Annotated in this window: 120 protein-coding genes, 1 tRNA gene, 1 other RNA gene, 5 pseudogenes and 2 riboswitches (1 of these 129 running past the window's edge); of the genes and pseudogenes, 45 read left to right on the forward strand and 82 right to left on the reverse strand. The window is 32.9% G+C overall.

Annotated features, from left to right (window positions below):
* Positions 1 to 528: 528 nt before the first annotated feature.
* The 11 genes from recR to gltB form a co-directional block, all read right to left on the reverse strand.
* The gene (gene recR / locus KA830_RS02715; protein WP_046206986.1) at positions 529 to 1,125 is read right to left on the reverse strand and encodes a recombination mediator RecR; all 597 of its coding nucleotides are present in this window, start codon (positions 1,123 to 1,125) and stop codon (positions 529 to 531) included.
* Between the two features lie 4 nt (positions 1,126 to 1,129).
* Positions 1,130 to 1,447 carry a YbaB/EbfC family nucleoid-associated protein gene (locus KA830_RS02720; protein WP_026034724.1) on the reverse strand — a complete coding sequence of 106 codons (318 nt, stop codon included), beginning with the start codon at positions 1,445 to 1,447 and terminating at the stop codon, positions 1,130 to 1,132.
* 88 nt (positions 1,448 to 1,535) lie between these two features.
* Entirely contained in the window at positions 1,536 to 3,245 is a 1,710-nt protein-coding gene (gene dnaX / locus KA830_RS02725) for a DNA polymerase III subunit gamma/tau (protein ID WP_046206987.1), read from the reverse strand.
* A 59-nt stretch (positions 3,246 to 3,304) separates the two neighbouring features.
* The gene (locus KA830_RS02730) at positions 3,305 to 3,835 is read right to left on the reverse strand and encodes a GNAT family N-acetyltransferase (protein WP_046206988.1); all 531 of its coding nucleotides are present in this window, start codon (positions 3,833 to 3,835) and stop codon (positions 3,305 to 3,307) included.
* A gap of 181 nt (positions 3,836 to 4,016) precedes the next feature.
* An RNA gene (ffs, locus tag KA830_RS02735) (signal recognition particle sRNA large type) lies at positions 4,017 to 4,286 on the reverse strand.
* A 71-nt stretch (positions 4,287 to 4,357) separates the two neighbouring features.
* On the reverse strand, positions 4,358 to 5,083 hold the full coding sequence (treR, locus tag KA830_RS02740; protein ID WP_204180484.1) for a trehalose operon repressor: 726 nt from the start codon (positions 5,081 to 5,083) through the stop codon (positions 4,358 to 4,360).
* 30 nt (positions 5,084 to 5,113) lie between these two features.
* Entirely contained in the window at positions 5,114 to 6,748 is a 1,635-nt protein-coding gene (gene treC / locus KA830_RS02745) for an alpha,alpha-phosphotrehalase (protein ID WP_204180485.1), read from the reverse strand.
* 88 nt (positions 6,749 to 6,836) lie between these two features.
* Positions 6,837 to 8,264: a PTS system trehalose-specific EIIBC component gene (treP, locus tag KA830_RS02750; RefSeq protein ID WP_064209969.1), complete on the reverse strand. Its 1,428-nt coding sequence runs from the start codon at positions 8,262 to 8,264 to the stop codon at positions 6,837 to 6,839.
* A 328-nt stretch (positions 8,265 to 8,592) separates the two neighbouring features.
* A tRNA-Ser gene (locus KA830_RS02755) sits at positions 8,593 to 8,685 on the reverse strand.
* Positions 8,686 to 8,745: 60 nt separating this feature from the next.
* Positions 8,746 to 10,209 (reverse strand): glutamate synthase subunit beta, encoded by a 1,464-nt coding sequence (locus KA830_RS02760; RefSeq protein WP_204180487.1) that lies wholly within the window; start codon positions 10,207 to 10,209, stop codon positions 8,746 to 8,748.
* 18 nt (positions 10,210 to 10,227) lie between these two features.
* Complete coding sequence (gene gltB, locus KA830_RS02765) at positions 10,228 to 14,727, reverse strand: glutamate synthase large subunit (protein WP_210134067.1); 4,500 nt, start codon at positions 14,725 to 14,727, stop codon at positions 10,228 to 10,230.
* 141 nt (positions 14,728 to 14,868) lie between these two features.
* On the opposite strand from gltB, the gene gltC reads away from it, so the two are divergent.
* The 3 genes from gltC to KA830_RS02780 all read left to right on the forward strand — a co-directional run bounded on the left by gltC (position 14,869) and on the right by KA830_RS02780 (position 17,735).
* Complete coding sequence (gene gltC, locus KA830_RS02770; protein ID WP_210134068.1) at positions 14,869 to 15,756, forward strand: glutamate biosynthesis transcriptional regulator GltC; 888 nt, start codon at positions 14,869 to 14,871, stop codon at positions 15,754 to 15,756.
* An 81-nt stretch (positions 15,757 to 15,837) separates the two neighbouring features.
* Complete coding sequence (locus tag KA830_RS02775; protein ID WP_204180489.1) at positions 15,838 to 16,950, forward strand: YibE/F family protein; 1,113 nt, start codon at positions 15,838 to 15,840, stop codon at positions 16,948 to 16,950.
* Positions 16,947 to 17,735 carry a YibE/F family protein gene (locus KA830_RS02780; protein ID WP_204180490.1) on the forward strand — a complete coding sequence of 263 codons (789 nt, stop codon included), beginning with the start codon at positions 16,947 to 16,949 and terminating at the stop codon, positions 17,733 to 17,735. Before KA830_RS02775 ends, KA830_RS02780 begins: the two co-directional genes overlap by 4 nt.
* A gap of 186 nt (positions 17,736 to 17,921) precedes the next feature.
* Here KA830_RS02780 and KA830_RS02785 read toward each other — a convergent pair whose 3' ends face one another.
* From KA830_RS02785 to KA830_RS02795, 3 genes are all read right to left on the reverse strand, one after another.
* Positions 17,922 to 18,554 carry a hypothetical protein gene (locus KA830_RS02785; RefSeq protein ID WP_070038314.1) on the reverse strand — a complete coding sequence of 211 codons (633 nt, stop codon included), beginning with the start codon at positions 18,552 to 18,554 and terminating at the stop codon, positions 17,922 to 17,924.
* Positions 18,555 to 19,294: 740 nt separating this feature from the next.
* Positions 19,295 to 19,765, reverse strand: coding sequence for a GNAT family N-acetyltransferase (locus KA830_RS02790; RefSeq protein ID WP_204180492.1), 471 nt, complete (start codon positions 19,763 to 19,765; stop codon positions 19,295 to 19,297).
* Between the two features lies 1 nt (position 19,766).
* Positions 19,767 to 20,159: an NUDIX hydrolase gene (locus tag KA830_RS02795; RefSeq protein ID WP_070657465.1), complete on the reverse strand. Its 393-nt coding sequence runs from the start codon at positions 20,157 to 20,159 to the stop codon at positions 19,767 to 19,769.
* A gap of 182 nt (positions 20,160 to 20,341) precedes the next feature.
* Between KA830_RS02795 and KA830_RS02800 the strand changes: the two genes are divergently transcribed.
* A complete protein-coding gene (locus KA830_RS02800; RefSeq protein ID WP_019467864.1) occupies positions 20,342 to 20,611 on the forward strand; it encodes a hypothetical protein in 270 nt (89 codons plus the stop codon).
* A 124-nt stretch (positions 20,612 to 20,735) separates the two neighbouring features.
* Here KA830_RS02800 and KA830_RS02805 read toward each other — a convergent pair whose 3' ends face one another.
* Together KA830_RS02805 and KA830_RS02810 are read right to left on the reverse strand one after the other, a co-directional pair.
* On the reverse strand, positions 20,736 to 21,701 hold the full coding sequence (locus KA830_RS02805) for a LysM peptidoglycan-binding domain-containing protein (RefSeq protein ID WP_046207001.1): 966 nt from the start codon (positions 21,699 to 21,701) through the stop codon (positions 20,736 to 20,738).
* Between the two features lie 163 nt (positions 21,702 to 21,864).
* Complete coding sequence (locus KA830_RS02810; protein ID WP_070657463.1) at positions 21,865 to 22,644, reverse strand: arylamine N-acetyltransferase family protein; 780 nt, start codon at positions 22,642 to 22,644, stop codon at positions 21,865 to 21,867.
* 445 nt (positions 22,645 to 23,089) lie between these two features.
* Here KA830_RS02810 and ilvD point away from each other — a divergent pair, with 445 nt between their 5' ends.
* The 3 genes and pseudogenes from ilvD (at position 23,090) to KA830_RS02825 (ending at position 25,363) form a co-directional block, all read left to right on the forward strand.
* Positions 23,090 to 24,790, forward strand: a complete 1,701-nt coding sequence (gene ilvD, locus KA830_RS02815) for a dihydroxy-acid dehydratase (RefSeq protein ID WP_064209961.1) — start codon at positions 23,090 to 23,092, stop codon at positions 24,788 to 24,790.
* 170 nt (positions 24,791 to 24,960) lie between these two features.
* A pseudogene (locus KA830_RS02820) lies at positions 24,961 to 25,125 on the forward strand (helix-turn-helix domain-containing protein); the annotation flags it as partial.
* 13 nt (positions 25,126 to 25,138) lie between these two features.
* Positions 25,139 to 25,363 (forward strand): helix-turn-helix domain-containing protein, encoded by a 225-nt coding sequence (locus tag KA830_RS02825; protein WP_225792162.1) that lies wholly within the window; start codon positions 25,139 to 25,141, stop codon positions 25,361 to 25,363.
* Positions 25,364 to 26,230: 867 nt separating this feature from the next.
* Here the strand turns inward: KA830_RS02825 and lip are convergent.
* Together lip and KA830_RS02835 are read right to left on the reverse strand one after the other, a co-directional pair.
* On the reverse strand, positions 26,231 to 28,537 hold the full coding sequence (gene lip, locus KA830_RS02830) for a YSIRK-targeted triacylglycerol lipase (RefSeq protein ID WP_204180491.1): 2,307 nt from the start codon (positions 28,535 to 28,537) through the stop codon (positions 26,231 to 26,233).
* A gap of 375 nt (positions 28,538 to 28,912) precedes the next feature.
* A complete protein-coding gene (locus KA830_RS02835; RefSeq protein WP_070038324.1) occupies positions 28,913 to 30,241 on the reverse strand; it encodes a sodium-dependent transporter in 1,329 nt (442 codons plus the stop codon).
* Positions 30,242 to 30,515: 274 nt separating this feature from the next.
* On the opposite strand from KA830_RS02835, the gene brnQ reads away from it, so the two are divergent.
* Entirely contained in the window at positions 30,516 to 31,820 is a 1,305-nt protein-coding gene (gene brnQ / locus KA830_RS02840) for a branched-chain amino acid transport system II carrier protein (RefSeq protein WP_046207009.1), read from the forward strand.
* Positions 31,821 to 32,078: 258 nt separating this feature from the next.
* Complete coding sequence (locus KA830_RS02845) at positions 32,079 to 32,450, forward strand: iron chaperone (RefSeq protein ID WP_046207010.1); 372 nt, start codon at positions 32,079 to 32,081, stop codon at positions 32,448 to 32,450.
* Positions 32,451 to 32,527: 77 nt separating this feature from the next.
* Here the strand turns inward: KA830_RS02845 and KA830_RS02850 are convergent, their stop codons facing one another.
* Positions 32,528 to 33,268, reverse strand: coding sequence for an alpha/beta hydrolase (locus KA830_RS02850; protein WP_046207011.1), 741 nt, complete (start codon positions 33,266 to 33,268; stop codon positions 32,528 to 32,530).
* A gap of 456 nt (positions 33,269 to 33,724) precedes the next feature.
* On the opposite strand from KA830_RS02850, the pseudogene KA830_RS02855 reads away from it, so the two are divergent.
* Positions 33,725 to 34,953, forward strand: a pseudogene (locus tag KA830_RS02855) (pyridoxal-phosphate-dependent aminotransferase family protein).
* A gap of 168 nt (positions 34,954 to 35,121) precedes the next feature.
* Here KA830_RS02855 and KA830_RS02860 read toward each other — a convergent pair.
* From KA830_RS02860 to allC, 9 genes and pseudogenes are all read right to left on the reverse strand, one after another.
* A complete protein-coding gene (locus KA830_RS02860) occupies positions 35,122 to 36,330 on the reverse strand; it encodes a CynX/NimT family MFS transporter (RefSeq protein ID WP_046207013.1) in 1,209 nt (402 codons plus the stop codon).
* Positions 36,331 to 36,437: 107 nt separating this feature from the next.
* A complete protein-coding gene (gene arcC, locus KA830_RS02865; protein ID WP_046207014.1) occupies positions 36,438 to 37,385 on the reverse strand; it encodes a carbamate kinase in 948 nt (315 codons plus the stop codon).
* 13 nt (positions 37,386 to 37,398) lie between these two features.
* The gene (locus KA830_RS02870) at positions 37,399 to 38,124 is read right to left on the reverse strand and encodes an oxamate carbamoyltransferase subunit AllH family protein (RefSeq protein ID WP_226857804.1); all 726 of its coding nucleotides are present in this window, start codon (positions 38,122 to 38,124) and stop codon (positions 37,399 to 37,401) included.
* A gap of 41 nt (positions 38,125 to 38,165) precedes the next feature.
* Entirely contained in the window at positions 38,166 to 39,431 is a 1,266-nt protein-coding gene (locus tag KA830_RS02875; RefSeq protein WP_064209611.1) for a YlbE family protein, read from the reverse strand.
* A gap of 1 nt (position 39,432) precedes the next feature.
* Positions 39,433 to 41,193 (reverse strand): acyl-CoA synthetase FdrA, encoded by a 1,761-nt coding sequence (locus KA830_RS02880; protein WP_145381366.1) that lies wholly within the window; start codon positions 41,191 to 41,193, stop codon positions 39,433 to 39,435.
* A 15-nt stretch (positions 41,194 to 41,208) separates the two neighbouring features.
* On the reverse strand, positions 41,209 to 42,258 hold the full coding sequence (gene allD / locus KA830_RS02885) for an ureidoglycolate dehydrogenase (protein ID WP_046207018.1): 1,050 nt from the start codon (positions 42,256 to 42,258) through the stop codon (positions 41,209 to 41,211).
* 156 nt (positions 42,259 to 42,414) lie between these two features.
* Complete coding sequence (allD, locus tag KA830_RS02890; RefSeq protein WP_064209614.1) at positions 42,415 to 43,446, reverse strand: ureidoglycolate dehydrogenase; 1,032 nt, start codon at positions 43,444 to 43,446, stop codon at positions 42,415 to 42,417.
* Between the two features lie 15 nt (positions 43,447 to 43,461).
* Positions 43,462 to 44,250 (reverse strand): annotated as a pseudogene (allE, locus tag KA830_RS02895) ((S)-ureidoglycine aminohydrolase).
* A gap of 125 nt (positions 44,251 to 44,375) precedes the next feature.
* Positions 44,376 to 45,608, reverse strand: coding sequence for an allantoate deiminase (allC, locus tag KA830_RS02900; protein WP_204180405.1), 1,233 nt, complete (start codon positions 45,606 to 45,608; stop codon positions 44,376 to 44,378).
* Between the two features lie 174 nt (positions 45,609 to 45,782).
* Between allC and KA830_RS02905 the strand changes: the two genes are divergently transcribed.
* The 3 genes from KA830_RS02905 to KA830_RS02915 all read left to right on the forward strand — a co-directional run bounded on the left by KA830_RS02905 (position 45,783) and on the right by KA830_RS02915 (position 48,736).
* The gene (locus KA830_RS02905) at positions 45,783 to 46,625 is read left to right on the forward strand and encodes an alpha/beta hydrolase (protein ID WP_145381363.1); all 843 of its coding nucleotides are present in this window, start codon (positions 45,783 to 45,785) and stop codon (positions 46,623 to 46,625) included.
* Positions 46,625 to 47,875 carry a M20 family metallo-hydrolase gene (locus KA830_RS02910; protein WP_070038335.1) on the forward strand — a complete coding sequence of 417 codons (1,251 nt, stop codon included), beginning with the start codon at positions 46,625 to 46,627 and terminating at the stop codon, positions 47,873 to 47,875. The genes KA830_RS02905 and KA830_RS02910 overlap by 1 nt, the downstream gene beginning before the upstream one ends.
* 273 nt (positions 47,876 to 48,148) lie before the next feature.
* Positions 48,149 to 48,736, forward strand: coding sequence for a histidine phosphatase family protein (locus tag KA830_RS02915; protein WP_192946363.1), 588 nt, complete (start codon positions 48,149 to 48,151; stop codon positions 48,734 to 48,736).
* 123 nt (positions 48,737 to 48,859) lie between these two features.
* Here the strand turns inward: KA830_RS02915 and KA830_RS02920 are convergent, their stop codons facing one another.
* The 3 genes from KA830_RS02920 to allW all read right to left on the reverse strand — a co-directional run bounded on the left by KA830_RS02920 (position 48,860) and on the right by allW (position 53,602).
* The gene (locus KA830_RS02920; RefSeq protein ID WP_204180406.1) at positions 48,860 to 50,206 is read right to left on the reverse strand and encodes an alanine/glycine:cation symporter family protein; all 1,347 of its coding nucleotides are present in this window, start codon (positions 50,204 to 50,206) and stop codon (positions 48,860 to 48,862) included.
* Between the two features lie 554 nt (positions 50,207 to 50,760).
* Positions 50,761 to 52,122, reverse strand: coding sequence for an allantoinase AllB (gene allB, locus KA830_RS02925; protein WP_046207026.1), 1,362 nt, complete (start codon positions 52,120 to 52,122; stop codon positions 50,761 to 50,763).
* Positions 52,112 to 53,602, reverse strand: coding sequence for an allantoin permease (allW, locus tag KA830_RS02930; protein WP_204180407.1), 1,491 nt, complete (start codon positions 53,600 to 53,602; stop codon positions 52,112 to 52,114). Before allW ends, allB begins: the two co-directional genes overlap by 11 nt.
* 317 nt (positions 53,603 to 53,919) lie before the next feature.
* Here allW and KA830_RS02935 point away from each other — a divergent pair, with 317 nt between their 5' ends.
* Both KA830_RS02935 and KA830_RS02940 read left to right on the forward strand, forming a co-directional pair.
* Positions 53,920 to 55,539 carry a PucR family transcriptional regulator gene (locus tag KA830_RS02935; RefSeq protein WP_046207028.1) on the forward strand — a complete coding sequence of 540 codons (1,620 nt, stop codon included), beginning with the start codon at positions 53,920 to 53,922 and terminating at the stop codon, positions 55,537 to 55,539.
* Positions 55,540 to 55,792: 253 nt separating this feature from the next.
* Positions 55,793 to 57,226, forward strand: coding sequence for an MDR family MFS transporter (locus KA830_RS02940; RefSeq protein WP_046207029.1), 1,434 nt, complete (start codon positions 55,793 to 55,795; stop codon positions 57,224 to 57,226).
* Between the two features lie 573 nt (positions 57,227 to 57,799).
* Here KA830_RS02940 and cspD read toward each other — a convergent pair.
* Positions 57,800 to 58,000 carry a cold-shock protein CspD gene (cspD, locus tag KA830_RS02945; protein WP_019469926.1) on the reverse strand — a complete coding sequence of 67 codons (201 nt, stop codon included), beginning with the start codon at positions 57,998 to 58,000 and terminating at the stop codon, positions 57,800 to 57,802.
* A 339-nt stretch (positions 58,001 to 58,339) separates the two neighbouring features.
* Here cspD and KA830_RS02950 point away from each other — a divergent pair, with 339 nt between their 5' ends.
* On the forward strand, positions 58,340 to 58,753 hold the full coding sequence (locus KA830_RS02950) for a YxeA family protein (RefSeq protein WP_204180408.1): 414 nt from the start codon (positions 58,340 to 58,342) through the stop codon (positions 58,751 to 58,753).
* Between the two features lie 151 nt (positions 58,754 to 58,904).
* Here the strand turns inward: KA830_RS02950 and KA830_RS02955 are convergent, their stop codons facing one another.
* From KA830_RS02955 to KA830_RS02965, 3 genes are all read right to left on the reverse strand, one after another.
* Positions 58,905 to 59,210, reverse strand: a complete 306-nt coding sequence (locus KA830_RS02955; RefSeq protein ID WP_046207031.1) for a hypothetical protein — start codon at positions 59,208 to 59,210, stop codon at positions 58,905 to 58,907.
* Positions 59,211 to 59,779: 569 nt separating this feature from the next.
* Positions 59,780 to 59,941 (reverse strand): hypothetical protein, encoded by a 162-nt coding sequence (locus KA830_RS02960; RefSeq protein WP_157948037.1) that lies wholly within the window; start codon positions 59,939 to 59,941, stop codon positions 59,780 to 59,782.
* A 173-nt stretch (positions 59,942 to 60,114) separates the two neighbouring features.
* Entirely contained in the window at positions 60,115 to 60,309 is a 195-nt protein-coding gene (locus tag KA830_RS02965; RefSeq protein WP_046207032.1) for a hypothetical protein, read from the reverse strand.
* Between the two features lie 194 nt (positions 60,310 to 60,503).
* Between KA830_RS02965 and KA830_RS02970 the strand changes: the two genes are divergently transcribed.
* Together KA830_RS02970 and KA830_RS02975 are read left to right on the forward strand one after the other, a co-directional pair.
* Positions 60,504 to 60,713 carry a hypothetical protein gene (locus tag KA830_RS02970; RefSeq protein WP_046207033.1) on the forward strand — a complete coding sequence of 70 codons (210 nt, stop codon included), beginning with the start codon at positions 60,504 to 60,506 and terminating at the stop codon, positions 60,711 to 60,713.
* A 136-nt stretch (positions 60,714 to 60,849) separates the two neighbouring features.
* Positions 60,850 to 61,017 carry a hypothetical protein gene (locus KA830_RS02975; protein ID WP_204180409.1) on the forward strand — a complete coding sequence of 56 codons (168 nt, stop codon included), beginning with the start codon at positions 60,850 to 60,852 and terminating at the stop codon, positions 61,015 to 61,017.
* A gap of 80 nt (positions 61,018 to 61,097) precedes the next feature.
* Here the strand turns inward: KA830_RS02975 and KA830_RS02980 are convergent, their stop codons facing one another.
* The 12 genes and pseudogenes from KA830_RS02980 to xpt all read right to left on the reverse strand — a co-directional run bounded on the left by KA830_RS02980 (position 61,098) and on the right by xpt (position 70,718).
* Entirely contained in the window at positions 61,098 to 61,262 is a 165-nt protein-coding gene (locus tag KA830_RS02980; protein ID WP_164987247.1) for a hypothetical protein, read from the reverse strand.
* 325 nt (positions 61,263 to 61,587) lie between these two features.
* A complete protein-coding gene (locus KA830_RS02985) occupies positions 61,588 to 62,235 on the reverse strand; it encodes a hypothetical protein (protein ID WP_204180410.1) in 648 nt (215 codons plus the stop codon).
* 524 nt (positions 62,236 to 62,759) lie between these two features.
* Positions 62,760 to 63,023 (reverse strand): hypothetical protein, encoded by a 264-nt coding sequence (locus KA830_RS02990; RefSeq protein ID WP_238394772.1) that lies wholly within the window; start codon positions 63,021 to 63,023, stop codon positions 62,760 to 62,762.
* Between the two features lie 39 nt (positions 63,024 to 63,062).
* Positions 63,063 to 63,260 carry a hypothetical protein gene (locus KA830_RS02995; RefSeq protein ID WP_204180411.1) on the reverse strand — a complete coding sequence of 66 codons (198 nt, stop codon included), beginning with the start codon at positions 63,258 to 63,260 and terminating at the stop codon, positions 63,063 to 63,065.
* Between the two features lie 313 nt (positions 63,261 to 63,573).
* Positions 63,574 to 64,002, reverse strand: coding sequence for an Ohr family peroxiredoxin (locus KA830_RS03000; protein ID WP_046207036.1), 429 nt, complete (start codon positions 64,000 to 64,002; stop codon positions 63,574 to 63,576).
* Between the two features lie 181 nt (positions 64,003 to 64,183).
* On the reverse strand, positions 64,184 to 64,510 hold the full coding sequence (locus tag KA830_RS03005) for a hypothetical protein (protein ID WP_204180417.1): 327 nt from the start codon (positions 64,508 to 64,510) through the stop codon (positions 64,184 to 64,186).
* A 56-nt stretch (positions 64,511 to 64,566) separates the two neighbouring features.
* On the reverse strand, positions 64,567 to 65,061 hold the full coding sequence (locus tag KA830_RS03010) for a hypothetical protein (RefSeq protein WP_239436917.1): 495 nt from the start codon (positions 65,059 to 65,061) through the stop codon (positions 64,567 to 64,569).
* Between the two features lie 139 nt (positions 65,062 to 65,200).
* Positions 65,201 to 65,641: pseudogene (locus tag KA830_RS03015) on the reverse strand (terminase small subunit); the annotation flags it as partial.
* A gap of 163 nt (positions 65,642 to 65,804) precedes the next feature.
* Positions 65,805 to 67,346: a glutamine-hydrolyzing GMP synthase gene (gene guaA, locus KA830_RS03020; RefSeq protein WP_204179727.1), complete on the reverse strand. Its 1,542-nt coding sequence runs from the start codon at positions 67,344 to 67,346 to the stop codon at positions 65,805 to 65,807.
* 21 nt (positions 67,347 to 67,367) lie between these two features.
* Positions 67,368 to 68,834, reverse strand: coding sequence for an IMP dehydrogenase (guaB, locus tag KA830_RS03025; protein WP_064209623.1), 1,467 nt, complete (start codon positions 68,832 to 68,834; stop codon positions 67,368 to 67,370).
* A gap of 37 nt (positions 68,835 to 68,871) precedes the next feature.
* A complete protein-coding gene (gene pbuX / locus KA830_RS03030) occupies positions 68,872 to 70,140 on the reverse strand; it encodes a xanthine permease PbuX (RefSeq protein WP_046207045.1) in 1,269 nt (422 codons plus the stop codon).
* Positions 70,137 to 70,718, reverse strand: coding sequence for a xanthine phosphoribosyltransferase (gene xpt / locus KA830_RS03035; RefSeq protein ID WP_046207046.1), 582 nt, complete (start codon positions 70,716 to 70,718; stop codon positions 70,137 to 70,139). Before xpt ends, pbuX begins: the two co-directional genes overlap by 4 nt.
* A gap of 215 nt (positions 70,719 to 70,933) precedes the next feature.
* A riboswitch (purine riboswitch) is annotated at positions 70,934 to 71,036 on the reverse strand.
* A 226-nt stretch (positions 71,037 to 71,262) separates the two neighbouring features.
* Here xpt and KA830_RS03040 point away from each other — a divergent pair.
* The 4 genes from KA830_RS03040 (at position 71,263) to KA830_RS03055 (ending at position 75,654) form a co-directional block, all read left to right on the forward strand.
* Positions 71,263 to 71,676 carry a general stress protein gene (locus KA830_RS03040; RefSeq protein WP_064209625.1) on the forward strand — a complete coding sequence of 138 codons (414 nt, stop codon included), beginning with the start codon at positions 71,263 to 71,265 and terminating at the stop codon, positions 71,674 to 71,676.
* Between the two features lie 258 nt (positions 71,677 to 71,934).
* Positions 71,935 to 72,600: a hypothetical protein gene (locus KA830_RS03045; protein ID WP_204179728.1), complete on the forward strand. Its 666-nt coding sequence runs from the start codon at positions 71,935 to 71,937 to the stop codon at positions 72,598 to 72,600.
* A gap of 121 nt (positions 72,601 to 72,721) precedes the next feature.
* Positions 72,722 to 73,750, forward strand: coding sequence for a hypothetical protein (locus KA830_RS03050; RefSeq protein WP_145381381.1), 1,029 nt, complete (start codon positions 72,722 to 72,724; stop codon positions 73,748 to 73,750).
* A 521-nt stretch (positions 73,751 to 74,271) separates the two neighbouring features.
* Positions 74,272 to 75,654, forward strand: coding sequence for an L-cystine transporter (locus KA830_RS03055; protein ID WP_046207050.1), 1,383 nt, complete (start codon positions 74,272 to 74,274; stop codon positions 75,652 to 75,654).
* A gap of 130 nt (positions 75,655 to 75,784) precedes the next feature.
* Here the strand turns inward: KA830_RS03055 and KA830_RS13655 are convergent, their stop codons facing one another.
* From KA830_RS13655 to nfsA, 6 genes and pseudogenes are all read right to left on the reverse strand, one after another.
* Entirely contained in the window at positions 75,785 to 75,964 is a 180-nt protein-coding gene (locus KA830_RS13655; RefSeq protein WP_071562246.1) for a hypothetical protein, read from the reverse strand.
* A gap of 90 nt (positions 75,965 to 76,054) precedes the next feature.
* Complete coding sequence (gene sdaAA, locus KA830_RS03060) at positions 76,055 to 76,945, reverse strand: L-serine ammonia-lyase, iron-sulfur-dependent, subunit alpha (protein WP_046207051.1); 891 nt, start codon at positions 76,943 to 76,945, stop codon at positions 76,055 to 76,057.
* Between the two features lie 12 nt (positions 76,946 to 76,957).
* Positions 76,958 to 77,635, reverse strand: a complete 678-nt coding sequence (sdaAB, locus tag KA830_RS03065) for an L-serine ammonia-lyase, iron-sulfur-dependent subunit beta (protein ID WP_064209629.1) — start codon at positions 77,633 to 77,635, stop codon at positions 76,958 to 76,960.
* Positions 77,636 to 77,647: 12 nt separating this feature from the next.
* Positions 77,648 to 78,682, reverse strand: coding sequence for a PTS sugar transporter subunit IIC (locus KA830_RS03070; protein ID WP_046207053.1), 1,035 nt, complete (start codon positions 78,680 to 78,682; stop codon positions 77,648 to 77,650).
* 543 nt (positions 78,683 to 79,225) lie between these two features.
* On the reverse strand, positions 79,226 to 79,792 hold the full coding sequence (locus tag KA830_RS03075; protein ID WP_070658237.1) for a hypothetical protein: 567 nt from the start codon (positions 79,790 to 79,792) through the stop codon (positions 79,226 to 79,228).
* A gap of 75 nt (positions 79,793 to 79,867) precedes the next feature.
* Positions 79,868 to 80,623, reverse strand: a pseudogene (gene nfsA, locus KA830_RS03080) (oxygen-insensitive NADPH nitroreductase).
* 386 nt (positions 80,624 to 81,009) lie between these two features.
* Here nfsA and KA830_RS03085 point away from each other — a divergent pair.
* From KA830_RS03085 to KA830_RS03125, 9 genes are all read left to right on the forward strand, one after another.
* Positions 81,010 to 83,001, forward strand: coding sequence for a catalase (locus tag KA830_RS03085; RefSeq protein WP_145381357.1), 1,992 nt, complete (start codon positions 81,010 to 81,012; stop codon positions 82,999 to 83,001).
* A gap of 299 nt (positions 83,002 to 83,300) precedes the next feature.
* On the forward strand, positions 83,301 to 83,651 hold the full coding sequence (locus tag KA830_RS03090; RefSeq protein ID WP_046207056.1) for a helix-turn-helix domain-containing protein: 351 nt from the start codon (positions 83,301 to 83,303) through the stop codon (positions 83,649 to 83,651).
* Between the two features lie 189 nt (positions 83,652 to 83,840).
* On the forward strand, positions 83,841 to 84,773 hold the full coding sequence (locus KA830_RS03095) for a LytTR family transcriptional regulator DNA-binding domain-containing protein (protein ID WP_204179730.1): 933 nt from the start codon (positions 83,841 to 83,843) through the stop codon (positions 84,771 to 84,773).
* A 99-nt stretch (positions 84,774 to 84,872) separates the two neighbouring features.
* Complete coding sequence (locus KA830_RS03100; protein ID WP_204179731.1) at positions 84,873 to 85,721, forward strand: ABC transporter ATP-binding protein; 849 nt, start codon at positions 84,873 to 84,875, stop codon at positions 85,719 to 85,721.
* A gap of 1 nt (position 85,722) precedes the next feature.
* The gene (locus KA830_RS03105; protein WP_107526127.1) at positions 85,723 to 86,433 is read left to right on the forward strand and encodes an ABC transporter permease subunit; all 711 of its coding nucleotides are present in this window, start codon (positions 85,723 to 85,725) and stop codon (positions 86,431 to 86,433) included.
* Positions 86,434 to 86,795: 362 nt separating this feature from the next.
* Positions 86,796 to 87,365 carry an alkyl hydroperoxide reductase subunit C gene (ahpC, locus tag KA830_RS03110; RefSeq protein WP_046207057.1) on the forward strand — a complete coding sequence of 190 codons (570 nt, stop codon included), beginning with the start codon at positions 86,796 to 86,798 and terminating at the stop codon, positions 87,363 to 87,365.
* 16 nt (positions 87,366 to 87,381) lie between these two features.
* Complete coding sequence (gene ahpF / locus KA830_RS03115; RefSeq protein ID WP_204179732.1) at positions 87,382 to 88,905, forward strand: alkyl hydroperoxide reductase subunit F; 1,524 nt, start codon at positions 87,382 to 87,384, stop codon at positions 88,903 to 88,905.
* A gap of 269 nt (positions 88,906 to 89,174) precedes the next feature.
* The gene (locus KA830_RS03120; RefSeq protein WP_204179733.1) at positions 89,175 to 89,795 is read left to right on the forward strand and encodes an NDxxF motif lipoprotein; all 621 of its coding nucleotides are present in this window, start codon (positions 89,175 to 89,177) and stop codon (positions 89,793 to 89,795) included.
* 326 nt (positions 89,796 to 90,121) lie between these two features.
* A complete protein-coding gene (locus tag KA830_RS03125) occupies positions 90,122 to 90,337 on the forward strand; it encodes a hypothetical protein (protein ID WP_210134069.1) in 216 nt (71 codons plus the stop codon).
* Between the two features lie 54 nt (positions 90,338 to 90,391).
* Here KA830_RS03125 and KA830_RS03130 read toward each other — a convergent pair whose 3' ends face one another.
* Positions 90,392 to 90,970 carry a histidine phosphatase family protein gene (locus tag KA830_RS03130; RefSeq protein WP_046207061.1) on the reverse strand — a complete coding sequence of 193 codons (579 nt, stop codon included), beginning with the start codon at positions 90,968 to 90,970 and terminating at the stop codon, positions 90,392 to 90,394.
* A 109-nt stretch (positions 90,971 to 91,079) separates the two neighbouring features.
* Between KA830_RS03130 and KA830_RS03135 the strand changes: the two genes are divergently transcribed.
* Entirely contained in the window at positions 91,080 to 91,445 is a 366-nt protein-coding gene (locus KA830_RS03135; RefSeq protein WP_070658200.1) for a DUF4870 domain-containing protein, read from the forward strand.
* A 105-nt stretch (positions 91,446 to 91,550) separates the two neighbouring features.
* Here KA830_RS03135 and KA830_RS03140 read toward each other — a convergent pair whose 3' ends face one another.
* The 3 genes from KA830_RS03140 to KA830_RS03150 all read right to left on the reverse strand — a co-directional run bounded on the left by KA830_RS03140 (position 91,551) and on the right by KA830_RS03150 (position 93,006).
* Positions 91,551 to 92,177 carry a LysE family translocator gene (locus KA830_RS03140; RefSeq protein WP_046207063.1) on the reverse strand — a complete coding sequence of 209 codons (627 nt, stop codon included), beginning with the start codon at positions 92,175 to 92,177 and terminating at the stop codon, positions 91,551 to 91,553.
* A gap of 188 nt (positions 92,178 to 92,365) precedes the next feature.
* Entirely contained in the window at positions 92,366 to 92,680 is a 315-nt protein-coding gene (locus tag KA830_RS03145) for a DMT family transporter (protein ID WP_064209633.1), read from the reverse strand.
* The gene (locus KA830_RS03150) at positions 92,680 to 93,006 is read right to left on the reverse strand and encodes a DMT family transporter (protein ID WP_204179734.1); all 327 of its coding nucleotides are present in this window, start codon (positions 93,004 to 93,006) and stop codon (positions 92,680 to 92,682) included. The genes KA830_RS03145 and KA830_RS03150 overlap by 1 nt, the downstream gene beginning before the upstream one ends.
* A 52-nt stretch (positions 93,007 to 93,058) precedes the next feature.
* Positions 93,059 to 93,156, reverse strand: a riboswitch (guanidine-I (ykkC/yxkD leader).
* Between the two features lie 259 nt (positions 93,157 to 93,415).
* On the opposite strand from KA830_RS03150, the gene KA830_RS03155 reads away from it, so the two are divergent.
* A complete protein-coding gene (locus tag KA830_RS03155) occupies positions 93,416 to 93,640 on the forward strand; it encodes a hypothetical protein (protein WP_019469882.1) in 225 nt (74 codons plus the stop codon).
* A gap of 41 nt (positions 93,641 to 93,681) precedes the next feature.
* Here the strand turns inward: KA830_RS03155 and KA830_RS03160 are convergent, their stop codons facing one another.
* Positions 93,682 to 94,101, reverse strand: coding sequence for a GNAT family N-acetyltransferase (locus KA830_RS03160; protein WP_064209635.1), 420 nt, complete (start codon positions 94,099 to 94,101; stop codon positions 93,682 to 93,684).
* Positions 94,102 to 94,326: 225 nt separating this feature from the next.
* Between KA830_RS03160 and KA830_RS03165 the strand changes: the two genes are divergently transcribed.
* Entirely contained in the window at positions 94,327 to 94,503 is a 177-nt protein-coding gene (locus KA830_RS03165) for a hypothetical protein (RefSeq protein WP_204179735.1), read from the forward strand.
* 104 nt (positions 94,504 to 94,607) lie between these two features.
* Here KA830_RS03165 and merA read toward each other — a convergent pair whose 3' ends face one another.
* From merA to KA830_RS03180, 3 genes are all read right to left on the reverse strand, one after another.
* Positions 94,608 to 95,930 carry a hypothiocyanous acid reductase MerA gene (gene merA, locus KA830_RS03170; RefSeq protein ID WP_210134070.1) on the reverse strand — a complete coding sequence of 441 codons (1,323 nt, stop codon included), beginning with the start codon at positions 95,928 to 95,930 and terminating at the stop codon, positions 94,608 to 94,610.
* A complete protein-coding gene (gene hypR / locus KA830_RS03175; protein WP_046207067.1) occupies positions 95,917 to 96,351 on the reverse strand; it encodes a redox-sensitive transcriptional regulator HypR in 435 nt (144 codons plus the stop codon). The genes merA and hypR overlap by 14 nt, the downstream gene beginning before the upstream one ends.
* A gap of 162 nt (positions 96,352 to 96,513) precedes the next feature.
* Entirely contained in the window at positions 96,514 to 96,918 is a 405-nt protein-coding gene (locus KA830_RS03180; protein WP_064209637.1) for an SRPBCC domain-containing protein, read from the reverse strand.
* A 392-nt stretch (positions 96,919 to 97,310) separates the two neighbouring features.
* Between KA830_RS03180 and KA830_RS03185 the strand changes: the two genes are divergently transcribed.
* Entirely contained in the window at positions 97,311 to 98,048 is a 738-nt protein-coding gene (locus KA830_RS03185) for a poly-gamma-glutamate hydrolase family protein (RefSeq protein WP_046207069.1), read from the forward strand.
* Positions 98,049 to 98,142: 94 nt separating this feature from the next.
* Entirely contained in the window at positions 98,143 to 99,447 is a 1,305-nt protein-coding gene (locus KA830_RS03190; RefSeq protein WP_204179737.1) for a TrkH family potassium uptake protein, read from the forward strand.
* Positions 99,448 to 99,545: 98 nt separating this feature from the next.
* Here KA830_RS03190 and KA830_RS03195 read toward each other — a convergent pair whose 3' ends face one another.
* The 4 genes from KA830_RS03195 to KA830_RS03210 form a co-directional block, all read right to left on the reverse strand.
* A complete protein-coding gene (locus KA830_RS03195) occupies positions 99,546 to 99,782 on the reverse strand; it encodes a hypothetical protein (RefSeq protein ID WP_204179738.1) in 237 nt (78 codons plus the stop codon).
* Between the two features lie 172 nt (positions 99,783 to 99,954).
* Entirely contained in the window at positions 99,955 to 100,650 is a 696-nt protein-coding gene (locus tag KA830_RS03200) for a hypothetical protein (protein WP_204179739.1), read from the reverse strand.
* Positions 100,651 to 100,789: 139 nt separating this feature from the next.
* Positions 100,790 to 102,106, reverse strand: a complete 1,317-nt coding sequence (locus tag KA830_RS03205) for a LysM peptidoglycan-binding domain-containing protein (protein WP_204179740.1) — start codon at positions 102,104 to 102,106, stop codon at positions 100,790 to 100,792.
* Positions 102,107 to 102,307: 201 nt separating this feature from the next.
* Complete coding sequence (locus tag KA830_RS03210; protein ID WP_046207074.1) at positions 102,308 to 102,496, reverse strand: hypothetical protein; 189 nt, start codon at positions 102,494 to 102,496, stop codon at positions 102,308 to 102,310.
* 225 nt (positions 102,497 to 102,721) lie between these two features.
* On the opposite strand from KA830_RS03210, the gene KA830_RS03215 reads away from it, so the two are divergent.
* Positions 102,722 to 103,045, forward strand: coding sequence for a hypothetical protein (locus tag KA830_RS03215; protein WP_046207075.1), 324 nt, complete (start codon positions 102,722 to 102,724; stop codon positions 103,043 to 103,045).
* Positions 103,046 to 103,057: 12 nt separating this feature from the next.
* Positions 103,058 to 103,243 (forward strand): helix-turn-helix transcriptional regulator, encoded by a 186-nt coding sequence (locus KA830_RS03220; protein WP_081254284.1) that lies wholly within the window; start codon positions 103,058 to 103,060, stop codon positions 103,241 to 103,243.
* Between the two features lie 145 nt (positions 103,244 to 103,388).
* Here the strand turns inward: KA830_RS03220 and KA830_RS03225 are convergent, their stop codons facing one another.
* From KA830_RS03225 to KA830_RS03255, 6 genes are all read right to left on the reverse strand, one after another.
* Complete coding sequence (locus KA830_RS03225; protein WP_064209641.1) at positions 103,389 to 103,877, reverse strand: GNAT family N-acetyltransferase; 489 nt, start codon at positions 103,875 to 103,877, stop codon at positions 103,389 to 103,391.
* A 151-nt stretch (positions 103,878 to 104,028) separates the two neighbouring features.
* Positions 104,029 to 104,559 (reverse strand): hypothetical protein, encoded by a 531-nt coding sequence (locus tag KA830_RS03230; protein ID WP_046207078.1) that lies wholly within the window; start codon positions 104,557 to 104,559, stop codon positions 104,029 to 104,031.
* Between the two features lie 130 nt (positions 104,560 to 104,689).
* Positions 104,690 to 104,941, reverse strand: a complete 252-nt coding sequence (locus KA830_RS03235; RefSeq protein WP_064209642.1) for a GlsB/YeaQ/YmgE family stress response membrane protein — start codon at positions 104,939 to 104,941, stop codon at positions 104,690 to 104,692.
* Between the two features lie 558 nt (positions 104,942 to 105,499).
* Positions 105,500 to 105,718 (reverse strand): epilancin biosynthesis-related protein ElxI1, encoded by a 219-nt coding sequence (gene elxI1, locus KA830_RS03240; protein WP_073345199.1) that lies wholly within the window; start codon positions 105,716 to 105,718, stop codon positions 105,500 to 105,502.
* Positions 105,719 to 106,122: 404 nt separating this feature from the next.
* Positions 106,123 to 106,302, reverse strand: coding sequence for a hypothetical protein (locus KA830_RS03250; RefSeq protein ID WP_064263949.1), 180 nt, complete (start codon positions 106,300 to 106,302; stop codon positions 106,123 to 106,125).
* 151 nt (positions 106,303 to 106,453) lie between these two features.
* Entirely contained in the window at positions 106,454 to 106,633 is a 180-nt protein-coding gene (locus tag KA830_RS03255) for a hypothetical protein (RefSeq protein WP_192946380.1), read from the reverse strand.
* Between the two features lie 189 nt (positions 106,634 to 106,822).
* Here KA830_RS03255 and KA830_RS03260 point away from each other — a divergent pair, with 189 nt between their 5' ends.
* From KA830_RS03260 to KA830_RS03275, 4 genes are all read left to right on the forward strand, one after another.
* Complete coding sequence (locus KA830_RS03260) at positions 106,823 to 107,023, forward strand: hypothetical protein (protein ID WP_204179742.1); 201 nt, start codon at positions 106,823 to 106,825, stop codon at positions 107,021 to 107,023.
* Between the two features lie 64 nt (positions 107,024 to 107,087).
* Positions 107,088 to 107,294 carry a hypothetical protein gene (locus tag KA830_RS03265; RefSeq protein ID WP_046207084.1) on the forward strand — a complete coding sequence of 69 codons (207 nt, stop codon included), beginning with the start codon at positions 107,088 to 107,090 and terminating at the stop codon, positions 107,292 to 107,294.
* Between the two features lie 24 nt (positions 107,295 to 107,318).
* Positions 107,319 to 107,456: a hypothetical protein gene (locus KA830_RS03270; protein ID WP_176745325.1), complete on the forward strand. Its 138-nt coding sequence runs from the start codon at positions 107,319 to 107,321 to the stop codon at positions 107,454 to 107,456.
* Positions 107,457 to 107,478: 22 nt separating this feature from the next.
* Complete coding sequence (locus KA830_RS03275; protein WP_046207085.1) at positions 107,479 to 107,712, forward strand: hypothetical protein; 234 nt, start codon at positions 107,479 to 107,481, stop codon at positions 107,710 to 107,712.
* A gap of 219 nt (positions 107,713 to 107,931) precedes the next feature.
* Here KA830_RS03275 and KA830_RS03280 read toward each other — a convergent pair whose 3' ends face one another.
* The 9 genes from KA830_RS03280 to KA830_RS03315 all read right to left on the reverse strand — a co-directional run bounded on the left by KA830_RS03280 (position 107,932) and on the right by KA830_RS03315 (position 112,032).
* Positions 107,932 to 108,150, reverse strand: coding sequence for a hypothetical protein (locus tag KA830_RS03280; protein ID WP_064209648.1), 219 nt, complete (start codon positions 108,148 to 108,150; stop codon positions 107,932 to 107,934).
* 23 nt (positions 108,151 to 108,173) lie between these two features.
* Complete coding sequence (locus KA830_RS03285) at positions 108,174 to 108,494, reverse strand: hypothetical protein (protein WP_239436871.1); 321 nt, start codon at positions 108,492 to 108,494, stop codon at positions 108,174 to 108,176.
* A 393-nt stretch (positions 108,495 to 108,887) separates the two neighbouring features.
* Entirely contained in the window at positions 108,888 to 109,337 is a 450-nt protein-coding gene (locus KA830_RS03290; protein WP_064264438.1) for a GNAT family N-acetyltransferase, read from the reverse strand.
* Between the two features lie 90 nt (positions 109,338 to 109,427).
* Positions 109,428 to 109,550: a hypothetical protein gene (locus KA830_RS13785; protein ID WP_259336415.1), complete on the reverse strand. Its 123-nt coding sequence runs from the start codon at positions 109,548 to 109,550 to the stop codon at positions 109,428 to 109,430.
* A 241-nt stretch (positions 109,551 to 109,791) separates the two neighbouring features.
* On the reverse strand, positions 109,792 to 110,403 hold the full coding sequence (locus KA830_RS03295) for a stage II sporulation protein M (RefSeq protein ID WP_204179743.1): 612 nt from the start codon (positions 110,401 to 110,403) through the stop codon (positions 109,792 to 109,794).
* Between the two features lie 114 nt (positions 110,404 to 110,517).
* A complete protein-coding gene (locus KA830_RS03300; protein WP_019469856.1) occupies positions 110,518 to 110,658 on the reverse strand; it encodes a hypothetical protein in 141 nt (46 codons plus the stop codon).
* Positions 110,655 to 110,822 (reverse strand): hypothetical protein, encoded by a 168-nt coding sequence (locus KA830_RS03305; RefSeq protein ID WP_019469855.1) that lies wholly within the window; start codon positions 110,820 to 110,822, stop codon positions 110,655 to 110,657. The genes KA830_RS03300 and KA830_RS03305 overlap by 4 nt, the downstream gene beginning before the upstream one ends.
* Before the next feature lie 145 nt (positions 110,823 to 110,967).
* Positions 110,968 to 111,165 (reverse strand): hypothetical protein, encoded by a 198-nt coding sequence (locus KA830_RS03310; RefSeq protein WP_107359920.1) that lies wholly within the window; start codon positions 111,163 to 111,165, stop codon positions 110,968 to 110,970.
* A 321-nt stretch (positions 111,166 to 111,486) separates the two neighbouring features.
* A complete protein-coding gene (locus KA830_RS03315; RefSeq protein WP_204179744.1) occupies positions 111,487 to 112,032 on the reverse strand; it encodes a hypothetical protein in 546 nt (181 codons plus the stop codon).
* 276 nt (positions 112,033 to 112,308) lie between these two features.
* Between KA830_RS03315 and KA830_RS03320 the strand changes: the two genes are divergently transcribed.
* The 3 genes from KA830_RS03320 to KA830_RS03330 all read left to right on the forward strand — a co-directional run bounded on the left by KA830_RS03320 (position 112,309) and on the right by KA830_RS03330 (position 114,229).
* Positions 112,309 to 112,524 (forward strand): hypothetical protein, encoded by a 216-nt coding sequence (locus KA830_RS03320; RefSeq protein ID WP_204179745.1) that lies wholly within the window; start codon positions 112,309 to 112,311, stop codon positions 112,522 to 112,524.
* A gap of 1,158 nt (positions 112,525 to 113,682) precedes the next feature.
* The gene (locus KA830_RS03325) at positions 113,683 to 113,820 is read left to right on the forward strand and encodes a hypothetical protein (RefSeq protein WP_204180565.1); all 138 of its coding nucleotides are present in this window, start codon (positions 113,683 to 113,685) and stop codon (positions 113,818 to 113,820) included.
* A gap of 175 nt (positions 113,821 to 113,995) precedes the next feature.
* The gene (locus tag KA830_RS03330; RefSeq protein ID WP_064264443.1) at positions 113,996 to 114,229 is read left to right on the forward strand and encodes a hypothetical protein; all 234 of its coding nucleotides are present in this window, start codon (positions 113,996 to 113,998) and stop codon (positions 114,227 to 114,229) included.
* A 429-nt stretch (positions 114,230 to 114,658) separates the two neighbouring features.
* Here KA830_RS03330 and KA830_RS03335 read toward each other — a convergent pair whose 3' ends face one another.
* Together KA830_RS03335 and KA830_RS03340 are read right to left on the reverse strand one after the other, a co-directional pair.
* Complete coding sequence (locus KA830_RS03335; RefSeq protein WP_210123025.1) at positions 114,659 to 115,231, reverse strand: hypothetical protein; 573 nt, start codon at positions 115,229 to 115,231, stop codon at positions 114,659 to 114,661.
* A 3-nt stretch (positions 115,232 to 115,234) separates the two neighbouring features.
* A protein-coding gene (locus KA830_RS03340; protein WP_210123022.1) for a Cthe_2314 family HEPN domain-containing protein crosses the window boundary here: on the reverse strand, positions 115,235 to 115,343 show its 3' portion. Its footprint extends 626 nt past the window's final position; 109 of the gene's 735 nt are visible here — the last part of the coding sequence; its start codon lies beyond the right edge, outside the window; it ends in the stop codon at positions 115,235 to 115,237.

Consider the following 115,343-nt stretch of genomic DNA (forward strand, 5'->3'; position numbering starts at 1 on the left):
AAATTATGATGTTTGATTAGCTCATAAAATACTAATTTGTGTTATCAATAACACGTTGTTTTGATTCAACATTTAATGTTGAAATCGGAATTAACGTTGACATATTGCAATTCAGTTTTCAATGTTCATTAGTTTCAATCACAAGAATTAATTCTACAGGTTTTGACTTTGAAAGTCAAGAACTTTTTAAAATTAATTTTAAAGCTTGTTTTGAAATATTGTTTTGTGTGTCGTTTTGTTTCGTCCGACAAGTAAATACTATACACGCTTAAAACGCTTTGAACAACAGTAAAATTTACACTTTTATGTAAAACCAAAAGTATAACTTCTTCAATTCACATACTTTAAAATCTCAAAAAATACATAAAGTTCGTTTTTATTACTTCATCATGAGGTTTGTTATCGAAAAACAGCTGATAAACCTCTATAAAACAAACTTTACTATTTATTAAAATTCTTTTCGAAAAATTAAAGCTACCTTAAAAAAAGGTAGCTTCGGTTTCATTTGAATTTACAATTGAGCATTTACTACATCTCTGTTCTGCCCATAATCGCTTTTGATAGGGTTACTTCATCCGCGTATTCTAAATCTCCGCCGACAGAAAGTCCTTGCGCTAATCGAGTTACTGTTAGACCAATTGGTTTGACCAGTCTTGATATATACATTGCTGTTGACTCACCTTCCAAATTGGGGTTCATCGCTAAGATTAACTCTTTTACTTCGTCATTTTTCAAACGATTAATCAGACTTGGAATATTAATATCTTCCGGTCCTATGCCATCCATCGGAGAAATAGAACCATGTAACACATGGTACAAGCCTTTATATTCACGCATTTTTTCCATAGCGATTACATCTTTATCGTCCTCAACTACACAAATAATTGAGCGATCTCTCTGTTTATCCTGGCAAATATAACATGGATCTTGCTCAGTAATATGCCCGCATTCACTACAATAGGTAAGTTCTCGTTTAACATCGACTAAAGCTTTAGCAAATTGAACGACATCGTCTTCTTTCATATCTAATACATGAAACGCCAGACGTTGGGCTGTTTTAGGCCCAATGCCTGGCAGTTTCATGAAACTGTCGATAAGTTTGGATATTGGTTCTGGATAGTGCATACAATCACATTCCAGGAATATTTAAGCCTTGTGTATGCTTACCTAAGCGTTCTTGAGTAAGTTCATCAGCTTTATTCATCGCTTCATTAGTAGCAGCAATAACTAAATCTTGTAACATTTCAATGTCATCTGGATCAACTGCTTCTTCTTTAATTTCTACATCGAGAACTTCTTTGTGACCTGATACTGTGACAGTCACCATGCCACCGCCAGCCGTACCTTGTACTTTTTCTTCTTTTAATTTTTCTTGCTCTTCATTCATTTTCTTTTGCATTTTCTGCATTTGTTTCATCATTTGTTGCATATTTCCGCCACCGCGCATATATTTATCCTCCTTAAAACTTCAATCTCAACTGATTGTATTTCATCTTTTGTCTCATTATACATGCCTTTTAATTCATTGTCATGTATCACTCTTCATCTATGACATTTACTGTATTTTCTCCAAATAAGTCCTTCGCCTTTTGAACGACATCAACATCTTCAGGTGACGTTGTTGTCGCTGTTCTGTTTTCCTCGGCACTTGTACCTTGTTTACGATTTTGAAGATATTCTGTCCTTACCCTCATCCACTGGTCTGCTGGGACACCGACTACTTTCACTGTTTTATCTATAATGTTACATACTACGTTCTCAATATTCTCTCTTTTTTCATCATCTTTATTTACAATCTCACAATGTATTTCTTCTTCGAATTTAATCAGTACATGGGTTTCACTTGCTGCCACTGGTTCTGAATTTTGAAGAAGACTTACTAATGACTTCATATCATTACTCTTAGCGTGATCTATAACTTCTTGCCAGTGGTCTTTAAGTTGCTTAATATCTTCTTTGTTAGCTTTGTCTAACACTTTGGCTATTTGTTGCATTGAAAATGCATTTTTCGATTGTGGACCTTTACTAGCTGTTTTTTTAGCTTGTGGTTTGGCACTGTTAGCTACGACGCCCTGTGATTTTAAAGTTTTTAATTCATTTTCTAATTGTTCCATTCGCTGTAACAATACTTCATTATTAGGCTCACTGGCTACACTCGTTGTAGCAACAGTTTGCACATTTTCAGGTTCTCCTTTAATCATTTCTGCTATTTTAACTAATAATACTTCAAAATGAACGCTTTGATTGACACTAAATCTGATTGAAACAAGCGTATCATTAATCACGTCAATCATTTTATATAAAGTATCCAAGTCAAAATGCATCAATGCATCATATTCAGAATCCATATTAGATGTCTTATTCATAATGGTATCTCTTACAAAATAAATCATATCGTTAATCAAGCGATTTACTTCTTTACCTTGTGCAATAAATTGATGGTAAGTTGAAAATGCAGTTTTTACATCTCCTTCAACTACCTCTTTCAGTAAATCATTCAACGCTTGAGCATCTACACTACCAGTTACATTCAACGCGTCTTGTAATGTAAGGTGTTCATCGCCAAAAGCGATTGCTTGGTCCATAATGCTTAGCGCGTCTCGCATACCGCCTTCAGAAGCTTTAGCGATAAAATCTAAGGCTCCATGATCATATTCTATCTCTTGATTGTCTGCTACGAATTGCAAACGTTCTACAATTTCATCATGGCTAATTGCTTTAAAATCAAATCTTTGCGCTCTTGAAATAATTGTCGGAGGTATTTTATGTGGTTCAGTAGTCGCCAAAATAAAGATTGCATGGGCTGGTGGTTCTTCTAAAGTTTTCAACAACGCATTGAAAGCGCCTGTTGTTAACATATGAACTTCATCTATAATGTATACTTTGAATTTTGATTCACTTGGTGCGTATTTAACTTTATCTCTGATATTTCTAATTTCATCCACACCATTATTACTAGCAGCATCTATTTCAATCACATCTGAATTCGTTCCGCGCGTAATACCTGTACAAATAGCGCATTCATTACAAGGTTCTCCATCAGAACGTTCTAGACAGTTGATAGCTTTCGCGAATACTTTTGCGATACTTGTTTTACCTGTTCCTCTAGGTCCGCTAAAAATATACGCATGTGATTGTTTTCCTTTTGAAATTGCGTTGCGCAATGTTTTAGTTACATGTTCTTGGCCAACTACATCTTCAAAACTTTGGGGCCTGAACATTCTATATAAAGCTTGATAATTCACCTTTGCACCTCCAATAACATTCAACAACTATTATATCACTGTGCTTTATATTTTGAATATTAATTAAATGCCTCTGGATAAACTACATTACCATTTGGTTGCTCAACAAGTTGTTCCCACAAGAATTTAACCATAAAGTATTTCGATGGCACATCAAACGGACTATAAATTTGATAACGGCTCGCCTCTTCATAACCTAACATACCATAATATCCAGGATCTCCAAGTACAATGATTGTCGTATAATCTTGCGCTTTTGCACGTTCCTCCACTGCTTGGACAAGGGCTTTACCTATACCTTTACCTCTGTATTTCGGCAATACGGATAAAGGGGCTAACGCTAAGGCGGTAAAGCGTGTTTCATCGTTAATTATCTCTATTTCCGAAAGCATCACATGACCAACGACATCACCTTCATCTGTCTTAGCAACAACTTCCAATTCGTAATTATATTCTGTCGACGCTCTAATTTTCAAAACTAAATCTTGTTCATCATGGTTGGACTCTACGACGTTTTCAAAAGCGGTTTTTATTTCCTCTAAACTTGCGTCATAGTCATTTTCAGTTAATGTACTTAAATAAATTTGCATATGTCGTTCCTCCAAATTCACTAAATTCAATTTTCAGCAGTTACAATCAGAATGATATCGTTGCAGTTCGATCAATTAAATTAATGTATCGCTCTTATTTTAATATAAAAAAAGAGTGACTGCTATCAAAAGATAAGTCACTCATAATATATGGTTAATTGTATTTATTTAAAAATTAAAACCGTGCACCTTCGCTTCGAATACGTATCATAAACGTAACCAAAGTCGACAGCTAAATCTCGGCAACCCTACGGCACATATGATAATCCACTTAATGCTGCTTCCGTCAGGACCTGACATGGTTCATGGGTTCATATTGCATAGGACCGAAATCTTCAAACACTACGTGCTTTGGGCAGACTTCACAAAAACGTAGCCTCAGCGAAGGAATTAAGTCTCGCATAAAGCGGATTTCGAGTACAGGGAACCGCTACCTCCCCACCTAGCACGGCAAGATATATCATACTATAAGGTAATGACTGATTGCAAGTCATACAATTCATTATTTTATAACTTATTTCATTAAATTTTATGACGTCTCGAAAAATCGTTAAACTTAAATTCTGTAGCTAAATGTTTGGAAATATTATATTGAAATTTTGTCGTATCCTTTAAATGGACGATTCCTCGGACCGTAGCAGTATACGATGGCGTTACATCTCCAAATATTTCATATTCTAAATTACCAAATGATTCGAAGGTGATAGATTTATTAGAGTAACTAATTTCTAGTTTCAATGTTTGTTCTATATAATGGTACAACGAATCTTTAGCAATATGCATCGTTATATTAGGAACGATTTTTTCTACTAAATAATCTTCATCGATAATTTTCACACGATGATCAATCTTTCGCGTTCGAATAATATGCCACAATGTTTCACTCTGACGCAAGGCCAAAGCGCTTTTTACTTCTGGCACTTCACTAGCAGGTATGCGTTCTAATAATCTAACTTCAGTCTCGTGACTCAAACCTAACCCTTGTTGAACTTCCCTGAAACTGGTTAAATTCGCAAATGGGAATTCTGTAATGCCTTGATAAATGACAACTGAACCCTTACCTTTTATTTTCTGAATCATGCCATCTCTAACAAGTAGGTTAAGCGCTTTGCGCACAGTTTCGCGAGAAGCATTATAGTCGAATACCAATTCATTTTCTGAGGGTAATTGAGCGCCATAGGGTAACTTTGATTCGATGATATCTGTGCGTAAATTTTCATAAATCGCAATAAATTTTTTCTGTTTCATGTGATTTCACTCACTGCCTTTTACTTTAAATTATTGTCTAACTACTATGGCACCAAATCCATCTATTAAGCCATTCTCAATCGACCCATTTTGTAACATGACTTGCCCATCAAGGTTTAACGCTTTTGGTATTTCAACTTTTGCTTTTGAAAAGTTAGCAATCACCAACCATGTTTCATCTTCATGATGACGCTTATAAATAAACAATTCATCGTGATCCATGTAAAGTGGCTCAATATTTCCATAAGTTATAATATCATATTCGTGACGTAACTTTATTAATTTTCTATATGTTTGTAAAATAGATTGGTCGTCTTCTATAGCTGCTTCAACGTTAATTTCCTTATAATTATCAGGAATATCAATCCAAGGTGTACCGGAAGTAAAACCTGCATTTTCACCATTTGTCCACTGTACAGGTGTACGAGAATTATCACGAGATTTTTGTCCTAAAATCGTTAGAATCTCTGCTATTGGATAACCTTCACCTTTTAACTTATGATATGCATTTAAAGATTCTATATCTCTATACTGGTCTATATCATTAAAATGAGGATCTGTCATGCCAATTTCTTCACCTTGATAAATATACGGCGTGCCTTGGAGCATGTGCAAGACGATGGCTAACATTTTAGCACTACTTTGACGTAAGGCTTCAGTCGAATCATCACCGAACCGCGTTACTACACGTGGTTGATCATGATTGCACCAAAAAATGGCATTCCATCCGCCACCGTTATAAATACCGATTTGCCATTCCATTAATATTTCTTTTAATTTATGGAAATCTAATTTAGCGTTTGTCCATTTTTCGCCATCAATATAGTCTACTTTTAAATGATGGAAATTAAACACACTACTTAGCTCTTGACGTGCAGGATCCGTATACTGGATACAATTTTCAATCGTTGTTGAAGACATCTCACCCACCGTCATCATATCTTTACTACCAAATGTCTGCTGATTCATTTCATGTAAATATTCATGCACACGTGGCCCATCAGTGTAAAATTCCTTCCCTACCTTTTCTGAATTTTTAAATTCACCTTTTGATATTAAGTTAATGACATCGAATCTAAAACCGTCTACGCCAAAGTCAATCCAATAATTAATTACTTTATAAAGTTCCCGACGTACTTCTGGATTATCCCAATTTAAATCTGCTTGTGTTACATCGAATAAATGTAGGTAATATTCATCCGTTTTGTCATCGTATTTCCAAGCATTACCACCAAACTTCGATTCCCAATTAGTTGGTGGTTGATTATCCGCTGACCGCTTAAAGAAATAGTAGTCTCTGTACGGGTTACTTTTATCTGAATATGCTTGTTTAAACCATTCATGTTCTGTAGAAGTATGGTTAATGACGATATCCATCATTATTTTTAAATCGCGTCGATGCGCTTCAGCAATCAACCTTTTTAAGTCTTCAATCGTGCCAAATTGTTCGTTCACTTTATAATAATCACTAATATCATAACCATTATCATTCATAGGTGATTCATAAATAGGCGTTAACCAAATATAATCCACACCCAGATATTGTAGATAATCTAATTTTTCAATTATGCCGTTTAAATCTCCCTCACCATTACCTGTCGTATCATTAAATGATTTGGGATAAATTTGATAAACTACCGATTTTCTCCAATCATTGACTACCATTTGATTACCACCTTATCTTTGTATTTTAAATTAAGAAACCCGCTAAACAAACTTAGCGAGTTTAGTTGTACTTATCTATTTGCATTAACTATTCTTCTACTATTTCTTTCGCTTCTTCTTTACTAAATTTCGAGAAGATCACAGTTAATATTGCTGGTACTACCATTGCCAGAACAGTACCTATGCCATAAATGAGCCAAAAATCTTTTTTAATAGAAATGATAGCTGGTACACCACCAACGCCAACATTACCTAAGACACCGATTGCACCTATGATAGCACCTATCACACCCGAAGTTAAAATCGCTGCAACAAAAGGATATTTCAACGGTAAGTTTACACCAAACAACGCTGGTTCAGTAACACCTAAGAAACCTGATACGCCAGAAGTCATTGCCAAGCCTTGTTCTTTTGCCATTTTACGTCTTTTATAGACGAACCATGCACCGAATGCAGCCGAACCTTGACAGATATTTGAAATCGCTAAGATCGGCCACAAATATGTTCCTTTAAGACTGCTTCCCATTAGTTGGAAATCAACCGCTAAGAACATATGGTGTAAACCTGTAATCACTAGAGGTGCGTAGAAGAACCCATAAATTGCGCCACCTAACCAACCTATATGTTCAAACACAAATGTCACACCGTTTGTAATCCCTGTTCCTAGCCATAAAGCAATTGGGCCTATAACGATAAAGGCTAAGAAACCAGTGATTAATAAGGCGACAGGACCAACAACTAACATCTTGATTGAATCATGCACATATTTACTTAAGAATTTTTCAATTTGCGCTAATACATAAGATGCTAATAAAATCGGTAAGACCTGACCTTGATAATTCAGTTGTTTAATTTCTAAACCAAAGATATGCCACGCCGGAATGTTACCTTTACCTATGTCATATTGTGAAGCGAGTTGCGGATTCATTAAAATCAGACCTAATACCAAACCGAGTATTTGACTCCCGCCAAACACACGCATACTACTCCAACCAATTAAAGCCGGTAAGAATATGAAGGCAGTATTCGCGATAACATTAATGATATCTGCAAAGTCCCCTAGCTGTGGATATTGTGCCACCAATGCCTGCTTCCCAAACAAGTCTTCCATCGTTAATACATTATAAATCCCTAATAATAAACCAGCAGTTACGATAGCTGGTAAAATCGGAATAAAGATATCTCCCAATAACTTAACCAATCTTTGTATAGGATTGCCTTTTTGAGCTGCCGCTGCTTTAGCATCATCTTTAGAGGCACTTTCTGCCCCAGTTTCTTCAATAAATTGTTTATAAACTTCATCAACAGTACCTGGTCCAATTACAATTTGATATTGATTGTCAGCTTTGAATTGTCCTTTAACCAAATCATTGTTACTCAGACTCTCTTTATCTACCTTATCATCATCTTTCAAAACAAGTCGCAAACGCGTCACACAGTGTGTTGCTGTGTCCAAGTTTTCTTTGCCCCCAATAGCCTTGACGATATCTTGAACATCTTTCTTTTTAACAGCCATGATGATTCCCTCCCTTAAACTTTAATATTATCCAGAGTATAACTTGTATAGACAAGTTTTGCAAAGGCTTTCACTCAACTCACAAAAAAGGTCTATACGGAAATTAAAAATTAATTTCCGTATAGACCTACTTCAAAAAATATATTGTTTTGCATTTGATGTAATCATTGCATTATGTTTAATAACCTGTGACACAAGCAATAGTAAGACGATATTCACTATTCGTCTATTTTTCTTCATCATTGACTTTAAAAACAAAAAAGACAAACACTTTATATTAAATAAACGTTTGCCTACTATATTTATTAGTCTTGGTATTTAATAATAATGGCGGAGGAAGAGGGATTCGAACCCCCGCGGGCCGTTAAGCCCCTGTCGGTTTTCAAGACCGATCCCTTCAGCCGGACTTGGGTATTCCTCCAAATGAACACAATAATTATAATATTATAGCCCATTAAAAAAGTCAATTATAATTAAAGTATTACACCAATGTTTTTTCATTTAGGAATTCATCCACTGCACGAGCGACTGCTCTTCCTTCTTGAATAGCCCAAACAACAAGACTTTGACCTCTTCTTGCATCACCTGCCGCGAAAATATTTGATTGATTCGTTTTAAAATCTTTATTATCTGCGACAATTTTATTTCTTTCAGTTTGTATATCAAAAGCATGTGGCACAGTAGTTTCTGTACCAATAAATCCAATGGATAACAGTACCAAATCAGCTGGCCAATGACGTTCTGTACCATCGACAACCACCATACCATCCTCTGTTTCTTCAAGTATTTGTGTATAAACGCCTGTTACATTACCAATACGATCCACTTCGTAACGCATCGTTTGCACACCATATGCTCGTGGTTCAAAACCAAAACGCGCTTCATATTCGTTATGCGCATAATCCATTTTAAACACAGGCATTGCCAACGGCCAATACGTATTTTCATCAAATTCAATGGCTTCTGGTTGCTTCGTGTATTTGTTAAATTGAACGATAGATTTACAATTTTCTCTCAATGCAGTTGCCACACAATCTGCACCTGTGTCACCTGCACCAATGACAATCACATTTTTTCCTTCTGCGGAAATGGACGGCGTTTCAATTTCACCATTTAAATATTCGCCTTGTTCCGTTAAGTAATCCATAGCAAAGTGAATACCCATGCCCATTCGGCCTTCTAATGGTAAATCGCGAGCATTTTGTGAGCCTGTACAAATAATAATGGCATCAAATTGTTCCTCTAAACTTTCTTTGCTGATGTCTACCCCTATTTCCGTATCAGTGATAAAGGTGATACCAGATTGTTCCATTAATTTAATTCTACGTCGAACGACCGCTTTATCTAGTTTCATATTGGGGATCCCGTACATTAACAACCCTCCTGCTTCACGCGCACGTTCATATACAGTTACCCAATAACCTAATTTATTCAATTCATCTGCAGCTGTTAAGCCAGCCGGACCGCTTCCTACTATCGCTACTGATGCTGCTTTGCGCTCACTTGGTATCGTAGGTTCGACCCAACCATTTTCAAAAGCTTCATCTATAATGGTACGTTCAATCCCTTTTATCGCAACAGATGCTCTATTTATCTTCATTACGCACGATTGTTCACATGGTGCCGGGCATACGCGTCCAGTAAATTCTGGGAAGTTATTTGTCTCGTTCAACCGTTCATATGCTGTCTTGAAGTCTTTTTGGTACACTAAGTCATTCCATTCAGGAATATAATTCCCAATAGGACAACCAATTGTTTCTCTACCATGTGGCTCACCTGTCTGACAAAAAGGTGTGCCACAATCCATGCATCTCGCACCTTGTTCTGATGCTTCTTCTTTGGTAAATCTCTGCTGAAAGGGTGCGTGTCCTTTCAAACGTTCTACTAAAGACAATTCAGGCAAGGGTTGTTTGTCATAACTCATAAATCCTTTAAATTCCCCCATACTCAGTCCCCCTTCAATTTAATACACAGCCGTTAATTGTTGTGCTGGTTCTAAATGTGTTCTCTTGTCATTAAAAGCATTCAATAACGCTTCATCTTGCTGGTTAGATTCGCGCTTTTGCAATTCAATTTTTTGCATCATTAATTTATAATCTTTTGGTATGACTTTTACTACTTGATCAACTACAGATTCAAAATGCTCTAATATATTTTTAGCTTTAGTACTATTTGTATAAAGTAAATGGTCTTCTAACATTTCTTTTACAACATTTTTTTCTGCTTCAACAGTGATTTCGTCGAAGTCTAAACTGTCTAATTGATGCGCTTCTTTAAATTTTTCAACATCAGATGGGAAGATATAAGCGACGCCCCCACTCATACCTTGACCAAAGTTCTTCCCGACATCTCCAAGCACAATGACACGTCCACCTGTCATATATTCAAGACCATGATCACCAATACCTTCAACAACTACTTGTACACCACTATTTCTAATACAGAATCGTTCACCAGCTTTACCATTAATAAAGGCTTTGCCATATGATGCACCATAGAAACAAACATTGCCAATTATAATTTCTGATTCTCGTTGTTGCGTCGGTGCCTTAACAATCACTTTACCGCCAGAAAGTCCTTTACCTACATAATCGTTAGCATCACCCGTGTGATGTATTGTTAATCCTTGAGGTATATAGGCACCTAAACTTTGACCAGCATGCCCTACCGTATTGACATAAATACGATCCTCAGGCAAACCGTCGGCACCGTGGATATCAGTAATCATACTGCCAGTAATGACACCCACGTCTCGTTGTTCATTTTTTACAACATAATTGCCAGTAAATGACTTATGTTGCTCAATTGCTGATTGAGCATCAGGTAATAGTTGCGTTAAATCGAAACCTTCATCAAGATGATGATTTTGCACTATATTTTTATATCTTTCACCGTCGTGTTGATATAATAATGCTTCTACATTCATAGAAGCAGCTTTAGGTCTTTGTTGAGATAAATTATCTTTTCGTTTTAATAAGTCTGTGCGACCCACCAATTCATCTACCGTGCGTAATCCAAGTTCGGCTAATATCTCCCTTAATTCCTCAGCAACAAAATGCATAAAATTAACCACGTGATCTGCTCTACCATTAAATAACGCGCGTAAATCTTGGTTTTGAGTAGCAATACCTACTGGACATGTATCTTTATGACATACACGCATCATGACACAGCCAAGTACGACTAAAGGTGCTGTTGCAAAACCAAATTCTTCAGCTCCCAACGCACACGCATATGCCACGTCTTTACCTGTAAGTAATTTGCCGTCTGTTTCTACAATCACTCTCGACCTTAAATTATTCATCATCAGAGTTTGATGTGTCTCTGCTAAGCCAATTTCCCAAGGGACACCTGCGTGTTGGATACTTGTTTTAGGAGAAGCACCCGTCCCACCATCATATCCACTAATCACAATTTTATCTGCATAAGCTTTAGCTACACCTGCTGCAATTGTTCCGACACCAGTTTTAGATACGAGCTTCACTGTGATATTTGCGTTTTTATTAGCATTTTTCAAATCATGAATTAATTGTGCTAAGTCTTCAATTGAATAAATATCATGATGAGGCGGCGGGGAAATCAAGCCAATACCCGGCGTAGACCCTCTGACTTCAGCAATCCACGGATAAACTTTAGAACCAGGCAACTGCCCGCCTTCCCCTGGTTTAGCTCCCTGAGCTACCTTGATTTGTATTTCTTTGGCATGTTGTAAGTAGTGACTCGTCACTCCAAATCTTCCGGAAGCAACTTGTTTGATTGCACTAGATCGATTTCGACCCTCATCATCCACCACAAATCGTTCTGGGTTTTCTCCGCCTTCACCACTATTACTTTTACCACCCATTTGATTCATTGCTTCAGCAAGTGTTTGATGTGCTTCTTCAGAAATAGAGCCATAACTCATCGCACCTGTATTAAAACGTTTAACGATTTCAGTCGTTGCTTCTACTTCATTGATATCAATCGGGTCTTGTTTTTTAAATTCCATTAAATGACGAATATGATCTGTACGTTGATGATTGACTTCATTTGAAAATGTTTTGAACTGTTTATAATCATTCAAACGACACGCATGTTGTAGTAAGTGAATTGTCGTCGGGTTAAATGCGTGATGTTGACCTTGTTTACGCCATTGAAACGTACTGCCAGATTCCAAGTACTCGCTCTCAGATGATTGTCTTGCTTTATTTTCTTTATCTATCAAGTTTATATCGATACCAGATAACTTGGTTTGTGTACCTGTAAAATACTGGTCAACCACATCTTGCGACAAACCTACCGCTTCAAAAATTTGTGCTCCTTGGTAACTTTGAACGGTAGAAATGCCCATTTTAGCCATTACTTTTATGACACCTTCTGACAAAGTATCTGTATATGTTTGGACATTTTCAGTAACCTCTCCGTTTAAGCGTCCTTTATCTACTAAATTTTCTATTGTACGTTGCGCTAGATATGGTACGACTGCATTCGCCCCATACCCTAATAAACACGCTACATGATGCACCTCTCTCGTTTCACCAGAAAGTGCGATGATGCTTGTGCGCATGCGTAAACCTTTTCTGATTAATAACTGATGCACATAACTGACCGCAAGCAATATTGGCATTGCATAACCTTGCTCTTCTACTAATACACGGTCATCTAAGACAATGATTTCATAGCCATCTTTTACTGATTGAATTGCTTGTTCCCCTAAATTGTCTAACGCCGATTCTAAATTTTCTTGATACAATGTTGATAAATGCTTAACTTTAAACCTACTGTCGTCAATCGTTTTTAATTGCGCCTCAGTTAGCACCGGTTTTTTCAATTGAATTCTGTTCAACACATCTTCATTAGGATTTAGTAAATTACCTTCTGAACCTAGATAAGACAATTCACTTGTCACTATTTTTTCTCTATATGCATCAATTGGCGGATTGGTAACTTGTGCAAAAAGTTGTTTAAAATAATTAAATAACGATTCATCTTTTTCATTTAAAACAGCAATTAGAACATCATACCCCATAGCACCAATTGGATCTTTCTTACTTTCAATTAATTCTGTCATATATTTGTCGATTTCTTCTTTCGTATAAACAAATTGCTTTTGTAACCTTGTTAAAGTTGTTTCATCCCAATCCGATGGTGTCACTTTTACATGATTTAAATCTAAGTCTATTTTAAATTGATTTAGCCAATTCTCATATGGTAGTTCATCAGCGATACGTGCTTTTAGTTCATTATTATCAACTACTTTTTGTTGTTGAAAATCAACTAATAATAATTTACCTGGATTGAGTTGGCCTTTAAAAGCAACTTGTTCTTCCGGTACATCTACAACACCCACTTCTGACGAAAAAACAATGTAATTATCTTTAGTGATTGTATAACGTCCTGGACGCAAGCCATTTCTATCTGTTAGCGCACCAATTTTCTCCCCATTACAAAAAGAAATCATTGTCGGGCCATCCCACGGTTCCATTAGGTAACTATAATATTCATAAAAAGCACGGACATTATTGTCATTCGCCGTATTATAAAGCCAAGGCTCCGGTATCATTAACATCGCTGCTCTTTCTGGTTCCATTGCTAAAGATAAAAATTCTAATGCGTTGTCTACAATAGCAGAGTCACTACCGTCTTCATCAATGATTTCCTCTACTTTATGTTTGTTTTCACCAAAAATACTTTCAATGAGATCATTTTGTCTTGCGCGCATCCAATTTACGTTACCTTTAATGGTATTAATCTCCCCATTATGCATTAATAATCGGTTGGGGTGTGCACGTTTCCAACTCGGAAAGGTATTTGTACTAAAACGGGAATGTACAAGTCCAAGTTTTGATATATAATGCTCATCATTTAAATCTTGAAAGAGTTTCTTAATTTGATCAGAACGCAACCACCCTTTATAGACGATTGTTTTATGAGACAAACTTGTAAAATATAAATCTATTTGTTGTTTTTTAGCATATAATTCAATTTGCTTACGTGCTAAAAACAATGCTTTTTCTATATGCGTTTGATTATTTAAGGCGATGAATACCTGTTGTATATATGGCATTGTTTGAGCTACATGTTCGGCAATGGCATTGACATCAACTGGTACGTCTCTATAACCAATAACATTCAATCCTTCGCTTTCAAAGTAACGATTAAACGTTGCTTCATGCTTTGAATTTTTTATCTTCTCATTTGAAAAAAACATGCCTACTGCATAATGACCTTCTTCCGGTAATTCAAAATCTGTTTGTTCAGAAAAATACCCAAAAGGAATCTCTGTCATGATACCGGCACCATCACCAGTTATACCATCTGCACCAATTCCTCCACGATGATCTAACCTACGTAGCATTTCCAATGACTTTTCAACGATATCGTGTGACCTTTCATTATTCATATTGGCATAGAATCCAATACCACATGCATCGTGCTCTTCACGACTATCATATAATCCCAATTGCTTACCATATTCGATCATAACCCTCACCCCTTTTTCGAAAATTCTGAATATTGAATAAGTATAGTAAACTATATAGTAATACATTAATCTATTCAATATATAAAATAGATGATATTATTCTAATAATTCGAATAATATTAATATGTTGGGAATGGTTATATGGAAATTAAACAATTGAAATATTTTATAGAAGTTGCAAAAAGAGAACATTTATCAGATGCTGCATTAGAACTTAACATTGCTCAATCTGCCATAAGCAGGCAAATTACATTATTAGAAAAAGAGTTACAAGTAACATTGTTTAATAGAGAAGGACGTAACATACACATTACCGAAGAAGGACAACAATTGTTTTCTGAAGCAACCAAGATTATCGAACAACTTGATAACACAGTACGTTTATTTCATAACCAATCTGAAACAGAGCATTATATTATACGTATTGGTTACGTTGAAAGCTATATAACGCAGGTATTAACCTTATTAATGCAATCCTTTGAAAACGAAAGTAAATCTATCATTCAGCCTATTTTAATGGAAGAGGACGATATATTTGGAGCTTTGCTCACAGATAAAATTGATATTGCTTTTACTGCTATGTCAGATGAACTCAAACAACATCGTTCTTTAAAAGTAAGCCCTTTATTTGAAGAAACATTTCATGTCTATGTACCTAAAGATGACCCTATCACTATGGCTACAAATCCACCTTTAGTACAATTTTCGAATAAATCTATTTACGAATTATATCCATTACCAACGAAAATCAGACAAGCATTAGTAAAAACAACCAAAACACCTATACAAACGATCACACATCCTCAACTAGCAGAATATATCCTAAGCAAATCGCGTGGTTACATCGTCACAGCTTCTTATCATTTGCTAACAAAAAATCTACAAAAATGGAAAAAAATATCTTTAGAACATACTGCATTGAAAAGAACCATTTGCCAAGTTGTTCGACTAGACAATCGAAAACACGATTTACAATTTTTATTAGAACTCATTGATAAATTATTAAGTAGAAGCACAACTTATCATTAATCATATGCATAAAACTTTTGAATTTAAATCGTTGTGAGCGTATAATCGCATTGTCTATATAGAGAGGACTGAAACAAAACAATGCCTTTTAAAACGATATTTAAACGGCCTTTTGGTTGGGTCGTCTTGATATTCATGATCTTATTTTTAGCTGTATTTATTTTCACATTTTTCAATGACAGATTTTACGATACACCAATTGGTCAAATCACAAAAATCGAAAATAAATCCACATCACACATTACGGATGATAATCACAATAAAGATACTAAATATAACCAAACCCTAACACTTAAAATTTTAAACGGGAAGTTCAAGGGGCAAACGACGAAGATACCACACCATTACATAGCATCACAAGCTGATAGTGAAGCATTCTCCAAACACAACAAAGTTTTGTTACACATTGGCAAGCATCTAGGTGATACTTATATCATAGAAAAGAAACGAGATAGCCTCGTCGTTATGATAACTGGAATATTTTTATTAACCGTTTTACTGGTAGGTCGAAAAATCGGTTTACAATCGATACTGTCTTTAGTTTTCAATACTATTGTTGTGCTCTTGGCTATCTACTTACACAGTAAATTCCCGAATTTAAACTTATTTGCACTTATGAGTATCGGTGTCATTTTCAGCACGATATTCACTTTACTCTTAGTTACTGGTTGGCGATGGCGAACGTCAATTACGATAGCAAGCACTTTATTAGGGACTTTTATTTGTGTTGGTGCTACCCAATTAGTTATTGAATTAACAGGCGGTGCTGGCTTAAAGTTTGAAACTATGAGTTTCTTAACTTTGCCTCCTAAGGACGTTTTCCTCGCTTCTGTTATGATTGGCACACTCGGTGCTGTCATGGATGTTGCTATCACAATATCAAGTGGCATGGCTGAAATATTACGCAGAACGCCTAACATCAACATGACTCGTTGGGCGCTCGCAGGACGTAATATTGGCCAAGATATTATGGGGACAATGACAAATATCTTATTATTTTCATATTTATCTGGTAGTCTTCCAATGTTTCTTATATATCTTAAAAATGCCAATACAGTTACTTATACAATTTCCATGAATTGGTCATTAGAAATTTCCCGGGCAATTACTGGTGGTATTGGCATTGTTTTAACTATTCCAATCACTATTTTATTAATGCAATTATGGTTTAAAATGCGAGGTGCTAATCAGTGAGCGTCATAACAATCTTAGGTTTTATACTTTTCTTATTAATGGCAATCTTTGGAGGAAAAAAAGGAATCATCTCTTATTTAACACTCTTTTTAAATTTTGTCATATTATTAATCACTGTTATTATCATTATGCTCGGTACGCCTATTTATCTTGTAACACTAATATTCTGTATCGTTATCGCAGCATGTAATTTATTCGTTTTAAATAGTTACAATACAAAAACCAAAGCAGCATTTTGCGCGACGATTATTACTACTTTATGCTTGATAGTCGGCATTTATTTATCAGTATCTATCGGACATTTACAAGGATTTACGACCGAGCAACAAGATGAAACGTATATTTTTTCTATGAATATTGGCATTGATATGGTGAAATTCATGGTGTTCACAGTAGTGCTTGCCGTCATAGCTGCGGTGATTGATTTAGCAATAACAATCAGTTCACCCATGTATGAGCTATACGAAACCAACCCAACTTTATCAAGCAAAGCATTGTTTCAATCTGGTATGCGGGTAGGACGTGAAATTTTAGCTACATCTGCAAACACAATTTATCTAGCCTATTTTGGTGGGCAATTAACGTTATTCTTTTGGTTTTTTAGATTGAACTATTCTTTTGGACATATCATCAATTCTAAAATCTTCGCACAAGAATTTATATCCATTCTTCTAGGTGGTATCGCTGTTGCAATCAGCATCCCTATTACTGCTTGGATAACTGCACTTTTAATTAAATATCAAAAAAAGCGTCATCCAGAACACACACATCAATCGTCACATTAAAAAATGAAAAGGAAGTGGGACATCTTTAAATGCTTCCCACTTCCTTCTTAAATTTGTATAATTATATAATGCATACATACTAATTTTTATAATTAAAGCTTTTTACCATCCTACAATGGCACAAATTTTTCAGCTTTTATTTGTGAATTTAACTTTCCAAGCGTTTTTTCAACACATTGATATCATTTAAAGTTCTTGCAATTTTTCATTTAATAACCGTATTTTACGTTCTCGTAACTTTGTGTAATATGCGATATCCTCTTCTCTTGTTTGCAGTGGGAATATATAATAAATATCTTGATAAAAATCAATATTAAATTTAGTACGTCTACCTTCCAATACAATTCTCGAACTACTAGGTTGTGCCAAGGATAATTCATATTTGGGCATCACACTATGGTACACATTGACTATCTTCCCATCTTTGATTAAATCTGAAGTATTGATAAATTTAATCTCTATATGGTTTTCATTCGCTAAACTTCTCGTTAATAATGCTAACATAATGTCACAAAACATAATTGTCATAATCCCTTTGTTTTCAAAAGGAGGTGCCACCTCTAATTTTTCAATGTATACCTTTTCAGTTTCATCAAAATGATCAAATCTAGAACTAAATGTATCGTAAGCTTCATTTTCATATCTAGTAATAACGCTTGTCGCAATATAATCAAATGAAGTACCTTTCAAATAATAGTAACATTCCCCAAAATCTACGAACCTTTGATATGTAAAAGGTTTTATTTCTTCATTAAAATTTTTACACATAATATTAAATGGACTCACATTTTGGCTCACATTGTTACGTTTTATAAGCATAAAATAACCTCCTATTACATTGTTTTTCATCATAATAGTTGGCTATCGCAATACTCGCTGTCGACACACATAGAAAAACACCCCACATCAAATGTGAAGTGCCAAAGCTCATGTTTACTTTTCAACTTAAGAACAATGATTATTAATCAATAAAATAATCTACTATTTATGTCATGCTAAACTTTTAAAAATCAAACTTCTACAAAGTATCATCTAAACTTATGACAGCAGACAACATTAATAAATGACTTTCAACCATAATATCTATTAAGCTCTACGTACAATCTCATATGCGAAGCACTTGCAAAAGCCAATCTTAACGTTTTAAAAATGATTTTTCATAAACCAAACTGCACATCAAGAAGTTCAAATAAAAATCTTCGGTTCATATTGTCTATTCAATCTAATCATGCTTGAGCAATTCAGTTTAACAGCTTATACATTCAAAATAATCATATCCTTATTTTATATTATTTATATATTTAACATTTAATAACCAACCATAGCAGATTTTCATATTTAAATAAACATAATTGATTCATCTAAATTTAAATAATTATAATATATTTTTCATTCTGCGTTTAAAATCTTCAAATTTAATTATAGTTATCAATTTTTTACTCTTATTTATTTTCCATTTGTAACTCTATTACGCAACCACATTTATCAAGTTTTTCACGTAAAAAAAACGTCGCAAAGTCTAACAAACTCTGTTAGTTTTCACGACGCAACTTTTAATTTCAACAACTTTGCTTCATTATGTAGACAGGTTTGTTTTCTAATAACGTTTCCCCTACGATTTCATAATGATTTTGAATATAAAGTTTTCTAGCCAAATGGTTATCTGTATTAACCGTTAAACAAATTTCATTGATTGTCGGATAATACCGCTTGATATATTGAGGTAATGCTTGCATAACCTTTTTACCGTACCCGAATCCTCGATATTGACTATCCACACTAAAAGATCTAAAAAATATTGCATTTGGGTTTGTAGAATAAGGTTTGACCCCTTCACCTTCATGTAACGTAAAAAAGCCAACACATCGGTCTTTGTCATCATACACTAACGTAGGGTGACGTTCTTGATCTCGATTTGCCAAATCAATATTTTCCAAAGGGGTTTTAGTGAATTTACGATCTTCTTCCAACAACGTAAATTTCTCTAAATCAGAAAATAACAATGTATGATACGGTCTTAATTTCACCATTTTAGATACCCGCTTCTTTAGCATATTCAATCCATGTAAGCACGGCAGGTGCAATTTTTTCTGTTTCATCTTTTTTCATCCACTTTATATCAGTAATTTCTTGTGCTGGTTTTACTGATGACCAATCAATTTCAAAAGATGTTGAAAAACAATTTAACTCCGTCTTTTTATCTTTTTGGGGATAAGCATCTCCTACAATTTTCCCCATATATGTAAAGGTTTCTTCCGAGATATCCAACTGTAATTCCTCTTGTAATTCTCTTCGTAAAGCTTGTTTTAGGGATTCTCCTGAATCTATTTTTCCACCTGGAAAATAATATTTATTTCTGTTTCTAGCTTGTACTAATAACAACTTGTCATCTGATTCAACTACTAAGCATACACATTTAATCATAACTAACGTCTCCACTCCCCCTCATGAATAAACATCATAATCAAACTATTTTTGTACTTTCAGCACTTATGTTATCATTTTTTCTTCCTTGAAAACATTTGGTATCTCTCTCTCACCATAGAGTTTAATTTATTTAATGTTATAATAATAAAACGGATTTTATAAAATGGAGGATTTCATTCATGGCTAAAAAAACAAAAATTAACCGCATTTCAAATACAATTAATTTCATAGGTATTGCCGTAGAAGGCTTTAATTGGTATGCATATCAATCAAAAAATAAAAAATTACTATACACGAGCATGGCTATTACAAGTGTGGGTGCAGTCTTAGATTTCTACACTGCCTTAAAATCACCTAAGAAATTTGCTAAAATATTTTCAACATTCACTTTGGCAAGTACGTTGTTCTCAACTGCCAAGCGTATAAAATCATTACGTCAAGAACCATAAATATAAACCGCACATCAATGTGTTGTAAAATTTCATAAAAGCAAAACAAACGTCAATTTCTATATAATTAATAGAAATTGACGTTTATGCGTGAGTGTCAAAAATATTTATTTCTTCGACAGCTTTAATGAATATATTTATATGAACTTACTTGAGATGCTGGAATTGTTCTATAAGTGACGATGCCAGGCGAAGCACTGTAGTTCATTTCAGAAACCGTAATACTACCATTTGAATTTACAGATTCTACAAATGCTACATGTCCATAATATCCAAGGTCACTTTGTAAGATTGACCCTACAGTTGCTCTATGATCTACTGTGTAGCCATCTCCTGGTGCAGCGTTGTCCCAATTATTAGCATTCCACCAATAAGTACTAATCCCTTTACCGATTTGAGCACGTTTATTAAATACATGCCATGTACACTGACCCCAGTCATATAAATTTGAATGATTGAATACCGGCGTTTTATAGCCAGTTGAACCTGTTGAGCCACTAGATGACGATGCAGTACCAGATACTTTTAATTTTTGTCCTGGATAGATATTAAAGTTTTTAAGACCATTCAAACTCATGATTTTTTGATAAGTCGTACCGTATTTAGCTGCAATCGCCGATAATGAATCGCCTGATTTCACTGTGTATGTCGTTGTGCTACCTGATGCAGTTGAACCACTTGTTGACGTAGATGTTGATCCAGATACTTTTAATTTCTGACCTGGATAGATTGTAAAATTCGAGAGTCCATTTAAACTCATAATTTTTTGGTATGTCGTCCCATGTTTTGCAGCAATCGATGACAATGAATCACCTGATTTCACTGTATATGTTGTCGCACTTGAGCTGCTTGTTGAAGTGCTTGAAGTTGTAGTACCTGACACTTTCAATGTTTGATTTGGAAAAATCACATTCGATGTCAAATTATTCAATGATTTCAATTTTGCTATTGAAATATTATATTTATTCGCTATTGACCAAAGAGAATCGCCACTTTTGACTTTGTATGTTGTAGCTGCATCTGCATTTGCAGAGTTAATAGCTGCAAGCGCACTTGTCCCAATTACAGTTGCTATTATTTTTTTATGCACTTATGTTAACCTCCCAAATATAAATCCGATACTTTTCGTTTCCATCACGCTTACTATTATACAATTTAATTTAACACTTTTGTATATAATTTATATGACATTATTATTACAAAGTAAACCTTTTGTTATTTCTAATGAAACATGGTTTTGAAAACTGTATATTTCAGTCAAATGTTTTTATATCTATATCTTTAATATTAAAATAACGATGTAAAAAGTATTTATAATTTTCAGATGTTATATTTTTCTTTTCCTTTTGACCATGATGTGTAATTGTTATATGATCATTCGACATTGTCACCCTACCATATGGCATTGCTTTACTAATTAACAGTTTCTGTACAAAAATAGATGATTCATTATTTTGATTAAACGCTATACCTGGTTCAAAATCTGCCAGTTCTCTAGGTTCATCTTTAAATTGATATTGCGTCTGCCATTTATAATCAACTTCTTTCTTCATTTCAAATGTATGGTCACTTACTTTACTTACCTTAAACTCACCGTTCACATCATAAACAGGTTGCTCATCATGTGCAATAGGTATGGCTGCTTTAGGTATATCCGCGTAACCGACATCAACTAAATATTTTTTCTGATTCAATATAACGATTAATGCCATATGTGAACCTTCCATGGCCCAGCCTGAACCATTATAAATTGTCGCAGAAACCATATAAACGTTATAGCCTTTACTTGTTAAATATTCACAAAACAATCTGTTTTGTTCATAACAATAACCACCTCTATGTTGGTTCACAATTTTATCTATCATTGATGCATTATCTAAAGCAATAGGTTGTCCATTCTGAACATTAATATTTTCAAATGGCACATTCAATACATATCTTTCAATATAATAGTTCAATGTTTCTAAGTGATTGCCATGATCTGTATGTGTGTCTATCTCTAAATAATTTTCTAATACGTTAAAATTAGTCATACAACTCCTCCATTTCTTAATAGCTTAAAAATAAGCTCGATACTCACGATGCATGAATTCAATTAGAAGTAACAAGCAAACCAGGAATTTTAAGTACATCAAAAAGCATCTTCAACTTAAACTCGATCAACCCCACTCATTCACTCGAAACAACAAAAATATAGTTATTCTAAGTTATGTATAATTTTCTTCAATATATTCTATTATTTTATATGATAAGGGGTAATAATGATTATAGACAATCTTTTGATATTGACATCAATTAAATAAATAGATATTGTGTATGTCTATACATTTGTATAGCTAATCTAATAATTTTTACACATTTTGGCACCTCACGGTTTAGTGATATGTATGAACGTTTAAGCGTCACACTGCTTGGTGTTTATTATTAATTTTCAGACTATTCTTAATATATTATGTTTTTTATTTTGGAGGGGATTATTTGAGCAAGGAACAATCGCAAAATCAACAACCAAACGATTTACGAATTCGCAGCAAAGTGATTAGTGAAGGTGTAAGTCGCACACCAAATCGATCTTATTTACGTGCACTTGGTTTTGAAGATGAAGATTTTGAAAAGCCTATGATAGGTGTCGCTAGTACATGGAGTGAAGTCACACCATGTAATATGCACATCGACGGTCTCGCTCGTGCAACTAAACGCGGTATAAGCGAATCCGGAGGTTCACCATTAATTTTTAATACGATAACAGTTTCAGATGGTATCTCCATGGGCACAGATGGTATGCGTTTCTCATTGCCAAGTCGTGAAATCATTGCTGATTCAATTGAGTCTGTAGTCAACGCAGAAAATTTAGATGGCGTAGTAGCAATCGGTGGCTGTGATAAAAACATGCCAGGATGTATGATTGGTATCGCTCGTCTTAATTTACCCGCTGTCTTTGTATATGGCGGTACTATATTACCCGGAAAATTAGATGGTAAAGATTTGGATGCCGTATCTGCTTTTGAAGGTGTGGGACAATACAATAATGGAGAAATAGATAAGGCAGCATTACATAAAGTAGAGTGCGCTGCTTGCCCTGGTGCTGGTGCTTGTGGTGGGATGTTTACTGCGAATACAATGTCCTCTGCCATTGAAGCTATGGGAATGAGCTTACCTGGAAGTGCGTCTCACCCAGCTGTATCAACTAATAAATCTAAAGATAGTCGTGCAGCAGGCAAAGCTGTTTATCATTTATTGGAACAAGGTATATATCCTAAAGATATCATGACCAAAGAAGCATTTGAAAATGCAATTACTGTTGTCATGGCATTAGGCGGATCTACAAATGCGATTTTACATTTACTAGCTATTGCACATACTATTGACGTAGATTTGACACTTGATGATTTTGAAAAAATACGTAAACGCGTACCGCATATTGCTGATTTAAGACCTAGCGGCAAATACGTCATGGCACATCTTGATGAAGTAGGTGGCGTGCCAGGCGTAATGAAATTATTACATGAAAAAGGGTTAATTCATGGAGATTGTTTAACAGTTACTGGGAAGACCGTTGCTGAAAACTTAGCTCAACAACCTAGCCTTTCTGACGATAAAGCCATCATTAATTTTGATCAGCCTAAACATCCTACGGGTCCACTTGTTATTTTAAAAGGTAATCTAGCACCTGAGGGCGCAGTAGCTAAAATTTCAGGTTTAAGTGTGACTTATATTAAAGGACCTGCTAAGGTTTTTGATTCAGAACCTGCAGCAACAAAAGCCATACTCAATGACGATATACAACCTGGAGATGTTGTGGTGATTCGCTATGCTGGACCAAAAGGGGCGCCTGGTATGCCAGAAATGCTATCAGCTTCTTCTATTTTAGTAGGAAAAGGATTAGGTGAATCTGTAGCATTGCTCACAGATGGACGTTTTTCAGGCGGTTCACATGGTCTAGTAGTTGGTCACGCTGCTCCAGAATCCCAAGCAGGGGGCCCAATGGCATTACTTCAAGAAGACGACATCATTACCATTGACGCTAAAAATTTAGAAATTAGTTTTGATATTTCTGATGAAGAGCTAGAACGTCGCCGCAATGCATGGCAAGCACCACCACTAAAAGAAACGCGTGGTACATTAGCAAAATATGCCAAACTCGTATCATCTGCTTCAAAAGGTGCAATTACTGACTAATGCATCACATTTGTTTAATACTATTCTATAATTAATGTTAAAAGTATAATTTAAACTCTTAATTAAAAACCAATGTACATCAAAAAGCACTGACCCCAAATAATGGAAATAAAATAAAAACACTTTCGTTGAATTCATTAAAAATGAATCCTACGGAGGTGTTTTTTTCTATGAAAAGAGTGTCGTATTCATTAGAAACAAAGCATAAAACTATTGAAATGAAAAAAGCTGGTTATACTATTAAAAAAATTATGGAAGCATTAAATATTAGAAACAGAACACAAGTGAAAACATGGTGGAGATGGTATCGAAATGGGGAAACTTACAGATTTAGCACATGAATTCGGCATGTCAAAATTCCAATTTATACGATATTTTAAAGAGCAAACTGGGATAACACCTTATCAATTTTTATTAAACAGCAAAATTGAAGAAGCAAAAAATATCATAGAAATAGATAAAGATATACATTTAGCAGTTAGTGAATTAGGATTTTCTGATTTAACACACTTAAATAGACAATTCAAAAAAATATACGGCATCACTGCAAACAATTACGCTCAGTCTTTTTAAACTTTATTACATATAGTTAATTTCACAAAATTTGATAATAGTATGATGTTAAGACATCAATGTTTTTGATTTACGAATTGACATTTACTTTGTTTCTATGGAAATTTTATATTTAAAAAAATGTTGCTTTTTGAAAATAAGCTTCTATTAAGTATAAATGATAATGTAATCATCTTTCATACACTTTTGAATACTTTATTGTTATATTTTTTTATTAAATTCCATTTTGGAATAATTTATTACTATTTAGGGAATTTCAAACAAAATTTAGCACAAGTCTTTTATAGTGAAGTTAACAAATAAAAGTGAGGTGAAGGACATGGACTTTATCATTGATATCATCAAAAAAATCGTTGGTTTATTCACAGGTAAATAATTTCTAACCTCTATAAAGAGACTGGTACGGTATGTATCAGTCTTTTTTTGATACATACTATAACCAATAGTTGCACTGAAACCATTCACTGATGTTGTTCTTTTTTATATTTCTCTCATCCTTCTTTAACGTCTTGTTTCACTTCCTTTACCCGTTCAATAAGCTTATTCACCTATCATACTTCATTATTATACAAAAATTGTATTCAAGAAAATATGACTCAAATCATAGTACGCTTAATAAAAAATAAACGAGGATAAAATCAAAACCATAAATTTTGATTATTTATCCTCGCTCAATTTTTCATATCAAATCGCCTTAAACCATTCTCTTTATATAATAATATTTAATTTCCTGCATTATATTTATCAATTTCTACTTTCTTACGAAAATAAAGTTTTCAATATATTAAATAATGAACCTACTAAATCAAAAAAGTCTCCACTCATCATTTACCCTCACCTTCATAAAATATATTTGCATCGCTTGATCTATGCTTCAGCGTTTTCAGTTTTTACTAAGTCTGAGGCAATGCCTTCATAAAATTGTCTTAATTCTGCTTGTGAACGCTTTGTATCATTACTATCTTGTCCGACAAAGTCCGCATGATCCCAATCATGCATAATTGGTGTCACTTGCCAAACACCTTTTTGAACCTGGTTCGATGCTTCTATATGTGCTTGATTAAATGGATGTAATGCTGAAATTGTTGAAACCAGACCATCATTGACACGCCATTCTTTTTCAGGTGCTTTTCCAATCACATTACCTGTTAATCCCATAGGTAAATACATGTTAATATCTGATTTTTGTTTACCAAATAATCCATCTCTTGTAGATTCTCCAGTATATGTCTTATAAACGATGTTCGGATTTAGTGATGTTTTTTTATTTAATTCAGTCGCTCCTGCTCTGGTTAAATCATAAAAGCCATTATCGTTTGTCGTCCATAATTTACTATCTTTCAATCGTTTAACATATTGATTATATGTCTCATCATCTTTTTGTTTTAAGCCCCATTGCTCAAGACCAAAGCTAACTTTAGAATTTTTATTACCTTTTAGTTTCGCGTAATCAAACGCAACTTGTCTGATGAGCGTTTCATTACCTAATTGATCAGCTGCGTGTGTACCATTATGGGGTGTTGCTAAGGTAGTAATTGAACTAATCATGTTATCGTTATTACCTTGAAATACTGGTGCTATATCGCCACCATGTTGTTTTTGATATTCTATTTCTTCTGGATTACCATTACGTAAATATTCTTCTAGTTGCCTAATCGTTTGTCCACCCATGCTATGACCAACTAAATGAACTTTTTGACCTGGTTGCCAGTCTTTATATACACCTTCATATGTCTTGCCATAACGTTCGTGACCATATTTTTCAGCATGTGCAGCCCCATAATCTACTGTACCGCCTTTAATGTAATAGTATAATTCAACTGCTCTGTCATGGTTACTACTTAACGCACCAATACTTGCTTCATATGCATTGTAACCCTTTTGTTCTAAGTCTTGTTGAATATTTAATTTGTCGCCTCCCCAATAATGAGGTAAAACAGAGGGTTTAATATCGTCTGTAAAACCATTAAAACCGTGTACTAATATAATGGGATCTTGGTTTTTATATTGGCCTTGTTTCGCTTTTTTTGTTGGTTGTTCTTGCGTTTTTTCAGCGTTCTGTTGATTCACTTGATTATTTGTTGTAGCAACCGCATTTTTCTTAAGTAAAGTTAAATTTTTATCTGGATCGTTTTTCTGTTGATTGCTTTGGCTATCTTCGTTAGCTAAATTGTCATTTTTTAATTGTCCAAATTTAATATCATTTTGAGATTCTGATTGGGATGCACTTTCATTTACTTTCATCTCTTTTACTTTATCTTGTTCATTGTAGTTTGGGTCTACTTCTTCTGTTGTCTGTGCTTCGGTTTTATCTTGCTTGTTGTAGTCCGGGTCTACTTCTTCTGTTGTCTCTGTTTTAGTTTTATCTTGTTTATTGTAGTCCGGGTCTACTTCTTCTGTTGCCTCTGCTTTGGCTTTATCTTGTTTATTGTAGTCCGGGTCTACTTCTTCTGTTGTCTCTGTTTTAGTTTTATCTTGTTTATTGTAGTCCGGGTCTACTTCTTTTGTTGCCTCTGCTTTGGCTTTATCTTGTTTGTTGTAGTCTGGGTCTACTTCTTCTGTTGCCTCTGTTTTAGTTTTATCTTGTTTATTGTAGTCTGGGTCTACTTCTTCTGTTGTCTCTGTTTTAGTTTTATCTTGTTTATTGTAGTCTGGATCTACTTCTTCTGTTGTCTCTGCTTTAGTTTTATCTTGCTTGTTGTAGTCTGGGTCTACTTCTTCTGTTGCCTCTGTTTTAGTTTTATCTTGTTTATTGTAGTCCGGGTCTACTTCTTCTGTTGCCTCTGCTTTGGCTTTATCTTGTTTATTGTAGTCCGGGTCTACTTCTTCTGTTGTGTTATTTTTATTATTTTCTAAGTCTACCTTTTCATTATTTACGTTTTCTGCATCAGTCGTTAATTTATCATTATGTAAGCTTTGATTTTCTGAAGTTTGTTTATCATGCTCTAAATTATTATTCTTATTAACCGGTACACTACTTTCCCCAGTAGTGTTATCACTATTTGTTTCCCCAACATGTTCCCCAATGTCCTGATAACTCATTTCGCTTGCTTGTTTTTCTGTTTCAGCAGCTTGCGCATTGTCTACGCCTATAAAGAGTAAAGATCCAATTAATATAGATGATGCGCCAAAAGTGAATTTGCGAATACTATATTTGTTTTTTTTCTGTTCCATACTAGACACCTCTTGGTTAATAGAATTTAATAAATAACAAACTTCCTTTTGCTAAATGAATAGATTTAAAATAAAACGCGGTACTAATTCGAAAATTTTACCAATAATCTCTTTCATAAATTACTCCTTTCAGAAAACGTTTTCAAATAATAGTAAAAATTAAATTATCTATTTAAAACAATTAATGCAATACAACAAATTTTTTAAATAAATAATTTAATTTGACCTTACTAAACAAATAAAAAATAGTCAACAATATAAATAAAAATATAATAACTTAATTCATACTTTACAAATTATTCAAAAAAGCCCTTTATCAATACTCAATTTTCACATTGATTTGATAAAGGGCTAATAATTAATGTTATTTAATTGCTATAAAAATTGTACGACAAATATTAATATAATAACGACTGGTAAAATAAATTTAATGAGATAATACCAAGGCATAAACAACCTAAATTTATCTTTTCCAAAGTGTTCTTTTAAAGCGTGTTTATCAAGTAATTGTCCTACAACAAGTGTTGTTCCCAACGCACCTATAGGCATTAAAATGTTGGAAACTAAGAAATCCATGTTGTCAAAGATAGTACCTGCTGCAAATTTTACATGACTCAGACTTCCAAAAGATAATGTTGCAGGAATACTTATCATAAAAACAAGTACACTTATATAAAGCGATACAGATTTACGTTTCGAATTATCATTTTTAGTAAAGTTTGACACATTGAGTTCTAGTAACGAAATTGAAGAAGTAAGTGCTGCAAATAAAAATAATATTAAAAAAATAAAATAAAAACCTGAACCATATGCCATCTGATCAAATACTTTTGGTAACACTTTAAATAGTAATCCAGGTCCTTCAGTTGGGCTATAACCGAAAGCTGAAATCGCAGGGAATATTGCTAAACCTGCTAACACAGATACTAGAATGTTCATCGCTACAATAGAAACAGCCGAAGTTTTAATAGTCATTTCTTTAGATGCATAACTAGCATATGTAATCATGCCTGTTGTTCCTAATGACAGTGTAAAAAACGATTGGCCTAGCGCAAATAAAATCCCCTCTATTGAAATATCTTCTAAGCGTGGTTGCAATATATATTTCAATCCTTCGAACGAGCCATCGAGAGTTAGCGATTTAACAACAATAATAATAAGGAAGATAAATAATAACGGCATCATAAATTTAGATGCTTTTTCTAATCCTTTTTCAACTCCCATCATTACAATGAACATCGTCAACAAAATAAATATCCCTTGGCCAGTAACCGTCAACCATGGATTACTTATAATAGATTCAAATTCTATTTGGCTTAATTTACCACCATTAAACGAGCATATTTGAAGTAATACATTAAATATATAAATGATAATCCAACCACCGATGACACTATAAAAACCAAATAAGATAAAAACAGCTAAATTACCATTCCATCCTATAATATTTAACCATTTTCTATTTGTTAATTTTTCATATATTTTAGTAGTATATGTTTTGCCCATTTTTCCCACTGTAAATTCCATCATTAATAATGGCAGTCCTACAAACAGTGTAAATATTAAAAACATTAATAAGAAAGCCCCACCGCCATAAATACCTGCCATATATGGAAATTTCCACATTGCGCCTAGCCCTATCGCAGACCCCGCACTTGCCAATATGAAACCGAGCGATGACTTCCATTGTGATTCATTATGCATCTTTCATACATCCTTTACACCCTATTATTCTTTACTGCGTTAAAGCGTTTATGTAACATAGGAAACTACTATAACATTTTTTTGAATTGAGCTCAATAGTTAATTACTTAAAACACTCGATATCATCACATTTACAAACATGACATTAAAAACTACTTCATTTAACATTTTAGACATTCTAATTTTCTGAAATTTCATTGAATTCATATAACTTTTGTGTTATATTAATGTATGTTTTGCAACAAATAATTTTAAAAATAATAGAGGTATTAAAATGAATAGACTCATACTGATTTCTGGTCTAATGTTATTCTCATTTTTCTTTGGAGCCGGAAATCTAATATTTCCACCTATGTTAGGATATACAGCTCAAGAAAATATGTGGGTTTCAATGATAGGATTTTCAATCACTGGTATTTTATTACCATATTTAACAGTCATCGTCGTAGCTTATATGAACGGTGGCGTTGAAAGTATTGGTAACAAAGTCCATCCGTTATTTGGTACGATTTTTGCAATCTGTATTTATGCATCTATTGGTGCATTATATGGTATACCACGTGCTGCAAATGTCGCTTACGAAATTGGCACAAAAAACGTATTACCTGTACATAATCAATTAACTTTAATTATATTTTCAGCAGTCTTCTTCTTAGTCGTTTACTTGATTGCACTTTATCCAAATCGAATCATAGATAATTTAGGTAAATACCTAACACCTATTTTAATATGCATTATCGCTATTTTATGTATTTTAGTTATTATTAAACCAGAAGGTTCAATTGGTAAAGCTGGTGGCGACTTTGCGCAAACACCACTTGTGTCTGGTGTCTTAGAAGGTTATTTCACAATGGACCTCGTTGCTGCACTCGCTTTTTCAGTAGTCATTGTTCAAAGTTTTAAATTAAATGGTATTAATGAACCAAAGTTATTAGTTAAAAATGTTGTGAAAGCAGGTTTTATTTCTGCCGTGCTGTTATTTATCATTTATTTTGCTTTAGCTTATGTTGGCGCGACAACTGATCAAACAGGCTTAAAAGATGGCACAGATATTTTAACTTTTAACTCATTACGTGTATTTGGGTCTTTAGGAAACTTAATTTTTGGGATAATTGTGATACTAGCTTGTTTAACAACTTGTATTGGACTTGTAAATGCTTGTTCAGCGTTTGCAATGAAAAAATTACCAAAGATTTCTTATAAATTATTTGTACTTATCTTTTCAATATTAGGTTTTACTGTTTCTACTTTAGGATTAGAACTTATTTTGGAAATTGCTGTACCATTACTTACATTTATTTATCCAACATCTATCGTATTAGTGCTTATTTCGTTATTGAGTATCTTCATCTCATTTGAAATGAAATATAGCTTTATCATACCAACAATTGCAACATTGATTATTTCTTTATTACAAATATTAAATGACTTTAATTTAATTAAAATACTTAATGTTGTATATGCGCATTTCCCATTAGCAAATATCCAATTAGCATGGTTGATACCATTTATAGTGTGTCTGCTAATCGGTATTATTATCGATTTCTGCTATGCTAAATCGCAAGCTAAAATGACTTAAGTTAGTGCGCACTATTAACCAGACGGTATGTCAACACATATCCATTCTCATCAATACATCCCTTCAACTATGGGATGTATTTTTTATGTAAAATAGTAAAATTTCAAAAAGGTTTTCGGATTTTTAAAGTTGTTTATACGCATAATTTAGAATTTTCCATTATATTCACTCACCTATAAAATGATATATTTGTATGTAATTGGTATAATACATGTTAGCTATATAATAAAATTTGCTATTTAAGGATTGTGATTGGGTATGACTGAATTTAATGAATTTTTGGAGTCATTAGAAAATGACAAACAAACAGCCACAATGGAAGCTATCTTTAATTGGATTTCTGAGACTTTTCCTGAACTCGAAACAACAGTAAAATGGAATCAACCGATGTTTACGCATCACGGTACGTTTATTATTGCTTTTAGTAAATCTAAACAGCATTTCTCAGTAGCACCTGAAGCAAAAGGAATGGCTGAATTTACTGAACAGATTGCAGAATCTGGATATTCACAAACCAATAATTTATTTCGTATTAAATGGACACAAGACGTTAACTATGAACTATTGCAGTCCATGATTCAATTCAATATCGAAGACAAAGCGAATTGTACTACATTTTGGAGAACTTAATTTTAAACATATTGAAACATAAAAGGATGGCTCTACTCATATTGGGTAGAAACCATCCTTTTTAGTATTTAAATTGTTTATGTATAATCTTCAAAAAACGCTATCACATCTTGCTCTACATCCAAATGACCTTCACCATACGTCATTAAATGTTTACACGTAGGATAACCTTGAATTTCTTTATCCTCATGCTCAATTTGATTATAAATATAATTTGCACTAGCTTCATAAGCCTTTTCATCTTGTTCGCCAAACTTTATAGCAATAGGGACAGAAATTTGATTTAAGTGTGCCATCGCATCATCAACAAGTTTTTTAAATTTATCAAAACCAACGGCATAGTTTTCAATTTGATTCATCTGTTGTTGTATTGCTTCTTGTGACAAACCTACTAAGTTTCCCATGCGTTCTCCATAAAATTCCAGCCTTTTTGCAAGTCCAGCATCGTCTTTACTAAACGGTGTCGACATCACTGCAACAGAAGCAACCTGCTTTTCTTCCGCCAATTTTAAAGACAAAATACCGCCTAATGAGATGCCGCATACACTTATATTTGAATAACCTTGATCTTGCAAATATTGATATCCTTCTAGCGCATCTTGCCACCAATCCTCTGCGTCATAAGCCATCAATGATTCGAGCAATAAGCCATGCCCTTTATAGGAAGGCGCATAACATGTAAAACCAGCTTTATTTAATTTTGTAGCTAATAATTTTACATCTCTAATCGTACCTGTAAATGAATGTAATAACAATATAGCACGTTCAGAAGATTTATTTTCCAAAAATATCGGATTAGGTTCTTTTACATTTATCATCTATTGTCACTCCAACTTTTAACATCCATACACATTGTAATAGAAAATCGTTTACGATACAACGCGTTATGATTAATGAAAATCAAGATTGCTCAAACGACTATCTCTCAAAAAAATACAAGCCACTTCCTTAATGGAAGTAGCTTGCTTCTATGAGGAAGTCTGGAAACATGCCTAAGGCATGCTCACAGCGACCCATAGTGTGTGCATGCTCTTGGCATGCTTATATAGTGTACAATTTTATGTAAGTTCTTTCAAACATTTATAAATACTGAAACTATTGAAATTCATTTTATCTACATGCAAGTATATAGGATAATTTCTATTTATCTTCTTTATTTTTGTAATATTCAGATAAATGATTGTTAAATAATTATCGATTTTGACGAATATAACTCAGCTTTAATAAAGTATAATATATAATGACGGAATTTAAAGGAAAACGAGGTAATAAATATGGATGATTTAAAAATCAACAAAAGATTAATTATGACACCTGGCCCTGTTAGCGTAGACCCCGCGTTTCACAAGCAATGTCAAACTCTATTTTAGGTCAATTTGACTATGAATTTGTAGACATTATGAATCAAACAATGGAACTAATTCGTAAATCTTTTTTAACAAAAAATCAATGGTCATTTCCTATTGATGGCACAAGTCGTGCTGGCTTAGAAGCTGTGATTTCCAGTATTGTTAAACCTGGTGATGATGTCCTAGTTCCAGTCATCGGACGTTTTGGCTATTTATTCGCTGAACTGGTTACGCGTGCTGGTGGTATCGTTCACAGCATTTATAAACCAATGGGAGAGGTATTTGAACAATCAGAAATCATTGAAGCTTTAGATCAATATCAACCAAAAGTACTTGCTATTGTACACGGTGAAACATCGACTGGTAGATTGCAACCAATTGATCAACTTGGTCGAGCATGTAAAGAAAGAGGGATATTTTCTGTTGTTGATGCTGTGGCTACATACCAAGGTATGGTTATTCCAGTAGATGAGTGGGAATTAGATGCAGTCATCGGTGGCGCTCAAAAATGTTTATCTATTCCTTCAGGTATTACCCCAATTACTTTCAACGATAGATTTAGTGATGCCATCAATGCGCGCAAACGTGTAGAACTTGGCATTCGCTCTACTGAAACCACAGAACCAGATCATTTTATCAGAAGTAATTATTTAGATTTAGCACAATTACAAGATTATTGGAGCCCAAAACGTTTAAATCATCATACTGAAGCAACGACTGCAATATATGCACTTCATACTGGTCTAAGATTAGCACTATCTGAAGGACTGGAAGCACGTGCGCAACGGCATGCCTTTCACCAAGAAGGTTTAAAAGCAGCCTTGAAGGCATTAGGACTCGAAATATACGGCAATGAATCGAACGAAATGAAAATGGTTATATGCGTTAATATTCCTGATGGTATAGATGATATAGCATTCAGAGACAGTTTATTAAAAAATTATGGCATAGAAATTGCAGGATCCTTTGGAGAGTTAAAAGGTAAAATATGGAGAATCGGTATCATGGGTTATGCTATCCAAAAACAGAATATCTTAACATTTTTAGCTGCATTTGCAACTCACCTTCTTGCTCAAGGCCTTATCAAAAATCTTGATATAGAAAATGCAATTAAAACACTTATCAATCACTATGATAATAATGCGATATCATAAGATTTCAACACATCATTTGACTATATAAATCAAAAAAGGTACAACTCCAATCCTTAAATGATGCACATCTCAGAAGTTAGATTTTTAGTCCAACTTTAGAGGTGCCCATCAAAAACCATTGGTGTCGTACCTTTTTAATTTTTTCATTATAAATTTAAGTCTTTGCTATTATTCATCTTCTACAACTCTATTTTTAGCTGCAGGATAACCAAAAATAAAGAATAGTAATGACATGAGTAATAATGCAACAATGCCTGATATCCAATTTCCTGTGAAATCATGCAAGTATCCAATTAAAAATGGTCCAATCGCTGCAATTAAGTATCCTACAGATTGACCAAAACCGGATAATGAAATACTACCATCACTCGTCCGTGCACGGATTGAGAAGAATGTCATACATAAACTGAAACATGCTCCCATTGCTAAACCAGCAATAACCATACCAATAACAAGTAACACTAATGATTGTGTAAAGAATAAGCCAAAACCAGTTAAGAATAAAATTGTGATAATAACGACCAATATACGTTGGTCTTTCAATTTAGATGCTATAATTGGAAATGAAAATGTCATAGGTACTTGAGAAAATTGATTGAGCATTAATAAATAACCTGCTGTGGATGGATCTACCCCTCTATCAACTAATATAGATGGCACCCATGCGACAACGGTATAGAATACCATAGATTGGAAGCCCATCGTCAAAGCAACCATCCAAGCTAATTTAGATTTGACAATATTGACTTTCTTACGATGTTTGACTTGTGTTTGATCAATTGTATGTTGTTCTAATTGCGCACCTTGACGTGCTTTAGGAATCCACAAAATAATCGCGATAATACCTAGAATAATCCAAAATGACAGTGACAACCTAAAACCGAGTGATGTTTGTGATAATGGGAAGCTTAACCCGCCACCTAAGCCTGCTGTAAAGTTCATAGTTCCACTATAAATGCCCGTAGCAATGCCGATTTGCATTGGGAAATACCATTTTACATAGCTAGGTAGTACAACGTTACCAAATGCAATTGCTATCCCTAATACTAATGTACCAATAATAAATAAAGTAAAATCACCAGCTACACGTAAATACAATCCAATTATTAGTAATATAGTAGAGTACAGAATTGTACGTGACATTGTGATACGCGACGTTACTCTCGATACTAATGGAGAAACAATCGCAAAAATAATGAGCGGTATAGTAGTTAAGATGCCAGCAACACTGTTATTAATTTCCATTACATGCTTGATCTCATCAACTACAGGCCCTACTGATGTGAGTGGCGCACGTAAGGTAGAAGCAATAAACACAATTGCCAAAATTACGCCCCAATTTTCTTTAATTCTATGTATACGATAGGGTTCAGTCATCTTATACCACCTTTCTTCCAAATCTTTTAATATAATAATACAACGAATCGATCAAATGAAAACCATTTGAACGATTCGCAAGTAATTGTTTCTAAAGAACTCATCCATTATTGTTCAACATTTAATAAAATACGTGTACCTGCTTTACCCTCTAATGCTTCAACTGCATCATCTAATGAACAGATAATCGCTTCTTTACCCATTTCAGCAAATTGAATCGCAGCTTCAATCTTAGGTAACATACTTCCTGCAGGGAATTGCCCTTCGGCAACATAAGTTTTTGCTTGTTCAACTGAAATTGTTGCTAATTTCTTTTCGTTCGGTTTACCAAAGTTCACACAAACATTTGATACATCTGTTAACATCATAAATGTGTCTGCTTCAACTTGTTGCGCAAGTTTTAAACCAGAGCGGTCTTTATCGATAACCGCTTCCACACCTTGAATATTCCCGTTTTCATCACGATAAACTGGTATACCACCGCCACCAGATGAAATAACGATCGCTTGGTCAATCAATGCTTTAATTTGATTGACACCGTGAATCACGAGTGGCTCTGGTGAAGGAACAACACGACGGTAACCTCTACCAGCATCTTCTACCATCACAAAACCATGCGTTTTTTCTAGGCGTTTTGCTTCAATTTCGTCAAAAAATACGCCAATTGGTTTTGTTGGATTATCAAATGCCTTATCATCTTTATCCACTTCTACCATTGTTAATAATGTTACCACATCACTTTGAATATTTAATGCATGTAAATGATTTTTTAAAGATTCTTCCATCATATAACCAATAAATCCTTGTGATTCAGCGTTACATGCATTGATTGGAAGTGGATCTACAACGTCTTTTGCCGCTTCATTTTGTGCAATAATATTACCGACTTGTGGTCCATTACCATGTGTAATGACAACGTTATGTCCAATTTTTTTCAACTCTGCCATTTTTCGTGTAGCAGCAAACACGTTTTTATATTGATTGTCGTATGACGCTTCTTGTTTAGGTTGTAAAATAGCGTTACCGCCTAAAGCAAGTACAACACGCTTACTCATACGTTTCACTCCTTCAAGTTAATGCTACAAACATGCCATATACTGTGTCTCTTCCTGATGACGAACCTACTTTAAGCAGTCGCTCAATATTTGCCAGTGACGGCTCATGTTGTAACTCTGATATTTTCGAACTAAACAACCCTTGCTGTGCGCATTTTAAAAATGTTTCTCCTACTAGTGTTGTTAATGGTTCATCAAGTAGTTGTTTTAACTTTTCTAAATTTGGTTTTCTAATATAAGGATCAGTAAAATGAATGAACAACATACCAGTTAGAATGTCATCACCAGAGGGTGTGAGCCCTTTTCCTCTACCAATTAAGTAGCGATAATAATGTTCTACGGTTTCAACATCTTCATCTTTAAGCGCATGTATGATTCGGCTCATTGTTTGGCGGTCAAAGTCACCTTCTTCATACATCGTAAAATCATATGTCGATATATTCTGCTTGAGTTCATCATTATTTACCTTTTCAGCGAAGTCTTTAAATGGCAATGATGGGACATGCCACACAAGTTGGCACGTTTTACTAATATATATCGTGTTAGGACCTATAGAGATTTGTTGGTTTAAAGCAATCTCTTTTAACAAACTTTGTTTCGTTTGTTGATCTATTAATATGCCGAACGGAAACATGCCATTTTCATCTGTACCTATAAATACCAGTTCTTGCGCATCATTGACAATATTGAATCCTTTGTTAAATATACTATGCACATAAAAGGTTTGATGATTTGCCAATATTTCCTGGGCAATATTGCCTATAGCTGTTGCGTGGAAAATCACGCTTTAAAACCTAATTTCTCAGCATATGCCGTAATTGCTTTTTCGAAACATTCAATCGGTGGGTGAACGGTACCTGCTCCGATTTGACCATAACCTGCAATTTTATGAGCAATACCTGTATTAATAACTGGCGTAATACCAGTTTCAACAACTTTACGTGCATCAATACCTAAGCAAGCACCTTTAAAGTTCCATGTAGGGATGGCAAAGTTTGGATTCTCACCAATACAAATTTCAGTCATTTCATTACTGATATCTAATGCGTCATCAAAGCCCCCAGTACCAACGAATCTAGTTACAGCTGGTGCAGCGATCATTGCCATACCACCAACACCAATCGTTTCAGTAATCGCTGAGTCACCAATATCAGTATTAGCATCTTCAGCAGAGTAACCTGTGAAGAATAGCCCATGTGGTGTATTGACTGGTGCAGTAAACCATTCATCGCCCATACCAGCGATACGAATACCAAAGTTTTCACCGTTACGACACATCGCTGTTACAACTGTACCGTGCTCAATTGTACGTGCTGCATCCATCATAGCTTTACCTGTAGCCATCGCTATGTTCAAGAAGAATTGGTCTGTATCAGCTAAGAATTGTAATACCTCAGTACGTTTTTCTGCTTCAACATCATCTAATGATGAGATGATAGGCGTAACTTCTTTTAAGAAAGCTAATGAAGCTGCAATGTTACGTTGGTGGAATTCATCACCCATTGCAATTGCTTTAGCGATTAATACGTTCACATTTAAACCATCGTTCATTTTGTGTAATGCCTTACTTAATACCGGTCCTAAAACATCTTTCATCCAGTGAAGACGATTGACTACTGTATCATTATAAGCACCGAAACGTAATACTGCGCCGATACCTTCGTTCATTTGGCAATATGCTTCGTTACCTGTTTCTCTGTTTTCCACAACAAGTACAGGCATATTAGCTGATGTAATACCACCCATTGGACCAACTGCATTGACGTGGTGACAAGGGATGAAAGTGATTTGACCTTCTTCTAACAATTTACGTGCGTCTTGTTCATTGTCTGCCCATCCTTCAAAAAGAATTGCACCGACACAAGAACCTTGCATAGGATCAGTCATATTTTCATATTTAATTGGTGGACCAGCATGTAATAATACGTTTTCTTTGAGTTCAGGAATTTTAGATTTAGCTGGCACGACATCCACTAAAAATGGTGCTGCTGCAATCATCTTATCAATGACTGCTTGGTTAGCTTCATCTATTGTTTTATATGCCATTTTATACCGTCTCTCCTTCATAATTGTTTAAGAATTGCAGTACTTTCATTAATTTTTCGTCTCCTCCTGCAATTGGACGCCAGTTGAATTGCACGACTGGTGCATCGCTTGCTTGGATTGCTTCAGTAAAGCTCTTCAATCCAATGTTAATCACGCTTGGTTTCATGTTTATTAAATTCATCACTTTTTCATCGACAGTTAAATCTACAGGTTCTGAATCAAATGATTTCGTTGATAATTTTGGTTGTGCTACGCTGCTGCCAACTAAGTTAAGCGCAGTACGAACCATTTGGTCGTTTGTTTCACAAACAATCGCACCAGCTTCTTTTAAAGTTTTAACTTGATTATCATACCCTTGATGATCATGTTTCGTACCAACAACTGTAGCAAGCACTGCTAATGAACGACCATTAGCTTTAACTTTGTCTAAAATCGTTTTGATTGTCGGTGCAAGTTCGCTAGCCATATCATCATGACTACCATAACCAATAACATTATCTAACATAATTACAGCAGTTGATGGATCATCAGATGATGTTTCTAACATTTCAATGCGTTTCGATGGATCAATCATTGGATGTGGTCTACCTTGTGTATAAATGTCATCGCCTAAGTCGATAATTTCATGGTTTCCACCTTTATATGAGAATCCTTCTGGTGTTACTTCACCTGAAGCGTCGCCTAAAGTATCCTTCACTAACATTGCTGCTTCTGAAGCTAAAGTACCACCTGAATAATATCCTTTGATGCCGTCTTGATTGTCAGCAAATTTAATACCAAGATTTTCCTTAAAAGTTGGGTTAAATTGCGGCGTTTCATCATTAGATAGTTGGACAGATACGCGTGCCGCTTCTTCTAAAGTATATGCATGATAGATATTTTCTTCTGTGTAAGTTGGTTTAGAACCTAAGAATAAGGTAACCACAGGTTTTTCAATATTACGTAGAAGATTTAATACTTTTTCTTCGACTTCTTTAGCTGGTGGTTTAGATATAACAGTAATGACTTTAACTTTAGGATCGGCATTTAATGCTTTTATACTATCTAACATCGTAATCGCACCAACCTCAGTTGATAAGTCACGACCGCCAGTACCGATTGCATTTGTCACACCTTTGCCTTCACGGTCAATGATAGTAGTCACTTCTTGGATACCTGTACCAGAAGCACCGATAACACCAATGTCACCTTCGTTCACTGTGTTAGTAAATGCAAGTGGTAGGCTATGGATTATCCCTGTACCACAGTCAGGCCCCATCACTAATAATCCTTTTTCATGCGCCATTTGTTTTAAGCGCACTTCGTCAGCTTTTGCAACGTTATCACTAAACATAAATACATTTAAATTGTTTTTCAAAGCAGTTTCAGCTTCCATCGCTGCATATTGACCAGGAATTGAAATTAATGCCAAGTTTGGATTGTTTGCTAATTCTAAAGCACGGTTCCAGTTTGAAGCTTCGTCTTGCTTTTTAGACTTGTCATCCTCTTCACCTTTACCTTTGAGTTCTGCATCAACTTGTTCATTAACTTCATCAACTTTAGATTCATCATCAGTATCTACGATCACAACGATGTCATTAGGTTTTGCATTATCTAATGCTTCAGTGTCAAATCCTGATGATTTGAAAATATCCTTATTGGCAGGCGTGCCCATCATAATTGAAACTTGGTTCACACCATCAATAGCAGACAATTTATTCGATAACAACATTAATACAATCGAATCTTGGTACGTGTTTTCTTTAATTATTGTGTATAACATACTATTCCTCCGTTATTATTCTGCAAATCTATTTTTTCCATGATAACGATCAAAGTGTACATCCTCTGACACTAAGTAATCGTAAATTTCATCAACTATTTCAATGCCTTTTTCATCGTATTTTTCACTACGTAAGCGTCCACGTTCACCTGGATAGAATATTTCTCCATATCCTTCAGCAGCTGGTTGCGCTTTTAGTTCATCTAACATCGTTGAAATACGTGATTTAAATTGATCTAAGTCAGTAAAAAATGCAGGGTTAATGACGATGTGTAATTGTCCTAGGTCACGACCTTTAGTTAAGTCTTTGTACATAGATGAAACATGAACACCATGTGGCACACCTAACAGGCTTCCAGACAAGATATCTACCATCATCATCAAACCATAACCTTTTGGACCTGCCACTGGAACTAGTGCATGAACATCTCTTGCATTTGTTGTTGGCTCGCCGTTAGCATCTACTGCCCAAGTATCTGGAATAGATTGATGTTTGGCTCTAGCATCGAGCACTTTGCCCCATGCTTGTACTGTTGTCGCCATATCAAATGTAATAATTCTCTCATCATTAGACGGCGCACTAAATGCAATTGGATTTGTACCAAAATAAGGTTCTGTACCACCAAACGGTACGACCATTGGATCAGATTGACACATACTTAAACCAACCATGTTTGCTTTAGATGCCATTTCCACAAAGTAACCTAAGGCACCACTATGAGAGATATGTTTCACACCAACAACTGCGACACCATTTTCTTTTGCCATTGCAATTGCTTTTTCCATCGCTTGTTTCGCAGCTTGATGTCCAGGGCCATTATCCCCTTCAAAAACACCTGTCGAAGGACCTGTTTGCTCAAATTGATACTCAGGGTTAGCAGTAATACCTCCCTTAGCAATACGTTCCGCATAATATTCCACTCTGACTGCACCATGAGAATGAATACCTCTATGGTCTGCAAAAGTCAAAACATCAGCGACATCCTTTGCAGCATCTTCATTTAATCCTGCTTTAACTAGTTTATTTTTCATTAAATCAAATAAATCATTTTTAGAAACACGCATATTACAACCTCCTTATTACTATTATTGTGTTATATTTCATTAAAATTTGTGTTTTCAAGCAGTAAAAAAAGAAGTTACTAAAGACGCACCATGCTAAATGTCATAAGTCACCATTTATTACATTAAATTATCTCGTTCACTTCTTTTTATTACTTCCTAATATATGTCATCAGATATTAAATAATCATAAATTTCTTGCGGAACTGGAATACCTCGCTCTGCATATTGTTTTTTAACTTCTTCTTGAATCTCACCTGGATAATACACTTGATCAAAACCTTTAGCAGGTTTAACGTCATGCAACTCATCTACCATGTCAGAAACCTGTGTTAAAAACTGTGTTTCATCACCAAAATATGCTGGATTAATTACGATATGAAATTGTCCTAATCTACGATATTGACTTAAATCTTCATACATTGAAGTGACATGCTTACCAAACGGTAAACCTAACAAGCTACCTGCTAATATGTCTACCATCATCATCAAACCGTAACCTTTTGGTCCGGCAACAGGTAATAACGCAGCTACTTCAAAAGGATCTGCAGTAGGTTCACCATGTTTGTCCACTGCCCATGTATCAGGTATTGATTTGTTTTTTGAGCGTGCGTCTAATATTTTCCCCCACGCTTGTACCGTTGTTGCCATATCAAACAATATAGGATCACCACTTTTTCGTGGTGACGCAAAAGCGATTGGATTCGTACCAAAATAAGATTCTGTACCACCAAATGGTACGACCATTGGGTCAGATTGGCATACGGTTAATGCAACCATACCTTGTTTTGCAGCTTGTTCTGCAAAATAGCCAATGGCACCACTATGCCCCATCTCTTGAATACCTACCATGCCGATACCACTGGATTTTGCTAAATTGATCGCTTCTTCCATCGCTTGATATGCAACATAATGGCCAACAGCATTATCGCCGAAGTATGTGCCTGCTGAAGGACCCGTCTTCGTAAATTTCAAATCTGGTTCCAAATTAAAACCTTTTTTAGCAATTCGTTCTGCATAATACTGCATTCGAACTGAGCCATGTGAATGAATGCCTCGTTCGTCAGCAAATATCATCAGATCTGCTGTTTTTTCAGCTTGCGCGTCAGGTAAACCTGCGTGTGTTAATTTCTCTTTAAATAATTGGCGTAGTTTACCACGTTCGACGTATATTAATGCTCCCTCTTCCATGACTAACAACCTTCCTTAAATTTCTATATCTCTATTTGCATCCTTGGAATAGATGTAAGCGAATGGTTCGTCTAAACCAACAGCATAAGTTGCTTGTGGTGCATAAGCACCCATAAAGATATAATCACCTTTATCAACTGGTTGCTATTCGTTGTCTAAGTTGTACATACCACGTCCACTTAATACATAAGCCCCATGTTCTTGAACGTGTGTTTCAATATAACCGTGTGAAGCACCTGGTTTAAATGACAAGATGTGAATATTCATATCATATGCTAATTCTTTTGGTAGCAAATCAAGAATTTTAACTTCTTCCATGCCTTCATATGGCTCTTGAACCATATCATTAACGTTTCCAGTTACAACTTCTGGCGTATAACCTTCTAAAGGTTGATAACGTTTTTTATATAAGAATACTCGGCTGTCATTATTTTGATTGCTATTTTCAAATGTCATTACTTGATGAGATGGTACATATAAATAACCACCTGCACTCAACTCATATTTTTTATCATCTGCATACGCGTTGATGTTTCCATATTCAACATAGATGAATGTTTGAACACCATTTCCACCAAATCCTTGTCTATTTCCACCTTGATTTTTCAATGTTACGAGGTAGTCTACGAAACGCGCACCAAGTCTTGGTGAACCTAAAATCGTTACGTCACAATCTTCAAAACCAGGTACAACATTATTTACTAAACCATCTGGTGTGATGACTGCATAGTTATCTTTTTTAATTACTGAACGTGTTTCTAATAAACCTTCTCTATATCCTTGATTATGATTAATATAACCCATAAATAAAATGCTCCTTTTCTTTATCTGTATTTAAAATCTTTTTTGCTTTTCTCTATAAAAAGTTTGTTGAACCATGTTTATTTATATAGCCCAATGATGTTGTTCTAGGTGTCTATGACTAAGTATTATTCTTTATAAGCAAGTTTATATAATACTTGTTTTAACACTTCGATACCTTTAACTAAATCTTCTACATTTGTCTCTTCTTCAACGTTGTGACTCACACCATTAATAGATGGTACAAACAACATTGATGTTGGCACATATTTAGCAAAAATTTGAGAATCGTGACCTGCACCAGAAGGCATTAATTTCCACTTTGATTCACCCACTACTGTTTCAGCAGCATTTTGAACTTCTTTAACCAAGCGTTCATCCATCAAAGTCGGTGCTTCATCCATCCATAAATCGATGTCGCATTGCACGCCTTCTTCTTCAGATACACGTTTAATACATGCATCAATTTCTTCTGCAAATTGATTTAACTCATCTTGATTAATATGACGACAATCAATAGAGAACGTAACTTCTCCTGGAACCACATTAACTGTATTCGGCACTGGGTCTACACGACCAAATGTAATGACTAATGGATCCCCTATTTCTCGCGCACGATCTGTTAATTGATTAGCAATTTTGCTGAAAGCTACAACTGCGTCATTTCTCAAGCCCATCGGTGTCGTACCTGCATGGTTTGCTTCACCTTTTAATTTAATCGTATAACGTTTTTGACCAACGATGCCGTTAACGACACCAATTGATTTATTTTCCGTCTCTAATACTTTACCTTGTTCAATATGCACTTCGATAAATGATTTTATGTAACTATAATCATTATCTGCTGTTCGATAATCAAAGCCACATTCACGCATCGCTTCTTTAAAAGCAACACCTTCACCATCAGCAATTGAATCTACATCAGCTTTATCAGCTAAGTTGAAGAAGTTTTTACTTCCCCAGAAAGCAAATGGGAAACGACTACCTTCCTCTTCCGCTAAAGCTAAAATTTCTAATGAACGTAATGGTTGGCCATATTCGGCTTTAAGTGACTGCATCGCAACAACAGCAGCTAACACACCAAATTGACCATCTAAATGACCACCTTCAACAACTGTGTCAATGTGAGAACCGGACATAATTGTTTCTTCAGGGTATTTACTACCTTCAATACGTCCTTTTAAGTTGCCGATGCTATCGAATTCTGTTTCAAATCCATCTTTTTCTAGTGTTTCTTTCAATGCTTGTACAGCATTTGACCATTCTTTAGAATAAAGTAGACGCGTGATGCCTCCACCAGTCAAACCGCCAAACGCAGTGAATTTTTTGTCTAGAGCCTCAAAAGAAGATCGGATGTCCATGTAATTCAACTCCTTTTTCATTTCACATACAATTATAAGCGTTTACATATGACTTATCATTCACAATTCTAACAATAATGTTCTTTACTTTTATTCGATTTATACAAATACGTCGTGTTTTTTATTTGAGATAATATATTTAGCAAAATATATCTAATAGGAGGCTAGGTCAATTTGACTCAACAAAAAGCTACTTGTCTATCAAAGGATGGTTTTCCATTACCTTATTCCATCATAGCAGCTAAAAACCAAAGCCCTAAAGGCGTCATTATGTACTTTCATGGTGGCGGACTCATTTTTGGACAACCAAACGATTTACCGCAAGCGTATATAGATATTTTATCCGAATCCTATCACTTAATAATGGTTTCCTATCGACTTGCCCCAGAAAGTCATATTGATACGATTATTGAAGATGCACTGAGTAACTACGATCATTTAAAATCACTTTATCCTTCGTTGCCACTGATTACCTTCGGACGTTCAGCCGGTGCATTTTTAGCTATGCTTGTCGCACGTCATCGTAAAGTTGATAGTATCATTGATTTCTATGGTTACTCGCGTGTACATGTGCCTGCCTTTTTGAAGCCAAATAAACAATATCAAGCGCTATCTACACAAATTACACCGAAAATATTAAATCAATTGATTCAATCTAAACCATTAACATCTGCGCCGTTGCAAACAAGATATCCAATTTACTTATATGTTCGTGGTCAAGCACGTTGGATGTCCTATTTAGGGATTCAATCATCTACACAAAGTACTTATAATATCACACCACAAGAAATGAAAAACTTCCCTCCTATGTTCATTGTACACTGTACAGGAGATCCTGATGTACCTTATAGTGAAAGTGAATATATAGCTAGATTAATTGAAACGAGTCACTTTGAACGTTTAGACCTAGACAGCCATGATTTTGATCGTGAAGTTAACTCAACGAGTAAAGCAGTATATGAACGAGTTATTCAATTTTTGAATCAAATTAAACTGAATATCGAAGGGGATAAATGATGAACTTACAAAATGTAATAGAAAATTTTCAAACATTTAATAATTTTGCTCGCAACCCCAAAAACGGGGGGATTAACCGCATTGCTTTTAGTCATCCAGAACGTGTCGCAGCCTTAAAATTTTCAATGTTATGTCAAAAGGCAGGTTTAGATGTTTACTTTGATTTCTTTGGTAATGTTATTGCACGTAGAGAAGGAAAGCATCCTTCTTTAAAACCAATTGTACTAGGCTCACATATCGATACTGTAAAGGATGGCGGCCAATATGACGGTCTATTAGGTGTGCTTGGTGCACTGGAAGTAGTCGAACATTTAAACGCGCATCATATAGAAACGGATCATCCCATTATAATTATTGCATTTGCTTGCGAAGAATCTACACGTTTCAACGAAGCAACTTTAGGAAGTAAATACCTTACTGGTAAAATGACAAAAGATGATATGAAATTTATCAAAGATAACGATGGCAACGTACTTTACGATATTGTTGCACCTTTAGCGCAAGATATGAACGGTAAAGCAGCATTATTTGAAAGAAACAAAATCAAAGCATTTTTAGAATTACATATTGAACAAGGTCCAATTCTTGAAAATAATCAAAAAGATATTGGCATCGTCACACACATTGCTGCACCACACCGCTTCAAGTTACAAATAGCTGGTATTACTAGCCACTCAGGATCAACACCTATGCCGATGCGTACAGACGCATTGACTACTGCTGCTGAAGTCATTTTAAAAATCGAAGCCTTAGGTCAGGCTTATCATGATAAGGGGATAGTAACGACTGTGGGGTATGCCAACGTTTATCCTAATACAATGAATGCAATTCCTGGTGAAGTCACACTACTCATCGATATTCGAGGAAAAGATGAAGATATTCGAGAAAAAGTTGTCGAAGAGATGAAAACGCACATCGAAACCATTACCACAAAACGTCAAGCAGATTATGAATTAGAAGATTTAGGTCAGGATCAACCTCGACAATTTAATCAAGCGATTGCTAAGATTTCTGAAGACGGTTGTAAGGCACTAGCATATCAATATCGCTATATGTATAGTGGTGCTGGTCATGATGCGATGAATTTCGCACCCATTTGTCCTACAAGTATGATTTTTATTCCATGTAAAAATGGCATTAGTCATTCGCCAAAAGAGTCTGTAACTGATAGCCAAATCGAAAAAGGTATTAATGTGATGATTGCAACAACGATCGAATTAGCAAAAGTTGACACAGTACTGGAAACTTAATGCACATTAGTCTTTTGACCTATCAATCGCAATATGATATACAATCTTTCAGCATAATCACACCAATCATGATCATGCATCATTTCATAAACACAGGGTTCTTGAAACCAACGCCTGTTGATATGTGTTTCACCATCTAACACAAGCAAACGTGTTATGATTATTTATAATAAGTGGAAATTTAATTCGTGTTATACCATAATAAATAGAAAAATCGTTAATAATATCAAAGAGATACTGCTTAAAACACATCAAGGTAAAGGTTGATTTATAATGACAAAAATATGTTTTATTAGACATGGAGAAACAGATTGGAATATTGCTGGTAAATTACAGGGCAGAACAGACATCCCATTGAATGAATCAGGCATAAAACAAGCGCAAGCTTGTGGCACTTCCTTACTTCAAAATGAATGGGACCTCATGATTACGAGCCCATTACTAAGAGCTAAAGAAACTGGACAAATTATTCAACAAAAGTTAAACATACCGCTTTATGAAAAGGAATCATTTATTGAAGTTGCATTTGGAGATGCAGAAGGCCTTACTTATTACGAACGAGATGCGCGTTTTCCGAATCGTGAATATCCAAACAAAGAAACTGAAGCAATGGTTACCGAACGTTTTTTAAAGGGGATTCAGACCGTACATCAAGATCACACAAATAAAAATATTTTAATTATCTCTCATGGCGCCTTTATTAATGCTATATTCTATTATTTTTCTAATGGAGCAATCGGCACTGGTATTACTAGACTTGCTAATGGTAGTTTCAGTACATTAGAAATTAACGACAATAACACGCACATCCTAGACTATAATACGACACATCATTTACCAGTTCAGAGCCCGAAATCATAAATATCATCAACAATTAAAAGTACCATAACACTCATTCATGATGCATCGTACTAAAAGTTAAAGCCAATATTTCCTTTTAGTAATGACAAGTATGAGGTTTGGTACTTTTTATATTAATAAGGTTTATTTATAATTTTTAAAGAAATCAGTGGTTAACGATTTCACTTTGGGCGATAACATTATCACTGCGATAACGTTTGGAATCAATACGGCTGCAAGTGCCAAATCAAGCAAGTCCCACAATTGTTGTGCAGCACCTAACGCACCTACGATCATCGAAAGCACATATATTGTTTTCATCACCCAACCTGCCGTAAGTCCAAATAAAAATTCTGCCATTCTTGATCCATAAAAAATAACTACTACAACGGTTGAAAATACGAAGAACATCATCGAAATAGATACCATCATACTTCCAAATTGACCAAAAGTATTTTCAAATGCTCTGGCAGTTAACGCTGCAGACTGTGCTTTCGCATCACTCGCTTTCCAAACACCTGAAACTAAAACAACAAAACCAGTGGTACTACAAATGATTAACGTGTCTACCACAATTTCACTGATACCCCAGAAAGCTTGTCGAACTGGGTGGTCCGTTTTTGCAGCTGCATGCGCAATTGACGATGTACCAAGACCAGCTTCATTAGAATAAATCCCTCTCGCAAAGCCCCAACGAATTGTAGTAGCTAATGCTGCACCAAATGTACCTCCTACAGCTGCCGTAGGATTAAATGCCTGTTCTATCACTAACCAAATAACATTAGGGACATGACTAATATTCATTAAAATGATTAAAAAACCAAAAAAACAGTAAAGCCCAACCATGATTGGTACAATTTTTTCAGCAAACGAAGCAATACGTTTCACACCGCCAAAAACGACGAGTGCAGCAAGAACTGCTAATATAACACCAGAAACCGCCATAGGCACATTAAATGTATCCTTCATCGTGCTCGCCGCAGAATGACCTTGAACCATAATACTTGGAACAATTTCAATCATCAGCGCAAAGGCAAATATCAACGAAAAAATTGTGCCTAACTTCTTGTTTTTAAAGCCTTTTTTCATGTAATAAGTCGGACCGCCCACAAACTCACCTTTTTTATTTTGCTCACGATAGTGGACACCTAAGACATTCTCACTAAATTTTAAAGCCATGCCTAAAAAAGCGATAACCATCATCCAAAATACCGCACCAGGCCCACCCATCATTATCGCAGTAGGTACACCCACGATATTAGCTGCACCTACAGTTGAAGATAAGGCGGAAGTTAAAGCCTGACGTGGTGTAATTGTTCCTTCCCCTCTAGGTCTTTTATTAACACTCCCAAATGTTTGTTTGAGCATATAGAAAAAATGCCTAAATTGAATAAAATTTAAATAGACTGTCAAAAATACACTTGCAAACAAAAGCAGGAGTACAAGTGGATAACCCCATAACCAATCCGAAAAAGAAATTAATTTTTCCAAATATTACAACCCCTTTGCTTTAAAGCACCTCACCATACGTTGTGATCAAAGTAATATGACTTTAAGCTCCAATCACTTTAAAAGCGATATATGTAGATACTTAAAAATGTAATATGTAATATTATTCCCTAGAGTCGTTCACTCAAACCGAGTTCAGAGCTTGTGAAAACAAAAAATAGTCCCGTTAATAAATGGATCAGTTTTTGTTTCTTTACAGTATTAACAAATTTCAAATCTTCAGCTCTACCCTAAATATCAATGGTCTGCTACATTTACTTCTATTTCTTTGAATCACTTGTCTCACTGATTTGATTGATATATTGTAATCATTTTGAGTGATATTGGCAGTGGTTTATACCTACTCCTGTGGTAACCACACTAGCGAAAGACTACAGCTAAGGTAGTGTCCCTAGAAAGCGCGCATAAAAAAACTGCCAACAAAGTCAGAGACTTTGTCGACAGTATGGACCAATCCATTTAGTAAACGGATTAATCCTTGTTGAACTTGATTTTAATATTCCAACATCCTTAACTTCAAGCTTTTCAAGAAACTTTTAGATAAAACGTCCAATACGTTTGTCTGAAATACCTGCTTCATCACTATAAATTTCTTGTCCTCTTAAAATTGTACGTGTGACTTGAGCACCAATTTCACGACCGATATATGGACTCATTTTGTTACGATAAGCTAAATCTTCAGCTTGTAATGTATAAGGTGCGTCTGGTTTAATAAATACGAAGTCAGCATCTTTACCGATTGCAATACTACCTTTTGTATCTAAACCAAAGCGTTTTGCTGGTGCTGTCGCAATAATATCAGCAAATTTTGTTAATGGCATTTGACGTTTTTGAACACCTTCGTCGAATAAAATGTCTACGTTGTTTTGTAATCCAGCAATACCACCCCATGCTTCAAATGCATTGTCAGTATCTTTTAAGTCTGGCGTACAAGGTGAATGGTCAGATGTTACAAAACTAATATCACCGTTTAATACGCGGTTCCACATTCCCTCTAAACGAGATTGCTCACGGATTGGTGGAGAACATTTAACAACTGGTCCAATGTCATCTAATTCTTCTTTATAGAAGTACAAGTAGTGTGTACATGTCTCACAAGTAATGTCTACACCTTCTTGCTGTGCTTTGATGACTTCATCAACGCCTTCTTCACAAGCAACGTGTACAATGTGCACACGACAGCCCGTTTCCTTAGCAAATAAAATAATTTTACGAATTGGTTCAACTTCTGTAAATACCGGACGACTATCCACGTAAGCACTTAATGTCGTTTCACCATTTTCTTTTGCGATCTCACCTAATCGATCAGTGATTGCCGCATTTTCAGAATGAATTGATAAAATTTTGCCAGTCTTAGCAATTTGCTTCATACCTTCATATAATGAATAATCATCAACATTTTCAAAGTCACCCTCAATAGAACGGTCACCACATGTTGCTAAGAAAGCTTTATAAGCCACAACACCTGCTTCATCTAATTCTTGAATACCACCGTTTAAGTTATATGGTACTAAACCACCATAACTTGCAACATCCACTGATAATTCATCTTTTCCAGCATCAAATTTTGCTTGGATAGACGCTTTGTCAGTTGTAGCTGGAACTTGGTTTAATGGCATTTCCACAAATGAAGTCACGCCACCTTTAGCAGCAGCATTTGTCCCTGTAACATATCCTTCCCAACCATCACGATAGCCACCGCCTGGCTCAGTTATATGCACATGCGCATCCACCATACCAGGTGAAACAATTTGATTTTGTGCGTCAATAACTTGTTCAGCTTCTCCCAATGCTTGACCAATAGCGACAATTTTACCGTCTTTAACACCGACTTCAACTTGTTGCTCTCCGTCTTCTAAAATGACTAAACCATTCTTAATAATCAAATCATACTTCATTATAATCTGCTCCTCCTTTTTTTCTTCTTTCTGCATGGAATACATAATGTAAAATTAAGTAAACACCACCGGCAATGACAAAGCCTATAAACCAAGAAAAGTCTGATATCACTGTAAATGCTGGTAAAAATCCTAATAGTGAAATGATGACACCAGCAACCGTTCCGACGTATGCAGAAATATTAATACGTGGTATTTTGTGCTCTTTTTCTTTCAAATCAAAATACAACTTATCTATATCAATGTGACATTTAGACACAATATAGAAATGAACAATCATAACACCTGCTACCGGACCAAGAATAGCACCTATCGCGTTTAGGAATAAGAAAATACTATCTTCCTCTTCCATCATCTTCCACGGCATAATGACTATACTCAATACCGAGGCAATAATTACACCACGACGATAGTAAATCCATTTTGGTAAAAGTGCAGTGAGTTGATATGCTGCTGGGATGATATTACTCGTCGCATTTGTTGAAATCGTCGTCATCAATAGCACACCAGTAGATATCAGAATCGCCCAGAAGTTGCTCCATTCATTAATAATTGTTAGGATATTCCATTCTTGATGTCCAAGATAAATCGAGCCACCAATAATGATGAACACACTAGCAATCGCGAATAAAATGTGGGCAACTACAATACCTGAAATTTGACCAACCACTTGTGTTTTAGTAGATTTTGCATTTTGCGTAAAATCAGAAACACTTGCACCAGGTCCTGCCCACACACCTAATAGCGAGTTGATAATTAAAATAAAGGATAAAATCGCTGGGTAAATGATACCACTAGATTTTGTAGAAATTTCATAATCTAAAATATTTCCAACGCCACCAGCAGCCATAACGCCCCAGATAGCCATACCACCAAAGACAATATAAATAAGTGGATTTAATATAGCTGTGAATTTATTTAAAATATCTCCTCCACCAAATCCAATTGCAAAACTAATAGCCCAAAATATTAAAAATGCAATGAGACCTGGAACAGAAATACCAAGTATCGATATGCCTTGTCCAATATCCGCAAAACCAGGGAATATTTTATTTAATAGTATTAATAGTGCTTGTGACCCCGCAAACGTTTGTAGACCAAACCAAGCGATACCTGCGACAACGCCACGTAGGATACCAGGTAACTTCGCGCCTACATCACCATATGTATGACGTAAATGCATAGCAAATGGAATACCGTATTTAGAACCAGCATAACCATTACTAACTAATAATAAAGCGATTACAAAAGAACTTAATATTAATGCAAATATGACTTGTAATGGCGATAGTCCTAATAATAAGAATCCCCCAACTGCAGTATAGTTAGGTATATTATGGACAGCACCCATCCATAGTGTGAAAAAGTTAAATGCGGAGTTATTTCTTTGTGTCGGTGTCTTAGGCATTATATCTTTATTATAACCGCGCTTCTCGAAAACCGCTTGTGATAATGCCGCATTGTTCTCCTGTCTTCCCATTCTATTTTTATCTCCTTTACTTTAACAAGCTAATAACTAGTTGTATAATCTTCAGTTATAAGTGTAGTACGAGTGTAAGCGTTTTTCTTTGTTATTAATGACATTTCTAAACAATAAAATTATAGGAATCGAACAAAATAAGTGTATAATTAATGATATACATTAAATTTTTTGAACATTTTGAACAATCGTTATCACAAATTGACAAAAACCCTGTTTTTTAAGATAAATACAGACAAATAGAATTTATCATTATATATATTTTCATGCATTTTCATTACTAGTGATTGTGTAAATCAGAAGCGGAGGACATAATTATGACTACTCTAAACGAAATTTTATCCGTTCCCCAATTTAAAGGCTTAAAATTGTTAAATAGCAACGGAGATTTATCAGCAGAAGTGACAAATTTAGACATTACTGAAAATAATGATATTAAGCATTTTACTTCAAATAATTCTTTTATTTTAACAACCGGTGTCTTGTTTCAAGATAATCAAGATAACTTAAAAAAGTTAATTAAAGATTTAAATGATATACACACTGCTGGACTTGGAATCAAAGTTTCAAGATTTTTACACGAAATCGAGCAAGATGTCATTGATTTTGCGGATGCTATCGAATTCCCATTAATTGAAATACCAGAAAGTTGGAACTTAGGTGAAATTACACACGAGATTTCTTCATTTATTTCTGACTCTGAAACTGGAAAGTTAAATTATGCATTACAAGTACAACAAGAATTAAACCAATTATTAATCAAAGGCTTCAGTATTGATACTATGATTGAGCGCATGAGCAAACTCTTAGGTGTACCTATCATTCTATTCGATCCTTTCAAAGCACCTGAAGCATACAGTCGTCATTATAGACAAGGTAACGCTTTAATGGCTGAACATACCAAGTATTTCATGAACCATTATCAAGATGCGCTAACATATGATAAAAATAACCTCGTCTTTGAAAATAAAGACCATGTAATTTTCAAAGTATTAGGTTACACATACTTTCCATACTATTTAATGGTTTCTCAAGTTAATAAGCTTTCCTACCCCTTTAGTTTATTAACACTCGAACAAGTAGTCAGCGTGTTAAGTTTCGCCTTATACAAAAACACCAAAATACAAGAGGCCGAAGAAAATGATATTAATCGATTTTTCGAATCGTTAGTCAATAATCAAAACGATCAAACCCTTTCGATCAAAAAGCATGCTGATTTATTAAGACAATATTATATTTATCCCTCTGACTATTATCAAATTATCATTTGCGGCATTGACACCAAAAATAATCTAGAAAATAGTTACTACTTAAATGAGCGGCACCATCTCACATTCCTTTGGTTAAAGCATAAATTAACTGATATTGATTCTTATATCAGCGTTTATAAATTACCGAGTAACGATCGTTTTGCGATATTAATCCAAAATCGACATGAATATTACTTTGAATACCTAAAAAAAATACAACAAAGTTATAGTGAGTACTTTGATGATACGATTTCATTTGGTATCGGAAATGAAGTAACAGAATTCACACAGTTACCTTCTTCCTTTTTTGAAGCAAATGAGGCCTTTGAAAATGAACTGCTAAATCATGCAAAAACTTTTATCTCACAATATCATTCCAAAGATATTCAGGAGCTATTACAACTTATCCCTCAAGAAAAGCTATTACCTTTCGTAAAACATACTTTGGGCCCACTGAGTTATCCAAAACAAAAAAAAGATTTAGAATTAAAACAAACTTTAAAAGTGTACATGGATAATCAATGCGATATAACAAAAACGGCAGATAAAATATTTATACACAGAAATACTGTAAAATATAGAATCAATAAATGCAGTAATATGATTGGCACAAATATAGAAGACCCTGTTCATTCCTTAAACATACGTATCGCTTTATATGTATCTGAAATGATTCGTTTCGATTAATCGCTCCATCTATTTAAAAAAGCTACGCTGTTTGCGCAATCATGCAAACAACGTAGCTTTTTCCATTAATAAAACAACAGTGATCTATGTTACCTCTAAAACAAGCGATTCCAACCTATATTATCTATGCATTCATTTTTTCTAAAAATTCTTTGCAAAAAATATTAATTTTTTAAACCGAATGGTTTGCTTTGCTAACTTAAAATAATTAAAATTTATCGATGGGATGTTATAAAAAGGAGATGCATTTATAATGTCGGAGAATGTTATATCTAATAAAAAAAGAAATACGATTATATTAGTTATGCTAAGTAGTGCTTTTGTAGCGATGCTAAATCAAACATTGCTCAACACCGCACTACCAGCAATTATTACGGGATTAGAAATAACTGACACAACTGCTCAATGGTTGATTACAGGCTTTATGTTAGTGAATGGTATCATGATTCCACTAACAGCCTTTCTTATGGATCGATTTCACACAAGACCGCTCTATATTTTTTCTATGAGTGCGTTCTTAATTGGTTCAATCATTGCAGCACTTTCACCTACATTTGGCTTACTCATGTTTGCACGTGTAATTCAAGCGATTGGTGCAGGGATACTTTTACCGCTTATGCAATTCACTGTATTTACACTGTTCCCTTCTGAGAAACGTGGATTTGCAATGGGACTTACCGGTATAGTAGCACAATCAGCCCCAGCAATCGGACCAACCTTAACCGGATTTTTAATTGATACATTTAGCTGGAGAGCACCATTTATTGTGGTAGCTTTTATTGCGATTATCGCATTTATTGTAGGCGCAATATTTGTAGAAAGTAATAACGAAACCAAACATACACAATTAGACAAAACTTCTGTTATATATTCAACATTAGGTTTTGGTTTAATGCTTTACGGCTTTAGCAGCGCAGGCAACTTAGGTTTCACATCACCAATCGTTATTATTTCACTTATTGTGGGAATCTTGATTGTTACCATTTTCGTAACAAGACAAATTAGAATCGATAATCCACTATTAAATATGCGCGTATTTACAAATCGTACATTTTCACTATCTGCATTTGCGTCTATGGTATTATTTATCGGAATTGTAGGCCCAGCATTATTGATTCCAATTTATGTCCAATCAGGCTTAGGTCTATCTGCAATTTTGTCAGGCCTTGTTATCTTACCAGGCGCAGTAGTCAACGCATTTATGTCCGTCTATACAGGGAAAATATATGATAAATATGGCTTGAAAGTATTGGCGATTCCTGGATTTGTCCTTTTAATTTTTATGACAATACTACATTGTTTCTTAACTTCAGACACACCTTATTGGTATATTGTCGTCATTTACGCTATAAGAATGTTTGCTGTAGCATTGATTATAATGCCACTGAATACAATTGGTATTAACGCATTAGAAAGTAAAAATATTTCACACGGTACTGCGATTATTAATTCTTTAAGAATTATTGCAGGTGCGATTGGTACTGCCATTATGATTACAATTATGGCAATTGTTCGTACAAACTATGTTCCAAGTAAGCATCAGTCCAAAGCAGATATTGCACAACAAGCGACTGTACAAGGTGTCGACGCAGCATTTGCATTCACTACGCTATTATTAATTATTGGTTTTATATTAACACTACTGATAAAAACAAAAAATAAAGCGGATAATACGCGTGAAGTATAATATTAAATCTATTTAAGTGAAAGTAGCAATGCTTCAACAACTTGAACGGTGTAAAAAACATACTAAGATTAGCTATGAAGAAATCTATGACAATAGATTTTTTCATAGCTATTTTATTATTCAATATTTCGTATTGTTGGCTCACTTTCTTAGGGGACAACTTCAGCTTGTAGTCTTCAACTTGTCCTGTTCCCTCAAGCGTCTCGTCAAAATACAACGTATTTATATGTAATTTCTCATTGAAGTACTTAAAAAAGGCTCTATTTCAACCCAAAATGATGTTAAAAATTATTCTACATGCCATACACCCAAAAATTAATTTTTATGCTGCTGTTTGTGGCTATTACCATTCTTTTATAAAATTGGCTTCAAATGATGTATTAATGCTAAGCAATCTTGCAAGAGTCATTAATATTTTATTGGTAGTAAAAAAATAGGTGCAAATCCGAGTCATAACTAACAAGTTGACTTTGAATTAACACCTTTTAAAGTAAATACATGTATATAACTTCAGAGATCGATTTTAAGACAAATAAAAAAAGACGAGCGTTGCTCGTCTTCTTTTATGCGTTATTATAATTTAATAACGTTAGCTGCTTGAGGTCCACGGTCGCCTTCAACGATTTCGAATTCAACAGCTTGTCCTTCTTCTAATGATTTGTAGCCGTCTTGGTTAATTGCTGAGAAGTGTACGAATACATCGTTTCCGCCTTCTACTTCGATAAAACCAAAACCTTTTTCTGAGTTAAACCATTTAACTGTACCGTTATTCATAATAAAAATCCTCCAAGTGCTTTTGCACAAAAATTTGTAATCTGTCTAAAAAATCAAAAGGAGTAAATTCAAAAGAATAAAACTACAAATCAATTTCACGAACTAAATTACTTAATACCTAGTATAACGAATAATCAGACCTTTGTATACCCCTATTTTCAAATAAATATATTTTGCACTTTATTTCTAGTAATATAATCCATTTGAAATATATAATTTAATTGAATATGAAAAATGACAAAATCGTTATATTAAAATGCATTTTTGTAACTTAAAAATATAGCGAACAAATCAAATAACTTTTACATTATAGATAGTTACTTTAAGGAGGTAATAAGTATGAACAGGTTTGTAAAAGTACTTCTAAATATCTTTGTTATCATTATCATTGTTTTTATCGGCCTTTTTGGCTGGAAAGTTTATGCAGAAAAACATACGGACAATCCTGATGTTGTTAGTTTTGCCAAATTAAATCCGCTCATTACTAATGAAGCATATTATGTAAAAACTCAAAAGCCAACAAAAGTTGAGCACAACAAAAGTGATGATGGAGAAACTCTTGTCACATATAATTATAAGCAAAATGGATATAACAAAAAAGGTGAAAAAAGACATTTAGATTTTAATGGTTTTGGTGAAAAACCATTAAAAACAAATCATTACTTAAAATTAGACACCGAACTTGGGCATGTCCAAAGTTATAAAGAAGTGCCTAAAAATAAAGTACCTAAAAAAGCATTCAATCACCTTTAAACATCACATTATGAATCAAAACAATACACTTAATAAAAATATTATTTTGATGAGCTAATAATATAATAATGCGCACAAGATAGAATTATTTATTGGCAAAATATGTTTTCTAACTTGTGCGCTTTGATTGTAATTTTTTAGTGACTACACCTTAGTTATTCATTCTTTTGACTATTTCATGCTTAATAATCATTAATGCTTGGCTATACTTAGAACTTGTATTTTCTTGAGTGTTAATAATCAAAATGTCTACTAAATCATCATTATCCATTTGAACTAATTCTTGCCGAAATTGATCGATATTTTCTACTAATCTCTTATGGTTAGGCTGATACTTATCTATAACATAATATTGATCAGCACCAAGTCCACCCTCTTCAATCATTTTAGAAATTTCATCCGTGCGCATCTCATTAGTTCTATCAATTTTGATATCTTTATTGTAATAATTAACCATACATATCCCCCACTTCATTCACAAAATCCATCTCATATTAAGGTTACATGCTATCTTTTTGACACTAAACGTAAAACAATAAATCACGCCGTACCACTTACAATGAAATAAAATTACTCCAAAAGTTATATATTACATCTATACCCTGAAATGATATTTTAAACTTTAATTTAGATCATTCTTTTTTATACTTATAATTCAAGGAAGTAATTTAATAAATTTATAAAATATTATCGATTCTCTATATCGTTTCTAAAAACACCGAACCCATATACCTCATCTCCTTATAATGAACCTATTTTATATCTATCCTTTTTAAAAATTTTTAAAACATTTCATTATTTTATACTATTAAAATACATTATATTCTATGAGTATAAGATAATATCGTCTAACAGTTCATTATTCCTTATTGGATTGATGATGCATAAAACAGATTCCTAAGTTTTGATAGTAATACCACCATAATAACATTCATAAATACAAAAATTGCTGAATGATAAAATAAAGACTGAGACAACATTTGCCTCAGTCTTTAATACTTCTAATATTTTCTACCATTTTAATGCTCATAATCGCTTTTTTGCTTCGATGCCAATCCATATATTTGTTACTAAACCGACAATCCCCATAACTAATGATGGTATAACAGAATGATTGCTAGTATAAAACGTCACTAAAAACATAAGTAAACCAGTTATCATACTGATTAATATAGATGAAAATTTCATTGGATTACTCCCTTTTTTCGCTATGTTAATTTACATTATTCCTATACTGAAATTCATTTAAAATGAAATAAAGACAGTCTGTTGTAGAGTTTTAAAAAATTGGGCATCACAAATACAATAACTTTTTATTTATAAAATATAGAAAATCCCACTAAACCACATCTTTGCGTTTTTCAACTCAATATGTATGCAATCACAAATAATATAATCGAAATAATGAGTGACATTAACCAAAACGGAGAACTCACTAAATCTTTATACGCTTGATCTGGTGCATTACGCATTTTCAACCGAATAAATTTGATTCCTAAATACAACGCTTCAACAAAATTAACGATTAAAACAATGCTTAACAGTATCATTGACATGACTGAACCCCCAAGATATCGTCTCATTTAATCCACATCGTACCATAAGATTTTTAATAATTAAATATATATAAAAAATATTAATTCAAATTTTTATTACAACCTAAAAACATATGTGTTATTTTATAATTAACATTGTACGTGGTTATTTTTAAAATTATATGGGCTAAATATCATAAAGTTGGAGGGGTATTGTGCAACTATTTTTACTTACACTTTTAGGTATTATTTTCGTTTTTGTATATGCTTCAAATTCAACAATACTTTTACATATCAAACTTATTAGACGAGCTAAAAAAGAAGGTACTGCAGCAATGAATGGTAAACAATGTCGCTTTATGTGGTGTTTGTTTGCAGTTATGGCAACAGGATTTTACCTATTATTACTTAATTCAAATTTGTAATCGAATAATCAAAATATGGTAACTTTCTACCATAAATGAGCAATGATATAGTTGAATTAAAACTCGAACTGTAAAAAGTATGTTTCTAAAATACTGTATAATATAATAAAAACAAAAATAGTAAAGGAGTCAGCGTATGAAATTTGTAAATTTAACAGCTATGACAGAAAAAGGCCTAAACAAGAAAGTTAATGAATTCTTAGTGGAAAACCCTTATATCGAAATCATTAAATTCGATTACCAATTAGGATATAGCAGCTGTGGCGTAGGTATTCTTTATAATAAAGTTAAGTCTCAGTCTTAAGTTTAAAATCAAATAAAATATGTTGAGGCTACTATATAACATTACTTATTTATTCATTTACAAACTTAATTCACGAATGACTAATAAAATAATTGTAAAACGGTCATAATTATAGTTAACAAACAAGCTAATAACATAACATTTTGAGCTCTATGAGTGCCCTGATTTCCATTTTTGTATTCTTTCATTACAAATAGCCAAGAAAGAATAACTAAAATCCCTAAAATAATGCTAATCGTTTTCATTTTACCTCTCCTAAAATGTACTGTATAACTTACTATTATTCGCTCAAGTTCAAAAAGATACTTCGAATTATATTTTTATAATATCATACATTTTAAAACGTGAATTGTTTGTAAATAATCTAACTTATTGTAATTGAAAATATCCCAATTTAAACTATACTTGTAATAAAAACAAAAGCTGAAACATAATAATGTTTCAGCTATGAATATCTTATGGAAAGTATACGATTGTGTATACATCCACATCATAATATTTAAATTTTTGTTAATGCTATTCAAAATGATATCACTGTAAGATTATCACAATAGTAATACCTAAAATGTCTTATTTTTGAAAAACTTTAAAATTAACACGTTTACATAATAATAAACTACCCGCAATCAATGAGATACTCGCTAAAAAAATGGTTAATATTCTATTATCTGAAATCATGCCTGTATCAGGTAATTCTTTTATTGCATTGTGCTTCACGCTATTTTTTGAATTTTTTACTTCAGAGTTAACTTTTGAGAAATCATTATTTTTTGAAGCGTCTAACTGCTGATTTTTATTAAATCGATCACTTTCTATTCCTGGATTTTTAGGGTTTAAAACACCTTCATCTTTTAATTTTTCATTTACTGCATTATTGTGCAATGACGTCTCACTATTAGATTTATGATTAAATTCATTCGTAGCATCTTCTAATTCCTTCGGCTCTTCAACCTCTGCTATATCTTTGTGCGGAAACACATTTGGTTCTGTAAAACTTCCATCCTTATGTAAAATACCATGAGGTATTTTCTTCGTACCATCCTTTAACTCTATAGGTTTTTCAACCTCTGCTATATCTTTATGTGGAAACACATTTGGTTCTGTAAAGCTTCCATCCTTATGCAAAATACCATGAGGAATCTCTTCACCATTTGCCCCTTGACTGCTAAATTGTACAACTGTCATTAATAAAGCTGTAGATAATAGTACCTTTTTCATTTTAAAACTTCCTTTCTAATAGAGTTATTGTAATATGAATATCTCACTCATTTTTACTGTTAAAGTGAATATTCGTAATATAAAATTTTCCTTAACTACCAAGAAGTTATCTGTTGTATGTATACAATATATTTTATACATTAATAACAAATATTTATGGAATTATTACTAATTACCATAATATTGCAAGGAGTCATTTATTAGGGTAATATTTCCGTTTAAGTAAAAATATAGATAGAAAATAGTAATAATATGTAAGTTTTAAATTTAAATATTGGTAATATCAAGTCTGTCAAAATGTTTAAGTAAAAATAAAAAGAGCTGGAAACTGTACCTTAGTAATGTTCCCAACTCTTTTTATATGATTAAATATGATTCAATCTTATTTTAAAATGGTATTTTAGGTGTTTATAATTTCCCATAACACTGATCTTCAAATTTTATTAGTCTATTCTGATTGTACTTTTATATAAAAGATACACTCTTCGTTTTATCAATAGTAGGTAAACCTATAATTAAGCGTATTATTCACTTGATTTTGCTTTATGAACTTTCAAAATTATAAATATAATAACAATTGTTATGGTAATGAAATCAAAAGAATGTGTAAAAGCTTGCCCAAATTCTTTATCTTGCCAGAAATAACGAATGACGAATAAAAGCGTTGAATGCACAAACAATGCAATAAACATGTATATCACTGGTTTATCAAGTAATAGACCAAAAACAAATACAAATAACAGCATTATTATAGTAAGTATCAGCATGACTATGTTTGGCATAGACATATTAAAACTCCAATCATATAGTATTTTAGTCTTACTCTTCTAGAAACCTTTACGTTTAATTTGTCTATATGTAAAAATACCAAAAATAATGACAAAGGCGAATTGTACAGTTTTAATTAGAGGTGAGCTAAATTCTAATATTTTAATATGCAGCATTGTTCCAATAATAGGGGCTATAAAATTAAAACTAAATAATATTAGACATATACCAACTAATACTTGTTGTGGTTTAGGCATATTTACCACTCCAAATTATAAAATTATTGTTAAGAATGTTGATGCTTCCACTGAGGGTGACCCATTATTTAATGATGTAGCAATATCATCATCACTAAAAATACAGTGCTAAATTCCAAAAAATATTTTCTGATTTATTCTAATATGCTTATGACCCAATTGATACTTTTTCTTAATAAACGTACATAAACATTTAGTTGGATTATATTATTTCATAAAAAATAACCGCACCAATTAAGATACGGTTATATAAATATATGACTGCTTGATAAAATTCCAAAAAAATCTTATCTAGCTTTTTGCATCACTTTACTTAATTAACGCTTACAGTAATTTCAATATCAATCGTGTGTTTTAGTGCTTTCGAATACGGACAATAATTATGCGCTTTTTCAACGAACATCTCCGCTTCTTCTTGGCTGAGATCTTTAAGTAATACATCTAATTCAGCTGCCAATTTCACACCGCCATCAGATTTATCTGGCAATAAATAAGCAGTCGCACGTACTTCTGGCTCAATTGTACCTTTGCCTGCACCTTTCAAAATATGCATTAGCGCATTGTTAAAACAAGAGCTGTAACCTGCTGCAAATAACTGTTCAGGGTTTGACTCTGTAACGCCGTTGCCACCCATTTCTTTTGGAACAGCTAAGTCTTGATAAAATGTATTATCTTCACTAAAAACTTTTCCATCTCTTCCTCCATTACTTATGACAGTTGTTTCAAATAATGGTTTTGCCATGAAAATCACTCCAATAATTTTTGAAATTCAATAATAATGATTAATTAACCGTTTTACATATCGAATTAAGCTTAATCTAATTGTATTCTATCATTATTTTTTAGATATTTAAAATAATAAGTGTTAAATTGTCATTTGTCTCTACTCATAAAAAAATAGGACAAGTACATAAGTAAATGTCCTATTGGGCTAAAATACTTTCAATCAATTCAACATATAAATCACTATTTTTATAGCCTTTTAATACGTCTTCTACTTGTCGAAGTGGTATTTCAGGCATTTCTCTTATTTCACTAAGTTTCTCTTGAAATTGCTTTTTTGTTACTACTTCATTATTTACTGCTAAATTATATAAATATAAATTCAATTTATTAATTTCATTTGCAGAGTAATAATAGCGTAACAACACTAAATCTTTAGTAATTAGGTTTGGAGCTAAATGCTCTTGTAGCACATCTATAGAATTCTTTATTAGTAATAGCTTCGATTCTAATTCTTCATTATTGATGAAATCACTTCCATATCTTTATATTAAAGTCTGTCCTACTGTTGATACCCAATAACCTATACTAAGGCAGTTGAATCCTTAATACCTGTTCCCATTAATGTTTGAGCAACTTGACCTTCAACATTTCCCCAAGTTGCTTCTTCTTGTTTCAAGATATTATTCAAAGTAGGCTCAACATGTTTGTCCCATCTTTTCTCTAATGACTTCCCTGCTCTAGGGCTTAACTCCTTCACACCAGAAAAAACAGTTTTTTTATTGCTTATCATTGCCTTAATACCCTTTTTAACTGCAAATGAGCCACCAATTCTTTCCGAAGTTCCTTCTTTAAGGTTTTTAGGTAGATTTTCAGTTGTCTTTTGGTTTACATATTCAGGGTTTTTAAATAGTTCGTCTAACGCTTTATTTTCTTTTTGTGTTTCTGTATTTTGATTATAATTATTCGTTTGGGATACTTCCTCCGCATTTGCTAATGGTGAAACCGAAGTTAATAAAACTGCACTCATAATAAAAGTTCCAAAGATATTTTTGATTTTCAAAATAAAAATCTCCATTATTATAATTTCCTCCCAAATCACTTTACAAACAACATTCCCAATAACAGATTAACACAATTAATACTCAATTCAATTAAGGTAGTGTAAAGATTAAATAAAACCACCCACCAGAACTTATACTGGTGAATGGCTTATCCTAATCCTCCAAAGGAACATCATCAATAATTTTAGTTCTATTAGGGTATCTCTTATCCATTTCCTCTTCTGTTTCATCATCCCACTCACCTACATTAATGATTACCGGTGTATCTCCAGTGAGTTCATACTTATCTGTAAATAGTGTGTGGTATTTGCCAAACAGATCACGCGCTTTTAAACGGCCACTAATTTTAATAGGTACTTCCACCATCTCAACACTTTCATTGTATATGATATTGTATTTGCCTGTGTCTGGATTCTTAACATATTCACCACGTTTGGTGACTACTTCTTTTAGTTTAGTTTCTTCCCCTACTGCTGCATTAGATAATAAATGTAGAATCTCATTCACAGAAAGCACATCATTATCAATAATCTTATTTTTATCTTCATAGTTATAGTTGTGCTATTTTTCATTCTTAAATAGGTTATAACCTTGTATATGAGCATTTTGCTACCTGAATCATTCCTTTGATGATAATTGTCTTACATATACTGTTTTTAGATAAGTATACACAAATTATTCTTCTCTTTACTTCCTCCTTTAACCACAAAAACACCCCCTTAAGCCAAAGACTTAAGGGGGTTCACCATTCTATATATTATTCCCACTCGATGGTACTTGGGGGCTTAGATGTAATATCATAGACAACACGGTTCACGTGGTCTACTTCATTAACGATTCTGCTTGAAATTTTTTGTAAGACTTCCCAATCAATACGCGCAAAGTCACTTGTCATACCATCAATGGATGTCACTGCGCGAATACCAACAGTATGATCATACGTCCGGTAGTCTCCCATGACACCTACGGATTGAATACCAGGTAACACTGTGAAGTATTGCCATATATCGCGTTCAAGACCTTCTTCACGAATGACTTGTCTTAAAATCGCATCTGATTCGCGTACGATTTCAAGTTTATCTTCTGTAATTTCACCTAGCACACGAATACCTAAACCTGGACCTGGGAAAGGCTGTCTCCATACTAAGTGTTCTGGAATACCTAATTCGATACCTAATTCACGTACCTCATCTTTGAATAATGTATTAATAGGCTCAATTAATTGGAATTCCATATCTTCAGGTAATCCGCCTACATTATGATGTGATTTAATCGTTTGTGCTGTTTTTGTACCTGATTCAATAACGTCTGTATACAATGTACCTTGCGCTAAGAAATCTACACCTTTTAGCTTAGATGCTTCATCATCAAAGACATAAACGAATTCATTACCAATGATTTTACGTTTTTGTTCCGGATCTGACACACCTTGCAATTTGTTCATAAAACGTTCTTGAGCATCGACACGAATGATGTTCATGTTGAAGCCCTCACCAAATTGTTCCATGACCATGTCGCCTTCACCTTTACGTAATAAACCATGGTCTACGAAAATACATGTTAATTGGTCACCAATCGCTTTGTGTAATAATACAGCAACAACAGATGAGTCTACGCCACCACTCATTGCACATAGCACCTTGCGATCACCAACAAGTTCGCGGATTTTTTCAACTTCAATATCAATAAAGTTTTCCATTGACCATTCACCAGTACATTCACACACACGACGTACGAAGTTACGTAATAAATCGTTACCAAATTCAGTATGACGTACTTCAGGATGGAATTGAACACCATAGATACGGCGTGATTTATCTTCAATTGCTGCATAGTTTGTGCTTGGACTATCTGCAATCACTTCAAAACCTTCTGGGATTTCGATCACTTTATCTGAATGACTCATCCAAACATTTTGTTCTTCAGGAAGTCCGAAGAATAATTCATCCGTTTTCGCATTAATCACTGCTTTACCGTATTCTCTTTCATTGGCACGTTCAACTTTGCCACCTAACAATTTAGTTGTTAATTGCATGCCATAACAAATACCTAGAATAGGAATACCTAAATTGTAAATTTCTGAGTCTATCGTAAAAGAGTTCTCTTCATATACTGAATTTGGTCCTCCTGAAAGGATAATCCCTTTCGGATTCATGCGTTTAATTTCTTCAATGCTGATTTCATGGTCGTGCAGTTCACTATACACACCCATTTCACGTATACGACGTGTAATTAATTGGTTATATTGGCTACCAAAATCTAAAACAAGTATGAGCTCTTGCTCTTTCGCCATTTCCATAACTTTAAATCTCCTTTTAACTTAGAATGAATAATTTGGTGATTCTTTAGTAATTTGCACATCATGTGGGTGACTTTCTGCTAATCCAGCAGGTCCCATACGTGTGAATTGTGCTTCTTCTCTTAATGCTTCTAAGTTTCTTGAACCAGTGTAACCCATACCTGATCTCACACCGCCCATAAGTTGGTAAATTGTATCTTGTAATGGACCTTTATAAGCAATACGACCTTCAATACCTTCAGGCACGAATTTTTTAGGGGCTTTATCTTCTTGGAAGTAACGATCGTTAGAACCACTTTCCATTGCACCTAATGAACCCATACCTCTGTATACTTTATATTGTCTACCTTGGAATACTTCTGTTGCGCCAGGGCTTTCTTCAGTACCTGCAAGTAAGCTTCCTAACATCACAGCGTGTCCACCAGCTGCCAATGCTTTGATGATGTCTCCTGAGAATTTAATACCACCATCAGCAATAATAGCTTTTCCATGTTTACGTGCTTCTGTTGCACAGTCATACACGGCTGTAATTTGTGGCACACCTACACCAGCAACAACACGAGTCGTACAAATTGAGCCAGGTCCAATACCTACTTTGACAACATCTGCACCAGCTTCGTATAAAGCTTTAGTACCTGCAGCAGTCGCAACGTTTCCGGCAACTAATGTCACTTGTGGGAATTTTTCTTTAATGTGTTTAACCTGTTCTAAAACACCTTTAGAATGTCCATGAGCTGTATCAATAACTAAGGCATCTACACCCGCTTCAACTAATTTTTCAGCGCGAATATCTGTATCTTTTGCAATACCAATCGCTGCACCAACTAGCAATCTGCCAAGTTTGTCTTTAGCAGAATTTGGGAATTCAAGTACTTTTTCAATGTCTTTGATTGTGATTAAACCTTCTAATTTACCATCTTTAACTAACGGTAATTTTTCTATTTTATGTTGCTGTAATAGTTCTTCAGCTTCATCTAAAGTAGTGCCTACAGGTGCTGTAATTAAGTTTTCTTTAGTCATAACATCTGAAATCTTAATAGAAAAATCTTCAATAAAACGTAAATCACGGTTTGTTAAAATACCGACTAATGTTCTTTCTTCTTCATTGTTAACAATAGGTACACCTGAAATACGATATTTGCCCATTAATGCCTCTGCTTCATATACACTTTCTTCTGGCGTTAAGAAGAATGGGTTTGAAATAACACCATTTTCTGAGCGTTTAACTTTTTGAACTTCATCTGCTTGATCTTCAATATTCATATTTTTATGAATGACACCTAGGCCACCTTGTCTAGCCATTGAGATTGCCATTTTAGATTCAGTTACAGTATCCATACCTGCTGAAATAACAGGGATATTTAATTTAATACCTTCTGATAATTGAACGCTCAAGTCTACTTCTTTCGGCAATACATCTGATTCTGCTGGTAACAATAACACATCATCAAAAGTTAAAGATTCTTTTTCAAACTTATTTTCCCACATATGAATACAGCCTCCTAATATTTGTTTTATAGCTCCATTATTCCATAGTTTCTATGTTTTGTTGATTCTTAATGCCGTTAAAAAAGAAATTCAAAACAATTGCTGAAATCGCACCGAGTACAATACCATTTTGAGTTAACCATGCGAATTGGTCTCCTAAAGCTTGAAACGCTTGTGGTACTGCACTTATACCCGTTCCTAGTCCAACTGATACCGCGATTACCAATAAATTATTTTGATTTTTGAAATTAATATTACCTAATATACTAACACCATATGCCATAACCATGCCAAACATTGCTATCATTGCGCCACCTAATACTGGTAGTGGAATCATATTTGCTAAAGCACCTAATTTAGGAATACAACCACAAATAATGAGCAAGATAACCATGCCATAGATAACTTTGTTCTTTTTAGCACCAGATAATGATACTAAGCCTACATTTTGAGAATAAGCGGTATACGGGAATGCATTAAAAATAGATCCTAAGATAATCGCAATACCTTCAGCTGTATAACCTTTACGAAAATCTTTTCTTTCCAATTTCTTACCTGTAATTTCACTTAATGCATGGTAAACACCTGTTGATTCTATCAGACTGACTAACGCAACAATAAAGAATACTAAAGTTGCGCCAAAATCAAAGCTGAATGTTGAAAATCTAAATGGTTGTGGTAACGAAAACCAATGTGCTTCACCAACTTGTTTCACATCAACAATGCCAAATATTGACGCTAATACTGTACCTACAATTAAGCCAATCAATATGGCAATAGATTTTAAGAAACCTGTTGTAAAACGTTGCACAATTAATATGACTATTAATGTAATTACACCAAGTAAGATGTTTTTAGCATCACCAAAATTTTTAGCACCTTCTCCACCTGCTAAATAATTCATCGCTACTGGCATCAAATTGATACCTATAATTGTAACGACACTACCTGTTACAACTGGTGGAAAGAATTTAACTAAATATGAAAAGAATGGAGCAATGATGACAACCAATATACCTGATAAGAAAAGGGAACCATATAAATCACCTATGCCTTTGGTTTGCCCGATTAAAATCATCGGCGCAACGGCAGTAAATGTACAACCTAAGACGATAGGCAATCCGGTGCCTGTGCCTTTCCAAACTTGTAAAAATGTGGCTACACCACACATAAAAATATCAACAGTGACTAAGAAGGCAATTTGTTCTGGAGTAAAATCTAAGCTTGTCCCTACAATAATTGGTACGAGTATGGCGCCTGCATACATCGCCAATAGATGTTGTAAACTTAAGATAAATGTCTTCATGATTGTTCCTCAACAAATGTCACTTTATTTCCACTTAGAGAAGCAACTTTACATAAAGACGATACTTTCAACCCTGCTGTTTCTAAACGTTCTCTGCCTGGTTGGAAGCTCTTTTCAACTACAATGCCTACGCCAACAGTTTCAGCATTGGCTTGTTGAACAATTTCATTTAAGCCTAATGATGCATCACCATTAGCTAAAAAATCATCAACAATTAATACGCGATCATTTTCGTCTAAAAATTCATCTGAAACCACTACAGTACTCGTCGTATTTTTAGTGAATGAATGGATATCAGCTTGATATGTATTTTTCGTTAACGTGCTAGGCTTTGCCTTTTTAGCAAATAAGCATGGTACATCAAAATGCATTGCTGCCATGATTGCTGGTGCAATACCAGATGCTTCAATCGTTAATACTTTAGTAATTCCTTCATTTTTAAATTGATTATAAAACGTTAGTCCTACGTCGTGCATCAGCTTTGCGTCTATTTGATGATTTAAAAACCCATCTACTTTCAAAATCTTCTCATCAATGACGACACCGTCTGCCTCAACTTTCCGTTTTAACAAATCCACTCAAAAAACCTCCTCATTTTTTATACAAAAAAAATCCTAAACTAACTTAGTTTCAGGATCTATGAGTGAACGTGCAATACTATAAAGAACTGATAGCCTTCAACATTCATTTCCCTAATTATGTAGAAATTGAAAACACGACAATTGTTTTAGAAGAATATATTAATCACTTCATTTCCCAAATCAAACTTTAAAACGATTGAAGTTGAATGCTTTGTATTGTATTGGTTACCCATAGTCATGTCGTTAATGGCAACATGGTAGAAACTTCTAGAGCCATATTCTCTAGATTATATGAGTTAGATAAATTATTAACTGATGATAGCAAATTTCGGCATGATTTTCAACACGAATATTATAAGTAAGCGCTTTAAAGAAGGAGATTTATTAATAATCAATTATGTTAGTAACCGCTTTCTTTACTTTTAAATCAAGATTGTCAGATACGCCACTTCATTATATAATAAATATATATTCGTTTTACCTAGTAGTTAATAGGGAAAGTATTAGATAAACAATAGAAAAGTGGACGGAGGGACAGTTAATGGCTGATTTTACAATCGTACAAAGTAAAGACGAAATACTACCAACTATCCAGCAAAAATTGTCAGAAGGATATGTTGAATCTGAAATTTCAGTAATTAGTAAGACAAAACTTCATTTTGACGAATTACATGATTCTGAAGTAAACCTAACAGCAACGAGTGGCTCATTCAGTGACAAAATGGCTAAAATTTTAACTGGCGAAGACGGTGAAGAAACTGTTTTAGCTTATTATGATATTAGCGATGACGATAAAGAGCGTTATAAAAAAGAGATTCTTGATAATAACTATCTCGTGATTGCCACTAAAGATAACTCTTCTCATGAAGAAGTACAAGAAGCAAATGCTGCATATACAAATAGTGCTATTAAAGATAAGCATTACGCAGAAGAAACAGAAGGACCAAAATCCTAATCTACGCTCAAGTAAAGTGTGATTTATACTATTATTTTAATAAGATCACAAAATACTTTAACATAGCTACTTAACATTATAGACTACCTTTATAAGGAGCGAACGCAGGAAATCACTTTGTATTTTGTGGTTTCTGTCTCGCTCCTATTTTATTCCTTTTATAAATGACCCATAGAATATTTTTATAAATTATTTCCACTGATTTCCATTTATTTACTATGTTATAATAAACGCATTATTATTGGGGGGCATCTATTCATGGATTTTAAGACTATCAAATCAATTGATGATCCATTATTTAAAGCAGCATTAAAACTTTACGATGAGCAATTTGACATTGATTTATCCGAAGATGAACAAATATTTAAACAATCTTTAAAAAATGAACATACCAAAGATGACTATATCTTTTTAGTAGGCATACAGTCAGATAAAGTTGTTAGTTTAGCAACTGCACATTATGAAGCGACAACAAATTCTGCATTTTTAATCTATCTGATTGCAAATGATCAATCGGACCACGATGAATTAATTACAAATACTTTGGCACGTATAGAAAAGGAAATTAATTATTTATCCAATCAATTACATGAACACGATGTAAACTTTATTATGCTAGAAGTACCTAAAGAACCAGAACTTGTTTCAGAAGATGAGCAACAAGTGCTCAGTAATAGACGCGAGTTTTTATTTAGCCATGGTTTTGAAAGACAATATGATTTAGATTATCTAGCCCCAAATTTAGACGGATATTCAGAAGGATTACCTAAAGATTTGTTTATCAAATCTAATATAGAACTGACAAAAGACATATATGGGCCAAGTATTAAATCAAACTATATATTAAAGTATGTATTTGCGAACAGAATTTCTAGAAGTATTATTTACCCATTATTAGAAGAAATGGATTTACGTAAATCATAGTGTACACCACTTGAAATCACTGTTAAAACAGTTTAGACTAACATAGAGGTAAGACTGACGTTTCACTAACCGAAGACAAACGTCCGTATACATAAAATCACTTATGAAAGGACTCATTTCTATGTTAACTAAAGAATTTGCACAACGTGTTGAACTAAGTGAAAAGCAAGTCCGTAAAATCGTTCAACATTTAGAAGAACGCGGTTATCAACTTAGTAAAACCGAATACCGTGGCCGCGAAGCCACAGATTTCCAAGAAGAGGATATTGAACTCTTCCAAGATATTGCTGAAAAAGTGAAGCAGACAAATAGCTATGATTTAGCCTTCGAAGAACTTGAAAAGGAAAAAGATTTTCTACAGGTATTAGTCAAAGAGGATGACAACAACCTACCTTCAGATCAAAATGTGTCTTTACTCGTAGAAGATTTACGTAACGAAATTCAAAATATGCGTGACGAACGCCAAATGCTCGGACAAATGATTAATCAAGTGCACCAACAACAGCAAGAATTGCATAAAATGCAAGATCAAATTACATCTAAACTAGAAGAAAATACAGAATCACTGAAAGCAATTCAATCATCTACAGATGAAATTAAATCTACACAAAGTGTCATTCAGGATTCCCAAAAAGAACAAACAGAACTTGTGAAGTCTAATGTCGAATCTGAACGCGTGCATACAAATCAAAGTTCAATTAATAATGAAGCGAATGCATTCACTGAAAATACAACTGAGCAAGCAAATACGAAAGCAACACCTGAAAAAGCGACTGACACAGCAGATGCTCATACAAATACAGTTTCTGAAAATGTATCAACACAAACTGCCGATGAAGAAATCACACAAATTAGCGAACAACCTTCGACACAATCAGCAAATTCAGAAACTAAAAAGCAAGCTGCCGAAGTAAATTCAGCCGATAAAACAGATGACCAAATTGAACAAGATACACATAAAGAAACGTCTGAAGCTGAACAACAAACAGATCATAACAAAGAAACCGCATCAGCATCGTCTACTACAAATGAGCCAGACGCACAACAAGCAAACACGTCTCAAGAAACAACGTCATACGCTTCACCACTTGCTAAAGAAGAGCGCAAAGAAGAACGTAAAGGATTTTTCGCACGCCTCTTTAATTTATAAGTTAAAGATGATACCAAAGCCAAAAAGTCTTTGGTTAAAAAAACGTCAATTTCTATTGAAATCATATAGAAATTGACGTTTTTTGTTTTGCATAAAATTTCACAGTTTGTGATATAGCTATTATTCAAAAATTACAGCGCTATTTTGACTTTACTAAGGTCACTTTAAACTATAATATTACTCGAATCGAAATTCGTATTAAAATATCTACCAGCTTTTCTAAATCCAAAAGTGTGTTTACTTCATTATCTTCTTTTAATGGATTATTTAGTTTCTAAATCAAAAATTTTCCTTAATTTCATCCTGATTGAATTTCTATCTAATTTAGTCACAAACGCCTTGACACCATATTCTGCCTAGATTTATAGCCCTTCCGATTCTGCTTCAAAAATAAAGTCATATAAATTTTATAATTTTTTTGAGTAATTGACTTGAATATTATTCGTTTTGCTACTATCCTTAGTATGCGTATCGGATTTAACAAAATAAATTAAATAAAAGAAAGTGTAGGTCTTGTTTTTATGTTATTAACAATTTTAAACATCATTATTTTTGCGGCCTTCCTTATCGGATTATATGTAATGGCAAGAAGACATGTTTCGTTTCCTAAACGTGTCTTTACAGCTTTAGGCATCGGGATTGTCTTTGGGATTGCTATTCATTTAATTTACGGTGTGGATTCAAAGGTCACTAAACAAACCACAGATTGGTTTAGTATAGTTGGAGATGGCTATATTTCATTCTTACAAATGATTGTTATACCTTTAATATTTATTTCAATCGTTTCCGCATTTACTAAAATTAATATTGGAGAAAAATTTGCTAAAATTGGCATCTATATCTTCATTTTCTTAATTGGGACTGTAGCAATTGCGGCAATTATCGGTATTATCTCAGCACTTGTCTTTGGCTTAGACGCATCTACGATTGATTTAGGTAGTGCCGAAAGCTCAAGAGGTAGTGAAATCGCAAGTCAAGCTAAGGATATGACAGCTAACACGCTACCACAACAAATCTTAGAATTATTACCAAGTAACCCATTCTTAGATTTCACTGGTCAGCGTACAACATCAACAATCGCTGTAGTGATCTTCGCTGCATTTGTTGGCTTTGCCTTCTTACGTGTAATGCGTAAACAACCTGAAAGTGGTCACTTACTTAAACGTGGTATCGATGCCGTTTATAATATCGTAATGGCAATTGTAACGTTTGTATTACGTCTAACTCCATACGGTATTTTAGCTATCATGGCGAATACAATCGCTACAAGTGATTTTGGTGCAATATGGACATTAGGAAAATTTGTAATCGCATCTTACGCGGCATTAATTGTAATGTATATCATTCACTTACTCATTGTAACTGGTATGGGACTGAACCCTGTTACATTTGTTAAGAAAACGTCTGAAGTATTGCTATTTGCATTTACTTCTCGTTCAAGTGCTGGTGCTTTACCACTCAATGTTCAAACTCAAAAAAATCGTTTAGGAGTGCCAGATGGTATTGCAAACTTCTCAGCTTCATTTGGTCTTTCTATTGGTCAAAACGGCTGTGCCGGCATTTATCCAGCAATGTTAGCAATCATGGTAGCACCGGCAGCTGGTGTCGAAGTTAATTTACAATTTATCTTATCTGTCATAGGCATTGTTGTGATTAGTTCATTTGGTGTAGCAGGTGTCGGTGGTGGCGCAACATTCGCATCTATCATTGTATTATCTACATTAAATTTACCTGTTGCATTGGCGGGTGTACTGATTTCAGTAGAACCACTTATCGATATGGGTCGTACTGCATTAAACGTTAACGACTCTATGCTTGCTGGTACAGGTACAGCTAAATTGACAAACAACTTAGATACTGACACTTATCATTCGAAAGAATATGGGGAAATCACAAGTTCATAATAAAAGACATCACTCACTATGAACTTCAGATATTTTTATAAATATAATTAAAGGTTGGAACGCTAGTCGTTCCAACCTTTTTTCATTTCTATACTTTTACTATATTATCAATTCAATTTTAATCATATTACTATTTTTGTCGTTTTATTGTTATCATCAGTTTTACGTAATTATAAATAAAGACAATAATCAAACTTAGCGATAGTGATTTCAACAATAGGTTGACCCATGTACCGTTCGTAGTTAAGTAATACGTCACGATACTATTTATAACAAACACAATAAAAATAATCCCTAACTTCAGTAACATGTCTCCCACCTCTTTTAATTTAGTTTAGTGGGAAACATGCATTTTTTCAATTTAATTTTTCAATACCTTCAATAGATATATCTTTACTTTTTAAGATTCAACACTTGTTTGTCCAAATATTTTTTTCTTTATTGCTTCTCCAGTTGGCGTTCCAGCTAGACCTCCCAGTCCAGTTTCTCTCAACGATGCCGGCAAGTTGCGTCCTACCCTATCCATCGCCTCTATCACTTCGTCTACTGGAATTCTACTTTTTATTCCAGCTAACGCTAAATCAGCTGAGATTAAACCATTGCCTGAACCAATAGCATTACGCATAACACAAGGTATTTCAACTAACCCTGCCACAGGGTCACAAACTAACCCTAATAAATTACTGATAGCTAATGCCATCGCATGACCACTTTCTTCAGGTGTTCCACCAAATATCTCAACTGCTGCAGCTGCTGCAATTGCTGAGGCTGATCCCACCTCTGCCTGACATCCACCAATAGCACCTGCCACACTTGCATTGTTTGCGATAATTTTGCCACATAGTGCTGCAGCAAATAAAAAGTCAATCATCTGCGCTTCTGTTAAACCGTGTGTTTTTTCTAACTTGAATAATATGCCTGGTATTGTACCTGATGACCCAGCAGTTGGTGTTGCACAAATAATACCCATCGCAGCATTCACTTCATTTGTCGATATTGCACCTTTTAAAGCTTCTACCATATCATGTCCAGATAAAGCATGGTAATCTTCATTATATCGATCTAGTTTCACTGCATCATGTCCAGTATAACCTGTCACACTTTTTACACCATCTCCAGAAAGTCCTTTTTCTAACGCTTCTCTCATAACATCAAGATTTTGTTTCATTAATGCACGAACTTCATCCCTTGAAATCCCTTTTAATTCCATCTCCTCATGAATCATCATTTCAGCAAATGTTGTGTTCTGTGCCACTGCATAATCTATAATTTCTCGCATTGAATGATACATATTGCCACTCCTCTAACAAATATATGAAAAATTTAATTCTTTATATTTCTCACGTAATTTACTTAAACTATCTACATCTAAAGCTTTATTTAGATGTAATGCCAATAAACATTTGTCATTATTAATTGTTTTAATTTCTTCATTAATATCTACTTCATACTCAATCAAGTCATTAATCAAATGGTTAATTAAAGAAATATTAGCTTCTCCATCTACAACCAAAATAGGCAATGCATGATGCATGAGGATACAAAGCCCATCCACGTGGATACTTTTAATTTTAATTGTACCTCCACCAATTGAAATACCATTAATTTCTACATGTCTTCCATTACCATCTAATTTAATTAATGCGCAGTTCGGATGTTCACCCAAGCTAGCACTTGTTTCTTCTATAATTTCTATATCAATATTTTGTGCTTCCGCAAATGTGATAGCGTCTTTAATTCGCTCATCAAATGTGCTGAAACCCATTGACCCACCAATAATTGCTAAATCTGTTCCGTGACCCTTGTGCGTGGAGGCAAATGATTCATAATAATGAATCACAATCTTTTGAGGTTCAGACTGTAATACTGTTCGCGCAGCATTGCCTATTTTCACTGCACCTGCAGTGTGAGAACTAGATGGGCCCATCATAATTGGACCAATAACATCAAAAGCACTTTGATAATCTTGTTTTCTTGCCATTCTTCTCTCTCCTTAATTGGTCTGTTTTTTCATTCTAGGTAGATTGAAATTCAAGCTAGTCATATTAAATTTATTAATCATTTTTCCTATAACTAGACTTAATAAAATACTAGTAATTGATACCGTAATAATCGTAATCACAGATTTAATCGGGTCATTAAATCCAAACAATACAATAGCACCGGCAATTGGCGTCGCCATACCTGTCACGTTGATTACTAATCCACTAAATGTGACGATACATGCGTTTACAACACCAATAAGTGCATTGGTACCATAGAGTTGCAAAGGATACTTCGCAATAATATCTATTTGGGTTAATGGTTCAACTGCAACAGCGAAAGCTTTGGAAGCGTTACCTATTTTTAATTGTTTAAACATAATGAAATTGACAAATGAGCTACCTGTACATGTCAGTGCACCAATCGCCATAGGCAAACCAGTTAGTCCTAATAAGCTTGTTAATACCATGGAACTAAGTGGTGTCATACCTGTAACAGGAATAATAAGACCTAAAATAATTGCTAATACATAAGGATTGTTGTCACCAACAGCTGTCACGGCACTACCAATTTGTTTTAATAAAGCGATAACACCTGGGCTCATAATACTTGCAAGAAGGAAAGAAACAGCAGGAGCAAATAAAATTACAGTTATTAAATCTAAGCCCTCTGGGACTTTTTTTTCTAAAAATTTAATAGCAAATGAAACCAAATAAGCAGCTAAAAAAGCGGGTAATAATTTAAAATCGTGAAGTACTAAACCAACGATTACAGCAAAAACTGGCGAGACACCTAATTTTAAACAAGTAAGAAAACCGACTGCTACACCACTTAAACTACCAGCTAAGTCACCAATTTCCTGCAAAAACTTAATGTCAAAGACGCCACCAATGGCATAACTTAAAAATGCTTGTGGTAAGAATGTTGCACAGGCAGCACCCGACAATGCTTGTAGCCCTTTCTTACCATAAGGTGCAAAATTTAAAAATAACGTCATAGCTAACAATACAATGAGTAGCGTTCCTACACCTAAAATAATATCCATTTCCTCAAACCTCTTTCTATTTTTCATTGATATCTATCATTTTTTATTTCCAACCACATCATAAAACTTTGTGAAAACACTTACAATGGCAAAAAACAGACTTTTATGAAATATTTGTGAATAAATTCACAAAATAATGAATTTTATATAATATAATAATCCATTTGTTATATTGTTTGTTATATTAAGTTAATGAATTTGAGAAAGATAATAAGTTTTCACTAAAATAACCGTTCAATAGCTGCAATAATTTGAACAAATGACTGAATTGGTACTAATATCGTAACTAAGCACTATCATTGTGTAACGAACTCCTAAATGACATAAAACAAAAACCGTCAATTTCTATTATTATTGCAATAGAAATTGACGGTTCTTTTTTAGACCAAAGTATTTATTTTACAAGTACTTAACATATGGACATAAATTTAATGAAACAGTCGATTTAATTTTAAATTTTTCATTTTGATTGTTTTCCTTAACACTGACTGTCTTTACTTCTATTTTGTTAACAGAAAATTGATTCTCACTTTTAAATATTTGTTATCTTGGTTTAAATGGACCCCAAGTAATTTTTTGTTTACTATCTAACGGAATGTTATCAATTGTATTCGAAACATCATCAAACCATTTTAAAAATGCAGGATTTTTGTCTAAATGCGCTTCAGCACTATCTTCGCTAATATCATGTAAATACCACGCCTTACTTTCAAATTCATATTGAATCTGTGAATATGCGAGCCGAGTTAAATTAACACTATCATATAAGCAGTTCACATGCTTCACGAGATTAGGTGCTTGTGAAATTAAACTATTTGATATTGTTCTTTTATAGGTTTGATTATCTAAATCATTCCACATTCTTAACTGGCCATCCATTTGAAAGAATATATCTATCGTAGAATCGTTTTCGTTAAATGAAATAAGAATAAATATACGTTCTGCTGTGTGATCAACGGAATTAATAGCTCCAACAACTAACTTTTGGGCCAATTTCACCCAATAGGCTTGAGCTTCTTGAGGGGTTAGTTTACTGCTAGAAGAATAAATATATTGCTCTTTAGCTTTATGATTTCCATGCGTTTTCTTACCAAAAAATTTGTCAAACATGCTCAACATAACCAACCCCTTTCTATGATATGACCTTTTCATCATAAGTGACACGCAACAGAAGTTGTCAGTGAATTATTTTTTAATAAAACCTGATTTATTCAATTGTTCTAACATATCTAGTCTCTGCTTAGCACTCATAAAATTAGAAATTTGTTCTCACCACGTTTCAGTACGTTCACCATTTGTACGGGATTCATAATATTTACTTACAGTTTCATCGTAATCTGCTAATGTTTTACGTTGCGTTTCTTTATCACTGTCATATTTATTGTGATGGAAGATATTTTCAAGTGGTAAACGTGGTTTAGGATCTCCATTTTCGTCATCTGCTGGTAAGCCTAATGCCATACCAAATAATGGGAAAGTATGCTTAGGTAAGTCTAAAATTTCACGCACACGTTCAACATCGTTTCTCAATGACCCTAAATAAACCATGCCATAACCCATGTCCTCAGCTGCAGCAGCAATATTTTGTGCAACTAATGTCGCATCTATCGTACCGACCAACAAACCTTCTGCTGATTCAAATGATGTTGCCATATCTTTTTTAGTATTTTCATTAACGATTGCATGTCTGTAATAATCCATAACAAAGACAAATAAATAACCGTTTTCTACTACATAAGGTTGACCTGACACTTCTTTCAAGTCCTCTTTAACTTCAGGATCATCTATACCAATAATTGAATAAGCCTGTAAATAGCTTGACGTTGAAGCGCTTTGACCCGCTTCAATTAATTTTTTAATATGCTCCTCTGGAATAGGCTCTTGCTTAAAGTTTCTGACTGAATGGTGTTTTTTCAATAAGTTGTATACATAATCAGACATGTATTATCCGCTCCTCTTTTGTGTATGTGTCTATAGTATTTAAATGTTAACAAAGCTCACAGTGAATTGCTTGTTATTTGTTTACCCTTTTTTCACTCTTATTAAATGTTATCATCCTATTTAAATGTTGAATATTCCTAAAATATATAAACAAAATAAAACACGAATGTGATGCTTGTGTGCTTCAATTAAATAAATCATCTTGGCACATTATATATGTCAGAAATGGACACAAAAATACTTCTTAAATTTTTTCATATATTGCTATATAACCACAAGTATATTTTCCTTTTGTAATATCTCCTGTTTTAAAAATAATAATATTCAAAATTGAAATGTTTTCCAAAACATAAATGTGGAATAATAATAACAAGGGGGTAATTCATTTGAGTAACAAAAAACAGGAACAATTAAAAAATGTAGAAAAAAACAATGACGATAAAGCAATGACGACGAATAATGGCGTTAAAGTAAGTGAAGATGAAAACACATTAACCGTTGGTGAACGTGGTCCTAGTTTATTAGAAGATTTCCATTTTAGAGAGAAAATTATGCACTTTGACCACGAGCGAATTCCTGAAAGAATCGTACATGCTCGCGGTTTTGGCGCTCACGGTGAATTTCAAGTTTACAAAGATTTATCTGAATACACTTCTGCAGACTTTTTAACACATCCTGAAAAGACTACCCCAGTGTTTGTCAGATTTTCAACTGTCCAAGGATCAAAAGGTTCTCCAGATACAGTAAGAGACGTGCGTGGTTTTGCTACAAAATTCTATACAGATGAAGGTATTTTTGATTTAGTAGGTAACGATATACCTGTTTTCTTTATACAGGACGCTATTAAATTTCCAGATTTAATTCACGCTGTTAAACCTGAACCACACAATGAAATGCCTCAAGGTGGGACTGCTCACGATACATTCTGGGACTTTTTCGCACAAAACCCAGAATCAACGCACACAACGGTTTGGGCTATGAGTGACAGAGGTATCCCTAAAAACTTTAGACAGATTGAAGGATTCGGCATCCATACCTTCCGCTTGGTTAATCGTGATGGTCAATCCTATTTCGTAAAATTTCATTGGAAGCCAGTTCACGGTTTAGAATCATTGGTATGGGATGAGGCACAAATCTTATCCGGTAAAGATATTGACTTCCATCGCAAAGATTTATATGAAGCAATTGAAAAAGGAGACTACCCTGAGTGGGAATTAGGCCTTCAAGTGATTCGACCAGAACAAGAATTTGATTTTGATTTTGATATTTTAGATCCAACAAAAATATGGCCAGAAGATGAAGTTCCAGTTGAAATTGTTGGTAAAATGACGTTAAATCAAAACGTATCTAATGTTTTTGATGAAACGGAACAAGCAGCGTTCCATCCTGGTCATATCGTGCCTGGCATTGATTTCTCTAACGATCCTCTATTACAAGGACGTTTATTCTCATATACGGATACTCAAATATCAAGATTAGGTGGACCAAACTTTAATCAAATACCAATTAATCGACCAGTTAATGAAGTACACAATAACCAAAGAGATGCTATGCATCAAATGAATGTCCATAAAGGACAAACGGCATATCACAACAATGCATTAAACAACAACGATCCCCACACAACACCTAAAGAAGAAGGCGGCTACGAACATTATCAAGAAAAAGTTGAAGGACGTAAAATACAAAAACGTAGTGAAAGCTTTAAAGATTATTACAGCCAAGCTAAACTTTATTTGAATAGTTTAACAAAGCCTGAGTTCGACCATACCGTAGATGGATTTTCATTTGAAATTGGTAAATGTAAATCAGCTATGGTTAAACAAAATGCAGTGAATCAACTAAACAAAGTTGATCGCGCATTGGCAGAGCGCGTCGCAGCAAACGTAGGTGTTGAAGTGCCAGAAGAAAATGAAGAAGTACAAACTGATGCCAAAGATAGTAAGTTAACAATGGAAAAATTCGATATACCATTACCTGGACATTCTGTAGCAGTACTTGTGAACGGTGAGATAAATGAGGAAACATTAAAAGCATATGCCAAAACATTTGTCGACAACAAACTCAACTATGCTTTTGTAGGCAAACAACCTAAAGATATCACTAAAGATTTCGGCATAACTGAAACGTATGATACTGCACACCCTACATTATTTGATAGTGTGTTTGTAATTTCAGATGGTGCAGAATTATCACCGGATGCAGAGGCATTTGCAGAACTCACATACAAACACAACAAACCGCTAGTTGTTAATCAAGCCGCATCAGAAAAATTATCAAATGCAAAACTAGACTTGAACGCACCCGGTGTATATATTTCAGATGATGCTCAAACGATTATTCAAGCATTTGAACGCGCAAGATATTGGGACAGATAAGCATATAAAATTAAAATAATATATCCCTACAACGATATATTTAATGATACAAGCAGACGAGATAGAAATTTTTCATTGTAATTTAATTTCTATCTCGTCTTTTTTATGTGAATATGGGTAAATACTTACTAAACATTTAAAGATTCAATTTACATCAAATTGATCTGATTTCATGCTATATTTATTTCAAAAACACCTTCAAATAGGTGTTTGCAACCTCGAGTTGCACACGAGTAAACGATTAAGTGCGTGACATTACATGGTGATACCGTTAATTTCATATAAAAGGAGTGATAACTATGGAAATTGGACCACGTATCAAAGAACAACGCGAACTCAAAAATTGGTCGCAAGACGAACTTGCTGAAATATTAAATATTTCACGTCAAAGTATTTCAAAATGGGAACTGAATAAAGTCTATCCTAGTATTGATATGTTAATAAAAATGAGCGACCTATTCGACGTCTCATTAGATGAACTCATTAAAGGAGATAAAGCATTAAAAAAGACAATTATTGAAACCTATCAACAACCAGTTTCTAATCAGAAAGATCGTCCTATGAATGTTTGGGAATTTCTATCTAACTTTTGGTGGTTATTCTTCCCTGTAGCGTTTATTATTTGGTGGATGGTACAGTCGTTTGTTTGATTATAAAAATCAATTATTCATGAGTACTATGATCTAGGGAGTTAAATAACTTTTAATTAAGTTAAATAAACTCGGAAGAGAAAGTGATAGACTTACTGCACTCTTCCGTTTTTTTACTTTCAAAATGGATACATAATGCTATAAAATTGTTATAATATATCCACAAATATATTAAATGAGGTGCTAATAATGGTTAACCATACGAAATTGTTTATAACATCAAATAAAGAAGTGGAGCTTAATTATCGCTTAGCTACTATCGTTACAGAAAACGAATTTCAAGATGCCATTATTAATTTAAACCAAAATAATAAACAATTTAAAACATACACACTTACAGCTTCATTGCCAGAACGTATGACTGTTAATGAAATCATTAAATTTTGGTGTAAATGGTATGAGACAGATATGACTAAAGAAACTGTTTTACATAAAGCAAGTCTCACTCCCTTTAGTCACAAGCGTATTAAAAAACTTAATGATTCTGAACTCAAACTTTTACATATTGCTAAGTTAATCATCGTGCCGGAAACAAAGTTTATTATTAAAGAACCTTTACAAAACACCTCAATAGAAACTAAACATATCATTATCAACTTGCTGGATGACTTAAGCAAATACAATTCTATCATTACGCTAACAAACCATACCGAAGAAGCACTTTTAATTAGCGAAAATTGCTATCGTCTTAACAAAAATACTTTTAAACCAATAGAAATATCTGGAAGTCAATCAGAAAATTCTGAAACACACACAGAAAGTATTCCACACTTAAATCGCCAACAAATTAGAAGACTAACGGTAAAAACAAATGAAAAAGTAATGTTTCTAGACCCAATAGATATAGATTATGTAGAAGGCCAAGACGGTAAGGTAGTCATCCACGTAGGCAATGAAACGTATCAACAAGACACAACACTCCAAAATATGGAAACACTGATTGTCCCTTATGGTTTTTATCGCTGCCATCGCTCTTATATAATTAATTTGCAAAAAGTTAGCGAAATTATTTCATGGTCTAAAAACAGTTATTCAATTCGACTTCTACATTCCAAAGATACATTAATACCACTATCACGACAAAAAGCGAAAGATATTGAACAATTTTTCAACATCAATTAATAACAGTTCACAGATTTATAGTTACATTTCACCTCCTTTTGACTGTGTAGCATGCCTTTAAACGGTAAGCTGACACTAATAGTAAAAGGAGGTTTTCAAATGGAAAACATTATTGAAATGAAAAATGTAACAAAATCTTTTGATGATAAAATAGCAGTGAAAAATATGAACATCTCAGTGAAAAAAGGTGAAATATTTGGTTTTCTAGGTCCAAGTGGTTCTGGTAAAACCACTACTATTAAAATGCTCACTGGCACTTACAGTCAGTCTCAAGGAACACTAAATGTACTTGGTTATGAAACTTCTAGCATCGGCTCACGAAATTTTATGAGTAAAATAGGCATTCTATCTGATCATAGCACTGCCTATGAACGACAAAGCATAGGAGATAATTTAAAATTATTTGCTAAACTTAACAATATTCCAATATCGAGAGTTGATGAAATCATACAATTTATAGGACTTAAAAACGATAAAAAAACAATATTCAAACATTTATCCGCAGGTATGAAACAACGTGTTCTATTAGCAAAAGCATTGATTCATGAACCAGCTCTCCTATTTTTAGACGAACCAACTGCGTCCTTAGATCCATCCACGATTCAATATATACATAAAGGACTCAAAGATTTAAACTCGCGTGGTACCACAATATTTTTAACCACACACAATATGGAGGAAGCTAATAACCTATGTCATCGCGTTGCTTTCATTGAATCAGGCATACTACTAGACCTAGATTCACCCGAAAATCTTAGATTCAAGCACTCAGAGCATACGATTAAAGTCATTCACAATAACAATCGTTCGAAGATATTGCCAATGACAAGTGAATCAGCACAATATATTTCAGACATGTTAGAGGCTGACGATTTAAAATATATTTCTTCAGATTTACCTACATTAGGAGAAGTATTCTTAAAAATCACAGGAAAGGAGCTCATATAATATGAATATTACACGTTTATCTGCATTATTAGAAAAAGATTTCAAAGAAGCTATACGTAATCCATCAATCATTTTTATGCCAATCATCGTTCTAGCCCTTAGCTTTTTCTATAGATTTATTATGTCAGAATTAAGCGATTATGATTCCGCTATAACCTTAATGCAATTAATTATAATTAATATGGCATTTGTTGCAGTTGCAACTACACCGATTATTACAATGTTTGCTGAAGAAAATGAAAAAGGTACTTTAAAAGGATTGATTGAAACACCCGCAACAAAGCTTGAAATATTATTATCAAAAGCTATTATTATGGCAATCCTTGCTATTATCACAACTATCATAAGTCTACTGCTTCTAGATAGCGCTATTAATTTTGAGATACAAACATATTTCGGGTTTGCAATACTGCTAATTTTTTATCTAACACTTGGTTTAACGTTAGGCCTTTTAGCTAATAGCACCGGAACAGCCACAACATATTCAATGATTCCTTTTTTCATATTTGCTATGACACCATTATTTGAAACTATGAAGGATGTTTTAAATTTAGGTTTCTTTGAAAAATTATTAAGCATTTTACCTATCGGTCTTATTTTAGAATTAGATACAAATCACCAACCATTTAATTTATTCTTTTTAATAATTTGGTTAATTGTATCTATACTTTCTTTAATATTTACTTATCATTACAAGTTCCAAAAACGGTAAATAAGTTCACAAATTTGTGATAATTTTTTATAATCCTATCATATCAAACTTTCAATGCCTTCCTTCTCAATTCTTATGTTTAGTTGAGAATAGGATGGCTATTTATATAGTGTGAAAGAAAATACAAATAATGTATATGCTTTCATTTTCTTATGCAGCTTAACTAGTTTTATTGTCTTCTAACACAAATAGCGAGCACGATTTAAATCTATTGTGCTTTAAAGGTACTAATGTTGACGAAACAATAGCTACATGCAATAATAGTAATTGAAAGATTAGAATTATTATAATTAAGAAATTATGATAATCTGATTAAAAATATTTAAATTAACACTAAGTTATTAAATAGGAGGATGTTTTACATGTCTTTAATCAACAAGGAAATTTTACCATTTACAGCTAATGCTTATGATCCAAAGAAAGATGAGTTTTTCGAAGTTTCTGATGAAAACTTAAAAGGTTCTTGGAGTGTAGTTTGCTTCTACCCAGCAGACTTCTCATTCGTATGTCCTACTGAATTAGAAGATTTACAAAATCAGTATGATAAATTACAAGAATTAGGTGTAAACGTATATTCAGTTTCAACGGATACACACTTTGTACACAAAGCTTGGCATGATCATTCTGAAGCAATTAATAAAATTCAATATACAATGATTGGCGATCCTTCACAAACAATCACTCGTAATTTTGATGTATTAGATGAAGAGGTTGGCCTAGCTCAACGTGGTACATTTATCGTTGATCCTGATGGTGTTGTTCAAGCAGCTGAAATTAATGCGGACGGTATTGGCCGTGATGCAAGTACATTAGTACACAAAATTAAAGCAGCACAATATGTACGTCAACACCCAGGTGAAGTTTGCCCAGCTAAATGGGAAGAAGGTTCAGAAACATTACAACCTGGTCTTGACTTAGTAGGTAAAATCTAAGGAGGCATTGATTTGAATGCTTAATGATCAGCTAAAATCACAATTACAACAATTACTTCAATTAATGGAGGGTGATGTTGTACTACGCGCAAGTCTTGGTTCAGATGATAAATCGAAAGAACTAAAAGAGTTGCTAGATGAAGTTGCAGCAGCATCATCTCATATCACAATTGAAGAGAAAGACCTAAAACGTACACCAAGCTTTACAGTAGATAAACCTGACGCAGACACAGGGATTACATTTGCTGGTTTACCTATGGGTCACGAATTTAATTCACTTGTATTAGCTTTATTACAAGTCAGTGGTCGCGCACCTAAAGAAGAGCAATCTGTCATAGATCAAATTAAAGCTTTAGATCGCCCACTCAATTTTGAAACTTATATCAGTTTAACGTGTCAAAAATGCCCGGATGTCGTTCAAGCATTGAACTTAATGAGTTTATTAAATCCAAATATCACTCATACAATGATTGACGGTGCTATTTTCAGAGAGGAATCTGAAGATATTATGGCAGTGCCAGCTATCTATTTAGATGGTGAAGAATTTGGCAATGGACGCATGACTGTACAAGATATATTATCTGAACTAGGTAGTAAAGCAGACCCTTCGGAATTCAATGATAAAGATCCTTACGACGTGTTAATCCTTGGTGGTGGACCCGCAAGTGGTAGTGCCGCTATCTATACTGCACGTAAAGGATTACGCACTGGTATTGTTGCAGATCGCATTGGTGGTCAAGTCAACGATACTGCAACAATTGAAAACTTTATTACAGTTAAAGAAACGGATGGTCCTAAGTTCTCCTCTGCACTTGAAGATCATGTAAAGCAATATAATGTAGATACCATGACAGGTGTCAGAGCAAGTGATATTGAAAAAACAGACAATGGTATTATTGTCACTTTAGATAATGACGCTAAATTACAAAGTAAAACCGTGATTATTGCTACAGGTGCACGTTGGCGTAAGCTAGAAGTACCTGGTGAAGAATCCCTTATCAATAAAGGGGTGGCATTCTGCCCGCACTGTGACGGACCTCTATTTGAAAATAAAAACGTTGCTGTTGTTGGTGGCGGTAACTCAGGTGTAGAAGCTGCAATAGACTTAGCAGGTATTGTAGAACATGTTACACTACTTGAGCGTAACGCTACCCTTAAAGCAGACGACGTATTACAAGAACGTTTAAGCTCTTTACCAAACGTTACAATTATCAAGAACGCACAAACAACTGAAGTTTTAGGTGAAGCTTCAGTGACGGGTCTTAAATATCAAGACAAATCAACTGGTGAAGACCACACTATAGAATTGGAAGGTATATTCGTACAAATCGGATTACTTCCAAATACAGAATGGTTAGATAACTATGTTGAGTTAAACCAAGCAAATGAAATAATCATTGATCGTACAAACGCTACAAGCATCCCAGGTATATTTGCTGCAGGCGATGTTACAGACGATCGTAATAAACAAATTATTATTTCAATGGGCGCTGGTGCAAATGCTGCATTAAATGCATTTGATTATATCATTCGACACTAATCACTTCCCTATTCAAATAGATGATAAAGGAGAACCAAATTTGGTTCTCCTTTTTTTGTTGTTTTCATTTCTAAGGAAAAGCAGTCAAATCTTGTTACACAAATATGAAACGTTTTCGCTCAAAGTTTCAAACTTTGTTCAAAAGATTGTGCGTTTAACTTTACGACATCTATATCAATCAATAGCTTGAAATGATAGTCTTAGGTTATAATTTCAAAAGCACATCAATTAATATAAATTGGACTATTTTTAAAGGAGCAATACGTTTTATGAAAAAAAGTATACTTATAACATTCGTTCTCATGCTAACTGTCATACTCACAGCATGTGCTAATGAAAATTCAAATGATGATAAACAACACAGTGAAAGACATGCCCCTTCAAATGTCAAAAAAGTTACAGAAAGTAATATCTTTGCTTCTCATAAAAAAGGCGAAAATATAAGCGAAGATGAAATGAACAAAGCGATAAAAAAATATCTAAATGTTAATGCCGATATTCTCGACAATAAATATCTAATACAGTATAAATTAGATAAGCAAACCGGTACGGATACTAAAATCACAGACGCACAAGCCAAAAGATTATCTGATTTATCACACAATGCGATTAAAAACGATGTGCGATTTAAAAACTTTGTCAAAGACAATCATCTGCCTAAAGGTTATAAAGATGACGTGGATCGAATCATTAACTATTTCACTGCGTTAAACACCACGATTAAAGATGCTGATAAACAAATCGAAGAAGTAAATTATCAACCGCAAAACACGCTAAACGTTGTAGACGTATCAGCAGAACATGCAGGAAATGTAAACGGTAAACAACAAGAAAAAATCAAAAAGTTCCTTAAAGATAAAGGTATTAAAAGTGATGCAATAGATAAATAATGTATCATTCATGGTTATTCAACTACTTGAATTTGTGAACATTCTTTGAATAACTATCAAATTCATTTTTATTGATATCAAATAAAGTGTTATGCATTACAAAATGATGACAATACCAATTCCCAGCATTATAAAGCCTTTTAAGCGCTTACTTAAAGTTAAATGATTCATCTTGACTTATATTTGTAAAAAACCTTACATGATTGTAAGGTTTTTTAATATAAAATGACTTTTTTTCTCGGAGATGTATTTGTTATCCTATGTTATAAGATTGAACACAGTAAACGTAGGAGCACAGCCGAAAACTTTATAGGGAGGTTTGCACTATGGTAATTACGATTTTACTAGGTGCCATGGCTGCTATCTTCATAGCTTTTAATCTCTTTGAGAAAAAAGAAACTTATGGCGTAATTTCATATAAATCTATTGCTTTAAGCATTACTTACGTCATACTCGCAGTTATTGTTGGTAGTTTCTTAGACAATATCAACACTATATTCCAAGGATTTCACGATAGCTTAACAGCAGCAAAAAGATATTAACCTGAACTGAGCAAATAAACAGTTCAGGTTTTTTAATACGTCATTTTATCAAAGCTAAAGCTCAATTTCATAAGGTACACAATTATCAATTTGCTTATCTATCACAGATGCTTTATTTTCATAACCTAAGTATACGAAACAACATCTAATTACAACTTGATGAGCAATGATTACAACTGTATCTAAAGATGTATCTAGCTCTTGTTTAAAGAAAGTTTCTACACGTTTTAAAACATCTTCATAACTTTCTCCTTCTGGTGCTTTTTGAGTAAAGCTGTGCCTAAATGAACTGTTTGGACCGCCATTAAAATAAGTTTCAAATTGAGCATTTTGTTCAATTTCACTCACTTTTTCACCCTCAAACTGACCTAAAGAACGTTCTCTCAGTAATGTCGTTACACTAGCTGGAATATCTTTATCAAAAATTGCATTATATGTTTGTCTCGTTCTTGTTAAATCTGACAAATAAATATGATCAATTTTGACTTGATTAAAATGATGTTGTAATAATTGCGCGTCTCGCGCGCCTTTTTCAGTTAATGGAACGTCTAATTGGCCACAAAAATAGTGATTTCCTTCTTTTTTATCGTAATTGGATTTTGATTCACCATGGCGAATTAAGTATAGTTTCATATGTTTGTACTCCTTTGTATTTTTAAATAAGGTAACATTTTTGTTAGATGAAGTATAACTTCTATAATAAAATATTTATTTTTGTTACTTTAAATGTGAGGTGATAAAAATGAATGAACAACCTTTAAATTCAGATACGCAAGGTGGACGTGTCTTAGCTTCTGTAAGTTATTTCAGCATATTTTTTGCTCCAATCATATTACCTATCATCATTTGGATTTTTGCTGATAAACCAGCATCCACGCATGCTGCTAAATCGCTATTCTATCATGTCATCACATATTTAGGACCGATATTTATTATTATCGTTGCAAGTTTAGGTGGCATGATCGTCAATCAACAACATCATACAATTATGGTCATAATGATAATTTTAGGAATTATTTTAATCATATTCACTATTTGGTATACAATTAAAAATATTTATCGTGGCGTCAAAGTATTAATTTCTGAAAGTGCTTATTTTAACCCCTAAGATAAATCATTTACTTTTGAATATTCGATAGACACAAAAACACACTAAAAAAAACAGCTTGGGAAAATATTGTTTCCTCAAGCTGCTTTTTTTGTTAAATCTAGATTAACTACTTTTGCTAAATAATAAATTAAGCGACAGACCAATTAACACTGCACCTACCGTATAGTCAAAAATAGCTTTAATCTTTCTGTTTGCAAAAAGTAATTTAATGTATTGAAAAATATATACACAGAAAATAAACCATAATAAAATAACTGTCGTTACAATCGCGGATAACACCGCTATTTGTGTGGTAACGCCTTCGCCCGCACTTAAAAATTGCGGTAAGATACTTATGTAATAGAGTAATGCTTTTGGATTTAAAATGGTACTAAAGAAACCTTGCCTATATGAACTTAAATAGCTGATTTGTTGTGCTTTCATTTGTGTGATTGAAAAATTCATACTTTGTCGTGCGCTAATAATACTTTTGATACCTAAATATATAAGGTAACAAGCACCCAGTATTTTAATCACTAAAAACACGTAATACATATTTGCCAAAATAAAAATAATACCAAAGACCGCTAGTAGAGAATAAACAACATGGCCTGTCGTTATACCCAATGCTGCCATCGCACCATTACCTTTACCAGAAGTGATTGAATTTTTCATCACGACGAAAAAATCAGGTCCTGGGACGATAATAATCATTAAAGTAATTGTTATAAATGCGGCTAATCCTTCCATTTTCTGCACCTCCACCTTAATTATGTTATCAAGATGCACACTGTATCGCAACACGCGAAACAAATCTTTTATGATTCTGTTATGGTGATGTTCAAATAATATATGAACGAAATCCAAAATTTGGTCAATGGTCAATCATTGAAAGCCGTGAAATGGAAAATAATTCATGTGATATAACTCACTTAATTTTAACTTAATAATTTCAAACCAATGGTGCTGCCCAATATAACTAGAATACAAATAATGCGTTTAATATCCGTTGACTCTTTGTAAAAAAGCATACCTAAAACTGCTCCGCCAACAGCACCAATACCAGTCCATACAGCATATGCAGTACTCATAGGCAACTGTTTCATAGCAATAGATAGTGTTAAAAAACTAATTGCAAAGAAAGTTATCATCCAGCCGAGCGATTTATATTTGCGACTATGCACATAAGCATTCAAAAAAGTAATACCAAGCATTTCAAATATACCTGCACAAATCAGTAAAATCCAAGCCATTATGAATGCCCCCCTTCATTTGTCGTCACTAATTTCAAACAAATTACACCAAGCAACAATGTCATTATTAAAATGATTTTCCCTGGGTTAAATGGTTGATAAAAGAATATAAAATCAGCTAGTGTAACGCCAGTTGTACCAAGTCCTACAAAGACTGCATAAGATGTCCCTACCGGTAATACTTTTGAAGCATCTATAAGTAAGTAAAAACTTAAAAATATAGCAATGACTGTCAATATCCACTCAAATACTGATGAAGCATGAGTTAAGCCAATAACCCATCCCACTTCAAAGAGTGCTGCAATCACAATTTTTAACCAATTCATAACAAAATCCTCCTTTAAGATTAAAAAAGCCTGAGAGATAGTCATCTATACTATCTCCCAGGCTTTTATCCTTCCGTGTCACATATTAATATGTGCCTTTCTCTCGGACCGAACCAACACCATCGTTGTGGAACCCTAGAAAGGTTTATTCAATTAGTGAAATCGTATCAAATTACACTTCGAACTTCAAGTTAAGATGATTCAGTTTATAATAAATTATATTAATTCTTATAAAGAAAGCGTTTTAAATTAATTTTTAAGTCAAAACTCTCTACATTTTATGTATTTTAATGTATAATAAGGATTACATTATAATAATTATAATGTAATGGTGTCGTCAATGAAACTTATTCTCAATTGAGTATTTTGATAAACGGACTAAAACGATTAATAAAAGTGAGGGATTATTATGAAATTATTAAATTACAAAATGCAAAATAATGAACTCGTTGCAACTGTATTATCTGACAAGAAGCAAGTATTCAAATATACGTTTGATGTAAATACACCAGAGTATGAAATTTTAGATGTACTAGAAGAAATCAACCATTATGTTGACAATGGTCATCATCCACTGGGTTGTTCTCTATTGAAAAATTATTCACATGAGGATGTGAGTCACAATATTTTATAATCTAGATTCTCGACCAAAAAGGTGAGTATAGCTGATAGACATTAATCAGTATACTCATCTTTTAATTTTTGATTTGCATAAATGGCCATACCTGTTTTTAATTTTCGAAAACCTAATTTTTGATATAATCCTTCAACGCCATGCGTTGAAATTAAATGCACGCAAGACACCTGCCCCAATTGGTTAATCATTCTACATACAATGTCATAACCTATACCCTTATTTTGATAGGACTGATCCACGATAACATCATAAATAGCTGCGTTAAATACACCATCTGATAAGGCTCTCGCTAATCCTATAGCACTACCATTATGCTTTGCCACCACGATATGTGTGCTAGCATTAAAAATGGTCTTAATTTTTTCCTTATTATGTCCCATCCAACCATTCGAGTGATATATTTTTATAAAATCTTCTAAATCATGTGAGTCAAATACATAAGTATAATCTATTTTCATCTCTATCACACCCTCATCATTTGTGTATATCAATCTATTTTATAGCTTTCTATACCCTTACATTACATAATCATTTATAATATATTTAAATCATCTTTTAATGTCACATCATACATCACATATGATGTACAAAGAATAAAGAAGGCGTTAATATAAACAGTTAACAGGGTAAAGAGATAGTAAAGACGTTATTATTTTATCGATACAAGTAAGGAGGGACGCAAAATGTGGATTGTTTCAATATTACTCATTATCGTTGGTATTGTGTTGCTCATCATAAATAACCATACACCTAAAAAAGAAGGTGTCGGCAAAAAACAAAGTTTAGTCAGCTTTGGTGTGGTCTGTTTAATCATCGGTATTTTCGGACTCATAGGTCAAATTATTAAATCAATTATATAAATCATCATATAAAAAAGAGCGGGGTCGTAATCCAGTTACACTAGATTACTTAACCCTGCTCTTTTTGATTAGAAACTTTTTAATATTTGTTAAAAATATTTGCTTTACATATTGAATAAATCATTAAATGATTCAACCATTGTAGGATGTGTATAAATATTTTCTTTTAATACTTCATAAGATAAATGTTGGTCAATTGCTAATTTTACTAAATTAATAATTTCCTCAGATTGTAAGCCATATAAAGTGGCACCTAATATTTCACTAGTTTCTTTATTAACGACTGCTTTAAACAAACCTCTTGTATCATTGTTTATTTTATGACGCGGAATTGTGTTTACAGGTACTGCATTTTCTAAAATTTGATAACCTTGCGCTTTTGCTTCTTCTGCTGTTAAACCTACACGTGATAATGGTAGATCAATAAACACAGTGTATGGCACAGCACCGCGATTTTCGGTAGTACGTTTGCCATTACCAAACAATTGATCTTTTACAATTCTGAAGTCATCTAATGAAATATACGTGAATTGCATGCCACCTTTAACATCACCTAATGCATATATATTTGGCACGTTTGTTTGTAAGTTTTGGTTTACCTTGATTTCTCCACGTTCACCAATTTCAACATCTGTATTTTCTAAACCTAAGTCTGTATTCGGTTTACGACCAGTAGCTAACAATACCGCATCCGCTTCATAGCTTCCTTGTGTCGTGTGTACTGTTGTGCCAGATGCATTATCTTCAAAACGCTCTGTATCCGCATTTAATACAAGATTAACACCTTTATTTTCAAGATCTTTTTTAACTTCTGCAACAATATCTTTATCTTCTTTAGGCATGATATCATCATGTTTCTCTAAAACAGTTACTTGTGTATCAAAGTTCGCAAACATAGAGGCAAATTCTAATGCAATATAGCCTCCACCCACAATAACTAAACGTTTAGGTTGTGTTGCCAATTCCATAATGCCGGTAGAATCATATAAATGTTGTGATGTTTCTACACCTTCGATGGATGGAATGATTGGTTGTGCACCTGTATTAATCACGATATCTTCTGCAGTAAGTGTTTCTTGTACTTCACCATTTTCATCTAATAATTCTACTTCATTATTAGACTTAAATGCTGCAGTAAAATCTAATACGTTGATATTATTATCATCTGCTAAATTATGATAATTCTTACTGTTTAGTGCATTTACTACATCGGATTTTCTAGAAAAAGCTTGTTCAAATGAACCGTGTGCTAAACCTTCATGCACAAGTGTTTTTGAAGGAATACAACCTATATTAATACATGTACCACCATACATCTTTTGCGATTTTTCAACTACAGCTACACTTTTTCCTTGGCCAGACGCAAATTTTGCTAAAGTTTTACCACCTTTACCAAATCCAATTATTAATAAATCATACTTTTTCATAATAATCCTCCTTAATCGTTTCATTTAAAACGTCTTTAATCGTTACATTTTGATAATAATTAATTAATAGCTCTTCTTCTTTTTGATGAAACTTAAACATCGTGTTGCCAATTTCTCTTGAAACTTCACAGTCACTACCAGCATCTCCAGTAAATAAACGTCCTTCTGAGCGATCTTCTTTAAACATCACAAATAGTTCAGACAAGTTAACATTTGCTGTCATATCATTAGCCTGATACCCTCCAAATTTACCTCTAGAAGTAGCTAAATAATGATGTTGATTTAACTTACGAGTTACCCTGCGTAATTGAGCCGGATTAATACAGATACGTTCCGCTAATTCATTGCTGCTAAAACGCTCATCATCATGTTTTAGCAAAAAAGTCAGTAAATGTACTGCTATATTGAATTCTAAATTCAAAGAAATCACCTTTTATCTTTAATTGAAACTTTTATAGTTACATTTAAACATATTAAACCATATCGTGCAAAATTTTTGTTTTGGTATTTGAAAAATATATAAAAAGGATTGGAAGCGTGAACAAAGTTAAACATTGCCATGCTTTCAATCCTAGTTGGATAGTTACAATAATGCACCTCTTATTTTATTGCCATATTCTAAATATGATTTCAGACAACTAAGCATATATACCCAGCCTTCTTTTTGGCCTAATAAGCGTGCTACATCATTTTCTTCTATATCTTTTTCTGTAGTAGTTACAATTGTATGATTATCATCACCATCGAATTGTATTGTTACATGATTATCGCCCCACTTAAATTGAATCATTTCATTTTCAACCATATCTTCTATTAAAATATCGATTTCAGCATGATACTCTTCATATCGTAAGGTAATTGTTTTACCCTCTTCCCAACGTTCAGAACTTGAAGAAAACCAAAATCCTCCTATATAATCTGGATTGACAAAAGCTTCAAACACTTGATCACTAGATACATTGACTTGCATTTTAGTTACTATATCCAAAAAATTCACAACCTTTCTTCTAAAATTAAATATTTTGTAATCATTCAATCATAAAAACACATCACTATGTCTTATTAAGGCATTCAGCGTGATTGACCGAACAGGAAAGACTAACCGCACATGTTAGCGTTGATCATAAATTCATAAACATGGTTATCATAAATGCTCGGTCAGTACATGTTTTATTCTTCATGCCGTCGTTATTACTTTTTCTAAAATATCCAAGCTATTTCATTTTCAATTTAATAATTCACTCTATATCTTTCATACCCTAATATGTAAATTTCATTACAATGTTATTAACATAATTGTAAATAACATATAATCTATGCAGCATTAATAAATTTGTTATACTTTACTAGTCAGTAAATACTTTTGATCAGGAGTTAACGATGAAAAATATTCTAAGCACTTACGTATATTATTTAGTTATGCTTGTTATTGTTGGCATCATACTAGTTAGTCTATACTTTACATACATATGGAACAATAACCAGTCACCCAATCAAGATAAATATCAAAATTTCGCTCAATTAAAATCAGATACAGTGAAACAGCGTGATTGGCAAAGAAATGTTAAAAAAACAAATAATAAAGATATACTTATTACTGCGATACATGGTGGCGGTATAGAACCGGGCACCTCCGAATTAGCTAAAATCATTTCTAAAAAAGGAGACTTTAATTTATATAGCTTTGAAGGCTTACTAAAATCAAGTAACAAACAATTGCATATTACATCTACCAATTTTGACGATCCTAAATTGAAAGAAATGACAAATCGTTCTCAAGAATCTATCTCAATACACGGATTTCAAGGTGATAAAGATATCGTTTATATCGGCGGCCAGGATAAAAAAATGGCGCAATCCATAAAAAAAGAATTAGAAAAAGAAGGGTTTAATGTAGAAAAAAGTCCAAATAATATTAATGGCCGTTCTTCTAAAAATTTCATCAATGAAAATGACTCAGGTTCTGGTGTTCAACTGGAGATATCTACATCTATTAGAAAATCATTTTTCAAAAAAGACAATTTAAACAGAAAGACGAGAGAAAACACGAACAAATACCGAAATTCAATTTATGATTTCGCTGAAGCCGTCACTAAAGGCATTCGTTCACAAACTTAAAAATTAATTTTTTCAGTTTACTTCTATCAATTGACTTGCTTTTTTTAATAATGAGTATAAAATACTCATTATTAAAATGCGAGGGACTTTAAAAATGAGACTATTAAACAAACCATTATATATGTATTTAATGTTGTTTTTATTCACCACAATCGTTGGCACCTTATTATTATATTTACCGATCACAGGTGTAAAACCTTTAGATTTTGTAGACGCATTTTTTATCTCTGCTAGTGCATTTACAGTTACTGGCCTAGCGACTATAGATATATCTAGTCAATTTAATTGGTTAGGCGATACTATTATTTTATTACTTATTCAAATTGGTGGGTTAGGAATAGTCACGGTAACACTTTTAACACTGATACTGATGCATCGAAAAATCAGTTTAAGAAACCGTTATTTGATTATGACAACCTGGAACATTGAAACACCTGGTGGCGTCATCAAATTGATTCTTCAATTCGTCGTTTATAGTATCCTTACAGAATTCATTGGAGCAATATGTATCGCACTATCATTTATTCCAAAATATGGCTTTGGTAAAGGGCTATTTTTAAGTGTGTTTACTTCAATTTCTGCTTTTAATAATGCTGGTTTTTCATTATTTAGTGATAATATGATGCGCACTGTTAATGACCCTATAATAACTATAATCGTTCCAGCTCTTATCATCATGGGTGGTATTGGACCGCTTGTCTTTTTAGACGTCGCTACAACAAGAAAGTTAAGTAAATTAACCGTACACTCAAAAATAGTATTAACGACATATGTCATACTCATATTTATTGGTTGGGTTGTGTTTTACTTTTTAGAATATAACCATTCTATGATGCATTTAGCATTTTTAGAAAAACTTGGCGCTTCATTCTTTCAGTCTGTTACGACACGAACTGCTGGTTTTAACAGTGTCGATATCGGACAAATCACACCACCTACTTCAATATTATTAATGCTTTTAATGTTTATTGGTGGCGCCCCTATCAGTGCTGCAGGTGGTATTAAAGTAACAAGTTTAGTCTTAACATTATTATTTATAAAAAGTACATTAAAAAACGAACAACACCCTTCTATTTTCAAAAAATCTATACATGAGCATACATTAAAAACTGCTGTGGCCATTACATTTTCTGCCGGGACATTTGTTATATTTATCTCATTTATTGTAAGTTATTTGAATTCGGCAATACCTTATTCTAAAGTATTATTTGAAGTGATTTCCGCTTTCGGCACTGTTGGGCTATCGATGAATTTCACGACATTATATGATAGCCCAACGAAAATAGTCATTGTACTCACAATGTTAATAGGTAAAATTGGTATACTTACATTTCTCCAATTATTTATTACTGAAAAAAAGCAAAAATTTTATTATGCTAAAGAAAATGTGCATCTATAAAAAATGAAAACAGACCAGAAATTAGTTTTTAATTTCTGGTCTGTTTCTACTTCACATAAATATTCGTTTCAGTACAATCTAATCAAACCCGTATCACACTATTTTACTCTTCTTAAAATTGTTGATGTTATTGCACAAATCATTGTCACTAATACCAAAATATTCATCATTATCATATGTGTACCAGTTATTTCGAATCCTAAACTAAAGTTACCAGATTGACTGTTGGTAAAACCATTAACAAATATGATCGCAAATACGCTTATCGCACATAAAATACCAATCACATCAAAAAAGAATTTACCATATGGATATTTAATACCTTTAGTTAACATGCGTCTCATCTCAACTAAATTTAAAGTTACGAGCTATATATCGTATGCGAACAATTTCCTAATTACGATTACATGTAATGTATCACACTATACAAAATCATAAAATAGTTAGAATTGTTGATGCCATGATCAAATCACTTCAAAATTGTTCTTTACTTTATACCACAAAGCATCATTCATTAACCAATTGTATACTTTGAGCTAACTTTTTGATTTGTGCATTGTCTGTTGCATTAACTTCAACTGTTTCTACATCTTGCTCAACTGCATTTTTAGTGTCTTGATAAACATCCTCAGGGTTCGAAGATGTGCTTGTCTCCCATCTGTAAGGAATTTTTTTATAAATATTAATAGTTCCATCCCCATTACTACTATATGTTATTGAGCCACCCACTTTCATTGGTGCTTCTAATTTAACAACATCCTCAGGATATTTTGCGCTTTTTTCCGCATTTTCATTTACTGGCGACCCTTTTGGATATTTTTTGACATAAATATTTTTGACATCTTTAATCATGCCTAGTTGATGCCAAACACGTGCGTATTCGATCTCTGAAGCACTTAAACCTGTTAAATAACTTGTACTATTATCGTCATTTTTCTTTTTTGAAACATTATCGTTTTTCTTTTTAGCTTTTGAATCTGTATTGTTGTCATTTTCAGCAGTTGAATCTTGAGGTAACGACTGATCCTTTTTTGTTTCACTTTGTTCTGTAGATTGTCGTTCCTCACGCTGATCATTGTCTTCATCTTGTTTGTTTGTATTACTGCTTCGCTCAACATCATCACTATTTTTTTCGTTGTTACCACATGCTGTCAAAATCACTGATAAAAATAACAATGACAGTATTAAACTGATTTTTTTCATTATCTATACCCACCTATGATTTTATATTATTAAAGTAACACGAAACTATGACGTTCACAATTATATTCAAAAATCGTTTTTTAATGTATTAAAAAACGAGCATAGTCCATTAAGACTTGCTCGTTTATATGCAATACTTCTATTTTATTTTTAAAATTTGCCCTACTTTCAAACTATTAGAACTCAACTTGTTATCCTTTTTAATTTTATCTACAGTAGTACCTTGATTTTTAGCAACACTGTATAAAGTATCACCTTTTTTAACCGTATATGTCTTAACTAGATATAAAATTTGTCCTTTACTAATATTATCAGACTTTAAATGATTCCATTTTTTTATGTTTGCTACACTCACTCTACTTCGTTTTGAAATATTATAAAGTGTGTCTCCCTCAACCACTTTATGTGAATCTCCAGTAATGGAATCACTTGGTGTGTTAGGATTTTTTAACTTTAGTACTTGTCCTACAGAAAGTGTGTTACTCGTTAATTTATTCCATTTCTTAATATTATCTATTGAAACGCCACTTCTTCTCGAAATACTATAAAGCGTATCACCTTTTGATACTTTATAAGTGCTACCAGTAATTGCTCCATCACTACTACCACCTGATAGAGATTTATAGTGTTTTTGTACTAAACTGTAAAACTGGTTCATATTATATCCCCATTGTCCGAAATAACCAATCGGATCTGAATGGTCTGAACCACCCCAATATTGACTTACCGCATTGTGACTTATAATTGTGCCTGTCCCTTGATTATTGTCAGCAAGCGAAGGTTGTAGCCCATTGGCTTTCAACATTTTTGCGGTTAAATATGCTTGGTTATTAACTGATCTTGCAAAACCATCAAATGTGTTTGATCTTGTTAATTCAATTTGATAAAAATATGGATTAGCGTTAGCACCTGCACCCCAAGCTAAATATTGACTTGGCGCAGTCTGCACAATTTTATCGCTACCCGCATACGCATGTACAAATGCACTATTATAATTGTTGTACATGTAATTTACCTCACCATCAATTGTACTGTTTGGATTGGCCGTTTCATGAATTACTACACCGATATATTTGCCAGATTTATAATTATACTTGGGTAAGTTATTCATTCTAGAATCTTGTACGATTTTAGCTGGCTTTATATTATTATTTGCTATGTATGTATTTACATCTTGATATGCTCGATTTGCTGAAAAACTTCTCATTTCAGTATTTTGACGTTCACCATCTTTATTATGTAACTTTAAATCTCCTGGTGTTAATGCATTTTTCAATTGTTGCGGACTCATTTTTTGAGCTTTTTCATAATCAATGGCTTTACTCGTATTTTCTTTATTTTGTGTATCATTTTTCTTTGTATCCTGAGTGCTTTTATTTTCTTGTGCTGCCATTGCAGTTTGTGACAATAATAAACTTGAAACCAACAACAATGAAACACTAAATCTAAACTTCATAACGACATCTCCTTGAATAAAATATTAATCCGTTTACTATTAAGTAGCAAAAAATTTCATTTACAAAACTTCTTTAATTCATTCTATATTAATATTGAATTAATTACAAAATGAAATATTATTTTATACTTCATATTAACGACATTTACCGTTTCTAAAACAAAATTAAAAGCCGTCGCTCACTTGAGCAACGACATTTTATTAAATATCTGTAAAAACACTAGACAGTATCGCAATCAAAGCCACCACTAACACAAGTACTAAAATGGAATCAATTTTTCTTTGATTACGTTGGTTCATAGGTTTTCTGAACTCTTTTAATGCTTTAAAACCTGCGATTAAAACAATAATTAAACAGACTAAATGAAATAACAAGGCAAACACAGCCATCACAATCACCCCAAGTCATATGAATAAGATTTTCAAACCGTATCACTACAAAAACCTAAAAATCTCTTATGAAAAGGTCATATTATTTATTTATCCATACCCTTTCTACTTATTAAACTAACGAGCACTTTTATTTTCTATTTAAAAATGTCAAAAACATTTGACATTTAAGCACATGTTTTTTATGTTGAAAATGAAAAATTTTCTACTCATGGAGGCATCATTATGAAATTATTCATCATTTTTATTGTTGTTTTATTATTTACAGTCAGCTGGACGATACTGTCACATAAATTTTTACCTTCAGAGATATCTGACCAAGCTAATCATCAATATGACGAAAGGCAAAGTAAAATATTCACAGAAGTACTTGCTAGAACTTGCGTTTGGACAATACACGCCCTACTCTTAACATTTATATTGCGTATAATTAATGTATGGGACTTTAATCACAGCTTTTTTTCAACTTATCCAGAGCTATCCGTCATTATCATTATTTTCATATTAACGATTATGAACTATTTTTACGTAAAACGTAAATATACATAAAAGGAAGATAAAATGAAAAACAAAATCAAATATTATCGCAAGCAGAAGGCCATTTCTCAATTAAAACTTAGTCAATCACTTGGCGTTTCTAGACAAACCATTAATGCGATTGAAAATAATAAATATGATCCATCATTATCTTTAGCATTTAAACTGGCATCAATGCTCGATACTACCGTTGATGATTTGTTTAGCTAATTGGCATTGATGCTAATACGTATCGCAAAATGTTTCCACTGACTTACCAAACGATTAAAATAACTTATCTAACATCATGTCCGGCACAATTTCTATAATACTTTATTTACTTGCTCTAAAATAGCATCGTTGGCTTTAAACATAATTATTTCAATATCAATTGATAAAAAGCTAAATCTAACCATCTGTCAAATTTATAACCGACACTTTTTATAGTTCCACATAATTCAAAACCATATTTTTCATGCAATTTAATGCTAGCAGTATTTGATGCGTCAATACCTGCAACAATTGTCTTATAATTTCTGTTTTTAATTTCTTCAATTAATTTAACTAAAAGTTGTGAAGCTACACCTTCATTTCTAGTTTCTGGGTCAACATAAATCGAATGTTCTACAGTATATTGATATGCTGGCCAATTTCTAAACGCACCATATGTTGCAAATCCAACAACTTGGCCATCTTTTAAATATACAAAAATGGGTTCAGCTTGCTCTAATTTTGTATGAAACCAAGTTTCTCTTTCTTCAATGGTTACTGGCTCATATGTATAAACTGCAGTCGTATTTAATATTGCATGATTATATATACTTAAAATCGATTGTAAATCTGATTGTCGTGCTTGTCGTATCATATCGTTTCACCTCTATTACATTGTATATTCAAAGTATATCTACAGCAAATCTATGTCATAAAACATAACAAAAACACTCACCATAACCCTAAAGTTATCTAATGAGTGTTTTTTATAAAAATATTTATATATGCACAAAGCACAAATAATATTATTTATTAATAAATTGTAATTCATAAAGTTCTTTTTCATCATACGTATTAAATCTATCTAATTTACCATTTAACATGATTGTTTTTACTTTTCTACTAACGTTATGATAATAATTAATTCTAATATTTAAATTAGATTCATAACCATTATTTTGAATGGTACTTTGCAATTCATCAAAAACATCTTTATTAATTGGTAATAAATAACCTTCTTTACTTGGTAATATACTTACATATTTCTTTTGAATTACGTTATCTTCATTAAGAATAATTTCAATCTTAATATCTTTTGCTGCTCCGCCACCTAGATTAAAAATTTTCAAATAATCTTGGTGTTCAACAGAATCAGAACTTGTATTAATCATTTGTAATTGATTATCTTTATCTAAAGAAAGTAAAATTTGATTAAATCCAAGCGCAGGAATAAAACTTATTTTCATTTGGTACAGTTGTATTGAAACTGAAACAAAATAAAATAGTGCCATTATAAAAGTTCCAATAGAACCAATAGCTGAAATAATGTTTATCATACTAAACCACCTTTATATTACCATTGAGAGATGGTCGTTGATTATCGTAATAATTTCACAAAAAAGATCATAATTTCTACCCGTTATAATAAAAATTTTTTCTAACTTTTTATAAGTCGATTTATCTTAATTATTTTTTTCTTAGCGCACTAATAATAAGTGAAGCGATAAATATAAATACAATTGACCCAATCAATGCTGGGAAAATTGGTACACCACCCCATACTGGGCCCCAAGTACCAAGTAATCTACTACCAATCGCAGAACCAATTAGACCAGCAACAATATTACCAATGATACCTCCTGGAATATCTTTACCTACGATAGCACCTGCAATCCAGCCGATTAGGCCACCTACAATGATCATTATTATAAAACTCATATGCATAAACTCCTTTTTATTTGTATATTTTTAAACACATGAATATTACGATAATCAACATGAAAATACAATACCACAATTACTTTATTTACGTAAATGGTAATCAATATTTTTAAATACAAAAAGACCCCTAATAAAAGGGGCCTTATAACGGGAGTTATGAATCTTCTGCATGCCCAAGGGCACACAGAAAACCCATCTCCTCATTTTCGCACACCCGTGGGCATGCAAAACTAATTATAAAACTACATGACAGTAATGTAAATCTTAAATTTGTAACATGTGCTTGATTTCATCTTATAATTTTATTTTTTCATTTAATGCAATAAAGGGTTATAACTATAATGATAGACAGCTATATTATAAACTTCTCTATATGTATCATTGAATTTGATACCTTTCAAAACATTGATTTGATACAGTTTTTTTGTTTCAAACCACTATACATTTCACCTAAATATAGCGCTAGAAAGAGATCGATTTATAAAAAAATGGCTAATATCTTCAAAATCATTCCAAATTTTCTTTTCAAATAACACAAAAATATGATGTATGACTTTATTCATTATTATGTTTGTCTTTTATCATTTCAGAAGGTACTGCAAATACAAATAGTAAAATAAATAATATCAATGCTAAATGAGGTATATCTTCAAGAAAATACCATCTTAAATTCCAATCAAACATCATATTCGCATATTTAACAATATACTTACTAAACAATAAAATAACGCATATCCATACTAAAACATCTAAAATTTTAGTGATAAGTTTCATGTATAGCCCCCTTATAAGTTATAAAAAATAAACGCTATAATTACGATAAAGAGAAAATCAAAAATGATTTTCTTGATATTTTTTTCCATAACGTGTGGTATCGCACCTATGATTAAACTTAGTATAATAAGTATACCAGACCCGTTAACAACATAGTCCAAAAATTTTCATTCAAAGATCAAAGCTAGAATCAATGAGGCAAATACTAAGATCAAAGCTACTATGCCAAAAGTGTTTGCTATCACTTCTATTGTCTTATATTTTTTCTTATTATTTTCATGATTCATAAAATGCCTCCCAAATGCAATATGAACATTCATTTTAAAATACTTAAGATTAGTATTTATGTTTTTTAAATTTCTGTGAGTGGACTATAAAGGTAGAAAACACTTTAGTTAAGCCTTTTAACGGTTACTTTTCTTTGAAATTTCAATACTTTTATAAAGCAAAAAGCCTGCATTTAAAACAGTTATTATTGCAAAAATCACGGTAAGAAAAACATTAAGATGATTGAATGTACCAAAAGCAAATAATAATACTAAAATTATATTCATAAAATTAGCAATCATAAAACCCATATCCATATTATTCCTCAAATTTCTCACTCCTGTTGAACTAATACTTTTAGAAAAATATTTCACTCGTATTTACATAAATTTATATATTGAGTTAATTTATTAATAATGTGCTGAATTATCCAAATGTCTCTATATTTCTTTAATACACTATCTACACTTAGTAATTATCTTCTCTTTTAGCTCTTAATGCCTTAATCATGTAATAGATATTTACTGTAGTCACAATTAAAGCACCAACGCCAACTGTAATAGAATTATTGTAAAATGAATAAACAGCAAATATGAGCGCACCTACAAATATAACAAAAGAAACAATTATCTCAATATTATTCCACATATAAATACCCCTTTTTGTTATAATATTATTTCAATGTTAACATACTTTTTATAAAGCATATGTAGTATCCATCAAAAAAATAAAAATTTTTAATTCATATATATGATTTAAGCAATATGATACTTAAATACATCAAAGTTATATGAACAAACAGCAACACACCCAAAGTACTCTAGGAGTTGACATAATTTGAATAGATTAATTGATGATATGGGTTTTTGGTATGAAGGACATACACTATCTTATCCTTTGATATTTTCAGATTGCACAGTTACATATAGCATTATGGAATTAAAAGTACTTTTAGAATATTATCAAAAAGATTCATGGTGGAAAAATTATACTATTGCACTCATGGATTTCGAGTCAAAATACAATAATGCTGGGTAGTTCATTACAAATTTTTGAATCCAAATTTTAAAAATAGAGAATCAATATCTAAGGGGCGAAGAAAGTGAATAAGAGAATGGCTATACACCATACAATTAATATCATTTTAATGATAACACTCATAATTTTTAATTATACAAACATTAGTGGATTTACCACTTCATTAATATTAGCAGTACTTTTTATGGGTAATGCAATTTTATTAATACGGGCTAGTACGAAAAAAATAGAAAAGGATGGCGTTACGATAGATGATTATAACAAGAAGTAATATAACTTTACGAGGAGTGTTATGATGCAATTTGGCAAATATAAAATTGATGAATTTTACCTAATCGTGATTGGCGGATTTTTAATAACATCTATTTTTGTACCATTCATGCTCATTTCAGTTGTGTTAATGGTTATTTTAGGATTAGAAAAAGAAACATAGTATATAAAAGGAGATTGGTATAATGGAATTCAATAATTGGACAGTTACAATTAATGGCAAAGGATCATATAATATAGTCAGAGACGAAGATACACTAGTTATTTTAGAAAACTATCAACACGTTGCCCTATATTTAAAATTGGAAAATGATACTATAAAAGTTAAATCACTAAGTTATGGAAATGATGTCTCGTTTAATGTTGATACAAGAGAAATCATTGTAAATGTTACAAATTTATTAGATGATGACGATTAATCTAAATCATCACTATACAAACTTCAACAATAATGAAATTATAGAAAGTTCACTTAAAAAACTTAAAACACTGTTAAATAGCTTTTATAAGCAATTTAATATGATTTATTATGCATATCCTTGTCTTTATTATCAAAGTTATGCCTTTTTTCCTTAATATTACGTATGTTTTATATCAAACTTTATTAAATAAATATATTTATACCTTTTTATTATTAATCAAGGAATCAAAGTGTAAACAATAGTAACTAGAACCACCACAATAAGAATTATAACATTTGTTATTCCTACCTTTTTAAGTTTTTCTTGATATTCATTATCAGACATTTCATTTTTCTTTTTACTTAAAATATAATAAAAAGTAAAAATAGAATAACCAATAAAAATCACGAGTGAAATCACAACTAAAATTAAAAATATAATTTTTAGTATATCCATTTTATTCATCTCCTAATAATAATTTATCCATCTTTCAAATTGATTATCTGTTTTTTTAGTTCAATCATAGTATTGTACTTTTCATTAGGTTCCACTTCAGACAATAATACATCTAGTGACCTATCATATATGCTCTTAGCTTTAGATTCGTCTTCTTGAGCCATCGTACTATATAAATATCCAATTTCTTCAACTAAATTTGCACTTTTATTTAAATAGATAAGTTTTTCTTTATTAGCATCATGATCAATTAAACCATCTCTAATACCGTATTTAATTGCATAATAAAGTAAAATAGCTGATAAAATTATGTATATAAAAACCAAATAAACCCAGCCTTTCATTTTTCAAATTTATGTGTTCTGTTACTCATTAATTTTTATTATTTTTCTTATTTAAATAAATGGCTAAAAATGCAATTCCGATGCAAAACCACATTCCCAATATTGAAAACCAAATTGTCATCGTAAATTCAGTCCTTCTTCTTAGTTTTATTATCTTTCTTGTAATAAATCTTATTCAAAAAAAGTGATATCTGCTAAATAGCTACCTCCAATAACATCTACAATAAATGATGCGATAGTTGCAAACACCTTTCTAAGAAATTTCATATAAAAGTCCTTATAAATATTGTTTTAAATATGATTTCATACTAACATACCCTAGATTAAATTTATATTGTGTAAAATTAGTCTGTATTTCAATTGTAAAGTTATGAGATCTTCCTAAAAGTCACATTATAATTCCTTTATAAAACGAATCATATCTCTACACAATATTCCATTTTCATAAATTTTTTCATTATAATTTCTATCATAAAACCCTACATCTATATTACGCATTCTAAAACCCATTTTTTGATAAAATATAATTTGCCCAATACTAGAATTACCTGTTCCAACCTCGATATTTTTGTAACCATTCTTCTTGGCATATTCAAAAGCATTTGCTAACAACTTTTTACCAATCCCCATTTTCTGTTTAGATTCTAGTACTGCTATGTTAACTAATTCAATTTTATCTTGATTAATTTTTTGTAATACATAGCACCCTAAAACTTCATTATTTTCTTTATATACAAAGCATTCTCCTTTTTTTAAATAATTTAAAATTAAATTTTTTGATGGGTCTGCCAGCAAAAGAAGTTCAATCGGTGCTTCACCTACAGATTTCAACTTTTCAATCATAATGATCACTCTTTCAAAACGTTATTTTTTGTGCTTTTTAAATATAATACGAAAACACCCTTCAGAAATTATACTGATGGGTGGAAATAGCTAATTTTCTTTTTTTGAATTTTCTTTAAATCTTTTTTTAATATCCTCAATCAAGGAGCCACTACCTGCAAAGTTAGAAAATGTATTCATTACAAATGTTAATATTTTTCCAATTATGTCCATACAGCATTCCCCTTTACTATATAGATACCTTATTTCCCCATAAAATAATCACACATTTAGTATAAATATTACTTTATTTTTTAAGTGAACATTATCTTCTATTTTGTTGCTTCTAAGATATTGCTAATTAATTTCATGTATCTCTGTTCTATTGCTTTTATATACAAAATTTATTAACTCTCAAACTCTACGAATTTTTAGATACAACCCCTTATCAATATTTCTGCTAATGGTGAGTTATTTATATAACTGAAAGAAGAGAATATAAAATTTTTCTTAAATATTCTTCACAAATTGCTGCTAATACTATTACTGGTATCACTACAAATATATAGATTTTAATTGTATTATAAAGTGATTTTATTATTGATGTTCTTTCACCATTCTTTTTAAATAGCTCTCTGATTTTACTTCGAATTGATTTATTTAGTTGAAACAATACACTTGCAAATATACAGAAACCTAAAATTTCTAGTGTAGTATGAGGAAATACAGATATGATATTGGCTATAGCTTTATAAAAATCAATTTTTAATAAAATACCAATCACAATACCTGGCAATACAGAACTATATATCAAATTAAAGAAATATAAAAATTGAATAGGTATTAGTGAAAGCAGGAACATTTGTAGTGGAACTATAAAACCATTATTTACGATATATATAATAACTGCACCTAGTCCTGAAGATTGTTTAACAGAACGAGATATATCGTTATCTATACCTTTAATCATTGCTTCCACATTCATATCGATACTATATGTAATTACAATTGTTAAGATCATTATACTCAGACTAAATAAAAATATTTTTAAAGTTCTAATAATAAAACCTTTATCAATAACAAACATAGACTTCTCCTTGCATTTTGTGTAGTTCACAACCAAACACAAACTAACATATTAGAAATATGAACAACCTACAGCAGCACGTATTGATGTTTAGAATTGTATTATACATATAACTCATTTCTTTTTTTCATCCATAAAATACAATGACAGTAAAGCAAAGAAAGCACTAACAATCCATAATCCAGAAATATAAAATAAAATAGCTGTTAACCCAGAGAAAGTAATCTTTAAAATTTTCAAATCTTTTTTCTTCATAATTTTCCACCTTTTTTTAAACCTTCTCCTACAAAAACAGATCCTACAAACCCTATTAACCCATTAATCAAAGATGGCCAAAAATTCATATCTCCCATATAAAAGGAAACTAAAAAAATTAATCCTCCAGTCACTATACAAATTATCCATTGACTTAATTTCATAGACTAAAATACTCCCTTCTAGAAACCTTTATTTCAGTTTATTTAATCTTATTCAGAATATAAATATAAAAAATAGGTCAAGTACATAGATGTTTATCCTACATACCACTCCTCATATCAAAAGTATTGGGCTACATACTTCTATTCATAAACCTTTACGTTTAATTTGTCTGTATACAAAGATGATTGCAACCATTAAAGTTATGCTATCAAGTACCTTTATAAAAATTGAGCCAAACTCTAAAATTTCAATTTTAAAAATTGCACCTATTATAGGTAAGAAAATATTAAAACCTATTAATACTAATAAAATTGCTAATATTACTTGTTGTGATTTAGGCAATACAAACACCTTCATTTCTTATTATATAAAAGCTAAATATTAATATTAAGAGAAACCCACTCCACAAATCTATGGAGTAGGCTAAATATTTATTTAAATTGCCTTAGTGTAAAGAAATATTAAACAGAAGTATTTTCATTACTTTTTATTATTAGAGTTAGAAGAAAATAAAAATGCACCAAAAAATAATAATGGGAATATGGCAAATAAACGTATGTTAAAAGAATTATCATCAAAAATAATTGGCAAAGAAATATAAATTATAAATGTTATTACTAAAAATATTAGATAAATTTTTTTATTATTACTCATATGTAAAACCTACAAAACAATTGCTATAAATGCTCTAGCAACAACATATGCAAATTGTTTATTAAAACCAAAGTTATTAGTTAACCCATTCGCTATGCCATCTGCTAAGTTGCCTTCAAAACCTGTTAAAATATCACAAAATTTATTGATACTTTGATAATGGAACATAACGAGTTTAGTACCAGTTGTATTTTCTATTTTCTTTACCAATTTATTCCATGCCTTTTCACCGACTTTATTTACAGTAGCTCTAATTGCTTGAGCTCCTGCTTTTGCAGTCATTGTAGCTTTTCCTCTTTCAGCTAGACCATCTCTATAATTTTTCACTTGGCCTTTTAGCCTGTCAGCAACTGCCGGATCTTTAAAATCACTTTTACTATTATCAATCTCTTTTAATAGTGCATCACCAATCGCTTTTCTTTGATTCATTTCTTTATCTATTTCACTTCTAGTTTCAGCATTAGCTTTACCAGAATCAATAGTAAAATATACAGGACCAGATAGAATCGCAGTAGCTACACTAGCAGTTAATATTTTTTTAATTTGCTTATTCAATATTAAATCTCCTTTTATATAATAATTCTCCCAAATTACTATATAAATAACATCCCCAAAATAAGTTTAACAAAATTAAAATTCATTTCAATTAAGGTAGTGTAAAAATTAGTTTTTTGTTGTGTATGAACGATAGCTCCTCAACATTTATAAACCTCTAACACTACATTCATTAAACAGTAATAACACAGTATCATTCCAAGAACTAACGTTCATTTTTACATTGTTAACAATTAAATATTTCCATGCTATCCTTATACAAAAAGGTGATTAATAATGAGCTTACCTGTTGCGATAATGTTAGGAATCATTGTTATACTTGTATACGCTTACTTTTGGGCATCTATATATCGTTGGGAAAATAATAGACGGGTAAAACGTAACAACTTCAAACCGATGACTAAAAAGTTATTCTATTGGAATTTATTGGTACATAGTATTATTGCTGTAATTTTCGTTATTATTGCAATCTACTTAAGTTATTTTAAATAAGTTACTTTAAAACCTTATTACTGATTAAATAAAATATTTCTATAAATACCAACTTTTTGGGAATGGCATTTTGATAAACTTGCGCTTTTACATTTTTTGATATTGTCAATTATTATTTTTTTACTAATGCAATCAGACTTTTTGTGTTTTGGTTATCTAGCCATATTCTAATAATAGACAGATGCTCCATTTTAGTGCATTAGCTCGTAAATTAACAAAATGCTAGAAAAGTTTTGTTGACCTCTTCAATTTTATGGATTTTAAAATTCAATGATCAAACAAAAATCCAATAAATCGTACCCATTACTTACATAAAGGAGCGTTATTATGGATATACTTATAGGAATCATAATCAAAATAATAGATATAATTGTAGCTATAGTAAGCATATTTGAACAGGAAACATCAAAGTTATTGAGTAAGATGTTTAGACGCAAGGATAAGAAAGCCGATGAGAAAAAAGAATAGCAGCAATAACTGTGTCCTATCATACGTACGCAAAATATAATAATACCTATTACGTTTACAAAGGGGTATCGCTGTGGAGTACATTATAGGTATAGTAATTAAAGCAATAAGCTTCATATTAAGTACAATGCTCGATGGTTACTTGTATTTTAAAGAGTTCATTAAAGAGAGAAAAAAGAATAAGGATTAACCATTTACTACGTGTCTTTTCACACGAACGTCCTATTTTATGGTTGCGAGATACATAATGAAATTTTAATTAAATAGCGTTGAAAGGGGAGTAGGTAATGAACAAGCCATTGTATATACATCACATAATTAATCTTGTCCTATTGATACTCCTGTTAATATTAGATTATTTCAATACTATTAATTTGACTGTGGCAATATTACTTATCCTTTTAATTTTAATAAATTCTATTTTATTACTAATTGTTTCCAGAAAAAAAGAAGATAAGATGATACACAAAAATTCTAAAACGTTCAAATCAGAAGACTTATCATCTTTACCTATAATTATATTTTTTATCATTTTATCAATTCATAATATATTAACTAAAGATAGTATAATCTTTTTGAGCTTTTCAATACTCAGTTTAATTGTTTTTATACTTATTCTAATATTAGAAATCAAATCATATTTAAAACGCAGAAGAAATGATAAGGAAAGTAAATAAAGGGAGGGATATTATGAAAATAGGTACATGCAAATACGATTACAACTATTTAATTATGTCCATACCACTTTTATTAGTATCTATATTTGTACCAGCAGTTTTTGTAGTATTTGTAATTTGCTTAATATACGGATTTGAGAAGCGTAAATAGGAGGAATATTATTAGATTCGGTAAATATAAAGTAGATGAAACGTACTTTGTTTTCGCAATGACATTTCTAGTATTATCTATTACCATAATGCCTTTATTTTTGGTTATTAGTATATCTTTTTTAGCATTTAGCTTTAAGAAAGAGAAGTAGTAAATAACAAGGAGGAATTAAAGAATGCAGTTTAATAATTGGAATGTCACTATAAATGGAAAAGGTTCACATGATGTCGTTGTTAATGACGATACATTATTAATTTTACAAGGATTTCAACGCGTTGAAATAGCGTTGAAAATAAAAAATGATTTCATGCAAATAAAATCTTTAGGCTACAGCGAAGATGTAAGTATCAACCCTGTTACAAAAGAGATAACTGTTAATGTCGCTAATTTATTGGAAGATGACGAATAGTTCTGAAAAAATGAACAAGTCAAAGTTTGATTTATTAAATGACAAATGATTTTCTTCATGGGTAAATCGTCTCCCTTTATTATTTTTATATGTAGAGATAACAAATGAATCTACTACAAGAATTATATTATTAATTGGTTTGTTTTTAATTATGTATTTTGGAAGTTAGAATTTTCACATCCTGCCTTTTTCGATCCAAACGCACAAAAAATACCCCGCAAGCCTTAGCCTACGGGGTTTTCAGATACAATATCTATTATTGTTCTTCTTTTATATATTACTATTTTATGAATAATCATCAATGTTCAAAACACTTTTGTAAAGACATTTTTGAGCTATTTAATCTATTTTCTTATTCATACCCTTGCCCTTATTATCAAAATTATGCCCTTTTTTCGCCCTTTTTTAATTAACATTGATTAGTTTATATTATTTCATTTTTTTAGTTTTATACCATTCGCTTTTAAGATAATTTGAAGCTTCACCATTTAATAAAGACAAATCCATAGTAACTTTATCATAAGCTAAATCCATTTCTTTTTCACTTACTGATCTACTATTTATTAATTCAAAAACTAAATTAATATAGCTCTCCATATTATCATTCACATTATCTACAAGTTTATTAAAGTGTATATTATCCTCATCATTTTTGGTTACTTTTTTTAAATACCAAGTTCTATATGTTTTAGTTTGGCCAAAGTGTAAAAAAATTTTATTTTTTAATATAGTTAAACTTTTAAACTTTTTATTACTCTGATTTATTATAGGGAGAGAAAATTTATTTCCGTTAGTTTGGTATTCCATATTAATATTATATTTCAGATGTTCTATTTCACTTATATATTCGCTTATCAAATTCCTAACTTCTTGTATCCATTCATGACGAGCTTTCGAAACTACTTGCGCATGTATCGTTTTGTTAGTATTCCAAACATTTAATACACCAGTAACAATCGCAGCAACAAGACCTGAAATTAAAACATTGATAAATTCATTCATTGCTTACCCTTCTTTCGAGTTCTCTTTATATACATTTTTATACTTTAATACTATAAAAGTGATGAATTTTTCAAAATCATTTATAAATTGATCAATAGAATTTATATCATTA

This window comes from Staphylococcus sp. GDY8P119P (assembly GCF_017892075.1).
In the GTDB taxonomy this organism is placed as follows: domain Bacteria; phylum Bacillota; class Bacilli; order Staphylococcales; family Staphylococcaceae; genus Staphylococcus; species Staphylococcus ureilyticus.

Excerpts from the sequence above, each read along its gene's own strand:
- KA830_RS03000 (WP_046207036.1), bottom strand. The coding sequence starts at position 64,002 with ATGGCAAAACCATTATTTGAAACAACTGTCATAAGTAATGGAGGAAGA.
- recR (WP_046206986.1), bottom strand. The coding sequence starts at position 1,125 with ATGCACTATCCAGAACCAATATCCAAACTTATCGACAGTTTCATGAAA.
- KA830_RS03285 (WP_239436871.1), bottom strand. The coding sequence starts at position 108,494 with ATGAAAGGCTGGGTTTATTTGGTTTTTATATACATAATTTTATCAGCT.
- KA830_RS02910 (WP_070038335.1), top strand. The coding sequence starts at position 46,625 with ATGAACTTACAAAATGTAATAGAAAATTTTCAAACATTTAATAATTTT.
- KA830_RS02880 (WP_145381366.1), bottom strand. The coding sequence starts at position 41,193 with ATGTTATACACAATAATTAAAGAAAACACGTACCAAGATTCGATTGTA.
- ahpF (WP_204179732.1), top strand. The coding sequence starts at position 87,382 with ATGCTTAATGATCAGCTAAAATCACAATTACAACAATTACTTCAATTA.
- elxI1 (WP_073345199.1), bottom strand. The coding sequence starts at position 105,718 with ATGAAACTTATCACTAAAATTTTAGATGTTTTAGTATGGATATGCGTT.
- KA830_RS02825 (WP_225792162.1), top strand. The coding sequence starts at position 25,139 with ATGTCAAAATTCCAATTTATACGATATTTTAAAGAGCAAACTGGGATA.
- allD (WP_064209614.1), bottom strand. The coding sequence starts at position 43,446 with ATGGAAGAGGGAGCATTAATATACGTCGAACGTGGTAAACTACGCCAA.
- KA830_RS03235 (WP_064209642.1), bottom strand. The coding sequence starts at position 104,941 with ATGAGTTTTATAATAATGATCATTGTAGGTGGCCTAATCGGCTGGATT.
- KA830_RS02860 (WP_046207013.1), bottom strand. The coding sequence starts at position 36,330 with ATGACTGAACCCTATCGTATACATAGAATTAAAGAAAATTGGGGCGTA.
- KA830_RS03275 (WP_046207085.1), top strand. The coding sequence starts at position 107,479 with ATGGAATTCAATAATTGGACAGTTACAATTAATGGCAAAGGATCATAT.
- KA830_RS03100 (WP_204179731.1), top strand. The coding sequence starts at position 84,873 with ATGGAAAACATTATTGAAATGAAAAATGTAACAAAATCTTTTGATGAT.
- KA830_RS03160 (WP_064209635.1), bottom strand. The coding sequence starts at position 94,101 with ATGAAAATAGATTATACTTATGTATTTGACTCACATGATTTAGAAGAT.
- KA830_RS02800 (WP_019467864.1), top strand. The coding sequence starts at position 20,342 with ATGGCTAAAAAAACAAAAATTAACCGCATTTCAAATACAATTAATTTC.
- KA830_RS02875 (WP_064209611.1), bottom strand. The coding sequence starts at position 39,431 with ATGGCATATAAAACAATAGATGAAGCTAACCAAGCAGTCATTGATAAG.
- KA830_RS03135 (WP_070658200.1), top strand. The coding sequence starts at position 91,080 with ATGAATGAACAACCTTTAAATTCAGATACGCAAGGTGGACGTGTCTTA.
- KA830_RS03270 (WP_176745325.1), top strand. The coding sequence starts at position 107,319 with ATGCAATTTGGCAAATATAAAATTGATGAATTTTACCTAATCGTGATT.
- KA830_RS03225 (WP_064209641.1), bottom strand. The coding sequence starts at position 103,877 with ATGATACGACAAGCACGACAATCAGATTTACAATCGATTTTAAGTATA.
- brnQ (WP_046207009.1), top strand. The coding sequence starts at position 30,516 with ATGAATAGACTCATACTGATTTCTGGTCTAATGTTATTCTCATTTTTC.
- KA830_RS03155 (WP_019469882.1), top strand. The coding sequence starts at position 93,416 with ATGAAATTATTAAATTACAAAATGCAAAATAATGAACTCGTTGCAACT.
- KA830_RS03215 (WP_046207075.1), top strand. The coding sequence starts at position 102,722 with ATGAAATTATTCATCATTTTTATTGTTGTTTTATTATTTACAGTCAGC.
- KA830_RS03055 (WP_046207050.1), top strand. The coding sequence starts at position 74,272 with ATGTTATTAACAATTTTAAACATCATTATTTTTGCGGCCTTCCTTATC.
- KA830_RS03150 (WP_204179734.1), bottom strand. The coding sequence starts at position 93,006 with ATGAATTGGTTAAAAATTGTGATTGCAGCACTCTTTGAAGTGGGATGG.
- KA830_RS03075 (WP_070658237.1), bottom strand. The coding sequence starts at position 79,792 with ATGTTTGACAAATTTTTTGGTAAGAAAACGCATGGAAATCATAAAGCT.
- sdaAA (WP_046207051.1), bottom strand. The coding sequence starts at position 76,945 with ATGTATCATTCAATGCGAGAAATTATAGATTATGCAGTGGCACAGAAC.
- treC (WP_204180485.1), bottom strand. The coding sequence starts at position 6,748 with ATGGTAGTCAATGATTGGAGAAAATCGGTAGTTTATCAAATTTATCCC.
- KA830_RS03145 (WP_064209633.1), bottom strand. The coding sequence starts at position 92,680 with ATGGCTTGGATTTTACTGATTTGTGCAGGTATATTTGAAATGCTTGGT.
- KA830_RS02810 (WP_070657463.1), bottom strand. The coding sequence starts at position 22,644 with ATGACTAATTTTAACGTATTAGAAAATTATTTAGAGATAGACACACAT.
- KA830_RS03010 (WP_239436917.1), bottom strand. The coding sequence starts at position 65,061 with ATGGAGATTTTTATTTTGAAAATCAAAAATATCTTTGGAACTTTTATT.
- KA830_RS03070 (WP_046207053.1), bottom strand. The coding sequence starts at position 78,682 with ATGGATATTATTTTAGGTGTAGGAACGCTACTCATTGTATTGTTAGCT.
- pbuX (WP_046207045.1), bottom strand. The coding sequence starts at position 70,140 with ATGAAGACATTTATCTTAAGTTTACAACATCTATTGGCGATGTATGCA.
- KA830_RS02790 (WP_204180492.1), bottom strand. The coding sequence starts at position 19,765 with ATGGTGAAATTAAGACCGTATCATACATTGTTATTTTCTGATTTAGAG.
- KA830_RS03255 (WP_192946380.1), bottom strand. The coding sequence starts at position 106,633 with ATGTGGAATAATATTGAGATAATTGTTTCTTTTGTTATATTTGTAGGT.
- KA830_RS02975 (WP_204180409.1), top strand. The coding sequence starts at position 60,850 with ATGAAATTTGTAAATTTAACAGCTATGACAGAAAAAGGCCTAAACAAG.
- KA830_RS03335 (WP_210123025.1), bottom strand. The coding sequence starts at position 115,231 with ATGAATGAATTTATCAATGTTTTAATTTCAGGTCTTGTTGCTGCGATT.
- KA830_RS02845 (WP_046207010.1), top strand. The coding sequence starts at position 32,079 with ATGACTGAATTTAATGAATTTTTGGAGTCATTAGAAAATGACAAACAA.
- KA830_RS03105 (WP_107526127.1), top strand. The coding sequence starts at position 85,723 with ATGAATATTACACGTTTATCTGCATTATTAGAAAAAGATTTCAAAGAA.
- KA830_RS02990 (WP_238394772.1), bottom strand. The coding sequence starts at position 63,023 with ATGTCTATGCCAAACATAGTCATGCTGATACTTACTATAATAATGCTG.
- KA830_RS03045 (WP_204179728.1), top strand. The coding sequence starts at position 71,935 with ATGGATTTTAAGACTATCAAATCAATTGATGATCCATTATTTAAAGCA.
- KA830_RS03090 (WP_046207056.1), top strand. The coding sequence starts at position 83,301 with ATGGAAATTGGACCACGTATCAAAGAACAACGCGAACTCAAAAATTGG.
- KA830_RS03210 (WP_046207074.1), bottom strand. The coding sequence starts at position 102,496 with ATGGCTGTGTTTGCCTTGTTATTTCATTTAGTCTGTTTAATTATTGTT.
- KA830_RS03120 (WP_204179733.1), top strand. The coding sequence starts at position 89,175 with ATGAAAAAAAGTATACTTATAACATTCGTTCTCATGCTAACTGTCATA.
- KA830_RS03305 (WP_019469855.1), bottom strand. The coding sequence starts at position 110,822 with ATGAAATTAAGTCAATGGATAATTTGTATAGTGACTGGAGGATTAATT.
- KA830_RS02995 (WP_204180411.1), bottom strand. The coding sequence starts at position 63,260 with ATGCCTAAACCACAACAAGTATTAGTTGGTATATGTCTAATATTATTT.
- KA830_RS02915 (WP_192946363.1), top strand. The coding sequence starts at position 48,149 with ATGACAAAAATATGTTTTATTAGACATGGAGAAACAGATTGGAATATT.
- guaB (WP_064209623.1), bottom strand. The coding sequence starts at position 68,834 with ATGTGGGAAAATAAGTTTGAAAAAGAATCTTTAACTTTTGATGATGTG.
- KA830_RS03295 (WP_204179743.1), bottom strand. The coding sequence starts at position 110,403 with ATGTTTGTTATTGATAAAGGTTTTATTATTAGAACTTTAAAAATATTT.
- merA (WP_210134070.1), bottom strand. The coding sequence starts at position 95,930 with ATGAAAAAGTATGATTTATTAATAATTGGATTTGGTAAAGGTGGTAAA.
- KA830_RS02960 (WP_157948037.1), bottom strand. The coding sequence starts at position 59,941 with ATGAAATTTTCATCTATATTAATCAGTATGATAACTGGTTTACTTATG.
- arcC (WP_046207014.1), bottom strand. The coding sequence starts at position 37,385 with ATGAGTAAGCGTGTTGTACTTGCTTTAGGCGGTAACGCTATTTTACAA.
- KA830_RS03320 (WP_204179745.1), top strand. The coding sequence starts at position 112,309 with ATGAGCTTACCTGTTGCGATAATGTTAGGAATCATTGTTATACTTGTA.
- KA830_RS02760 (WP_204180487.1), bottom strand. The coding sequence starts at position 10,209 with ATGGGGGAATTTAAAGGATTTATGAGTTATGACAAACAACCCTTGCCT.
- KA830_RS02985 (WP_204180410.1), bottom strand. The coding sequence starts at position 62,235 with ATGAAAAAGGTACTATTATCTACAGCTTTATTAATGACAGTTGTACAA.
- KA830_RS03165 (WP_204179735.1), top strand. The coding sequence starts at position 94,327 with ATGTGGATTGTTTCAATATTACTCATTATCGTTGGTATTGTGTTGCTC.
- KA830_RS03300 (WP_019469856.1), bottom strand. The coding sequence starts at position 110,658 with ATGAAGAAAAAAGATTTGAAAATTTTAAAGATTACTTTCTCTGGGTTA.
- KA830_RS03230 (WP_046207078.1), bottom strand. The coding sequence starts at position 104,559 with ATGATAAACATTATTTCAGCTATTGGTTCTATTGGAACTTTTATAATG.
- KA830_RS03185 (WP_046207069.1), top strand. The coding sequence starts at position 97,311 with ATGAAAAATATTCTAAGCACTTACGTATATTATTTAGTTATGCTTGTT.
- cspD (WP_019469926.1), bottom strand. The coding sequence starts at position 58,000 with ATGAATAACGGTACAGTTAAATGGTTTAACTCAGAAAAAGGTTTTGGT.
- KA830_RS02795 (WP_070657465.1), bottom strand. The coding sequence starts at position 20,159 with ATGATTAAATGTGTATGCTTAGTAGTTGAATCAGATGACAAGTTGTTA.
- KA830_RS03220 (WP_081254284.1), top strand. The coding sequence starts at position 103,058 with ATGAAAAACAAAATCAAATATTATCGCAAGCAGAAGGCCATTTCTCAA.
- KA830_RS02850 (WP_046207011.1), bottom strand. The coding sequence starts at position 33,268 with ATGATAAATGTAAAAGAACCTAATCCGATATTTTTGGAAAATAAATCT.
- KA830_RS03250 (WP_064263949.1), bottom strand. The coding sequence starts at position 106,302 with ATGGATATGGGTTTTATGATTGCTAATTTTATGAATATAATTTTAGTA.
- KA830_RS03095 (WP_204179730.1), top strand. The coding sequence starts at position 83,841 with ATGGTTAACCATACGAAATTGTTTATAACATCAAATAAAGAAGTGGAG.
- KA830_RS03290 (WP_064264438.1), bottom strand. The coding sequence starts at position 109,337 with ATGATTGAAAAGTTGAAATCTGTAGGTGAAGCACCGATTGAACTTCTT.
- ahpC (WP_046207057.1), top strand. The coding sequence starts at position 86,796 with ATGTCTTTAATCAACAAGGAAATTTTACCATTTACAGCTAATGCTTAT.
- KA830_RS13785 (WP_259336415.1), bottom strand. The coding sequence starts at position 109,550 with ATGGACATAATTGGAAAAATATTAACATTTGTAATGAATACATTTTCT.
- KA830_RS02730 (WP_046206988.1), bottom strand. The coding sequence starts at position 3,835 with ATGCAAATTTATTTAAGTACATTAACTGAAAATGACTATGACGCAAGT.
- treR (WP_204180484.1), bottom strand. The coding sequence starts at position 5,083 with ATGAAACAGAAAAAATTTATTGCGATTTATGAAAATTTACGCACAGAT.
- KA830_RS02835 (WP_070038324.1), bottom strand. The coding sequence starts at position 30,241 with ATGCATAATGAATCACAATGGAAGTCATCGCTCGGTTTCATATTGGCA.
- KA830_RS03195 (WP_204179738.1), bottom strand. The coding sequence starts at position 99,782 with ATGTTAACTAAAGGTATTAAATATCCATATGGTAAATTCTTTTTTGAT.
- KA830_RS02940 (WP_046207029.1), top strand. The coding sequence starts at position 55,793 with ATGTCGGAGAATGTTATATCTAATAAAAAAAGAAATACGATTATATTA.
- KA830_RS03280 (WP_064209648.1), bottom strand. The coding sequence starts at position 108,150 with ATGGATATACTAAAAATTATATTTTTAATTTTAGTTGTGATTTCACTC.
- KA830_RS03040 (WP_064209625.1), top strand. The coding sequence starts at position 71,263 with ATGGCTGATTTTACAATCGTACAAAGTAAAGACGAAATACTACCAACT.
- treP (WP_064209969.1), bottom strand. The coding sequence starts at position 8,264 with ATGGCTGTTAAAAAGAAAGATGTTCAAGATATCGTCAAGGCTATTGGG.
- KA830_RS03330 (WP_064264443.1), top strand. The coding sequence starts at position 113,996 with ATGCAGTTTAATAATTGGAATGTCACTATAAATGGAAAAGGTTCACAT.
- KA830_RS03325 (WP_204180565.1), top strand. The coding sequence starts at position 113,683 with ATGAAAATAGGTACATGCAAATACGATTACAACTATTTAATTATGTCC.
- KA830_RS02955 (WP_046207031.1), bottom strand. The coding sequence starts at position 59,210 with ATGGTTAATTATTACAATAAAGATATCAAAATTGATAGAACTAATGAG.
- guaA (WP_204179727.1), bottom strand. The coding sequence starts at position 67,346 with ATGGAAATGGCGAAAGAGCAAGAGCTCATACTTGTTTTAGATTTTGGT.
- KA830_RS03140 (WP_046207063.1), bottom strand. The coding sequence starts at position 92,177 with ATGGAAGGATTAGCCGCATTTATAACAATTACTTTAATGATTATTATC.
- KA830_RS03130 (WP_046207061.1), bottom strand. The coding sequence starts at position 90,970 with ATGAAACTATACTTAATTCGCCATGGTGAATCAAAATCCAATTACGAT.
- gltC (WP_210134068.1), top strand. The coding sequence starts at position 14,869 with ATGGAAATTAAACAATTGAAATATTTTATAGAAGTTGCAAAAAGAGAA.
- KA830_RS02980 (WP_164987247.1), bottom strand. The coding sequence starts at position 61,262 with ATGAAAACGATTAGCATTATTTTAGGGATTTTAGTTATTCTTTCTTGG.
- allB (WP_046207026.1), bottom strand. The coding sequence starts at position 52,122 with ATGAAGTATGATTTGATTATTAAGAATGGTTTAGTCATTTTAGAAGAC.
- KA830_RS02965 (WP_046207032.1), bottom strand. The coding sequence starts at position 60,309 with ATGTCAATGATACTGTTAAGCATTGTTTTAATCGTTAATTTTGTTGAA.
- KA830_RS13655 (WP_071562246.1), bottom strand. The coding sequence starts at position 75,964 with ATGTTACTGAAGTTAGGGATTATTTTTATTGTGTTTGTTATAAATAGT.
- KA830_RS03205 (WP_204179740.1), bottom strand. The coding sequence starts at position 102,106 with ATGAAGTTTAGATTTAGTGTTTCATTGTTGTTGGTTTCAAGTTTATTA.
- allC (WP_204180405.1), bottom strand. The coding sequence starts at position 45,608 with ATGGACATCCGATCTTCTTTTGAGGCTCTAGACAAAAAATTCACTGCG.
- KA830_RS02720 (WP_026034724.1), bottom strand. The coding sequence starts at position 1,447 with ATGCGCGGTGGCGGAAATATGCAACAAATGATGAAACAAATGCAGAAA.
- KA830_RS02950 (WP_204180408.1), top strand. The coding sequence starts at position 58,340 with ATGAACAGGTTTGTAAAAGTACTTCTAAATATCTTTGTTATCATTATC.
- lip (WP_204180491.1), bottom strand. The coding sequence starts at position 28,537 with ATGGAACAGAAAAAAAACAAATATAGTATTCGCAAATTCACTTTTGGC.
- KA830_RS02775 (WP_204180489.1), top strand. The coding sequence starts at position 15,838 with ATGCCTTTTAAAACGATATTTAAACGGCCTTTTGGTTGGGTCGTCTTG.
- gltB (WP_210134067.1), bottom strand. The coding sequence starts at position 14,727 with ATGATCGAATATGGTAAGCAATTGGGATTATATGATAGTCGTGAAGAG.
- KA830_RS02935 (WP_046207028.1), top strand. The coding sequence starts at position 53,920 with ATGACTACTCTAAACGAAATTTTATCCGTTCCCCAATTTAAAGGCTTA.
- KA830_RS03050 (WP_145381381.1), top strand. The coding sequence starts at position 72,722 with ATGTTAACTAAAGAATTTGCACAACGTGTTGAACTAAGTGAAAAGCAA.
- allD (WP_046207018.1), bottom strand. The coding sequence starts at position 42,258 with ATGCGTGTTTCTAAAAATGATTTATTTGATTTAATGAAAAATAAACTA.
- KA830_RS03200 (WP_204179739.1), bottom strand. The coding sequence starts at position 100,650 with ATGAAAAAAATCAGTTTAATACTGTCATTGTTATTTTTATCAGTGATT.
- KA830_RS02785 (WP_070038314.1), bottom strand. The coding sequence starts at position 18,554 with ATGCTTATAAAACGTAACAATGTGAGCCAAAATGTGAGTCCATTTAAT.
- KA830_RS03190 (WP_204179737.1), top strand. The coding sequence starts at position 98,143 with ATGAGACTATTAAACAAACCATTATATATGTATTTAATGTTGTTTTTA.
- KA830_RS03125 (WP_210134069.1), top strand. The coding sequence starts at position 90,122 with ATGGTAATTACGATTTTACTAGGTGCCATGGCTGCTATCTTCATAGCT.
- sdaAB (WP_064209629.1), bottom strand. The coding sequence starts at position 77,635 with ATGGCAAGAAAACAAGATTATCAAAGTGCTTTTGATGTTATTGGTCCA.
- allW (WP_204180407.1), bottom strand. The coding sequence starts at position 53,602 with ATGGGAAGACAGGAGAACAATGCGGCATTATCACAAGCGGTTTTCGAG.